A 115,343-nucleotide genomic window follows, 5' to 3' on the forward strand; every position below is an offset into this window, starting at 1 on the left:
CGCGATGTCAGTTTCGCGTGCCTCGGATCCTTGGCTGCAACCCACGAACAGCACATGACCACGCCGCTCCACCTCAAGCTCCAGCCGAACGAGAAGGCGGGCAATGAGCGGCTCCTCAAAGGTCGGCACGATCACACCGACGAGATTGCGACGGCCGCGCCGCAGCTCCGCACCGAGCGGATTGATGCGGTAGCCGAGCGCCTCAATGGCATTCTGCACCTTGGTGACATTCTCCGGGAGGACAGTGGGCGCGCCCTGCATCACCTTGGAGACGGTGGCTATCGAAACCCCGGCATATGCCGCGACATTACGCATCGAAACACGGGTTTCGACTCCCTTCCTGCGACCAGCCAAATCACCGCCCTCGAATGCTTCTGCCACTGGATACATCGATTAATCGTTTACAGCCATCGAAAAAACGATTAATCGATGCCACTGACAAGAGCAATACAAGGAGGAAGGCCGATGTCTGAGGCAAAGCGCAAGCTAAGGATTGCGCTCGTCGGAGTCGGATTCGGGGCAGAGTTCGCTCCGATCTACAATGCTCACCCCGATGTCGAGTGGGTGGCACTCAGCGACAGCAACGCAGAAAAATTGGCAGCGGCCGGCGCCCGGTTTGGTATCGAGCGGAGCTATCCGGGGCTCGACGCCGTCCTGGCGGATCCGGACGTCGACGCCGTCCATCTGGTGACGCCGATCCCCCTTCATGCTGAACAGGCCATCCGCGTCCTTGAAGCCGGAAAACACTGCGCCTGTACCGTCCCGATGGCCACGAGCTTCGCCGATATCCGGCGGATCATCTCGGCGCAGCGCAAATCCGGTAAAAACTACATGATGATGGAGACGGCCGCCTATACCCGCGAATTTCTGATGGTCGAAGACCACTATCTGCGCGGCGATTTTGGCACCATCTCCTTTGCGCGTGGCTCGCACATGCAGGACATGGAGGGGTGGCCGGACTATTGGATGGGTTTGCCGCCACATCACTACATGACGCATGCCATCGCGCCGGTTCTCAAGCTGCTTGGCGAACGAGTGACCAAGGTGCATTGCTTCGGATCCGGCCGCCTGCCCGAGGAGCGCCAGAAGCGCTACGGCAATCCTTTCCCCGTCGAAACGGCTATCTTCCGCCTCGCGAACAGTCCCGTCGCCGTCGAGGTCACGCGATCGCTGTTCCAGACCGTCCGCCCCTATAGCGAGGCTTTCTCGATCTATGGCGACAAGTTGGGCTTTGAGTGGCAGCAGATCGAGGAAGAAGATCCGCTGATCTTCTCGATGCCCCACGCTGCCTTCAGCCGCGGGCGCAAGATCCACCATGAAATCGTTACGCCGCCGGACCGGCAGGATCTGCTGCCGTCCGAGATCGCTCCGTTCACCAAGCGGTCGGTCTTTTCCGATGGCAAGCATCTGTCATTCGTTCAGGGCGGGGGCCACTCCGGATCCCATCCCCATCTTGTCCATGAGTTTGTGCGCTCGACGGTCGAAGGCCGTAGTCCGGCGATCGATGTCGTCACGGCCGCGAACTGGACCGCACCCGGCATCGCCGCGCACGAATCGGCCATGCAGGACGGCGCCGCAGTCGAGATTCCGGATTTCAGCATCTGAACGGAACCATTGGCGACGCCAACCGCCTGAAGAGTTAATCGTTTTTTTCGCCGACAAGAGACCATAAGGGAGGAGACCATGCCTATTTCACACATGAGCCGCAGAAGCTTTATGAAGTCGACGGCCCTGGCCGGAGCGGCCGTGACTCTCAGTGCGCCGTATGTGCGCGCCCAAGGCGCCAGTGAGATCAACATGATCGGGTGGAACGCTCCCGCTCTCATGGACATCTTTGCCAGGGCCGAGAAGGAGGTCGGCGTCAAGATCAACTATGACGTCCTGCCGGCTGCATGGTCGGATGTGATGGCCAAGATCACGCTGTGGGGCCAGACCGGCTATGACGGCATCGACGTGCTGTTCGCCGATGATCTGATCGGCGGTCTCTGGGGGATGAATGGTTGGGCCGAGGATCTGAGTGGCACCGACGCCTGGACGAAGAATTCCGGCGATATCGTCGAGAACATCACAGTCCTCAACAACGCTGTCGGCGGCGTCTACCGCATCTTCTTCACGATGGGGCTGGAGCCGTTCTTCTATAATAAATCGCTCGTTCCGAACGCCCCCAAGACTTGGGACGAGCTGGTTTCGGTCGGCCAGTCGGTGACCAAAGCCGATGATGGCATCTGGGGCTGGCGCCCGCTCGGCGGCCAGGGCCACGCCTTCAACACCGTCCTGCTGATGCTCAATCAGGCGGGCGCCGATCTGAAGACCCTTCAGGACCCGGCGACGCTGCAGGCGCTGCAGTTCATGTATGACTGGGTTCAGACGAGCAAGATCACCCCGCCCTCGGCGATCAGCGAGGACAATCCGGCAGTTGAGGCGCTCGCCGCCGCTGGCAAGGCCGCGATGTGGTGGACCTATGATGGTGGCCTCGCCAACATCCTCAGGGCCGACCAGACCAAGGTCACGCTGGAGAATATCGGCATGTCGCGCTGGCCGAAGGGTCCCGCTTCGGATATCGGCCTGGTGCATGGCTGGGGCTGGCTGCTCTCGAAGTTCAGCCAGAAAAAGGATGCTTCGAAGGAGGTCCTCGCCTGGCTGTCTTCGCCCGCCATCATCAAGCAGGTTTCGCTGGCCCAGAGCGCTGCGCCACCCTATCGCTCGATGTTCACTGACCCCGATATCGTCGCCAAGCTGCCGCAGCTGACGATCGGTTCCGGTTGGGAAGATCAGATCCGCGGTGCAAGGTTCCGCGAGCCGATCGTATCGAGCCCCCAGGTTACCCAGCTGTGGAACATGTTCGACAAGATCGGCAGCTATATCCTTTCGGGCGAGAAGGATCCCGCTGCAACGCAGGCCTGGGCGATCGAAGAATACCAGGCGATCCGCGGCTGAGGGATTGGCGGCCGACACGGCAACGCCTTCACGATCCCGGCGGCCGTCGCTGCCGGGATATCCATCTCTGAGAGATAGAAGCAGCCCGATGAGTTCCCAAATCGTGGATCGCGCGCGATCTCGCTCGGCAGCCGAACGCCTTGGCGACGCGCTCACCGGCGTCAACGCCGTTGCCTATTGCCTTGTCTTGCCGGCTATCCTTCTGCGCCTCGCCTTTACGCTGGTGCCAGCGCTTCAGACTTTCTGGCTGAGCTTCACCGACAAGTCGTTAATGGCGCCGGGACGTTTCATAGGGCTCGCCAACTACGCGGCGATGCTGTCGGACAAGACCCTTATCGGCTCGTTCGGCTTCACGCTGTTTTATACCGTGACGAGCGTCGCGCTCGAGACCGCTCTCGGACTGGCGATCGCCATGCTGTTGATGCGCCAGCTGCGCGCCAGGTGGATCAGCAATTTCATCATGCTGCTGCCCTGGGTGATGGCGCCGCTCTTGGCCGCTACCGTCTGGAAGATCATGTTCTATGAGGATGGCGGCATTCTCAACCAGATCCTCCGCGACCTCGGCGTGATCAGCAGCCCGATCCGCTGGCTTTCCAGCGCCAATACGGCGCGCGGCTCGGTCGTTCTCGTCACCGTCTGGAAGAACGTCTCATGGGTCGCCCTCATCTTCATGGCTGCGCTCGCCGCGCTCCCGAAGGATGTCTATGAGGCCGCTGAGGTGGACGGCGCCAATGCATGGCAGCGGTTCAGAGCCATCACGGTGCCGATGCTGCGGCCGACGATCTTCCTCGTGCTGATGTTCCGCGGCATGGGCGAGGTCCAGACCTTCGAGCAGATCGGCGGCTTGACGCGCGGCGGGCCAGGCACCGCGACGCAGAACCTCGCCTATTACGCCTATCAGCGTTTCTTCCAGGAGCTGCGCTACGGCTACGGCTCGGCAATCAATGTGCTGCTGCTGCTGTTGACGGCCCTCATCGGGGGCTTCTTCGCCTGGCGCATGTATAAGGCATCATCCCGGTAACAATCATGGCCGCACGCACCCTTCCACTACTGCACCCGCAGCGCATCCTCCTCATGGCGCTCCTGGTCCTGGTCCTCCTTTTCCTGGCGTTTCCAGTTTATTTCATGCTGGTGACCTCGCTCAAATCATCTGGCGAGGCCTATCGGCTTCCGGCCACGCTCTGGCCGCATAATCCGACGCTGCAGGCCTATCCGTTCGTGATCAAGGCCTGGAGCTACTGGCGGACGCTCGGCAATACGGTCCTCGTGGCTGGTCTCGCGGCGTTCGGCGCCACCATGCTGGGCGGCATCGCCGCCTACGGCTTTTCGCGCATGGCTTTCACGGGCAAGTCGCTGCTGTATGCGACGGTCGTCGGCTCGATGGCGATCCCGGCGATGGTCACGCTCGGCCCCATCTTCCTCGCCTACAAGGATCTGCGGCTGCTTGACACGCATCTCGGCCTGATCCTCGTCTTCATGGCCGAAGGTATCCCGGTCGCTTTCCTGACCTTGTTTTCCTATTTCAAGGCAATCCCCAAGGAACTCGACGAGGCGGCGGCGATCGACGGCGGCTCGCTGCTCGACATCTTCTTCCGCATCATCGTGCCGATCGCGCTGCCGGGCGTCGCCGTGACGTTCCTGCTGTTGTTCATCGCCGGCTGGAACGAGTTCCTGTTCGCCTTCACGCTGACGATCACGCCGAGTACCCGCCTCCTCACGGTTCGGCTGTTCGAAATTCCGATCCGTGCCGATGCGAACACCATTCCCTATGACCTCATCGCCGCAGGGGGCATGCTGATCTTGCTGCCGCTGGTGCCGATTCTGCTGCGGGTCCAGAAGCAGTTGGTCGAGGGGATCCTGGCCGGTGCCGTGAAGGAATAGTTTCACCGCTTAAGCGGTGAAGCTCGTGTCGCCGCCTTCAACCTGGTAATTCGCAAAGCTATTTTCGCCTAGAAGACGAAGACCGCCTTCTCTGTCTTGCGCTCGTCGAACAGGCGGAAAGCCGTCTCTGCCTCGTCGATCGCGAAGCGGTGGGTCGCCAGGCGCTCGAGGTCGATCTTGTGGGTCTCGATCGTCCGGATGATCTCCTCATATTCGCTGATGCCGAAATACCAGGAGCCGATCAGCGAGATTTGCTTGCGGATCAGTTGCTCGCTTGGGCGAATTGTTGTTTCCCGACTCTCGCCCACAAAAGCGGCCCGGCCGAGCGGGGCGAGGCTGTCGAGGGCCATATTCTGCGCCGCACCGTTGCCCGAGCAATCGATCGCCGCCGACAGCCCTTCCCCGCCGGAGAAGGCGGCGATCGCCGCGGCCGCACCAGTATCCGTCGGATCCAGCGTCAGGTCTGCGCCGAGCTCGTCCGCGAAATGCCGCCGTTCGGCGATCGGGTCCAGCGCCACCACCCGCGCGCCGAGAGCCTTGGCGGCGAGGATGCCCGCCGACCCCATCGGACCGAGGCCCCAGATGCCGACGCTGGTCGCGCCGGAAAGGCCGAGCTTGCGGCAGGCGCTGTAGAGCGTGCCGAAGGCGTCGGTCGAGATCGCCGCCGCCACGTAGGACATCGAGGCCGGGATTCGCAGAAGGTTGCGCTCGGGCACGGCGAGATATTCGGCGTTGCCGCCGTCCTTGGTGAAGCCGAGGCACTTCCAGGTCGGGCAGAGATGAAAATTGCCTTGCCGGCAGCGTGCGCAGACGCCGCAGCCAACCGCGAGATAGACCGCGACCCGATCGCCCGGCTTGAAGTTCTTCACCGCCACGCCCGTCTCGACGACGACGCCGGCGGGTTCGTGGCCGGTGATGCAGCCGCCTGCCGCGTCGCCGCCGACGACGGCATTGCCATAATAGAGGCTGAGATCGCTTCGGCAGATGCAGGATGCCTTGACCTCGAGCAGCACCTCGTCGGGACCGGGCACTGGGATCGCGACCGAGCGGATCTCGACCTTGCGGTTACCCGGAAGATAGACGGCTTTCATGAGCTGGACCTTTCTTGTGAGACGCTCACTTCACCGCACCGGCCGTCAGGCCACGAACGAAGGAGCGCTGCATGACGAGGAAAAGGACGACGAGCGGGCCGAAGGCGATCGTGCCGGCGGCGGCAATGCCGCCATAGTCGACGCCGTAGCGGCCCTGCAGCGTGGCGGCGCCGACCGTCAGCGGCTTGAGATCGTCGGTCTGGATGACGACGAGCGGCAGCAGGTATTCCTGCCAGGAGAAGAGGAAGGCGATGAGAGCCAGCGACATCAGCCCGGGCCTAACCACGGGCAGCACGACGCGGAAATAGGTGGCGAGCGGCGAAGCCCCGTCGACCACGGCCGCCTCGATCAGCTCCTTCGGCACGTCCTGCATGACAGTCCGCATCATGAACACGGAGAAGGGCAGCAGCAGCGCCGCCTGGGGCAGGATCACGCCGAGCCGCGTATCGAGCAGACCGAGCTTCTGCAGATTGCCATAGAGCGCGACGATGACGGACGGGGCCGGAACGACGAGACCGGCGAGAAACAGGCCGAACAGCAATTCCTTGCGCGGCAGATCGAGCTTGGCGAAGGCATAGCCGGCGAGCGGCGCGGTCAGAAGCACAAGAATTGTCGAGCCGGTGCTGATGATCAGGCTGTTCAGGAAGTAATGGGCGAAACCGCTCTCGTTCCAGGTCCGTGCATAGTTCGAGAAGTCGATCGGCCACGGAAGGCTGAGCGGACCGGAGAACAGATCCGCCTCGCTGCGCACCGAGGCGAGCAGCACCAGATAGACAGGCGCGAGCGCGTAGAGCGCGAACAGTACTAGGATGAGATGGCGCGCGAGGCGCCCGGCGGGATAGGCGCCGATAACACTGCGCCGGCCGGCGGTTTGCGAAGCGGACGGGGCCGCAAGCAGGGTGGCGTTCATGCGGACCTCAGGAGGCGATAGGAGACGCCGCTGACCGTGAGCACGATCGCGAGCAGGACGACGGAGAGCGTTGCGGCATAGCCGAAGTCGCCGACCAGGAAGAATGTCTTGTAGATATGTGTGGTCAGCACCTCGGTGTCGTAGCCGGGCCCGCCTTGGGTGGTAACCCAGACCAGATCGAAAAAGCGCATCGCCTCAATCGCGGCATAGAGACCAAGGAAGAGCGTCGTCGGCTTCAACAGGGGCACCGTCACGAAGCGGAAGCGCTTGATCCACGAGGCGCCATCGAGCTGGGCGGCCTCGTAAAGCGAAGGATCGATCGCCTGGATCGCGGCGAGATAGATCAGCACGCAGAAGCCGAAGAAGGTCCATGCGCCGACCACGTTGAGCGCATAGAGCGCCGTGGACGGCTCGGCGAGCCAGGCGCCGCCGAGGACGCCGAGACCGACGAGGTCGAGCGCCCAGTTGGCGAGCCCGAACATCGGATTGTAGATCCAGCCCCAGATGATGCCGGCCACCACCAGCGGAATTGTCCGCGGCAGGAAATAGATCGCGCCGAGCACGCGGATGGTGCGCGGCGAGCATTCGGCGAGGATCGAGGCGAGGAGCAGGCCGATCATGAGCGGGAAGGCCAGCGTCAGCACGACCCAGATGCCGTTATGGCCGAGTGCCGTCCAGAACACCTGGTCATCGATCAGCCTCGCAAAGTTGGCAAGGCCGGCAAAGCCGGTGACGGTGCCGTTGTCCCAGGTGAACAGGCTGTAGGCCGCGACCTGCAGGATCGGAAGGCCGACAAAGGCCAGATAAAGCACGAGTGCCGGCAACACGAACAGGATCGCCGTCCGTTGGCTTGTCATCGATCAATCCCTTTGGATGGTGGAGGCGCGACGCCGGCAGCTAAACCGCCTCTCCGGCGTCGCGTCGTTCGGCGCGCCCTAGGGCTGCCAACGCTCGCCGTTGGCGACGGCCTTGCTCCACGACTGCTGCATCGCGGTCAGGAATTCGTCGGGCGTCGCATTGCCGCCGATGAGCCGTTGCAGTTCGGGATAGAGCACCTGTGTGACGCTTTCCGGCAGCGTGGTGTGCAGGTCGTAGAAGTTCGTGTCGGGCGTCTTGAGACCTTCGGCGTAGAACTCCTTCACGGCTGGCAGCGTGTTCCAGCCAGAGAGATCCTCGGCCTTGGTCCCGATCGGCACCAGGAAGCCCTTCTCGACCCAGACCTGCCGATGCTCCGGCGAAATCAGGCAGTCGACATAGGCGGCTGCGGCGTCCTTCGTCGCATCCGGCGCGCTTGCAGCGATCTGCCACTGCGAGCCCTCGCCCCACATCGTGCCGGCAGGAATCCCATCAGCGATCGGCGGCAGCATGAACACGCCAAGATCGAACTTGGCGCCGCGGGCCATATCCTGCAGCACCCAGGATCCGGTTACGGTCATGGCCGCCCGGCCGCCGAGGAACAGTGCATTGGCTTCATCATAGCCGATGCCGTTGAAACCACGGGGGAAATAGCCATCCTTCGCCCAACTGGCCAGCGTTTCGGCCGCCTGTTTGAAGGCGGGTTGGTTCCAGCTCGCATCGCCGAACAGCACCTTCTCCTCGCCGTCACGGCCGGCGGTGAGACCGAGGATGAGGCTCAGCGTGTTGGTCGCCGGCCAGCGGTCGCGATTGCCGAAGGCGATCGGCACATAGCCGGCTTCCTTGACCTTGGAGGCCACGGCCTGGAACTCGGCATAGGTCTTGGGAACTTCAAGCCCGAGCTTCTTGAAGAGATCGCGGTTATAGTAGACGCCCATCAGGTCCTGCTCCATGGGAACGCCATAGAGCTTGCCCTTGTAGGAGTTGCGGCCGCGATAGAAGTCGTTGATGCCGTCCCACTTGTACTTCGCGTAGTAGGCGTCGAGCGGCGCCACCTTGCCGGTCCGGGCATAGCCAGCGAGCACCGAAGCCGCCGGCCAGGTATAGGCAAGGTCCGGTGTCTTGTCGGCGGAGACCGCGAGGCGGTAGCTCTCGCGGATTCCGATCGACGGCACGACGGTGCGCAGGATCTTGGTGCCCGGCAGCGTCTTCTCGCAGGCGGCGATGAGTTCATCCATGGCGGGCCCGGCGGCCGTTATGCCAGAGGTAGCGAACTGGTCCCATTGCGTGACGACGGTTTCGGCGCCGGCCGGAACGATGCTCGCGACCAGCATGGTCGAGGCGACGAGACGCGTTTTGAGAAGTTTGTTCATGGCGGGTTCCTCCCCTTGGTGTAGTTTTCTGACGCGCCGCGCTCTTCCGGCCGCGGCGGATCAAGGCTCAGAGCATCGGCTTGATGTAGTCGTAGGCACGCCGGGCGAATTGGTCGGGGTCGACCCCGCGGCGGTTGAAGCCGATTTCCATGGTGAGATAGCCGGCAAAGTCGTTCGCCTTCAGCGCGGCGACGAGGCCGGCATAGTCGACCGGTCCGTGCTGCGGCGGATCGCGATTCACGTCGGCGAGGTGCAGGTGCACCAGATCCTTGCCGAGGCGATGCACGTAATCCGTCGGCACCTCGTTACGGTAAAGCGTGTGATAGGTGTCGAACATCGCGCCGATATTCGGCTTGTCGACTGCCCGCATCAGCGCGATGACATCGTCGCAGCTATCGATCAGGTTGCTGTCCGCCGAGGTCGGCTCGATCGCCATAGTGACACTGAGTGTCGCGGCGTGGTCGGCAATCTCGGCGAGGGCATCGCGACTGAAGGCAAAGGCATCCTCTCGAGTAGTGCCGAAGATCTGCCAGCCGGCGACATAGAGCACGGTCTTGCCGCCCCATTCGGCGCAGAGCTCCGTCACCTTCTTGTATTGACGAATGGCGTCGGCACGCTCCTCGGCAATGGGCGAGGCCACATTGAAGCCAGGACCGCCGCCAGGCGCCGGGAGCATGGAGGCGAGCGCTATGCCGGAACTCTCAAGGACCGAGCGAATTTCCCGGCGCCGCTCCGCCGACAGATGGTCCGGATAGGCATGAGGCGCTGCGGCTCCGATCTCGATGCCGTCATACCCGATCGCCGCGATCCGGCGGATCGTCTCGTCGAGCGGATAGGCCGGTACCCAGACCGGAAAGCTTGAATAGACCCACGTATTGAAGGCGAGCTTCACGTCGTTCTCCTTGCTCGTCCCTGAATGGCCATGCCGAACCAGCCTGGAAGAGGCTTGTCGCACCGCCATCGTCGGTTCGATGTCGCTTTCGTCGCTCGCGGAATATCCCACAGCGCACGCCATGCCGGTCTGGCAAAGATGTCCAGATTGGACCGTCTTCAGAATGCCGCTGGCGTGACTATGGATTCAGCCCGGCGCTGCGCGTCCGTGAGAGCTGTGGCGGGCGATTTGAGCCCGAGCAGCATGTCATGGATCTCCTCGCCGGCGATCTGGATCACCTGCGAGATGCCGCGGATAGGCGGCCGTGGCCACATGCGAAGCACGCGCTGTCGCGCCATCTGGTCGACGACACCGATGACTGGCGAGATCGCCGCAACGTCTGGATCGCGATTGACAGAGAATCGCGGACTGGCAAGGCTGCCATTGAGGATGTAGAGCTTCGCGGCGCCGGCCGAAGTCAACAAAGAAAGCGCTTGCCACGCTGCAGGGATACGCTCGGGCGCGATATTCGCCGGTATCGCAAGGGCATAGCCGCCGAGCGGCGCAATGTGCCGCCCGTTCGGCCCGCGCGGATGCGGCAGATGTCCCGTCCGGCCGAAGGCGGGCGATTCCTGGTCGCGCTCGTAGAGATGGGCGAGCAGCGTGTGCGAGTAGGCCATCGCGGACCGACCGGACGCGAACGCCCGCGCGCGGTCATACCAGGCCATCGATAGGATCTCGGGCGGCGACAGCGGCATCAGCGCCCGCAAGAACTCCGCCGTATCGCGCGCTTCTGCCGACAGAAATGCGGGACGGAGCGGCATCATTGCCCCCGCCTCGCCGTCGTAACCGTCGGCCGTTTTCGGAAGTTCGACTATTGGACAACCATGGGCGGCCATGATTGTCATGAAGGTATGGCCAAGCGCCGTGCCACGCCCCCCGTTCCAGGCGATGCCATAGACGCCGCGGTCGGGCCTGTGCAGGATGCGCGCCGCGACCAGCAATTCGGCAAGGGTCCGCGGCGGAGCCACGCCCGCCTCAGTGAGCAGATCGGTGCGATAGACCAGCATCTCGGCAGTCGACATCACCGGAAGTCCATACTGGACGGCATTCCAGCGGGCACTCGCAACGGCATCTGGCACGAAGTCGCCGATATCTATGCCGCCCTCGGCAACGAGTTCGTCGAGTGGCAACAGGAGACCGCTGCCGGCCATCTCGCCGAACCACGGCAGGTCGCAGGCGAGGACGTCGTAGTCGGAAACCCGCTGCGATCCGTTTGCTACAATCGCCTTGCGGAGCCTGTCGATCGAGAGCGCACGGGATTGGATCTCGACGCCGAGGATCAGCTCGAATTGCCGCTTGAGGGCATTCATGGCCATGAAGGTCGGGTCAGCATGCACGAGCACGCGCAGGCCCCGCGGTAGATTAAGCTTGGCGTCGAGCACGGCGAGCGGCGGGATCAGCGCTTCGGTACTCTCCATCCCCGCGCTGGCGCGTGAGGGCCTTCCAGCCGCAAGATTGCCGGCGATGGCTCGCATCTCCTTCGCCAGGCCGTACCATCTCGCAAGGAGTTCAGTAGAGGGGTGCAGTGAGAAGGATCGTCCCGTCTCCGTACGAGGACGTCGCACAATGAGGCCGTGCAGCAGCAGTTCGCCGATTGTGCGGATCGCTGTACCGTGTGTGAGGCCTGACGCACGGGCAAGCGAGGTCGGGGTCGTCAATCGCCCGGCAAAATGATTGCGAAGGAGTTCGAGGACGAGGCCGATTGCCCGAACGTCTTCGTCAACGAGCAAGCGAAGGCGGCTCTGAGTGTGAACGCGATCGACGAAGTCAGCGACCTGCTGAGCCTCGAGGTTGGACCTCGCGTCGATGTGGATCGCCTCGGGGGCCTCGTAAGGGCCTTCCGGGATACCGACCGAGGTTCGGCGTGTTGAGCGAGCGGAGACCATCTAGGGGATCGCATTCATCACAGTGAGCGTGCTGTAACGGTTTTGCTACGCCCCAGTATGATGAAAGGCCCGTCGGCAAGCCATCTCAACGATGCAATGAATGGCGCATGAAGCCCGTCGCCGAGCAATCGCGCTTCGAGCACTCAACGAAGTACAACGGCCGCCGGGCGACGCGAGATGTCTATCGTCACTCGACGCACCAGCGATGCCTGCCATTGAAAAGGCGGGCCCTGAGGCCCGCCCACTTCTCAAATAATCAGCTACTCGACATAGAGGAAGCGGTTGAATGTGTGGAAGGACTCAAGCCCGCCCTTGCGTACGACCACCTAGTCTTCAGGGCGCACGCCCCTCAGGCCAGATCGCTGATCATCGTCAGTCTGCGGACATCGACCGGGCCGGCCAGCAGGTTGTCGACCTGCGTCAAGAGGGGCTGCAGATGCGGCATCTTCATATGCGCCTCAAGATCGAGGTCGCTGCGCCAGTTCTCATAGAAGATGAAAACGCACGGGTCCGCGGCATCGACATGGAAGTCATAGTTGATGCAGCCAGGCTCTGCCCGCGTCGGCGCCACGATCGCGGCGAGGACGTTATACAGGTCCTCGCGCCGCTCGGGGCGGGCCTTGAGCGTACCGATGACAGTGACGGGCATCTCAAGTCCTCTTCTGGCTGAGGGCAACGGCGAGGATGATGATGGCGCCCCGGGCGATCAGCTGCTGGCTGAATTCGAGGCCCATGAGGATCAGGCCGTTGTTGATGAGGCCGATCATCAGTGCGCCGACGATGGTCCCGATCACCGTGCCGCGGCCGCCGAAGAGGCTGGTGCCGCCGAGCACCGCCGCCGCGATCACCGAGAGTTCGTCGCCCTCGCCGAGCTGGAAGCGGCCGGATTGCAGGCGGCCGGCATAGAGCATTCCGGCGAGCGCCGCGGCAGAGGATGAGATGACCAGCACCTTGAACTTGATCGCCTTGGTATCGATGCCCGAATAACGGGCGGCCGTCTCGCCGCCGCCGGTCGCGAGGACCCTCCGGCCAAAGCCGGTGCGGCGCAGCACGATGTGGCCGATCGCGCCGAGGATAACCATCCACAGCAGCAGGACGGGCACCGGCCCGACATTGCCGCCGCCGAACAGCCAGGAATAGCCGGGGGAGAGGATCGGCACGGCCGCCGTCGCGGAAATCCACATTGCGACGCCTTTTGCAATCCCCATCATCGCAAGCGTGGTGAGGAAGGAGGGAATGCCTACGCGGGTGGTGAGCCAGCCGTTGAACATGCCGACCGCAAGGCCCGTGGCGAGGCCGGCGATCACGCCGACGACCGGACCGCCGACGGCGATCGCCATGGCGACGGTGACGGTGCTGAGGCCGGCGACGGCGCCGACCGACAGGTCGATCTCGCCGGCAGAGAGCACGAACGTCATGGCGATCGCCATCACGGCGATCATCGCCGTCTGGCGTACGATGTTGAGCAGATTGTTGGGGTTGAGGAACCCCTTGTCGGCCAGCGTCGCCGCGAAGACGACGAAGATCACCAGGAAGCCGATATAGATGATGTTCTGCCGCCAGTTGGCGAAGAAGGCGCTAGCCATTTAAATCTCCTGAACCGCGAGGGCCTTCTGGATTTCGATCTGCAGCCGCTGCTCGGCCGCCTGGAGGCGGTGGGCGAGGTCATCGGCGGAGACCTCCGGATCGTCCAGCGCCTCGCGTGGCAGATCCTGATGGATGCGCCCATCCGCCATCACGAGGATGCGGTCGCAGGCGGTCAACAGTTCCGACAGCTCGGAGGAGATCATGATGATCGCCTTCCCGGATGCTGCGAGCTCACGCACGAGGCGGATGATCTCGGATTTGGAGCCGATATCGATGCCGGCCGTCGGCTCGTCGAGAATGAGAATTTCAGGGTCGGTGGCGAGCCACTTGCCGATCACGACTTTCTGCTGATTGCCGCCAGAGAGCGTAGCGACTGCATGATCGCGGCTGGCCGTCTTCACCTTGAGTCGATCGATCTGCGTGTCGGTGAGGCTGTTGGCCGCCTTGGTGTCGACGAAGCCAGCCTTCGACAGGCGGCCGATGACGGCGAGGATCATGTTGGAGGCGACCGAGTGGGCGGGAATGATGCCCTGCGTCGCCCGCGCTTCCGGTACCAGCGCGACGCCGGCCGCGATCGCGTCGCTCGGCTTGCGGATGGCGACGGCACGACCCTTGATGCGGATCTCGCCGCTGGCAATGGGATCGATGCCGGCCACTGCGCGCGCCAGCGATGAACGGCCCGAACCGAGCAGACCGGCAAGACCAAGCACTTCGCCGCGATGCAAGGTCAGCGAGATGTGCTCGGGCTTATGGGCGCCGCTGACATCCTTCAGTTCGAGCAGCACCTCGCCCTTGGTCGCCTGGATCCGCGCGACATCGGAAAGCCCCATCGAGCGCTTGCCGACGATATGCTCGATCATCGTATCGATCGGCAGTTCGGCGAGCGGCGCCGTGATGACATGGCGGCCATCCCGCAAGATCGTCGCGCGATCGGCGATGCGGGCGATCTCGTCCATGCGATGGCTGACATAGATGACCGCGATGCCCTTCGCCTTCAACTTGCGCAGAAAGACGAACAGCCGCTCCACGTCGGAAACGGCGAGCGCCGTCGAAGGCTCGTCGAGCACCAGCACCTTTGCATCCTGCGAGATCGCCTTGGCGATTTCGGTCAGCTGCTTCTGCCCGGCGCCGAGATCAGCGACGATCGCCTTCGGGTCGACGAAGACCTCGAGCATCGCGAAGATCTCCGCGGCGCGACGCTCGGCCTCGTTATCGTCAATGAAGCCGATGCCGTCGCGCCATTCGCGCGTCAGGAAGATGTTCTGGGCCACGGTCAAGGTCGGGACCAGGCTCATTTCCTGATAGTTCATGGCAATGCCGGCGGCTCGGGAGGCCTCCGGCGTATGCGTCGTGAGCGGCACGCCGCCGACCTCGATCGTGCCCTGATCGGGGCGATGAACCCCGTTCAGGATCTTGAGGATTGTCGACTTGCCTGCGCCGTTGCCGCCCAGCAGCGCATGAACCTCGCCGGGGAGGATTTCGAGGCTGACGTCGTCAAGGGCGCGAACGCCCCCGAAGGCCTTTGAAATGCCGGTCATGCGGACAGCAGCGGCATTAGGGATCATCCAACCTTCTCCCAAACGCCGCTTTGGCCCGAGCGGATGAAGGCGTCGGCGACGAGTTCCGTCAGCAGGCCGTCATTGAAGTTCGGGCTCGGCTGCTGCTTCTTCGCGATTGCTGAGAAGAAGTCATAGCACTCGACGATCTTGGTTTCGGAGTAGCCGATGCCGAGACCGGGGATCGGCCACAATCCGGAACCATAGGGATGCGCCGGGCCGGTATAGATCGTGCGGAATCCGCGCGCATCGGCCGGATCATCGGCGAACATCACCTGAAGTTCGTCGCGGCGCTCATAGTTGAAGTGGATCGAGCCCCTGGTGCCGTGGATTTCCAGCGTGATGAAGTTGTTGCGGCCATAAGCGTTGCGCGTTGCCTCGAGGCTGCCGATCGCGCCGTCCTTGAAGCGCAGCATCGAGACGAGCTCGTCGTCCACATCGACCTCGCCCCGCTCGGCATCTGCCGACTTCTCGGCGGCACCCAGCTTGTCGACGCCGCCTAGCTGCAGCGGACGGGTCTTGTTGTAGATCGGGGTCATGGCGATCACCTCAGCGATCGGCCCGACGAGATAATGCGCGAGATCGACAACATGCGTCCCGATGTCGCCGACGGAGCCGGACCCGGCAATCTTCTTCTGGAAGCGCCAGGAGAGCGGCGAGTCGGGATCGGCCGACCAGTCCTGCAGATAGGTGCCGCGGAAGTTCAGGATGCGGCCAATCCGGCCTTCCTCGATAAACTTCTTGGCAAGCGCCACGGCAGGCGTGCGCCGGTAGTTGAAAGCGACCATGTGGATGACGCCGGCGGCCTTGACCGCCTCGACCATCGCCCGGGCCTCCTCGACAGTGCGCGCAAGCGGCTTCTCGCAGATGATGTGCTTGCCGGCCTTGGCCGCGGCGATGGCAATTTCCGCATGGACATTGTTGGGCGTGCAGATGTCGACGACATCGATATCAGGCCGGGCGACGACGGCGCGCCAGTCCGATGATGCTTCCTCGAAGCCATAGCGGCGGCGCGCTTCCTCGGCCGCACCGTCGGTCACCTCGACCACGACCTTGCGGTGGGGAATGGCCGGAGCCGGCCAGAAGAACATCGGCATCGAGGCATAGGCCATGGCATGCGCCTTGCCCATGAACCCGCCGCCGATCATGGCGACGTTCATCACTTTGGTCATCGGTTTTCTCCTGAAAGAGAGCGGCTTTGGCAAGCGGCAGCCGTCCGCCGCTCTGGCTGGAGGCAGGCGCAGGTCGCACCGTTCGATGCTGCACGGGGCGCATTGCGGCGCCCCGTGCGCTTGGGCCTTACTGGCCGAGGCTCTTCTTGACGTTGTCGGTCGCGTCGGTCGAATAGACCGCCTTCCAGCCTTCGAGCAGCGTGTCTCGCGTGACCGGCAGAGCCGGCAGCGCCACAAAGGCCGGAGCGTCCTTGCCGAGCAGAGCGTAGCCGGCGAGCTTTGCCTCCACGACGCCGGCGTCATAGGGACGCTGCGCGCCGAGGCCCTTCACGAAGCCGTTCTGCGCCATCGAGATTGCGACATTCTCGCCAAGGTCGATCGTGGTGATGACGAGATCGTCACGGCCAGCGTTGCGCGCCGCCGAGATCACGCCCTCGGCGGGCACGTCCCAGACCGCCCAGATGCCTTTTACGTTCGGGTTGGAGGTCAGGATGGCCGAAGCGGCCTTCTCGGCGTCGCCCGAGAAATCGGGGCCGCCGATGCCCTGCTCGGCGACGATCTTGATGTCCGGATAGTCAGCGGCGATTGTCGCCTTGAAGGCGTCGTAGCGCTGCTTCGTGACGAAGAAGTCGGCAGCATGGAAGACCACGCCGATGTCGCCCTTTCCGCCAAGCGCCTTGGCCATCAGATGCGCGGAGGCGACACCGTTGCCGTAGTTGTCGGCCGAGACCACGGACACATAGTCCTTGCCGGCCACGAAACCGGTCGGGACGTTGTCCATGAAGACGAGCTTGGTTCCGGCTGCCGCCGCTGCCTTGTAGGCTGCGGCCGTCGCCGTCGGATCGGTCGGGATCGACACGATGACGTTCGGCTTCTGGGCCATGATCGTCTCGAGGTCGGCGACCTGCTTCTCCGGCTTGAAGCCGGCATCGGTCACCGCGAGCACTTTGATACCCATGTCGGCGAACTGCTTTTGTAGGCCGTTGATCTGTGCGCGCGACCAGTCATTGCCGCCGTAATGCATGACGATCGCGGCGGTAGCGTTCATGCCCTTGATCTTGGCGAGTTCGTCGGGGGTTAGCATGACGCTCGACGCCGGCGAGGGAGCCTCGCCCGAAGGGCCCTTGGAAAGGACCGTCTTCTGCAGGTCGGCGAGCGCCTGGTCCGGATCGGCCAGCGCCGGCCCGGCATAGGCGAGAGCGAGCGTCAGCGCGGCGGCCGAGCCCAGCAGGGTTCGTCTGGAAATCATCACTAAGTCCTCCCGGAAGTGGGGCTTGGCCCCGTTCGCGGCCCTCAGGCCGATTCGAGATAGCTCCTGCTGGCCTTCGCGCCCTCCAGCGGGTCGGCCCAGGAATCGAGCTCCGTGCACACCCAGCCGTCGAACCCGATTTCGCGAAGCGCCGCGATGATCGCGTCTGTCGAGATATCGCCTCGGTCGAGGGGGGTGAACGCGAAAGGCTCCTTCTGGAAGCCCTTCAGATGCACATAGGAAATGCGCGCTGCATGCTCGCGGATCAGCGCGGCCGGATCGCCGCCGGCCGCGGCGAGATGCGCGGTATCAGGGCAGAAGTCGATGCCGGTCAGCCCGAAGATCCTGCTGACTTCCGCCGGCCCCTCGACGATGGTCGACAAATGCGGGTGATAGTGAGCGGTGAGCCCGCGGTCCTCGGCGATTTCCTTGACCCGGTCGAGCGCCGCTGCAAGCCGCGGATAGTCTGCCTCACGGATGCCGTCGAAGCGCTTGGCGCCGCCGCCGACAACGAGATGGGGGGCGCCGAGTTCGGCAGCCCGATCGGCCGCGCGGATAATGCGGGCCAGCTCTTCCGGCAGGATGTCGTCAAAGATGAAATTTGCGCCGGCATAGGTCGCTACGAGCGTCAGCCCGTTATCGGCGAGGAGAGCACTCATCTCGTCGGCGCTGAAGTCGAGAAGGTTGCCGTCGAAGAGCTCGACGCCCTCGTAGCCGGCCGCCGCGATATCGGCAAAGGCCCGACGCATGTCGCCGAAGGTGCGATAGGCGAGGTTGGTGATTGACGTGACGCCGACGGCGTCCCCACCGAGATTCCCCCAGCAATTCGCATGATAGGCGAGCTTTAAGCTCGACATCGGCATCTCCTCCCAGTGCTTGCCGCCTTCCATGACGCTGGCTTAAGGCGATAAAAAATCGATGTCAACAATTTAACGTCCTATCGTGCATATCTTTTGCAGATTTAATGCATAAGTGTGGCGTTGCCAGACCGAACGGTCGGTCTTATGAAGGGAGCGATCGCGACGCCGCAGAGAGGACGAGACATGTCGACGCCGGCCCTTGCGGAAGCCGCTTCCTCTCCGCGCCGGAAAGGCCGCCCGCGCGTCTCCGAGACAGCCTCACCAAGCCTCGTCCAAATCCTCAATCTGGTCCGCTCCGGGCAGGCGACTACCCGCCAGGAAATAGAGCGGTATAGCGAGCTTGGGCGCGCGGTCGTGGCGGATCGGCTCGGCACGCTCTGTGAACTCGGCCTACTCAATGAAAGCGAACTCGGCGCGGCGGCTGGCGGCCGGGCCCCGCGCCTCGTTAGGTTCAGTGCGGATCGCGGCAAGATCCTTGTCGCGACGCTGGACCAGACGGCGCTCGGCGTCGGGATTGCCGATCTCGGCGGCGCCCTGCTGATGGAGCATCACGAGGCAAGCGAGCTCACCCAGCCGGTGTCATCCCTAGCCGAGCGGCTCACCACGCTGTTTCGCTGGATTCTCGAACGCCAGGGCAACCCGCCGCTTTACGGCATCTCGATCTCGTTGCCCGGTGCCGTGCCGGATGGCGGCGAAGCGGTCTTCCTTGGCACCACACCCACGGTACTGCCCGGCTGGGAGAACTTTCCTCTCGTCGAAACACTGGTCGAGGCGTTCGAGGCACCGGTCTGGCTTCGCTCCAGCGTCGAGACGATGACGATGGGCGAGCTGCATGCCGGGGCGGGAAGCGGCCATCGGACCATCCTGTTCGTCAAGGTCGGCAAGCGCATCGGTGCAGGCCTCGGCAGCGACGGCGCGCTCTTTCGCGGGGCGCAGGGTGCAGTAGGGCTTATCGGCTCGGTGCCGGTGTCGGGACCTGGAGGCGGCGGCACGCTCGAAGCCATGGCCGGCTCGGACCGTATCGCCCAGGAGGGCAGAAGCGCGGCCGAGCGTGGAGCGAGCCCGATCCTCGCCGAGCATATCCGCCGCGGGGGCGAAATCACGGCGCTCGAAGTGGCGCAGGCGGCTCAGATCGGCGACGCCGCCGCGATCGAGATCCTCTCTCAGAGCGGCAGGCTGATCGGTCAGGTGGTCGCGACCCTCGCGAACATGCTCAATCCTGCCCTCATCGTGCTTTCCGGCTCTATCGCGCAGACGAACGACATCCTGCTCGCCTCCGCGCGTGAGGCGATCTACGGCGCCTGCCACCCATTGGTAAGCCGGGACCTGCAAGTCGTCCGCTCGCAGATGGGCAGTTCGGCCGGCCTCGTTGGGGCGGCGATCGTCGCCATCGAGGGCGTGTTCTCACCGGCCATCCTGAGAGACTGGATCATGGCCGGCAGGCCGCAGGCACATCCGCTCTTCCAGCGGATCAAGGACGACATCGCGCGGAAGAGACTTGCGGAGGAGAGCACGGTCCGGCCGCCGGACGCGTGAGGAGGAAGGACATGGCGATTTCTGGTCTCGGTCCGCACGGAGAGCGGGCGTCGGCTCCCGAACGGGTCCTACTTCTGCCGGAGGACATGGCGCGAGCGCGGGCGCGCGGCTTTCGCGTTGCCATCGTCCTCCACACGCTGGCGAGCGACTGGGCCAAGCAGCAGCTCTCCGGCGTGATTGGCATGCTCGGCGATTGCGGCGTCGCGGTGATCGATGTCGTCGACTGCGCCTTCACGCCAGAGGTGCAGATCGAGGCGCTCGACCGGCTGATCGCCGAGGCTCCGGACGCGATCCTCTCGCTCCCCGTCGCCAATGCCAAGGTCGCGGCCGCCCATGCGCGTGTCGCGGCGGCCGGCATCAAGCTGGTGCTGCTCGACAATGTGCCGACCGGCCTCCTACCCGGCAAGGACTACATCTCGCTCGTCTCGGCCGACAATTTCGGTCTCGGCAAGATCGCCGCCGAATGCCTGTCCCCCCATGTTCCCGAGGGCAGCGAGGTCGGGGTCCTCGGTTACGAAGCGGATTTCTTCGCGACCAACGAGCGCGAGATCGCCTTCGTGAAGTGGATGCGCATCAACCGCCCGGATGTGCGGCTGCAGGTCCGGCGATTCCCCTCGCTCGCCGATGCCGCCCGAGCCACGCGCAGCCTCTTCGAAGATCACCACGACATCGCCGGGCTCTTCGTCGTTTGGGATACGCCGTCGATCGCCTCCGCCGGTGTGCTGTCCACGCTCGGTCGGAGAATTCCGATGGTGACGGTCGATCTCGGCCAGGACGCCGCGATTGCCCTTGCCGCAAACAACTCGCTGGTCGCGATCGCCGCCCAGCAGCCGTTTCGCCAGGGCGAGACGGCAGCGTCTGTTACCGTCAGCGCCCTTCTCGGACGCCTGACGCCGGATTGGGTGGCGCTGCCCGGCCTTGCCGTCACCGCCGAGAACGTCGTGGAATCCTTCCAGACCGTCTGGCGCAAGCCCGCTCCGCGGGAGGTGCTACAGATGCTGAGCCTCGTCAGTCCAGCACCGCTGCGCAACACGCCCTCTTGGCAAGAACCGAGCGGGGGGCTTTAGCGGGCGGGAATACCCTCGCGCAATGAAGCGGCCGCCGGTGCCTCGACTGCTTGGCACAGCTTAGGAGGAGGCTCGAAGACCGGCTATGGGAAGCGAGCCAGCGTCAGCTTCAGATGCGTCGCGTTACATCGCGAATAGCTTTTTGGCGGCAGGAAGCTTTCCACATAATCAGCAAAGGCGCACCCCTTGATGCTCGCGATGCTGCCGGTCGGTCTTTCCGGGCTCTGAGGATACACGACGATCAGCCGCTGGTGCAGGCTCTACCGGACGATCCGGGGCCGCCATCACCTGATCCGCGATGCGGCGCGCCTCCTGTTCGGGCGGACCATCCTCCCGGTCGGTAATCTCGCGCTGCAACCTCGCGGCGCCATCCAGAAGGTTTTCACGATATCCGGCCCGACGCTGCGCCTTTGACGTAGCCTGCAGCGGGCCTCTTGAGGGCGGGGCGAAGGTGAAGATCATCTCGACGCCGCCTTTCCTCGATCAGGTCAATGAGTGGAACTCTGCCTGAACATCGAAGACGCTGATTGATGATACCAATTTTCTTGCCAACTCGATCCGAGTCAATCACCAACTTGGACTTACTCGACGTTTCTAGGCCGCACTAGCCAGATGCTGGCGTTGGCCGGCGAACTTGCCCCGAATGCATATCATTGGCGGATAGCGCAGGGAAGCAGCCCTTCCGGTCGCCGCAGAGCCCGTGCGAGGGCGCAACGCTAACCGTATCAATTGCAAGCCTTCTCAACCCGACGAACTGCTGGGAAAACGTGAGCCGCAATCAAGTCCGCCGTTATCAGGCACCTCCAGCCGCGCCGCCGGTAGATCGAAGTCTCGTTGCTTGATGACCTATTCAGCAACAGAAGTGGCCTGTTAAGCGCGGCCAACTCCCTATTCTTTCCGCGAGAATTCCCTGTTCTCGCGCGCCGACCTGATAACGCAAATCATTGATTTGGCGTCGCTATCGGCGTTGTCACGCTTGAAAGAGGCCGATATCGGCGAAATCTTCCCTGTATTTTCCCTGATAACAGAGAAATCGGCAGAGACAGATTTGCAGCCGACTGCACCCACCGCCACTAACTTCTTGTTTTTCCAGTATTTTCGCCACTTCAGAGACCACGGCAAATAGCGCCGTTGTTTCCGGGGCTTGCAGGTGGCTGATCTTTGGTCGGGTCCTATGACGCGCCATTTGGTTTGACCACGTGGCAGCAAGCGGGATTAGCCGGGATTACCCAGGATCAAGCGGAATAGTCGCGAGCGCGCGCGATCTCGATCTGCACCGTGTCGAAGTCCATCGTCGCAACCTTGACGATGAAAGGCTCAACGTTCGCGCAAAACGCCCCGCACTCGGGCTAGATATCTATCCTGAGGCGATAGCGATCGCCCCGATAGGTCATCTGGGCAAACTCGACAGGCGTGCGATCGGCGGTTTCCGACAGGCGCGAGACAACAAGGGCAGCGGTGCCTGAGTCCACGCCAAGGCTTGTAGCCGTTTGCGTGTCGAGCACGCGCGCCTCGATCACCTCGTGGCCGGACAAGATGCGGACGCCGCAGACCGATTCCAACCACTGATACAACGACCCCGCATCCAGTTCGCGCACGGTGGGTGGCTTGTGGCCGGCAAGGACGTGCGGTGCGATCCACGAGATGGACACGGCGATGGGCTTAGCGTCGGCCAGCAACAGCCGATGAATCCGAAAGCCCTGCTTGGCCATTGGCGCACGCAAGATATCGCGCACTTCAAGGGGTATCGCCGCGAGACCTGCGCTGATCGTCTGGTACGAGGGCGCATGGCCCCGGCGGCGCATGTCCTCCGAAAAGCTCGCCATGACATTGGCGGGCAGCTCGACCATCGGCTCGACGACGACGGAGCCGACGCCGGAGCGGCGGACAATCAGGCCTTCCCGTTCCAGCGTGTCGAGCGAACCGCGCGCGGTCGTGCGGCTGACGCCGAAGACGCGGTTCAACTCCGCCTCGGACGGCAGAAGATCGCCCGGCTTGAAGTGGCCGGCGATGATGGCGCTGCGCAGCCGCTCGGCGATCTGATGCCACAGCGGCGCGCCCCCCGAAGTCAGAGACGAATCATTCCAAGCCATGCGCACGCTGTACCAATGTCATGACAGATTTTCCATCATCTCCTGGGACCGAAGCGGGCATCTAGACGCCTGTTGCTGATGCAGGCTGCACTCATTTCGGGCACGAGACCCCATCGCAAAAAAATCGTGCAGAGCAGGAAACCGACCGGTTGACCAAATGTCATTACGTTCGTACGTTTGATCATTCTTCGGTCCAACTGGAAACCGCTCGTGGCCGCGTCAGCTCTCCTATTTGTCGGTGACGTGAGCCTCGATCTGACGATGGCCGTTTCACACGTGCCGCAGCCGGACGAGAAGGTCCATGCCGACCGCACTGTCGAAGGGCCCGGAGGCGTGGTCGCCAATGCGGCCGCGGCGGCCGCTGCCAGCGGCTCGGCCGTCAGGCTCTGCGTCAGGCTGGGCAACGACACCGCGTCCGAGGTGCTGCTTGCCGGCCTTCGAGCGGCCGGCCTGGCGGTCGAGGTGGAGCACGGCGACAGCTCGGTCTACCGCGTTGTCGTGCTGATCGAGCCGCATGGCGAAAAGCGGCTGATGCTCGATCCCAACCCGACCTTGTTCCCGACGCTCGAGGCGATCGAGCGGGTGTCGCTGGACGACGTTGCCCATGTGCACACCGCGCTTTACGGGCCGGCCGCGCCGCGGCTGGTCCAGCGTTGCCGCGAAGCCGGCGTGCCATGGTCGCTCGACCTCGAGCCCGCAACCTTTAAGGACGGTTTCGACACGATCGCCCATCTGGTCGCGGGCGCGAGCGTCGTCTTCGTCAATGCCCTTTCGGCGCGCGCAATCGGCGACGGCTTTGAGCAGATCCTGCTGCGGACCGGCGCGAAAAGCGTCGTCCACACGATGGGCGCTGAGGGCGCGCGCTACGCTTCGGCGGCCGCCATCTTCACCGTCGCGCCACCATCGGGCCTCGCCGTCATCGACACCACCGGCGCTGGTGATTGCCTTGCCGGCTGGTTCGTTGCCGGGCTGGCAGCCGGCCTGCCGCCGCAGGAGAACCTGCGCCGCGCCGTCGTCGCCGCCAGTCTCTCCTGCGGTCGGCTCGGCGGCCAGATGTCATTTCCCGACCGCACCGCGGTCCTGTCCCAGCTTCAGATCGTCGAAGGCGTTTCATGACCGCTCCACAGGTTCTTCCGCAAAAGCCCGATGCGCTGAAGGCGCTGTTTCCGGTCTCGAAGCCGGTCATCGGTGTCGTCCACCTCAAGCCTTTGCCGGGTGCGCCGCGCTATGACGGCCAGCCCGTGCGTGAGGTCTATGCAGCTGCCGCGGCGGACGCCAGGACGCTGGCGGCAGGGGGCGTCGACGGCATCATCATCGAGAACGCCAGCGACATGCCGTTCTCGCGCCCCGATCAGATCGGTCACGAAACCGTCGCCGGGCTGACTGCGGCCTGCCTTGCGGTGCGCGAGGTCGTCGACACGCCGATCGGCATCACCTGTGTGGCCAATGGCGCGCTCGCTGCCTTGGCAGTAGCCAAGGCGGTCGGCGCTGGATGGGTGCGCGTCAATCAGTGGGTCAACGCCTATGTCGCCAATGAGGGGTTCCTCAACGGCCCGGCCCCCGAGGCGATGCGCTATCGCTCCCATATTCACGCCAGGGACGTCGCCATCTTTGCCGATGTGCATGTGAAGTTCGGCGCGCATGCGATCACAGCCGACCGCTCGATCGCCGAACAGGCGACGGATGCCGAGTGGTTTGATGCCGATGTCCTGATAGCGACCGGCACGCGCACGGGATCGCCGACCGAGCCACGCGAAGTCGACGAGGTCCGGTCCGGAACCAACCTGCCGGTGATCGTCGGCTCTGGTCTGTCGCCCGAGCAGGTTCCGGCGCTGTTCCGATCGGCCGATGGCGCGATCATCGGGCAGTGGCTGAAGGTTGACGGGAAATGGTGGAATCCGGTCGATCCGCGCCGCGTCGAGCGGCTGATGGAAGCTGTGGCGAAGGTCCGTTGAGACCGGTCCTGTCGGCCGAGACCAGGGAAAGGGACGCGTCCGGATGAGCACTAAGGCCTTCTCGGTCGGCGCAGCACGGAAGCGTGCCGCAACCCGGCCCGCGGATTTCGAACCTCGGAATGCAACGCGGGTCGCCAGAGAACTTGATCTCGATGACCGCAATGCCCAGGACGGACGGGAGCGCTGATCGCCTTGACCGAACCTTTCCTCCTTGCCAAGGGCATCACCAAGCGCTTCGGCGCGCTGACTGCCCTGTCCAATGTCGATCTGGAGATAAGGCGCGGTGAGGTGCTCGCGCTGCTCGGTGACAACGGCGCCGGGAAATCGACTTTCATCAAGGTACTTGCCGGCGCGCATGCACCGAGCGATGGCCAGCTTCTCGTTGAAGGTCACCCGGTCTCGTTCAATTCACCGAAGGATGCGGCCGCCGCCGGAATCGCGACCATTTTCCAAGAACTGGCGCTGTCCGAGAACCTGTCGATCGCGGAGAACGTATTCCTTGGCCGCGAGATGAAGCGCTCGGTGTTCGGCGTTCCCTTTCTGAAACGCGCCGAGATGAAGAAGCGCGTCGGTGATCTGCTGGTCGAACTCGACGCTCATATCTCCGATCCGTCCGCCGCCGTCGGCAGCCTTTCGGGCGGCCAGCGCCAGGCGGTCGCCATCTGCCGGGCGCTCAACCTGAATGCCAAGATGGTGATCATGGACGAGCCGACGGCAGCGCTTGCGGTCGCTGAAACCCGCAAGGTGCTCGAACTCACCCGCCGACTCGCCACCCGAGGCTGCGCGGTCGTGCTGATCAGCCACAACATCTCCGATGTCTTCGAGGTCGCCGACCGCATGGTTGTGTTCCGGCGCGGTCGCAAGGTCGCCGAGCGATTGCGCGACCAGACCACGCCCGAGGAGATCGTCGCCTTCATCACGGGTGCCCATGCGGATGTCCGGGCGCTCGAGAAAACCAGATAACGACATCCAGAAAAGGGAAATCACATGAAGGACATGGTCAGGATATTCGCTACGGCCGCGGCGATCGCCACGATCGGCGTGGGCGCGGCCTTTGCGCAGGAAAAGCCGAAGGTGGCGTTCGTGCCGCAGATCGTCGGCATCCCCTATTTCAACGCCATGGAGGCCGGCGGCAAGAAGGCTGCGGCGGACCTCGGCGTCGACTTCATCTATTCCGGCCCTGTGGACGGCAACCCTGTCGACCAGTTGCAGATCGTTCAGAACCTGATCGACCAGGGCGTCAACGCGCTCGCCGTCAGTGTCCTCGATGCTTCGGCCATCGCGCCGGTCGCGGAGGCCGCAAAGGCCAAGGGCGTCAAGCTCTTTACCAGTGACAGCGACGCGCCCGACAGCGGCCGCCTCGTCTATGTCGCGCAGGCGACAGACGAAGGCCTCGGCGACGCAATCATCGACGAACTGGTCAAGCGGGTCGGCGAGGATGCCAAGATCGGTATCGTCTCCGGCGAGGCGACCGCCTCGAACCTCAATGCCTGGATCGGCTTCATGCAGAAGCGGGCGGCAGCAAGATATCCGAAGCTCAAGCTGCTCGAGCCGCAATATGCCGGCAGCACCGCGCAGCGCGCGGCGCAGGTCAGCTCTGACCTGATGGCTGCCAATCCGGACCTGAAGGGCCTCATCGCCGTCGCGTCGAGCACCTGCCCGGGCGTCGCGCAGGCGATCGAAACCGCCGGCAAGATCGGCCAGATCACCGCTACCGGCTATTGCAGCCCGAATACGGCGCGCGCCTATCTGAAGAGCGGTGCGTTCGGCTTCACCGTGCTGTGGGATCCTAGCCAGCTCGGTTATCTGACCGTGTGGGCCGGCAAGCAGCTGATCGACGGCAAGGCTTTCGAGGCAAGCAACACCATTCCCGGCATGACCAGCCCGGCGACCTACGACGCCGCGACCGGCATTCTGCTGCTTGGGCCGCCGGCGATCTTCACGGCCGAGAACGTCGACAAATACGACTTCTGAGCGGACACGGCGCCCGACCATGATCAACGTCCTGCCCCGCGGCGCCGTGGTTGAGAAACGCGAGCTGCTTCTGCTCGCGGCGTGTGTGCTGGCGATCGCGCTGTTCGCGATCGCCTCTCCCTTCTTCGCAACCGCGGACAACGCGGTCACGATCCTGCGCAACAGCGTCGAACTGCTGCTGATCAGTCTCGGCATGTCGTTGCTGCTCGCTATGGGCGGCGTCGACGTGTCGATCGGCACTGTGATGGGTCTCGCCGCCTTCGTCATCGGCAGGCTCCTTACCGCCGCCGTCGATCCGTCGCTGGCCGCCCTTGCCGGCATTCTGGCCGGTACCGCGCTCGGCATGGTGACCGGCGCCGTCGTCGTGTTCGGCCGAATCCCGGCCATTGTCGCCACGCTCGGCCTGCTCGGGGTCTACAAGGCGGCGATCTATCTGGCGCTTGGCGGTGCCTGGCTTTCTGGCCTGCCGCCGACATTGACCGAGATGCTGCAGGTTCGGATCGTCGGCGTGCCGATTGCGGTCATCGTCATCGCGCTCTCCTATGGCGTGATCTGGCTGGCGATGCGGCGAACCCCGTTCGGGCTTCATCTGCTCGCTGTCGGCAATTCCGAGGAGAAGGCGCGCCTCCAAGGCGTCAACACCAAGCTCATCCAGTTCTCGACCTTCGTCATCAGCGGCACGTTGGCCGGCGTGGCGGCGGTGTTCTACATCGGCACCTATCGCAATGTGGAGATGACCATCGGCAGCACGCTGGCGCTCGACGCCATCGCCGCCGTGGTCCTCGGTGGCACCAGCATCCTTGGTGGCAAGTGCAGCCTCCTCGGCACCGTACTCGGCGTGCTGCTGCTGCGCATCCTTCAGAACGGCCTGTTGCTCGTCGGCGTGCCGTCATTGTGGCAGGCGGTCGTCACGGGCGCTCTTCTGATCGGCGTTCTCAGCATCGAGGGCCTTTCGGGCCGGCTGCAGCTCAAATTCGCAGGCGCCACACAATGATCGCGCTTCGCAGAATGCGCGGCCAGAACCTCGTCCTGGCGATCCTTGCGGCATTGTGGGTGGCGACGATCATCGGACTGTCGGCGCTCAGCCCCGCGATGTTCAACGCCGGCACGCTGACCAATATCCTGCAGTTCTCCACCATCCTGTCGCTGGTGGCACTCGGCCAGACACTGGTGATCCTGTCGGGCGGCGCCGGCATCGACCTGTCGATCGGGGGAACCGTGTCGCTGTCGGCGATGCTCGCCATGCTGGCATTCAAGACGGGCATGCCGATCGCCCTGGTGCCGCCGGCCTGCATCCTGATCGGACTGCTGCTTGGCGCCATCAACGGGCTGCTCGTGACCAGGCTGCGCATCCTGCCGCTCATCGCCACGCTCGGCACGCTGTTCATCTATTCCGGCTCGGCACTGGCGCTGACAGGCGGCGCGGCGATGTCCGGCGTGCCGGCCTGGATGCTTGCCTGGGGTCGTGGCACGATCGCATCGCTGCCGTTGCCCTTTATTACCATCGCGCTGCCCGCCTTCATCGTGGCTGGCATCGTCCTCCTGTGGACGGCCTGGGGTCGCTGGATCTACGCGATGGGCTTCAACGAGCGCTCGGCGCGGCTGGTCGGCATTCCTGTCGATCGCGTCCGCTTTCTCATCTACACGATCAGCGGCGGGCTGGGTGGTCTTGCCGGCCTGATTTCCCTGGCCTGGCTGGGCAGCGGTCGCCCCAATATCGGTCAGAACCTCGAGCTGGAATCGCTGACCGCGGCGATGCTTGGCGGCGTCGCCATTGTCGGTGGACGCGGCGGCGTCGGAGGCGTGCTCGCCGCCGTGCTGCTTCTGGTGACGCTCAAGACCGGCTTGCTGCGCCTCAACGTCAACACCGTCTGGCAGGTCGGCATCGTCGGCATACTTCTGATCGCCGTGTTGATTGCCGACCGCCTGACGACACATCGGAGATGAGAATGGACAGCCTCGAGCAGAACATCGCCAAGCGGGTTGAGGAGCGCACCGACCGCATCGTCGAGACCTTGAGCGATCTGGTCCGTTTCCCGTCGATCGTCCTGTCAGACCCGACCAAGGCGGGTCCCGGCGAGCGCGACTGCCAGCTCTACCTCCAACAGCGCCTCGAGGCGCTCGGCTTCACCACCGATCTGTGGGAGCCGGACGGTCCTGCGCTCTATGAAAAGTACAAGGGACGCCCCGGCGCCAACAAGGGGCGCACCTTCGTCGGACGGCCCAATCTCGGTGGCGTGCTGCGTGGCAACGGCAGCGGCCGCTCCATCATGCTGAACGGCCATATCGACGTGGTCCCGCCGAGTGCAGCTGAACACTGGAAGACCGAGCCGTTCACCCCTGTGCTTCAGGACGGCAAGCTCTATGGGCGCGGTTCCGTCGACATGAAGGGCGGCGTCACCTGCATGCTGATGGCGATCGAGGTCCTGAAGGAGCTCGGCGTACCGCTGTCCGGAGACGTGGTGTTCACGACTGTGGTCGACGAAGAGATTGGCGGCATGGGCTCGCTTGCCATGGTCGACCGCGGCTTCAAGGCCGATGCCGGCATCATGACCGAGCCGACGGCGAACCGGATCGCTCCGCTCTGCCACGGCGTCGTCTGGGGCCGGATCGTCATCGACGGCATTGGCGGCCATGCGGAACTAACGCCACGTGCCTGGTATGAGGCGGGTCCCGTCGACGCCATCCAGCTCTGCCGCCAGATGCTCGACGGGATTGATATCCTCAACCGGCGCTGGATGACCGATCCCAGGAAGATGCACCCCCTGATGGACATGCCCAACCAGATCATGGTGACGCAGATGCAGGCCGGCGAGCATCCGGCCTCGACCGCCGGCCGGGCCGAGATCGTGATCGACGCGCAGTACCTGCCGAGCGAGAAGGACGAGTTCGGGCTTGGCGGCCACGTCAAGCGTGAGATCGAGGAGCACATAGCCTTCGTCTGCCAGGCCGATCCTTATCTCCGAGCACATCCGGCCCGCATCGAATGGATCCTCGACGCCGACTGCGCCGAGGTGCCAGCCGAGCACCCGTTCGTGCAGACGATGCAGGGCGCCTGCGCGGCGACCGGCCTGTCGCCTGTGCTGGCGGGCTTCGGCCCCCATTCGGACATTGGCCTGCCGAGCGGGCTTGGCGAGACGCCGACCATCAATTTTGGCCCCGGCGATCCGACGCAAGCCCATCAGGCGAACGAGCATCTCGCCGTCAGCGATCTGGTCGAGTGCACCAAGGCGATCGCCATCGCAGTGGCCCGCTGGTGCGCGTAGAGCGCGCGGGCGTCCAGGCGTCTGGACCCTGCGCGCCACCGAGCAAGCGCTTAACAAAGTTCATCTCTTATGCTGCGCGCATCAGATTTGGACAGACGCTGCTTTATTCTTCAGCATACATCGTTCGAACGGAATAATTCTCGCAGAATCTTTGATAAACCGCTTGTCTCGGTTCAAAACGCTGCTAGCGTGAAGCGTCTTGTAAACCGGTTACGTGGGATTGGTTTCCATGAGCGCGAAGGTATCCCGATTGTCCGATGTCGCCCGCACCGCAGAGGTGTCGGTTGCCACGGTTTCGCGCTTTCTCAACAACCGTCTGCAGCTTCCGGAGGAGACGGCGGCGCGGATCCGGCGCGCCGTCGCCGAACACGAATACACGCCCAATCCGCATGCGAGAAATCTGTCTCTCGGCCGCTCCGAGACGATCGCGCTGGTCGTTCCGGACATAGCAAACCCCTATTTCGCCAGGCTAGCAGCGGCGGTGGAGCGCGAGGCCGGCCAGCAGGGCTATGCATTGACGCTGTGCGCCTCGCTCAACACGCTGCAGCGCGAGCGCGAATACATTGCGCGACTCAGCGGCAGCGCGGTCGATGGCATCATCTTCGTCAGCAACCACGCCGACGACGGCACGTTGCGCGATCCCATCAATGCGAGCAGCCGCCGGGTCGTCATTCTCGACGAGGATGTGGGCGGCGTCGTTGGCCCGCGCGTCTTCAGCGACAATGAGTTGGGCGGCTATTTGGCTGGCCGCCATCTGATCGAGATGGGGCACCGGTCGATTGCTTTCTTCGGCGGCCCGCAGGCGATGCGCAGTACCGAGGCGCGTCTGGCCGGAATCCGCCGGGCCATCGCCGAATCCAACCAGCATGTCGTCATTCGCGATGAGTTTTTCGGGGCTTATTCGCCTGAGCACGGCCGCGCCTGCGCCTCGCGATTTCTGTCGTCCGGCAGCGAGGCGACGGCCCTTCTCGTATCCAGCGATGAGATCATGATCGGCGCGCTGGAGATCTTCCGCCGCGAAGGCATCCGCTTGCCGAGCCAGCTGTCGGTGATCGGCTTCGATGACATCGCGCCATTCGTCCTGTTCGACCCGCCGCTGACCTCGATCCGGCAGCCGGTGGAGATGATGGGGCGCCGCGCCGTCGACCTGCTGATCCGTAGCCTCAGGGGCGAGGATCTCGACAGAGTGATCGAATATCTGCCCGTCGAGCTGATCCTGCGCGGATCAGTTTCTCATCCGCGGGCAGGCAAAAGACTGCCACCAAGCGCAGATAACCAGAAAGAGGGGAATGAACATGATGAAATCGACGCTTAAGCTTCTCGCGACCTCGACAATGCTCGTCGCCTTGGCGGCGACCGGCGCCAGCGCGGCCGGCAAGACCTTCGCGCTCATCCAGTATAATCAGCAGGTCTCGTTCTTCACGGACATCACCCGCGGCGCACAGGAGGCTGCCAAGGCCTCGGGCGACGAGTTGCTGGTGTTCGACGCCAACAATTCCGCGCAGGCCCAGGACAGCGCCTTCGATACCTACATCCAGCAGAAGGTCGACGGCATCATTATCGTGTCGGTCGACCAGAACGGCGTCATGCCCGCTGTGCGCACCGCTTCCGAGGCCGGCATTCCGGTCGTGGCCGTGGACGGCGTGCTGCCGGAAGGCCCGCAGAAGGCGCAGATCTCGGTCGACAGCTACACGGCCGGCAAGCTGATCGGCGAGTTCTATGTCGACTACGTCAAGAAGAACATGGGCGGCAAAGTCACCCTCGGCAGCGTCGGTGCGCTGAACTCCGATCTTCAGAACCTGCGCCAGAAGGGCTTTGACGAGGTCGTCAATGCCGCCGGCGTTGCGACCAGCGTCGGTGTCGTCGACGGCCGCAATATCCAGGATCAGGCATTGGCTGCGGCCGAGAACCTCCTCACCGGCAATCCCGATCTGCAGACCCTCTATGCGACCGGTGAGCCCGCCCTGGTGGGCGCGGTCGCCGCTGCAGAAAGCCAGGGACGGACCGACAAGATCAAGCTGTTCGGCTGGGACCTGAGCGCCCAGGCGATCGCGGCGATCGATCAGGGCTTCCTCGTCGGCGTGGTGCAGCAGGATCCCTTCCTCGAAGGAAAGAAGGCCGTCGAGGCATTGGTGACCTTGGCCGGCGGCGGCAGCGTCGAGAAGGAAATCAAGGTGCCCGTGACGATCGTCACGAAGGAGAATGTCGACGCTTTCCGCGCGCAGTTCAAATGAGCGCGCTCAACGTCACGGAGGCGGCTTCGGCCGCCTCCGGTTCCCCGCCAGCGAGACCTCGGATGCGCGTCCGCGGCATTCGAAAGAGCTTCGGATCGATCGAGGCGTTGCGCGGCGTCGATCTCGATCTATGGCCCGGCGAATGCCTGGGCCTGGTCGGCGACAACGCCGCAGGCAAATCGACCTTCACCAAGATCCTCGCCGGAACATACCTGCCGGACGCGGGCACGATCGAGCTCGACGGCAAGGAAATCGCCTATTCCGGTCCGGCCGAGGCGCGTGGCTACGGCGTAGAGATGGTCTATCAGGACCTCAGCCTTTGCGACACGATCGACGTCGCGGGCAACCTCTATCTCGGCCGCGAGATCAGTAAGGGACCGTTTCTGGACAAGGCGGCGATGCAGCGCGGCGCGCATGAAATGCTGCGCAAGCTGGAGATCCGCATTCCCAACACGGCGCTAAAGGTCGCGCAGCTCTCGGGCGGCCAGCGACAGTCCATCGCCATCGCGCGTTCGGCAGCCTTCGATCCCAATGTTCTGATCCTCGACGAGCCGACATCGGCGCTCGCCGTGGCCGAGGTCGAGGCCGTGCTCGCCTTGATCAACAGGCTGAAGGCAAAGGGTGTCGCCGTCGTGCTGATCACGCACCGTCTGCAGGACCTCTTCCGCGTCTGTGATCGGATCGCCGTCATGTATGAGGGCACCAAAGTCGCCGAGCGGGCAATCGCCGAGACCAATCTCGAGGACATCGTCCGCCTGATCGTTGGAGAGGGGCACCGCTGATGACGCTCTATACCGAACGCCAGAGTGGCTCCCGTCTCAGGGACTTCTTCGAAAGCCACGCGCATGTGCTGTCGATCGCCGTCTTCCTGATCGCTTGCTGCGCGCTGTTCACGTCCATCAACGACGTGTTCCTGTCTCCCGGCAATCTGCTCAACCTGCTTCGGCAGGCGGCGCCGACGCTGATCGTCGCCGTGGCCATGACATTCGTGATCACCACCGGCGGTATCGATCTTTCCGTCGGCTCGATCATCGCCCTCGTCAATGCGTCGGCCGCCCTGCTGCTGCGGGCTGGCTGGGACTGGCCCGTTGTCTCGGTGCTGATGCTGATGCTGGGTGCTGTGATCGGCCTCTTTCAAGGTTATTTCGTCGCCTATCAGCGCATACCGGCCTTCATCGTCACGCTTGCCGGGCTTTCGGCGATCCGCGGCATCGCGCTGGTGCTGACGGGCGGCTTCTCGATCCTCATTCCGCCCGGTCTGTTCCTCAGCATCGGACGCGGCACGCTCTTCGGCATTCCGTCGCCTGCTCTGATGGGGCTGGCGGTGGCGCTGATCGGCTTCATCGTGCTGAACTTTACGGTCTATGGCCGGCATGTCTGTGCCGTCGGCGCCAATGCTGAGGCTGCGCGGCGCGTCGGCATCCCGGCGAGGCGCGTCGTCGCGTCCGTCTATGTGTGGAGCGGCGTTGCTGCGGCGCTGGCCGCTCTGGTGGTGGCTGCGCGACTGGGCTCCGGCTCGTCCAATGCGGCTGTTGGCACCGAGCTCGACGTGATTGCTGCGGTGGTGCTGGGCGGCACCTCGCTGATGGGCGGCCGCGGGACCATCGTCGGCACCGTCATGGGCGCGCTGACGATCTCGGTGATCAGCAACGGTCTCATTCTCTCGAAGATCGATGCGTTCTACACGCAGATCGTGACCGGCGCGATCATCCTGATCGCAATCTGGGTGAACACCCGCATCTTCGATCAGGTCGGCAGCGTCCGGCGCAAGAGCTGAGGGTCCTTCGCAATGAGCGAGCTTTCCGTTGCGCATGTGGGATCTGGGCAGGTCATGACGGTGACCGGACCCATTTCCGCGGACGCGCTTGGCGTCACGCTGATGCACGAGCACATCCTCAATGACTGCACATGCTGGTGGCATGCGCCAAAAACGCCCGAGCGCCAGCATCTGGCGTCTAGCTTCGTCTGTATCGAAATCCTCGGCGAGCTCCGCCAGGATCCGTTCGTCAACAAGCACAACATCCGGCTCGACGACGAACAACTGGCGGTCGCCGAGCTGAAGGATTTCGAGGGCCAGGGGGGCAGGACGGTCGTCGAGCCAACCTGTCAGGGGATCGGCCGCGATCCGCTGGCGCTGCGCCGCATCTCTGAGGCGTCCAATCTCAATGTGGTCATGGGCGCCGGCTTCTATCTCGCCGGCTCGCATCCGGCCAAGGTCGCGGCCATGTCTGTCGACGAGATCGCAGACGAGATCGTGCGAGAGGCAACGGTCGGCGCTGATGGAACCGACGTCAAGATCGGCATCATCGGCGAGATCGGCGTTTCAGCGGCCTTCACCGCCGACGAGGAGAAATCCTTGCGCGGTGCGGCCCGAGCGCAGATACGGACCGGATTGCCACTGATGGTGCACCTGCCGGGCTGGCTTCGGCTCGGCCACAGCGTGCTCGACATCGTTGCGGCCGAGGGTGCCGACCTAAAGCACACCGTGCTCTGTCACATGAACCCGTCGCATGACGACCTCGGCTACCAGAGCGAGATCGCAGCGCGCGGCGCCTTCGTCGAATATGACATGATCGGCATGGACTTCTTCTATGCCGATCAACAGGTCCAGTGCCCGAGCGACGAGGAAGCCGCCCGCGCCATCGTCAAGCTGATCGAGCGCGGGTATGGCGACCGCGTGCTGCTGTCGCACGACGTATTCATCAAGATGATGCTGACGCGCTACGGCGGCAATGGCTACGGATACATCCTGCGCCATTTCCTGCCGCGGCTCCGCCGCCATGGGGTGTCGGAAGACGCGATCCGCACGCTGCTGGTCAACAATCCCCGCAGCGTCTTCTCATCCCGATGATGGCCAGCCGCTAGCATGACCTCCGCTCGCCTCCTCGGAGTGCTCTCCCCTGTCGCCTTAGGCGGGCGCCTTCAGCTTCAGGATGGCCGCGATCTCGTTTCTCGCCGGGAAGGACGCGAGCGTGCCCGCGCGCTGCACTGTAATCGCCGCCGCAAGGCTGGCCGCACGGAGAGCGGCGATCCCGGTCATGCGGTGCGTGAACAGACCCGCCGCCAGGACCCCCATGAAAGTGTCGCCGGCGCCCGTCGTGTCGACGACCTCGACCGTGTCGGCGGAAACGTGGTGCAGGCCGCTTGCGTCGCAGAAAACGGCGCCCCGACCGCCAAGTGTCACGATGACCTCGCGGACCCCGGCATCGCGCAAGGCCTTTGCCGAGGCTACGGCGGAGAACTCCTGGCTGAGCGACCGCGCCTCGCCCTCATTGACGACCAGCACGTCGACCATCCCGAGCAGTTCCCCATGGCCGGCATGCAGCGGCGACGGGTTGAACAGGGTGTGGATGCCGGCCCGGCGCGCTGCGGCAAACCCGGCCCGGGTGGCGTCGAGCGAAAGATTGCCCTGCATCAGGATTTGGTCGCCGGCGGCAAGGTCTCCGACGAGCGCCTCAACGGTGTCGGGTTTGATCGAGAGGCTGGCGTTGACGGTGCTGACGATGGCGTTCTCGCCATTGGGGTCGATGAAGATCAGCGAGCGGTCGGTCGCCGTGGCGGCGATCATCAGCTCATCGACATTCAATCCTTCGGAGGCGAGCGCGTCCGCCACCCAGCGGCCGTCGGCATCATTGCCGATCGCGGCCACGAAGCGGACATCCGCGCCTGCACGCGCCGCAACGATTGCCTGATTGGCGCCCTTGCCTCCCAAATCCCGCTTCGGAGCCCCGGCGATGATCGTCTGGCCGGGCGACGGCCATGTCTCGACGCCCATGGCTTCGTCGACCGTCGCGTTACCCAACACCAGAAGCATGAGATGCCACCTTGAAGAGAAAGTAATGTCTCAGACATCTAGCAAAGAAAATAATATCATCAAGAAGATTTTTGGAAGAACGCAGGTCATTATCGGCGTCGTTCATTGTCCGCCTATGCCTGGATCTCCACGCTATAAGCGAGATGATTTCAAGATCAGCATAGATAAAGCGGTTGACGATGCGGATAACTACGTTGCCGGCGGTGTCGATGGTCTTATTATCGAGAATCATGGCGACATCCCCTTCGTCAAGCCGGGCGATATTGGGTATGAGGTGGCCGCCGGCCTCGCCGTGATCACCGACCGTATCCGGCAGCGCACCGACATCCCGCTCGGGATCAATGTCCTTGCCAATGCGGCGCGTCCGGCCCTGGCCATCGCCAAGACGGCTGGTGCCGCCTTCGTGCGCGTCAATCAATGGGCCAACGCCTATGTCGCCAATGAGGGCTTTATCGAAGGAGAGGCGGCATCGGCGCTTCGCTATCGCGCCGCGATCGCCGCCGAGGATGTCGCGATCTTCGCCGACGCTCATGTGAAGCATGGCTCGCACGCGATCGTTGCCGACCGTTCGGTGACAGAACTGGTGCGCGACGTCGCGTTCTTCGATGCTGACGCCGTGATCTGCACCGGCCAGCGGACAGGCGATGCGGCGGCGCTCGACGAGATCCAGACCATGCGCGATGCGACGAACCTGCCACTCCTGGTCGGCAGCGGCGTCACGCCCGACAATGTCGGCTCCATGCTGCCGCTTCTCGATGGGCTGATCATCGCCAGCGCGCTGAAATCCGGCGGCGTCTGGTGGAACCCCGTCGAGCGGGGCCGTGTCGAAGCCTTCATGAACAAGGTCCATGCCATCCGGCCGGCCGCTTGAGGAATTCTCCGTGACCCAATCGAAGACCCCGCTCTCCGAGCGCATCCGCGTCGCAAGCCAGCCGGCCTGGGACGGGATGCAGGAGCACCCATTCGTCACCGCGATCGAGGCCGACAGGCTCTCTGACGCCGAGTTCCGCGCCTATCTGATCTACGAATGCGACTTCGTCGAAACGGCGATGCTGATCTTCGGCCACATGTTGGTGAAAGCCCCCGGCCTTGAAGAAAGACGTTGGCTGGCCGGCGTGCTGCAGGCTCTCGCGGTCGAGCAGATCGGCTATTTCGAGACGACTTTCGCAAAGCTGGGAATCACAACTGAGGTGCGTGCCAAGGCGATGCCGCCCTCGGTTCTCGCCTTCCGCGATGGCATGCTGAAGATCGCGGCCGAGGGCAATTATCTCGACGGGGTCGCCATCATGCTCGCGGCCGAATGGATGTACGCGACGTGGTGCAGCCGGGCCGCGAAATGCACGATTTCGAACCCTGTGCTCAAACGCTGGGTAGACCTCCATGCAGAGCCCGAATTCCTGGCGCAGGCCGATTGGCTGCGCCGGCAGATCGACAGCGCCACGCCGGCGCTGGAACCGCAACTGGCGGCGAGCTTTCGCCATGCGCTGGAACTGGAAATCGACTTCCACACCGCCCCGCTGGAAAGGACCGCGTGATGCAGGACGACTATGATCTGGTGATCCGAGGCGGCACGGTCGTCAGCGCGACGCAGGTATTCCGCGCCGATGTGGCGATCCGCGGCGAAACCATTGCGGCTATTGGCGATGGTCTGCGCGCTCCGAAGGAAATCGACGCCGGCGGCCTGCTGGTCATGCCGGGAGGAGTCGACACCCATTGCCATCTCGATCAGGTCGAGCCCGGCATGGGTTATGGCGCCGAGAACTTTTTCAGCGGCAGCCAATCGGCCCTGCGCGGCGGCACGACCTCGGCGATCTCCTTCGTCACCCAGTTCAAGGGCGAGCCGATCCGGGAGGTACTGGCCGAAACGCTCAGGCGCGGGCGCCGCTCGATCATCGATTACAGCTTCCACCAGATCATCACCGATCCGAGCGACGAGGTGATTGCGGAGATTCCGGCCGTCGTGGCCTCGGGCATACGAAGCCTGAAGGTGTTCCTGACCTATGATGGCGCGCGGCTCGACGACCGGCAGTATCTGAAGGTGCTGGCTGCGGCGAGGCGCGAAGGCGCGATGACCGTCGTGCATTGCGAAAACTACGACGCCATCGGCTGGATGACGGAACAGCTTCTCGCGGCGGGGCTGACGGCGCCAAAATATCATGCCTGGTCGCGGCCGAAGGTGGTGGAACGCGAGGCCACCTACCGGGCCATCGCGCTGGCCGAACTGGTCGATACGCCGATCCAGGTCTTCCACGTTTCCTGCGCGGAAGTGGCCGAAGAAATCGCGCGGGCCAAGCTGCGCGGCCTCAAGGTCTGGGGCGAAACCTGCCCGCAATATTTCGCGATCAGCGCGGCCGACATGGCACGCGAGAATTTCGAGGGTGCGAAATACATGTGCAGCCCGGCCCCGCGCGACGTCCAGGACCGGGAGGGACTGTGGGAGATGATGCGGCGCGGCGTCCTTGACGTCGTCTCGTCGGACCACAGCGCCTTCAATTTCACTGGCGCCTTCGCCAAGGACATGAATGGCCGCGACGCGCCGTTCCGCGATATTCCGAACGGCGTTCCGGGTGTCGGAACGCGCATGCCGCTGCTGTTCTCCGAAGGCGTGGTCAAGGGGAAGATCGACCTTCCAACCTTCGTGGGCCTGACGGCGACCAATCCGGCCCGCATTTTCGGCCTCGAAGGCAGGAAGGGCGCGATCGTGCCCGGAGCCGACGCCGACATCGTCTTATGGGATGCTGCCAAGACGCGGACGGTCACGAATGCCGATCTGCACCACGCGGTTGACCACACGCCCTATGAGGGCCGCGAGGTGACCGGCTGGCCGGTCGTCACGCTCAGGCGCGGCGAAGTGGTGATGCGTGACGGCGAGGTGACCGGCGCGGAGGGAAGCGGCGCGTTCCTGGCCCGCGGCCCCTACGCCATCGCCACGCCGACCGGGCATCTCCCCAATGGCTTCGACGCTTCCACCGCGACGCTCGCAACGACCTGATTCACGCAAGGACCTCAAATGAACGACATCACCCGCGTCGCGATCGACGAGATGCCAACGAAATCCAAGAACGCCATCTACCATTTTCCAGGCGGCGGCGGTCTCTTGTGGTGCGTGGCGACCTCCGAGGACCTGTCGCTCGACCTGCCGCAGCAGGCGGAAAATGCGCTCGGCGTCATCGACCGCTATCTGAAATCCTACGGCCTCGACCGCACCCGCATCGTGCGCGCCGAAGTGATCGTGACCGACCATGGCCGCAAGCCGGAATTCGATGCCGTCTGGGCGAAATGGATGCCAGAGGGCAAGGGCCCCGTACGCTCCTTCGTTCAATCGGTCATGCCTGATGGCGACCAGGTCGAAATCATCATGACGGTCGCTCTGCCGGCCGACTTCAAGGGTTGAGCCGATGCATCCCTCTTCCATGAAAGTGAAACCCGGCCGTATCGCGCCCGGCGCCTTCGGGCACACGCGCGGCACGGTGAAGCGCAATTATGCCGTCATGCCGCCGGAAGGCATCATGGACAGCTATCTGCCGCGCTGGGAACGCACGGTGGTCCGCTTCCAGGCCGCGCCGCAGCTTGGCGCGCGCTTTGCCCAGGCTGTGCTCGAAATCGCGGAAGGCGGCGGCACGCGGGAGGCGTTCTCCGATGAGCTGGAACGGTTGCTTTATGTGCTCGAGGGCTCTGTGGAGCTGACGGTGGAGGGCATTGCCAGCCGCCTCGATCCGGAGGGCTATGTCTATCTGCCACCGAATGCCAAATTCTCGGTGCGCAATATCGGCCCCGGCGAGGCAAGGGTGCTGGGCATCAAGAAGCCCTATGTCTCGATCGGGCTGCCGCCGCCGGACTTGATCATTTCAAAGCGCAACGATCTCGAGAAGATCAACCATAACGGCACAGAGGGGCGCACTTGGGAGCATCTACTGCCCTATGGCGACATGCGCTTCGACATGGAGCTGAACATCCTGTCCTTCGCGCCGGGCACCCATTTCCCGGATGTCGAAACCCACATCATGGAGCATGGGCTCTACATGCTCGAGGGACAGGGCATGTATCTCCTCGACCAGGATTGGCACGAGGTCTGGAAGGACGACTTCATCTGGATGGGACCGTTCTGCCCGCAGCTGTTCTATCCGACCGGCTGGGAAACCTCGGCCTACCTCCTCTACAAGGATGTGAACCGGGATGTCAGTTTCGGATAGGCGAACCGAGGCCGAACGGGCCTGGCAGCGCCTCGAAATCCTGGCGGCCTGCACGGACGAGCCGGGACGGATTACCAGGCTCGCCTTCTCGCCGGCATTGAAAGAGGCGAACGATCTCGTTCTCGGCTGGATGCGGGAGATCGGCATGGCTGCGTCGATCGATGCGGCTGGCAACGTCGTCGGCCGATATGCGGGTGCTGCCGAGGACGCGCCGGCGATCATGCTCGGCTCGCATCTCGACACGGTTCGAGACGGCGGCCGCTATGACGGAGCGCTGGGCGTGGTCGCAGGACTGGCCGTCGTCGAACGGCTGGCCTCCGCGTCATGTCGGCTGCCTGTCGCTATCGAGGTCGTGGGTTTTGCAGACGAAGAGGGGACCAGATTTGGCGGCTCTGTCTTGGGCAGCATGGCCATGGCGGGCCTCGAACCGTCCGGCTGGGCAGCCCGCGTTGACATCGAAGGCGTTTCAGCGGGACAGGCCGCGATCGCGTTCGGCCTCGACCCGGCGCGTGTGTTCGAGGCCTCGCGCCGTGACACGCCCCCTTCGGCCTATATCGAGCTTCACATCGAACAGGGCCCCGTCCTCGAAGACCGCGGCGTTGCCCTTGGCTGCGTGTCCGGGATCGCCGGTGCATTGCGTGCAAAGGTAACGGTTTCAGGCGAAGCCGGCCATGCCGGCACCGTTCCCATGGACATGCGGGCGGATTCGCTCGTGGCGGCGAGCGAATGCATTCTCGCGGTCGAAAGGATCGCCAAGCAGTTTCAATGCATTGCGACGGTAGGGCAGATACGGTGCCATCCAAACGCAACCAATGTCATCGCCGGCAGCGTCACCTTTTCGCTGGACCTCCGATCTATTGAAGACGGCAGAAAGAGCGCGGCGGCAGAGGATATGTTTCGTGCGTTTGGAATAATCGCAGCGAGCCGAGGGGTTCTTGTCGAGACCGAGATTACGTCCGACACGAATTCGACGTTATGCGATCCTCGCCTCACCGGCATCATTCGCAAAGCACTGGACGAAACCGGATGCCCCGTCATCGAAATGCCAAGCGGCGCAGGTCATGACGGCCTGAACGTCGCGCACATCGCGCCGATCGCTATGATCTTTGTCCGCTGCGCACGCGGTTTGAGTCATCATCCTGATGAGTCGATCACGATTGATGATCTGGCGATGGGTATCGAGGCTGTCGTCAAGACATGCACGATGGCTGCAGGCGAATATGACTGACGACGGCTACTGCTACAGGGGCAGTGATGGACGATCGAGCCCGAAATTTCAGGATGGATCCAATCCATCAACTCCCAGGACTATCACCTAAGGCGCTGATCAATGTCTAGGCTGCCCCTTGCTTAGGCGGTCAATGCCCGCCACAGCCTGCGGGGTAATTGGATATTCGTAGTCCATGCCACCGAGCTCATAAAGCCGCCGCTTTTTGAACCGCACAACCGAAATTGTACTCGGATCCTCGCCCGCATCCAGTATCGCGCGCCCATCCTCTTTTATGTAGCATTGCCAGGCGCGTTGTTTCGAAGGCGGTTCATCAAAATGCTGCGGTTCTCCTTGGTTCTGGTTGGCGTAGGTCTTTTGGCCACCCCAGCGCTGGCGGCGTCGCCTGCCCCTGTCGAGGGGCAGCGAGGCATGGTGGCGAGCGACCAGGCGCTTGCGGCGGAAGTTGGCGCCGAGATCCTCAGAGCCGGCGGCAACGCCGTGGATGCCGCGGTGGCGGTCGGATATGCCCAGGCCGTCGTCAATCCATGCTGCGGCAACCTTGGCGGCGGTGGCTTCATGACTCTGCGCCTTGCCGATGGGCAGGCCGTGTTCATCGATTTTCGGGAGGCTGCGCCCAAGGCCGCCGGTCCTAATGTCTTTCTTGACGATCAGGGCAAAGTCATTCCGCGCGCCAGCCTCGATGGCTGGAGGGCCGCCGGCGTATCGGGCACGGTCGCCGGTCTCGAGCTCGCGCTTTCGAGATTCGGAACAATGAAGCGCGCTGACGTGATGGCACCGGCGATCCGGTTGGCGCGCGATGGCTTCATCCTCACTCGTCCAGATGCCGACATCATCGCGACGGGATCGGCCGCTTTCCGGGCTGATCCAGCGCTCGCGCACTACTGGCTCCACGATGGCGAGCCGCTCAAGGCCGGCGACAGTCTCGTCCAGTCACAACTGGCAACGACGCTGCAGGGCATTTCCGATCAAGGGCCCGACTATTTCTATAAGGGCCCGATCGCCGCGGCGATTGTCGCAGCAAGCGAAAAGAACAATGGGCTCTTCAGCCTTGACGACTTCGCGAACTATACGGCGCGGATCGGCAAGCCGCTTGAATGCTCCTATCGGGGATACGAGATCCTGACGGCCGCGCCACCAAGCGCCGGTGGGCTCGCCGTTTGCGAGATCCTCAACATTCTCGAATTCTATCCCGTCGGCTATCTCGGTTTCGGCTCGGCCGATACGGTCCATCTGATGACGGAGGCCATGCGCCATGCCTTTGTCGACCGCAACTCCGCGATCGGTGATCCAGCCTTCGTCAAGAACCCCGTCGAGCGGCTGATCTCCAAGGACTATGCAGCTGCGCTTCGGCTGACCATCGACCCGTACAAGGCGACGCCTTCCGAGACTTTGTCCGGCACCACGTCGCCCCATGAAGGCACCGAGACGACGAGCTTCTCGGTCGTCGACAAGGCAGGCAATGCGGTCGCTGTCACCTATTCGCTCAACGCCTATTTCGGAGCCCGCGTCATGGCGCCCGGTACAGGGTTCTTCCTGAACGATACGATGGACGACTTCACCATCAAGGTCGGCGCGGCCAACCTGTTCGGACTCGTGCAGGGCGAAGCCAACGCCATCGCGCCCTCTAAAAGGCCGGTGAGTTCGATGGCCCCGACGATTGTAGTCAAGGACGGCCGGCCTTTCATGGTGCTTGGGAGCCCCGGCGGGTCGCGCATCATCACCGCCGTCGTCGAGACGATCCTCAATGTCGTGGATTTCGGCATGACCATCCAGGAGGCGGTCAATGCGCCGAGGGTGCATGCGCAATGGCTGCCGGACATTCTCTTTGCCGAACCCTATGCGCTGTCGCCCGACACGGTTCGTGCGCTAGCGGAACGCGGTCATACGGTTCGTCTGCAAAAACCCTGGGGCGCTGTCGAGGCCATTCTGCTCGGCAGCGGCGCGGCCCCTAAGGGCGAATTGCCGTCATTTGGCGACGATACGGTGCGCGGAGAGCTTCCACGCCCAGGATATATCTATGGCGGCCATGACGCTCGCCGTCCGGCCGGAGCCGCGATTGCCGAATGAGGCTCGGATAGAACCAGCTCATCAACTCGCCGCCCCGCTTGCCGAGCGGATGATCCAGGCTCTGATCCGGGCCGGCCGCGAAGCCGTCAATTGACACGGCGAACCCTGCAACGCGAACCTTGCCCATCGCCGTCAGACCTCCAAATCCAGGATGACGACCAAGTCGTCCAGCTGCTCGAATTGCTCTCCCCACCCGCTTGTGCTTCCCGAGGCGAGGGCCTCGTCGAGCGCTTCTTTCGAAGGATAGAGTTCGTGCACGACGAGCTGTGTCGCGCCATCTTGTTCTTCGAAGGTTACCGTGGTGACGGCCCCATTTTCACCCCCCTCGTCATTGGTCCAGACAATGCGGGAGGGCGGCGTCACTTCGATGTATCGACCGATGAATGCCATGGGCTGCTCCGATGAAGGATGGCCCATCACCAAGCGGTACGCGCCGCCTGTACGAACATCGGCCTCATAGGAGATCAAGGTGACACCGAACGATTTCGGCGCCCACCATCGCTGAAACAATTCCGGCCTAGTCCATGCCTCGAAGACGACGCGCGCCGGGCCGTCGACGGTTCGCGTCACCACAAGCTCCCGATCCGACGTCCGCTCAACCTTTGTGCGGGCCCTGCCGGCGGCGGGATCACTCTGTCTCCCTGCGTTCATCGAAAGTCTCCCTCTGTTTCAGTTCCTCGACGATCTGGTCCAACACGTCGAAACGCGAAGCCCAAAGCCGACGATATTCTTCGATCCAGGCTGTCTCTTCAGCCAATCGGCTGATGCCGAGCGTGCAGGTCCGCACGCGTCCAACCTTCTGCGTCGTGACCAGTCCCGCCTGCTCCAAGACGCGAACATGCTTCTTCATGCCGGTGAGGGTCATGTCGAACTTGCCTGCAAGTTCAGTGATCGAAGCATCCCCTCTCCCGAGTTGCTCCAGAACGCCGCGTCGCGTCGCGTCCGAGAGCGCGGCGAAGGAAACGTTGAGACGGGAGGATAGAAACTGAACCATATAGTTCAGTATCTAGCGTATGGACCCGCGTCGCGCAAGGGAAGCGAGATCAGCCGCCAATTGAGCGTGAAGCAGACTGCCTCGATCGCAACAGGCTTAAAAGGTAGGTGCACCGATCGCCCTAGATTACGATTCGCTAGCAGCGGGGGTGCGATCGAACGTCTTGTCCCTGAGAGCGTCGGTACCCAGTCATCCGCCGCCGGAGTCGGGGATAGCAAGGAGGTGCCCGCAGGCCTTGCAGTGGACGGCGTCTGGCTCGTGACGCAGCAGCGCGCATTGCGGACAGCGGAAGGACACCTTGTAGGGCCGGAACAAGGCTTGAGCGAGCCGGACAAAAAGCGAAATCCCAACGATCATCGTCACGATCGAGGTTAGCTTACCGGCAGTACCCGGCAGCGTTATATCGCCAAATCCCGTCGTCGTAACCGTGGCAACGGTGAAATAAAGGGCGTCAATCCAGCCCCCGATACCCGAGCCCGGACCAGCGAATACGGTATAGACGAAGCCGGTTATAACGAAGAGGCAGGTTACGAGGTTGATCCCCGCTCGGCAGACATCTTCCCACTCCTGATAGCCGTGTCGGCGAAGCGAGCGCCAGAACAGGCTCTTTTGCGACAATGACCAAAGACGGAGGATGCGTAGGAAGCCGAGATTGGCAAGCCACAGCGGTGCCAGAAGTGTGGCGAGGACGACAAGATCGACCCACACGACCGGCTGCCGAAGCCAGCGCCGCAAACTGGTAGCGGCCGCAGCTCGTGCCGAGAAGTCGGCGGCGAGCAGCAGCGCGATGGCATAGTCGACCCACAGGAACGCCCGCCACTCCTGAAGCACGGGGCTGAGCACAAAGAAACCGATGATAACAAGGTCGACGCTGGCCAGGGCCCACTGGAATCGTGTCGCCCGCGGGTCAGTCCCGACATAGAGCTCGCGCAGCCGCCTGCGCCACGGCGCTCGATGGGCATACCCGGTGCCGTCGTCGGACTCGGGTCGCGACTCGATGACCGCCGAAACCGTCCTCTCTCCGTTGGCGGGGAGGTCAGTGGGCTGCGCTGCGCCTACCTTGCTGTCTTCGGTATCGATGATCTCCATGGGGCCATGGGGTTGGAGAAGTGGGCTTTTCAGCCTGGGAGTTTCGCACAGGCCCGTGCGATGAGGCAAACCATCCTACGCAGGTGTTGCCGGCGGTGAATGGATGCGTCAGGGCCGACGGTTGTCATAGGCCTCATCAGCGCAGCAGGCCGTCCAGGTCGAAATCGTCCCAGCCTTTCAGCGGCGTCTTCTCCTGGCGAGCGCTGCCCTCGGCCTTCGCGTTGTCCGCTAGCTTGCCGGCCTTCTTCAGCGCGGCCTTCTGCCTGCCACGCTGGCGATTCTCGGCCGCCGCCAGCGCGTCCTGCTCGCGCCAGATGTCCGGCAGGTTGCGGTCGAGGATGTCTTCGATGTGGCGCGGCTCGAAGACATGGAAGGTGATCTTTCGCGCGCGACCGCGCAGCTGGACCGTGCGGGTGCCGGCGCTCTGCAGCCGACCGTCCTTCAGCCAGCGGTGGCGCTCGGCCGTCTTGATTGAAAGGATATCTTCGATCTCGCGCGGGATGATCGGCAGATCCTCGATGCCGGTCAGTGTTCGAGCGACGACGGCGGCCGTGGCCGCATGAGGGTCTAGATCCTCTTCCGGGACGCGCAGCACGAGTGTCCCGGTTTCGACGTCGACCAGTTTCCGCTCGATAAACGACAGCTGCGCCCGCACCTCGAGCAGGATGCCCCGCGTCCGGACAGCAGATCCCAACGTGGCCGCTGTCGACAAAGGCCATCGCTGGACAAGTCGGGTGGGGGCTTTCGGCTTGGACGAGCGCGGCATGGCCTTGAAATGGCGATGCATATTCACCCCTTCAACCAGATAAGCGGCGCCCCGGGTACGGCGGGAGGGGTTTGCGGCAGGGACAACTCAGGGAGGAGGCTACGGCAACATCCCCATGAGCGCCGGTATTGCCCCGAAGTCCATAGCGGCATGATGGCCGCGCACCTGCTTTTCCTTCGGCAGGATGCTGTCGAGGTTTTCCTCCACCGGGCCGGGTTAAGGTCCTTGCGGTGCCCCTTTGCAATCGCGGCATCCAGCACCTTTTCGATGCGACCGCGAAGTCTCGAAGCGGTCTCGCGCTTGGCCGTCCAGATCGGCTTTAGCACGTCCTCGATGTCATCGACCGTGATCTGATCAACGCGAAGCGGCCGAAGCGGACCGGGCATAGTCCCGGAGGGTCCGCTTTGTGAGTTCGAGCCGGCGCTCAGCGGTTGGATCGCCGCCCTCGGCGATCGTCTGACGATGTAAATCCGCCAATTCACGAGCGCGCTTGAGCGAGATGTCGCCGAGACTTCCGAGTCCCATCTCGTGCCACTTGCCGTCGCGACGGAAGACGATCGTCCATTGCTTCGATCTGCATGGGGCGAACCGGAGATAGAGGCGGTTTCCCTCCGCGTATCGGCCCGGTTCCTTGATGGACTTTATGGAGAGAGCCGAGAGCCTGTTGGATCCTCCGCGAAAGACCAGGCCGACAGGACGAACGTCGCGACGCGAAACGTCGCAACGCTCATTTTTGGTCGCAGCGTGCGAAGCTCTATATTACATAAGGGCTTATGGGTAGATCGGCCCCATTCGTCGGCCGCCGCGGTGCGACGCTTGGAATCGCCTTTGCTTCGGTTCATCTCTCAAGCCGATTGGGACAGAAAGTGCGACGCTCGGTACTTCCGTTGCGTCCGGCGCATCCGAATGAAAGTGGCGCAACGCCAGCACCACACCGCCAGCACGCCAGCCGAGCTTATGGGGCCTCTTGGCGTGATGGTTGGGCCACAAACCGTGTTTAGCGCGTCGCGAACAAGATGGGTTGGTAGCGGCCGTCGCTTCATAGATTGACTGGGAAAGACGTCAGACCCGAAGAAACTCTGCGGTAGATCCCGCGGTTTTCAAAGAGCCGCGAGATACTCGATCAAGTTTGAAGCCGCTTTGCTCGAGCTTCGCCCAAACGCGCTCGCGACCATCAATTGAATGGCATTCGATGCCAATCTTGCGCGCGAGCCTGAGATCATTTCTATCCGAGTCAACTATGAACGGGACCTCACCGCCTTCGATATCTATTTTTAGATAGTCGACCTCTTTAGCCAGGAACTCACTTACGATACTCTCAAGGCCCACGCATTCGACAGATATAAAGTTCTGATCGCTGGGCTTTTCCTGCGTTTTCCTCGAGTGACTTTTAATTTCGGGAGCGGCGCTCATAAAGAGATGTCCAGGGGAGGCTCCGAGCGCCAAACACTTACAAGTGACGCTGTTCTGCATGTTGTTTCTAGTAATGTTCGAAACAAGCTTGTCGAACGTGGACGGAAAGGGTTCGATCGCGACGATCTGGCATTGTGGAGCCGATTTTTTCGCAAATAGGCTGAACGCTCCAATATTTGCGCCGGCGTCGATTACGGTTAGGGCATCGGAAGGAACCCGATATTCATCAGCGCACCACACAGCCCAAAGCGTAGTGAGGTCTTCAAAATCGTATATTATGAGCTTTTGACCTTGGTTATCATGAAGCTCAATCGGATAGCGGAGCTTTCTCAGCCCCAAAAAGGCTTGGATAACCGCTAGATATTCCCGAACGTTCCTAGTGCATCGACTGATTTCAGGAAGCCTGTCGATACTCTTGAGTCCCCGAATCATTCTGCGCATGAACTTCACCTCTTTCGGCGACCGGCACAGACAGAATGCTTGAGGATCACCGACGATGACCCATCCGGTGGTATCTAGCTAGGCAAGTCCGACCACTGTCAATCCTGCCAGATATCTTTGAGGAAATTGAAAGCTGATCTCATGCTGGTCGGCCCCGTCGTGCGATCGCGGCTACGTGAAGACCGACCTTCGATCCACGAAAAGGACTGGCGGATCCTGGGTTGTCTTCCTCACGATTTGGTCCGATAGATTGTCGGATACACTTCGGTGGGATCACGTGGTGACTTTTGATAACGAAGTTCATCTTCGACGTTTTATTTTGAATAATCGAATCGATGCTCTGGCTTCCGAACGTGTCTATGAAATGAGACCCCGCATCTGGACGGCAATGTCAGTCATGGCGCGAGAGGGCGATCGTATCGGCGGCCACAGGTTCGCGTTGCTATGGGAAGATACGTGGTCAGGCGTAAGGAAGCTACAATATTACAGTTTTCGGAGTAATTCCTTTTTAATTCTTTAACAATAGTCGCCTTTTTGGGCACGATTTCCCACTCAGATGGGAGACTTGTCTCTGCCCTCGACCGTTTCTTACGAGAATACGATCTGGACGGATTGTCATACTCGACTTTGCAAACGGCCAAATCGGCCTATGCGCTACTGCGAGAGGGTTTCCGGCTCGCGCTTGAGGGCTGGAATAACGGGTCGTCCGACGGTCTCTGGCGGTCTTCGAGGGGCTTGCCGCTCCTCTGCGAGTTTTGGGGGAGCGTTGGGCGACTATTCGTGCGCTCACGTATTAAGTCCGGCGATGCGCAAACACCGTCGGCGCTTGCTGCTGGATGGCGTTGGCGATTGGCGTGCCCCTCGCGTGGGGCTCCCCATAATTCAAAGCTTCACTTAGCCGGCCCTGTTTTACGACGGAGACGTCCCGTGTTCGGACGCATTCCGATTCGGCGTCCTTCTTGGAATAGACCGCCAAATGAAAGCCAGTATCAGGAGGAGTGACGATCCACAATTTCGGGCCCGCTTCGAGTGGAACCGCGTTGAACTAATGGCTGCCATTGATGAGGTTCGGATGCAGGCGCTTGCACGAAGACGAGCCCAGCGAAGATCACGCGCCGGGCGGAGGCGGCGTCAGCGGGCCTTAGGGGGCCGTCATGACGCCGTCACACCAAGGCTTGCGCCACCGGCGAAGTTGAGTCGGAATCAGAGGAACCGGGAAGAACTAGCGTCGGCCAGGGGCGGACGTCTGGCGCTCAGGCCACCGACTGCTGCCGTCGGTCGCGGGCGGGGGTCACCCCGAACAGCCGTCCATACTCGCGCGTGAACTGGGGGACACTCTCATAGCCAACGCTATAGGCGGCGTTGCCGATCGGTTCGCCCGCCGACAGCATCAGGCGCCTCGCTTCGATCAGGCGAAGCTTCTTCTGGAACTGCAAGGGCGTCAGTGACGTGATGGCGCGGAAGTGCTCGTGGAACGCAGAGAGGCCCATTCCCGCGGTGCTCGCCAACTGCTCGACGCGCAGCGGCGCCGCGAGCTCGGAGCGGATCAGGTTGACGGCGCGGGCGATGCGTTGCGCATGGCTGCCAGGGATCCCCAGCGCGCGGATGGCGCCGCCATGACGGCCGGACAGCAGCCAGAAATGCAGCTCGCGCAGCAGCTGCGCCTGGAGAATCGGGATCGTTGCCGGCCTGTCCACGAGCTTCAGCAAGCGCAGCGCCGCGTCGGCAACCTCGCTCTCCGTCGGGTCGACCCGGATCGGGGCGCCGGCCAGAAAGGGAGCCGCCCCCATCTCCGTGACGAGTTCAGCCACCACGGCTGGATCAATCTCGAAGACGATGGAGATGTACGGCCTGGCCAGATTGGCCTCGGTGATCTGGCTCACCGTGGGCACGTCTGCGGTGATCAGCAGCGACTCGCCGGGACGGAGATCGAAGGTGCTGGCGCCCATGGCCACGTGCTTGCGGCCCTGTAGCACCAGGGCGACGAGCGGCCGGTTGATCGCATACTGAATCGCCGTCGGCATCGTCTCCCGCACCACGGCAAGCCCTGGGATCGGGGTCGTGGCCACGCCGTGTGCGTCGGCATGGGGTTCAGCGAAGCGGGCGGCTGTGGCGAGCAGCGTCTCTGTCATGGCCTCACCCTATCCTGCGCAGCGAGTGCACTCAAGCGTCGCGGACTATCAGGCAAGAAATGGCGAGCATCCGGCAACTCTGCCGGCCGCGGCTGCGCGATTGTTTCTCCAGCGAAAACGCTGATCAAGGAGCAAGCGCATGACCACCATCTCGATCGTCACCGGGGGCAGCCGCGGCCTCGGCCGCAACACCGCCATCAGCATCGCGCGTCATGGCGGCGATGTGATCCTCACCTATCGGAGCGGCGCCGCCAACGCCGCGGCCACCGTGGCCGAGATCGAGGCGCTGGGCCGCAGGGCGGTGGCCCTGAAGCTCGATACCGGCATCGTCGCCAGCTTCCCGGGCTTCGTCGACGCCGTTCGCTCCACGCTCAGGGACATATGGGGTCGCGAGAGCTTCGACCACCTCGTCAACAATGCCGGCCACGGCGAAATGGCCAGCTTCGCCGAGACGACCGAGGCACAGTTCGACGCCCTGTTCGACGTTCATGTGAAGGGCGTCTATTTCCTCACCCAGGCGCTCCTGCCGCTGATGGTGGATGGCGGGCGGATCGTCAATTTCTCCAGCGGCCTCACCCGCGCCAGCTATCCCGGCTTTTCCGCCTATTCCGCGGCCAAGGGCGCCGTGGAGATCCTGACGCTCTACATGGCGAAGGAACTGGGCAGCCGCGGCATCACCGCCAACACCATTGCGCCGGGAGCGATCGAAACCGACTTCCTCGGCGGCGCCGTCCGCGATACGCCGGCCTATAACGAGGCCTTCGCGAGCATCATCGCGCTTGGCCGCGTCGGCCTGCCTGACGACATCGGCCCCGCTGTCGCGAGCCTGCTCGGTTCCGACAACCGCTGGGTAACCGCGCAGCGCATCGAGGTGTCGGGCGGCCAGAACATCTAGGCCGCGACGTCTGCTACCGGCGCGGGACGGCCCGACCTGCCCGCGCCGGTTTGTTGCGGCCACCTATGCATTGCGGCAGATCCCCGGGCTCGACCGGGATTGCCCTCAAGTCGGACATTGAGCGGACATCATTCCCCAACAGCAGACATGGCCGGCCGAATCTACCGCAATGTTGTCGGCGGGGCTCGTCATGGCGAATACGCACGCCGACGAGCGAAGGTCGGACCACGACGAAGTTACACGCTCTGTCGCGCGCCTCGGTCACGATTAATCACGGCAGCAGGCAGCTGACTTCGGCGAGGGTCGTCGGCCATGCAAGAGGTCGAGCCTGCGATAGATTCTTGAATCCGGCTCCTGGTCACTCTCGCCCAGATCGGGCCGAACATGCAGACCTGTGTACAACCGACGCCTCAGCCTTCTTCCAGGCGTCGAAGCCGCCTTCGATGTGGCGGGCGGTCTTGAGGCCGGCATCCTGCGCCGCTTGCACGGCCATGGCCGAACGTTCGCCGAATGCGCAGTAGAAGACGATCCGCTTGCCGCCGTCGGCCGCCAGCGCATGCAGCATGCCACCGGCGTCGAGATTCTCCTGCAGCGCGGGGTACGGGGCATGGAGCGAGCCGGGGATGACCCCGTGGCGCTCGCGTTCGGTCTTCTCGCGCAGGTCGACCAGCGTCACGTCGCTGCGGCCGCGCATGTCCATCGCCTCCTTCGCCGAGACAGACCAGCCCTTGCGAGCGATGTCGTCCTGGTGCAGGCCGATGCGGATGTTGGCTGGAACCGCGACGTCCATCATCTTTGGATTGGGCAGGTTCAGGCTGTTCATCAGGTCGACATACTCGTCGATCGATTTTACCCGCAGCCGCGGATTGAAGCGCTTTTCCTCGCCGATTGTGGAGACCGTGTCGCCCTTGTAGTCATGCGCCGGATAGAGCAGCGTCTCGTCCGGCAGGCGCAGCAGCTTGTTGAAAATCGAGTCGTATTGCGCGCGCGGATTGCCGTTCTGGAAATCGGTGCGGCCCGTGCCGCGTATGAGCAGCGTGTCGCCGGTGAAGACGCGGCCGCCCATTACATAGGAATAGGAATCGTCGGTGTGGCCGGGCGTGTAGAGCGCATCGAGGCTCAGGCCCTCGATGGTGATGCGGTCGCCGTCCGCGACGCGCATCGAGACGACGTCGGCCTTGGTCTGCTCGCCCATGACGGTGATACAATGCGTGTGGTCGCGCAGCGCGCCGAGGCCGGTGATGTGGTCGGCGTGCAGATGCGTGTCGACCGCCTTGACCAGCCGCAGATCGAGCTCGCGCACGAGCTGCAGGTAGCGATCGACCTTTTCGAGCACGGGGTCGATGATCAGCGCCTCGCCACCCGGCCGGCTGGCCAGAAGGTAGGTGTAGGTGCCGGATACGCTGTCGAACAGCTGTCGGAAGATCATGGTCCGCTCCATCATTCGCAAAAGGATTTCGGCCGAACGCAGACGACAGCCCGTCGTTGCGTATCCTTCGGGGACGGGCGAACCGTCCCCGAAGCGGTGCGCCTAGGTCAGGACCGGCTGCGGCACGATGCGGATATAGGGCTTCGGCTCCTTCCAGCCCTGCGGATAGAGCTGCTTCGCTTCGTCGTTGGAGACAGAGCCGGCGATGATCACGTCGTCGCCCGGCTTCCAGTTTACTGGCGTGGCGAGGCGGTGCTTGGCGGTCAGCTGCAGCGAGTCGACGACGCGCAGCACCTCGTCGAAGTTGCGGCCAGTGGTCATCGGATAGGAGATCACGAGCTTGATCTTCTTGTCCGGCCCGATGACGTAGACGTTGCGGACGGTCTGGTTGTCGGACGCCGTCCGGCCGTCGGACGTGTCGCCGGCAGCGGCGGGCAGCATGTCATAGGCCTTGGAGACGGCGAGCGTCGGATCGCCGATCATCGGGAAGTTGGGGGCCATGCCCTGCGTTTCGCCGATGTCCCTGGCCCAGCCGGCGTGCTTGTCGACCGGGTCGACGCTGAGGCCGATGATCTTGACTCCGCGCTTGTCGAATTCGGGCTTCATGCGGGCCATGTAGCCCAGCTCTGTGGTGCAGACCGGCGTGTAGTCCTTGGGGTGCGAGAACAGGATGCCCCAATCCTTGCCTAGCCACTCGTAAAACGAGATCGGACCCTGGGTCGTCTCGGCGGTGAAATCCGGTGCCAAATCGTTGATGCGAAGCGACATGATGCTTCCCTTCCTGGTTGAATGTGTCGAGGTGGGCAGGTTACGAGTGCTCCGTTCCGCGAGCGTTCCCCGAAGTAGCAATCGTTGCGGCGAAGACGTCCGGGCCGCGCCGGATCCGTCTCGGGCAGGGAAACATGGTGCAGCTGGTCATTCATTTACTGGGGCGCTTCGCCGTCCGCGTCGGCGGCGAGGAGGTTCCCCCGATCGCCTGGAAGCGCGATCGCGCCGCCGCTATCGTCAAACTGTTGGCAATCTCGCCGCAGCACAGGATCCATCGCGAGCAGATCATGGAGGCGTTCTGGCCCGACCAGGATGCCGAGCTGGCTGGGGCCAACCTCCGCAAGGCGATCCATTTTGCCCGCCGCGCCATGGGTGCGCATGACCTGATCGCGGTCAACAAGGAGATCGTCGCCTTCGCCGACGAGGTCGATCTCGTGACCGACCTGGAACGGTTCGAGGCGGCGGCGAAGCGCGCCCTGCGCAGCGGCGACCCGGCCGAATGCGAGGCGGCGGCCGACCTCAATAGCGGCGTCCTGCTGCCCGACGACCGTTTCCTGGAATGGCTGGACGCTCCGCGCGAGCGGCTGCAGCAGCTCAATCGGTCGGTGCTCCGGACCGGCCGGCTCTGGCACCGTCTGATCGCCCTCGACCCGACCGACGAAGAGGCGCAGCGCGCGCTGATGCAGGCGGCGCTCGACGCCGGAAACCGCGGCGAGGCGATCCGCCAGTTCGATCAACTGCGCGAGCGACTGCATGCCGAGCTCGGCGTCGGTCCGAGCAAGGCTTCGATCGAGCTCTATGAGCGGGCGCTGGCGCTGTCCGGCGTCGAACCGGCGTTGCCGGCCGAGCGCATCCGTGCCTCGATCGCCTGGGCGCTGGTGCATCTGCAGAGCGGCGAGTTCGACAAGGCGGCCGAGCTCGCCCGCGAGACGCGCGCGCAGGCATTCGATAGCGGTCTGGCCCGAGAGGTCGGCGAGGCGGGCGCGGTTCTCGGCCTGACGGCGCATATGCAGGGGCGCTGGCCGCAACTGTTCCGCAGCGAGTTCACCGAATGGGTGCGTAGCCGGGACGATTTCGTCCCTTCTGTCTTCGACGGACATCTCTGCCTCGCCGAGTTCTGCTTGTGCGACGCCAAGGGGCACGCTGCCATCGCCGCGTCCGCACGGGAGCTCATGTGCGTCGCCGAGGAGGCCGATTCAATCGCCGGCCGCGCTTTGGCCGGCCTGATCCTCGGCGAGATTGCCCGCTGCGCCGGCGACCTCGACGCGGCGGAGAAGCATCTGACCGAGGCGGAGCGCCTGCATGTCGGCGCCAATGCGCTGTCGGGCCGCGTCCTTGTGTTGGAGCGGCTGGCCGAGATCGCGCTGGCGCGCGGCCAGAAATGGCAGGCCGGCCGGCTGATCCAGCGGGCGCTCGGCGACGCCGCGCAATCCTGGCTCTCCAATCATCTGTTGCTACGCCTGCAGGCGCTGGCGGTCAGGGCGGCGACGACGCCGGAAAAGGTCGAAGAAGCGATCCTGACCGGCGACCGGCTGCTGACGCCGGGCGCGTGCCAGCCCTGTTCGATGGCGCTGCGCATCGCCTCCACCGTCGCTCTGACGCAAGCGGGGAAGTTGGAACAGGTCGATCGCCGCCTGAACGAGGCCGAACGCATCGCCGGTATGTGGCAGGGCGGCCCCTGGGCGGCGGCGCTCTGGGAGGCGCGCGGCTTGCAGCGGCAGGCGCAGGCGAACCCCGTTCGGGCGCTCGCCGCTTTCGCGGAGGCGGCGGCGCGCTACGAGGAGCTGGGCCGCCCGCTGGACCAGGCCCGCTGCAACGGCCGCATGTCTGATGTGATGCCGGAGCACGCACCGCGATAGCGGGGCAGCACACGATGGCAGGAAGCCGGTAGTCTCAATGCTTTGCATCTGCACGTCTGCGCAACGCGAACTGTCCGGTGCCAGTCTGTCGCACTGTCGAGGCGCGCCACACTCGCTCGTTTGTCCCAAAGCTCGCTGGGGTATCCCATCTGGCTACAGCAAAAAGTCGTTGTGCATCCGTGTTTGAGTGTGCTTCGAAGCTTGAGGCGGCACTGGCTTCCGCGGGGCTAAGAATTGGCGGAACGTCAAGATCCGGACGACACGGATGAAACGCGTATCGGAACGGATGCCAAGCTTTATCGGCTGAAGCGTCTGTCGACGGCCGATTTCGAGTCCGGGGAGCGTTTCGACGCCTGGCGCGAGACTGCCTACAGCATTGCGAATCTGGAGCCTCCCAAAGCTGAAGACGGCGAACTGGTGGGCATCAAACGGGCTGTGCGCGGCGCGATAGGACTTTTCGCCAGCCATGAAGGTTCTGTGCATCGCACGCTCGTCACACCGGCTGCACGGCGGAGCGGCGGGCTGGATGCCATCATCATCTCGATGATGGCGACGGGAAGCGTCGGGCTTGAGAGCGCCGGCGGCCCGCAATCGACGACACCCTCCGGCCGGCTCGTTGCCTATGACGCGACCCGTCCCATGCGCTACCACTGGAGCATCGGGAAGGAAGTCTATCTCGTGTTGCCGCGGACCAAGGCATTGGAGGCATTCGGGGGTGAATTGCCCGGCCTTGTTCTGCCGCTCGATACGGTCCCGCTCGGCGTTATGGTCCGCGACCAGATGGCAGCACTGGACCTCCATGCCGATCACCTCGACCCCAAAGAAATGGCAATCGCGCTCGACGCGCTGCACACATTGGCGCTGCTTCTGCTCCAGCGTATTGGACGGGGACTGAATGGGAGGAACGAGCCGGATCCGAATGCGCTCTTCCTCGCGTCCAAGCGCTTCATCCAGGTCAACTACAATCTGATGGACCTTTCGCCGGACACCATTGCCCATGCCGTGGGGTGCTCGCGGGCGACGCTGTATCGGGCCTTCGCGCAAAATGACGCGACCATCATGGAGACGGTCCGCGACGTCCGGCTCGCCATGTCACGCAAATTCATTGAGGCCGGTATGGAGCGCAGCATATCCGTCATCGCCTATGATTGCGGCTTCAAGGACGTATCATCGTTCGGAAAGCAGTTTCGCAGCCGGTTTGGCGTCTCGCCGAGTGCGTGGCGCGACCAATTCCGCTGACTGAACACCCCTCCCGCGAGCCTAGAATCCATCCTCCGATCGGTGCGCAACTGCTTGACGCTTCACGGCGACCGCTGTGCGGCGCGCGCGCCGGCACGCGGGGTCATCCGTACCCGGAAAACCGTTCAGGCGTCTCAAGTTTCGTCGTCGTGTATCACGCAGCCCGGCGCGGCCAAAAAGCGGTTGCACGTGTCGCCGACGCCATGCTTTTCCGGCTTTCAAAGGTCATCGGGTGAGTGGCGCTCCAACGCCGACATCTGGGCCGGAAGCACTCCCTCGGAGGCGATGCGTCGTGGTTCACGCTCGCCCATCCCGATCAGAGGATCTCGACGATGACGGCCGTTGCGATGTTCATAGGTAAGCGTCCACGAGCAAGTGTGGGCTTCCTGGATACGACGGCTCTTTCAACGCTTTTAGTTTGTCGCGTGCCAGTCATCGTCCTGGCCATAGGGTTATCTCTCGCAACCAGCACAGTCTATGCCGCGAACTTCAACGTGGCGAGCGACTCCGACCTTCGGAACGCGATCAGCAGCTCGAGCGATGGCGACACCATCACGTTCACGGCCAACATCACTCTGGGCAGCAACCTGCCGAACGTGACCAACAATGTTACCTTTGTCGGCGGCAACCACACCCTTTCGGGCGCCAACCAGTATCGCGGCCTGTTCGTGCAATCCGGCACGGTGGCGGTGAATGATCTCACTATTGCCGACGCCGTGGCGCAGGGCGGCAGCGGTGGCACCGGCTGGGGCGGGGGCGGTGGCGGTGGCGGCGCAGGACTCGGCGGCGCGCTGTTCATCTCCAAGGACGCTCATGTCTCGGTCAGCAATGTCAGTTTGCAAAACAATGCAGCGCACGGTGGTGCGGGCGGAAGTAGCACTGGAGACGGCGGCGGCTCATATGCGTGGACCAGCGGCGGCGGCGGCGGCTACTTGCCCAGCGGGGCCAATGGCGGCAATGCCAGCGCCTTCTCCAGTGGCGGAGGCGGAGCAGGTGGTGGCGGCGATGGCTACGACGACGCCAATGGAGCCAATGGAGAATTCGGCGGCGGCGGGGGTGGCTCCGGCCAAGCCTTCGGCGGATCCGGCGGCTTTGGCGGCGGCGGTGGAGGTGGTTCGGGGGGAACCACGAAGCCCGGTGGCTTTCTCGGCGGCAGTGGCGCTGCCGGCGGAACCAATTTCGACACCAAATTGGGTGGCGGAGGTGGTGGTGGCGCCGGCATGGGCGGAGCGATTTTTGTAGAGCAAGGCGGCTCCCTTGCATTGACGGGTCCGCTCAACGTCTCGGGGAACACGGCGGCAGGTGGCGCCGGCGGGGCCGGCTATGCCACGGGCGTGAAGGGTGGCGCGGCGGGCTCCGGCATATTCCTCGCCGGCAACGGTACACTGACCATAGAGCCGGCGACGGGCCAGACCTACAACATCGCTGACGCCATCGCCGATCAGACCGGCTCGGGCGGAACGGGCGCCGCTGCTGGCAGCTGGGCGCTGGTGAAAGACGCACCGGGCACGCTGATCCTGACTGGCGCGAATACCTATAGCGGCGGAACTACCGTCAATAATGGCACCCTCCAGGGCAACAGCCTCGGCATCCAGGGCAACATCCTGAACAATGCCCAGGTCCTGTTCGACCAGAGCGCCAACGGCATCTATGCCGGAAACATGTCGGGCACGGGCACTCTCATCAAGACCGGCACCGGCAACCTCACACTCGACGGCGTCAACACGCAGGCGGGCGGCACGCGGGTCGAGAACGGCGTGCTCTATTTCCGCACCGACGCCAGCCTCGGTGCGGCCGGCAGGGCCATCGAACTCGCTGGCGGCGCGATCGGGATCGGCACAGCAAACGGGCAGGCGATGAATCGCGCCCTGGCGCTGACGGGAACCGGCGGCATCTATGTAGGGCCGAACAGCGGCGATCCGAATGCCAAGGTCACCTGGAACGGGGCGATCAGCGGCGCCGGCGCCCTGATCGTCGCTGGAGACGGCATTCTCCAACTCGCCGCGAACAACACCTATACCGGCGGCACACGGATCGTCGGTGGCGATGTCAGGTTCACGACCGACGCTAATCTGGGTGCGGCCGGCGCAGGGATCGCGCTGAACAGCGGCACCATCGGTACCACTGCGGATGCGGCTGCGGCGCTTGCCATCGACCGCAATCTCACAGTGACCGACTTCGGCTCCATTTATGTCCAGAATAATCCGTTGGTCTGGAGCGGCGATATCAGCGGCACCGGCCGACTCAGCAAGGACGGTGGCGGCGTCTTGCAACTCACCGGCACGAACACCTATAGCGGCGGGACCATCATCAATGAGGGTACGCTGCAGATCGCATCAGACGACAAGCTTGGCGCGGCCGGATCCAACATCCTGATGGTCAACAACGGTCACCTCTGGGCGACCAACAGCTTCACCACGGATCGTTCGATCACGTTGACGGATGCCGGCGGTGGCTTCCAGCTCGATGCCGGCACCACGTTGACACTGACGGGCGCCATAGGGTCGGGCGGGACAGGCCCCAAGACACTCAGCCTGGTCGGCAGCGGCACGCTCGTCCTCGCCGCTGCTTCCTACGCGTATGGCGGGATCAACAATTACGGTGGCACCATCGAGGGCAATACCAGCAACCTGCGCGGCGACATCGCCTTCGACAACAATGCCGGCAACACCAATGCCCGCTCGATCGTGTTCAATCAGACGACCGACGGCACCTTTGCCGGCGACATCTCGGGCATGGGCAATACGCTGGGTCTTGGCACCATCACCAAGACCGGAGCCGGAACGCTGATCCTTGGCGGCACGAGCAAGTTCAAGTCGCAAGTCCCCGGCCTGGCAGAGTTCACGGTTCTCGGGGGTACGCTGCAAGGAACGAGTTCCAGCCTGCTCGGCGATATCGTCAACAATGCCGCCCTGAACTTCGACCAGAGCTTCGACGGCACCTATGCCGGCAGTATGAGCGGCACCGGCACTCTAGCCAAGAACGGCACTGGCAGAGTCAATCTCACCGGCGTTAGCAGCGTCGGCGGCGGAACGACGATCCTCGGCGGCAATCTCGCCGTCAACGGTCACCTGACCAGCAATGTCACTGTCGACAAGGGCGGCACGCTAAGCGGCTCTGGCAATGTGACGGGCGACATCACGAATAATGGCGGCACGATCAAGCCGGGCAACTCGATCGGGCATCTGACGGCCGACGGCACCTTCACGCTCAACAGCGGCGCGCTGGAGATGGAGGTCGATGCCGCCGGCGACAGCGACCGGATCAGCGTTGTCGGACAGGGCCACAAAGTCATGATCAATGCCGGCACGCTGCAGATCGTCGCCAATCCCGGCATCTACACGCCCGGCACCACCTACACCATCATCACTACCGAAGCCGGCGGCACCGTTACCTTCGGCGACGTGGCCGGTGGCGTCGGTTTCCTCACACCTGAGGTCTCGCTCGATCCCTGGCACATCTATGTCACGCTGGCACTCGCCGACAACGCGTTCCAGTCGGCCGGCGCGACGCCCAACCAGCAGGCGGTCGGCGGCGCGCTCGACGCCATCGCTGCCAGCGGCGAGGTCGATGGCCTCATTACCACCATGGCCAATGTGCCGATGGAGCAGGGCTCCGCCGCCCTGCAGGTGCTGAGCGGCCAGCCCTATGCCGACGTCGGCACGGTGAACCTGCGCGCCAGCCAGCTATTCATGAACGCGGTCGGACGCCAGATGTCGGTCGCGCGTAGGGGCACCTCAGGCGGTGACCGGGTCTCCCTTGCCAGCCCCGGCTCCGACGACATGGTCGGCTTCACGACCTGGATGAGTGGCATCGGCAGCACCGGTAGCATCAGTGGCAACGCCAACGCCTCCGGTCTCGACTATTCGCTGGGCGGCACCGCCTTCGGCCTCGATTACCGGCTCAATCCCAGCCTGCTGCTCGGTGTTGCCGGCGGCTATGTCGCCGGCTCGCAATCGGTCGACGGCTTCGCGGGCGACAGCGACCTCGACACGCTGAGCGTCGCCGCCTACGCCTCCTTCGCGCAGGGCGCGTTCTACGCCGACGCGCTGGCGGGGTACGCCAACGCCAGCAACAGCCTGCAGCGTTTCATCGGAAGCCCGGGTCTTGCTCCGGGGATCGCCTATGGCGATACCGACGCCGGCCAGTTCCTCGGCCAGATCGAGACCGGCTACAGGTTCGACGTCGACACACCGTTCAAGTCCTCGATCACCCCCTTCGGCCGGCTTCAGGTGGTCTCGCTCGGCCAGGACGGCTTCACCGAGACCGGCTCCAGCCTCTACAACCTCTCCGTCGCGTCGCAATCCACCACCTCGGTGCGCACCACCTTTGGTGCCGATTTCAACGCCACCCTCGATCTCGGCACCGGCATGCCGCTCGACCTTGGGCTGCGGCTCGGCTGGGTGCACGAATTCGCCGACACGGTGCAGTCGATGAATGCGTCGTTCACCTCCGCTCCAGGTGCCGATTTCACCGTGTTCGGCACCACGCTGCCCCGCGACAGCGCGCTGGTCGGCTTCTCCGGCAACTTAGGGATCAGCGACAACGCCTCACTGTTCGCCAGTTACGATGCGGAACTCGGCAACGGTGACGACAACCAGCAGCTCTGGGGCGGGCTCAAGCTGACGTGGTGATGGCTGAGGACGCGCACGTCTCGATGTCTCGCCACCAGCCACCCGACCGACCAGTCAAATTGGAGAAAGCATTATGCTAGATCGACGTATCGTACTCTTCGCCGGCATGGCTGCGCCGGTCGCGACAATGGTCAGCGCCACCGCCACGGCGCAGGGGGCGCCCGGCCTCGTTTCGGCCCAGGTCGCCGATCCGAACGGCGAACTGGCAGCAAAACGCTTCGAGATGCTGCGTCGCTTCCGCAGCATGTATTCGGGCCGGCATTTCGAGCTGGATCTGTTCGATGCCGATACCGGATATCTTCAGACCACGCTCGCAGATGCCGACCGTATGTCGCTGCGCTTTTTCGTCGAGTATAACAACGTCTGGTGGTTTGCGATCATCGACGGCGTCGACGTGCCCTCCATCGCCTACGATCCGGAGACGGACACCGGCGCCATCGTGCTCGACATCCGCTATGGCGACCAGCACCTGCTCGCCATGCAGCACATTCAGTTTAAGGGGGACCGTATCTCGCGGCTCCAGACCTATGCATCGAATACTTTCTTCGGCAGGGACAAACCGCTGATCCGCCTTGACGCCTATGGCAACGCGATCTGGCTTGAGACCGGATACGATTTGAAAATCTCGGCGGAAGCCGCCGAGGTGTTCCTGCGAACCCCCGAGGGACTGCGCTTCGCGGAACATGAGCCCACCCGCGCCGCCATCATACGGATCAAGGGCAATCTGGCCGATCTGCGCAAGCGCTACGGCTGGCCGCCGATCTGAACGCGGCGATGATGCGTCCCGTGGCATTTCGCTATCCGGCTCCGCGACGCTCGCTGAACTGCAGCAAGGAAAGACGAGTTTCATGAAAACCGATGCAGACGTTCTTGTCGTGGGCGCCGGCCCCACCGGACTGCTGCTGGCGGCCGAGTTGCAGCGCCGGGCCGTCGATTGCCTGCTGATCGACGCCCATGACAAACCGATGTCGTGGGATCGGGCAACGGTCGTCCATCCCCGGTCGATCGAGATATTCGACGCCCTCGGCATATCCGCTCCCTTGCTGCAGGCCGGCGTCCGCCAGCGCCTGGCGCGCGTTCATTCGGACGGAAGGGCGCTGGGCGATATCGACCTCTCCCTCTCGGGCAGCCGCTATGCCTATAATCTCGGCGTCTCCGAGGAGGTCACCGAAGCGATCCTGACGGATTACCTCGGCCGGCTCGGCGGCTCGGTGACGCGTTCGACCCGTCTGGCAGACCTCCGGCAGCAGGAGGATGGCGTCACGGCGATCCTGGAATGCGAAGGCGAGCCGAGAGAGGTCCGCGCCCGGTGGGTGGTGGGTTGCGACGGGCATCACTCGACGGTCCGCTCGCTTGCCGGCATCGAGCAGGATGGCCACGAGATCGAGGAACCCTGGGCGGTGTTCGACACCGCCATCAGCGGCTGGCCGTATTCCCACGAGGCCAACTACGCCTATCTCGATGCAACGCCGATTATCCTGACTGCGCTGCCGGATCAGCGCTGGCGCGTCTATCTCAGGCCGAGCTCCGAGGAATCCGACCTGGTGGCGGATGCTGCCGGCACGCTGATCGGCTATCTCCCCGATGCAACCTTCACCGAAGTCGCCAATCCGACGCGTTTCCATTGCTATACCAGGGTCGCGAAACAATACCGCGCCGGGCGCCTGCTGCTCGCGGGGGACGCGGCACATACCTGCAGCCCGATACAGGGCCACGGCATGAATAGCGGCCTGCAGGATGCCTTCAACCTTGCCTGGAAGCTGGCGCTGGTGTGCAAGGGTCGCTCCTCGCAATCCCTACTCGACAGCTATGAGGCGGAACGACGCCCGGTGGCGCTGAAGTTCACGGCGGCCGGCGACGAGGCCGACCAAGCCCAGATGCTGAGGGATGGGGCCGACCGTCGCGCCCGCGACGCGGCCATCCGCGGGGTGTTCGCCGATCCTGTCACGCGCCGGCAGGAAGCGGTGGCCGAGGCCGAACACGACATCGACTATGGTGCGTCGCCCATCGTGATGGGCGAGCGCAATGACGGGCTCGCACCCGGTCAGTTGTGGCCGAGCGATCTCGCGATATCGCCAGCCCGCGAGGCACCCTCAACGTCCGTCACGGCCACTGGCCATACCGCGATCGTCGTCAGCGGCATTCTGGCGGAAGCGGACGAGGCGGCGGAACTCCATCGGTTGGTCAAGGCGCATTTCGGCACGCCGGTTTTCGACTTCGACGCCGAGCCTTCAGCCGGAGAAGAGTCTGCCAGCAGCGACCCCGCCATCGCCGAGCGGCTCGGGGTGCGCGGCGTGACGCTCTTTTTAGTGCGGCCAGACGGCTATCTCGGACTGCGCGCCGACGGGCATCACGCCGACGCGCTGGCCGCCTATGCGGCCCGGCTCGGCTCACCGCCATGAGCGCATTCTCGGTCATCGATCCGCGCTTCGACAGGCTGGCTCTCCATCTGGCGAAGCTCGAATGCCTATGGACCGGCGGATCACCTGCACCGAGCATATCGGACCCGTCGAGGTCCCCGGAAACGTGTCGAACCTCTGCTTCAGCGGGCGCAGGCACAACCGGCTGTTCATCACCGCGCCGACCGCGCCTGCCGCCATCTACCTCAACGCACAGGGCGCGCAGCACCCACACCCGTGAGGCAGTTCGGAGCGAGTGGCCGGCACATTGATTGTCGCATTTGGAGATCGATTATGACTTCGCTGAAGCTTGCGCTGCTGGCGCTGCTGCTCGGCTCCACGCTGAGCCTTCCCGCACAGGGCCAGACAATTCCCCTCACCCTCGGCGCGATTCCCCCCGAGGACGTGATCCCGCTGGCCGAGGGGGGCATTGAGAAGGCGTTGGCCGCGCTCCCGGCCGCCATCGAGGACACGCTCAAGCGCAGCGGCGTGCCCGGCGCTGCGGTGGCCGTCGTCCACGGCGGAAGTACCGTCTTCGCGCGCGGTTTCGGAGTACGAGAACTGGGAAAAAGCGCGGCGATCGACACGGCGACAGTCTTCCAGTTGGCCTCCCTGTCGAAGCCGATCGCTGCCACGATTGCCGCCATCCAGGTCACCAAGGGCGTAGTGAAATGGGATGATCCGGTCGCGAAATATCTCCCCGACTTCAAGCTCGCGGAAGCCTATGTGACGGCCAATGCCACGGTGGGCGACTTCTATTCGCACCGCTCGGGCCTGCCCCATGCTGCCGGCGATACTCTGGAGGATTTGGGGTTCGACCGCGCGACGATCTTCGAGCGGCTGCGCCTGCTGAGGCTCGACCCGTTCCGTATCACCTACGCCTATACCAATTTCGGCCTCACAGCCGGAGCCGAGGCGGTGGCAGCCGCCGCCGGGAAGCCGTGGGCGGACCTTGCCGAGCAGGCACTCTATTCGCCCCTCGGCATGACATCGACGAGCTCGCGCTACGCCGACTTCGTGGCGCGCAAGAACCGCGCGGCGCTGCACACTCTCCAGGCTGGCCGCTTCGTGCCGCTCTATCAACGCGACGCCGACCAGCAGGCGCCCGCCGGCGGCGTCTCCTCCAATGTGACCGACCTCGCGGAATGGCTGAAGCTGTTGCTGGCCAATGGCCGGCATGGCGGCAAGGAAATGATCGCGCCCAACGACCTTCTGCCAGCGCTGCGCGCCGAGTCCTTCAGCTCGCCCGCCCAAACCATCGGATCGCGCTCGGGCTTCTACGGCTACGGCTTCAACGTCTCGGTCAATGCCAACGGCCGGCCGGCGATGAGCCATTCCGGGGCCTTCGTGCTCGGTGCCGGCACCAATGTGCAGATCTTGCCGTCTGCCGACATCGCCATCGTCGTCCTGACCAATGGCGGACCGGTAGGTGCGGCCGAAACCATATCGAGCCAGTTCATGGATATCGTGCAATACGGCGCGACGACCCGCGACTGGTATCCACTGCTGCATCCGTTGCTGATGCAGAATTACGACCCGTTCGGCGATCTCGTCGGCAAGATCGCCCCCGCGACAGTGACCGCGGCGCGACCGCTGGGCGACTATGTCGGCAGCTTCGAGAGTGCCTATTTCGGCCCCGCCCGCATTTCGCAAGGCAAGGACGGTCTCGTCCTCACGCTCGGTCCCGGCAATGTGACGATGCCGATGACCCATTGGGACGGCGACACCTTCTCCATCGCGCCGCGCAGCGAGAATGCGCCTTACGGCTCGTTGTCCTCGGTCCGGTTCGCGGTGAAAGGTGGCAGGGTCGAGGCCGTCAGCATCGACTATCTCAATGCTGACGGCCTTGCGACATGGACGCGATGATCGCGGCCTTACCCGTTCGACATGCCTCGGACGAACTGGACGAGGTCTCACATCTAGTGGGCGCGACCTCCCTCGCGCCCATTCCTGTCGGGTGATCTGGGCATCATTCACCCGTGCGGTGCGCCGGCATCAACCGGAGATGCGCTGAACGACCAGTCCGTACAGGTCCCAACGGCACATTCTTCGCCCCGAAATGCGCTATGCAGCCCACGCCGCCGCCGTCGCTTTCCGTAGCAGAATCGACTGATTCTCCTCGCCAAAACCCCCGTAAGGAGTGGCTTCGGTATCGCCGGATGTCTCCTCCGTGGGAAATGCCTGTCAACGACGGGCCGACCTCACGCGCGGGCAACGATCCCAGCCATCGGCTTCTTATTGCTTGCGGGCCCGGCCTTCGCGGCAGACTTCAATGTCGCCAACGACGCCGAACCGCGTCGCGCGATCGGCAGAGCCGGAGATGGCGATACCATCACCTGCACCGCCAATATTACGCTCGCAAGTAACCTGCCGACGGTGCAGCGCAACGTGACGTTCAAAGGCGGTAACTTCTCCCTGTCCGGCAACAGCCGGTATCGCGGCCTGTTCGTGGAGTCCGGCACCGTCGCGGTCAATGATCTGACCATCACGCAGGCGCGGGCGCGGGGGTGGAAATGGCTGGAACGGTTTCGGCGGCGGCGGGGGCGGCGCGAGGCTCGTCCGCTCATGGAGCAAAGCACATTCATTGCCCCTGGCGTCAGATGTCGGGAGTATCGCCGTCTCCGAGAAGCCGCCCGGTTAACTCGGGCGAGCCAAGATAACCAGCAAAACAACTCTCCCCATACTATACGGACGATGGGCGTTGAGGCACGAAGCTATCTTCGCGAAGGTTCTGAACCTGAAGGCGCGGCATCGACGATTTTCCGCATGAGCTTGAAGAAATCACGCATCTCAATGCCGCGGCTGTTCTGGCTGGGATCCACGGTCTGCACGATGACGAGGCGCATTTCCGGCAGGAAGGCTATGACCTCGCCTCCATATCCAGCGTTGAACGCGCCGCCCTCGCCCCACTGATCGGTGTTGAGTGTCCACCACATATAGCCATAGCCGCTGTTATGACCGGGCGGCTGCGACAGCGCCGACGTCGATAACCGCGCCCAGGCGGCGGGGACGACCTCTCTTCCGTCCCATGTTCCGCCGTTCAGGAAAAGTTGGCCGAAGCGGGCGAGGTCGCGCGCGCTCATCATGAAGGGATAGGCCGGGTGGACGGAGGCACCTTCGAGCACATAGCGACCGTCACGCACGGAAAAATCCTCCATGCCGATCGGCGCCGCGATGCGCCTGGCGAAGCTTGCGAAGATGTCCTCGCCGGTCTGCCGGCGGTAGATCGTGCCGAGCGCGTTGAAATCCCAGTTGTTATAGTACCAGAAGGTGCCAGGCGCGTGGCTGCCTCGTCCCGGCCGCTTGCCACGGGCATCAGCCGTCTCGTAGGCCGCGGCATGATAGACGCCGGAGCGCGTCATCAGCAGGTCGCGCACGGTCGCCTGCTTCTCCGCTGCGGTGAGCGCCGGCGCCTTGTCGTCGATGCCAAGCTCGCCAAGCGTGCTGGCCGGATCGATACGGCCTTCGGCGATCGCGATGCCATAGAGCGCGGAGAGGAGGCTCTTGCGGACGGAGGCGATGTTGACCCGGCGCGTAACATCGCCCCAGCGAGCAACTACCTTGCCATCCTGCACCACCATGACGGCGGTAGGGTTCAGGTCGGCGGCGAAGGCCTCCGCCGCCTTCAGCCTGTCGACCGACCATCCGCTTGCTGCAGGATCGACGCTCTGCCACGGCTTGGCACACGCGCCGCTAGCAAGGGCGAGCAGCAGCAGAGGCGCGAACAGGATGCGCAGGGATATCATCCGGCCACCGCCTCAATTCGATAAGCGCGGCGGGGGATCGGGCAGCGCCTGCAACGCCGCGATGATCGCCTCAGTGCTTTTGCCGGCAGCGCACATCCCGTCCGCCAACTCACCGAAGTCGACGAGATCGTGATGGCGGTCATCCCTCGCCCGTTCGAGCGGGATGAGCCAGGCGGCGTGGCCACGCGCCGTCAGACCCTCGAAATAGAGCTTCTGCGCGGAGAAAGGCACATTGGTCTCGCGCGGATCGCCGATGACGAAGATACGGCGCTTCGGATCGGACGGGATCTTGTCGAGCACGGCATAGGGATCGAAGCGCGTCAGCTTTTCGCCTGGCTTCAGGAGGCCGCGCGTCTCCAGATAGGCGCGATAGGCGGAAGCCCCTGACGAGATCACGGCACAACGGAGATCATCGCGCCTGGCGAGCATCTCCGCCACCAGCGTACCGCCGCCGCTATGGCCGCCGAGCGCAAAGGCGCCGATGCCATAGCGCTTCTTAAGGCCATCGAGCGCGGCATTGACCAGGGCCGCCTCGACCGGACGGCCGCGCATCGTGAAATGCTTGCCGGCGCTGCCATAGGTGCCCGGCCTTCCAAGAAAGATCGTTGGAACACCAAAACGCGTGAAAAGCTTCTGTTCCATCGCGACCATCTCGCCCGGTCCGAAGCCGCTCTGTCGCTTGTCGGCATTGTTGCCCTTCGGCCCGAGCACGTCGCCGTTCAGCCAGACCATGGCGACAGGATTGAGCCCGGGCGCAAGGCCGGCTGCGTAGTAGCGCATGCAGGCCGAAGCGCCGCCGATCTCAACCCAGATCGCGGTTTCCTTTTGCTCCAATGCCGTGCATTCCTCGCGCGTAATCGCGATGCCAGCGACCACCTTGGCGGGATCGAAATTTGCCTTTTCCGGCACGGACTGAGCCAGGGCCGGCCCCGCGGCTGCGGCAAGCGCCAAGCTTATCGCCGCCGCCGCATGGCAGATTGTCTTCGATAGAACCTGCATGGTTCCTCCGTCTTCAGGACGGACGAGAGAAGAGCGGCTGAATCCGTCTCATCTTTGACGCCGGGTTGCGTGATCCACAGGCAATTCCAGATCTTCTTGCCGGGTGTGCGCCGTGTCCAGCGCTCATCCCGGGAGGCCGCGGCGGCGGGTCTCGATCGACTCGCCGCCGCGGGCCAGAACCGCGACGCCGTTCCTCGATCTCTGACCAGGCCAAACCGCGCCATAGCCGGCCTAGCGTAGCAGCTGGGAACTTCTCATTCGGTGCCTTCAACTCCTGCAAGCTGACGGCATCCGGCGCAGCTTCTTCCATCCAGCGCAGAAGCACCGGAAGTTGATGCCGTTGACGTTGAAGGTCGCTATCTTCACCAGGCCGAAACGCCCGAGACAGGCGCCCAATCCCGGCGCCCATCCTGTTCTGTGGCGAACCATGCGAGAGGGCGGTGCTTGGCGAGCGAAAGCGTCATACACTAACATCGACGCCGAACGACATCGCAGGGCAGGCCATGACATGCGCGTGATCGACAGGGCGTCTGCCGAACCATATTACCAGCAGCTCGCCCGAATTCTCGCCGAGGAGATCAAGTCGGGGACGTATCCCAAGGGATCGCGCCTGCCCGGCGAGACGGATCTTTGCCGGAGCTATGATCTCTCGCGCTCGACCGTTCGCGAGACGCTGCGCACGCTCGAGCAGCAACGGCTGATCCGAATGGTGCCGCGCCGGGGCGCGTTCGTCAGCGGAAGCCCGGTCAAGGGCTGGACGTTGCAGGTGACCGAAGGCTTCCTGGAAACGAGCTCGCACGCCGCGGACCGGGTCGTGGAAACAGAGGTCTTGCGGGCGGCTTTCGTCGCCTTGCCGGAGGAAGCGGCGGCGGCGCTCGAACTTCCCGAGGGCCAGCGCGGCTTTGTGCTGGAGCGGCTGCGTCGTGTCGACGGCAAGCCTGCTGTTCATTCGCTGAACTACCTGACAGAGGATGCCGGCGCCGCGCTTCTCGGCAAGCCGGTGCTCGCCGGCCAGGCTTCGCTCAACGAGACGCTACGCGAGGCAGGCTTCGCGATCTACTCAGCGCGCCGCGACGTGGCAGCAGTACCGGCGCCACCGGAATCGGCTCGTCTGCTCGAAGTCAGCCGTGGCTCGCCGCTGCTGCTGATCCAGTCGGCCTCTCGCGGCGAGGGCGACCGTCCCTTTGATTTCTATCGCTCCTATGTGCGGAGCGACGTGATCATCATTTCCGTCAATGCCGAAGCGCACGAAGCGACGTCAAATCAGCCTGCACAAAGCTGAAGCGCTCCGTATGGAAGGCAGCCGCGGAAGGATCGGGGTCGAAGCGATCGACCCTCGCGTGAGGCATCGCTTTATCGCCACCCGAGCCCACAGAATCGCGCGCCAAAAGCGCCGCACCGACGCCGGCCTGCTCGCTCTCGTCGATGCGGAAGAGAGGTCTCCCCAGCAAGGTGGCGCGCCAGCGCATCAAAGGATCGGACCTGCTCCAGCCGCCGCTGCTATAAACGGGGGATTCCTTGACGCCCGCATGCAGCATCTCGTCGATCACCGAACGCGTGACGAACGCGCAACCCTCCAGCAGGGCAGGCAGATGGCTTAGCATCGCCCCATTGCCCGCACCGCCATCGGTGTGGGCCAGGGCTGCCAGCGCGGAGCGAGATGGCAGCCAGGGTGGGTCCGAGGCGAAATCCGCCGTCGATATGCGACCGAGGGCGGCCTGCCAATCCGGCGCCGGCCCCAGCACGCGCATGGCTTCGCCGAACTCGAAGACGTAGCTGATCGACTGGCCGGCAGCTGCAGTGATGGGCACGGAATGAACAAGGCTGGTGCCCGGCCGCGGCGCGTAGTGGCTGGCCTCGGCATAGATGAGTTCCGCAGTCCCCAGCGAATCAACGATTGCGTCGCGGTCGAGCCGCCGAATGAAGGATGCAGCCACGGGGTGATCATGCCCGCCGGCCACAAGCATCGTCTCGGTGCTGCACGCGCCGGACTGCGTCAGTGGCCCCGCCTGCATGGCCCCAATGACGGCGCCGGCCGCGAGGACCGGAGGCAGATCGGGGGCCCGTGCCGCCGCAAGCAACTCTGGAATCCAGGCTCTCGCCGTGACGTCGTAGCAGGCCGTGCGCGCGGCCAGCGTCTCACTCATGAAAGGACGGCCGCTCCAGACGGCGAGCGGATAATCGGTCAGAGCGAGCCAGAGGCCCGCGTCGTTTTCCGAATGCCTCGCCAGCCAGAGCCATTTGGCGGCTGTCCGGGTCGGCTCGAAAACGATACCGGTAAGCGTGCTCGACGGCAGGCGCTGCTGCAGGTCCTCGGCCTCGGCGGCCGCGCGGCGATCGAACCAGGGGATCGACACCGATGTGGGCGCCAGCGTCCCCGGCGCTACTGTGAGACCATCCTCGCCCACCCCGGCACTGGAGATCGCCACGATCGGTCGGATCGCGCCGCTCGCTCGCCAGGTCGCGAAGATCAGCGCCTCAACTGCGGCAACCAGCGCTGAGGCGTTCGTGACCGGCCCTGTCTCATCACGGGTCCGCGGCGTAGGGCGCGTCTTCGTGGCATGCGTGCGGCCGTCGGCATCGACAAGGACGGCCTTGATGTTGGTCGTCCCGATATCGATGCCACAAAACAGGGCCTGCATACCTTAGCCGCCTCACCAATGCCGGGTAAACTTTTCCCGGCCGATCCGCGCCAGCGCGCCGATGACTTCCTTCGCCTCTTTCGCGGGCCGCTGCCAGACCTTGCGGCCCACCACGACGCCTTGGGCACCGGCAACGATCGCATCCTCGACATCCTTGATGGTGGATGCGGCATCGCCTGAAAGAGCGCCGCCAGCCACCAGGATCGGAACATTCAGCTCGTTGACCAGCATCTCGGTCGCTGCGCGGCCGGGGAAGGTGATCTTGATGATATCGGCCCCGAGATCATAGGCAACGCGGGCAACTTCGAGCTCCTGCGCGATCACTTCCGGCGAGCGCGGCACGTTGAGCAGCACGGGCTCGACCATCACCGGCATTTCCCAGCGCGCTGCGTCGGAGATGACCTTGGCGATCCGCTCGCAATAAAGAACCTTTTCCTTGTCGGAGACGTTCCACGGCAGCAGCAGCTTCACGCAGTCGACGCCGAGCCGCACCGCATCCTCAAGGCTTGCGATGATGGTACCGGTTCCGGTCTCCGGCGCGCCGGTGGGCCAGAAGGCATCGATCGCCAGCACGCGGGAGAGCGCCGGACGGCGCGCCAGCATGGCCTCGGTGGAGCGCACGATGCCCGTCGTCACCATGAAGCCGGTGATGTCCTCGTCGAGGAACGACTTCATCACGGCGACTGGCGATTCGAGCGCCGGAACACGGCCCCAGACGACGCCGTGATCGACGGGAACGATGAGGGTCGCCCGATCCTCGTGGAACAGACGGTTCATGCGATAGCTGGTCGAAAGACGGCTGGACATGTGGGCTCCGTATCAGTTTTTGTACGTACAAGAGGTACATACATAACAAAATGCCGTCAAGCCTTGACACCGTTTCCAGATGGCACGTAACGTCCGCCTTGTCCGGACAAAGCTGCTGGGAGGTGGTTGGCGGGCCATTGGAAGGAGGAGCCAATGAAGAAGCTCATCAATTCCGCGCGGGATGTCGTTGACGACATGCTCTCTGGCCTTGCCGCGACCAATCCGAGTCTCGCGATCATTCGCGATCAGCGCGTCGTCATTCGTGCAGACATCGACGAATACAAGCGCCGCGGCCGTGTTTGCCTGATTTCGGGCGGCGGCTCAGGCCATGAGCCGGCGCATGCCGGCTATATCGGCGAGGGCATGCTGGCCGCCGCCGTCTGCGGCGAAGTCTTCACGTCGCCCTCCACCGAGGCGGTCCTGGCAGCCATTCGTGCCGCAGCCTCGCCTGCCGGGGTACTGCTGATCGTCAAGAACTACACCGGCGATCGACTGAATTTCCGCCTCGCCGCCGAACTGGCGCGAACCGAGGGAATCGCCGTCGAAACGGTGATGGTCGCCGATGACGTGGCCTTGTCGGACAACGGCGAGACGGCCGGACGGCGCGGCCTTGCCGGCACAGTCCTCGTGCACAAGGTAGCCGGCGCGGCTGCCGCGCGCGGCATGGCGCTGGCGGATGTGAAGGCGGTGGCCGAGCAGGTCGCCGAGCGCGTTGGAACCTTCGGCGTTGGCCTTTCGGCATGTACCGTTCCGGCCGCCGGCAAGCCGAATTTCAGCCTTGGCGAAAGCGAAGTCGAACTCGGCCTTGGCATTCACGGCGAGCCAGGAGTGCGGCGCGAGGAAATTCGGCCGGTCCGCGATATGGTTTCAGACATCGTCACGAAGATCGCCAGCGACCGCTCGATAGGCGCGGGAATGCCCGTGGCGCTGCTCGTCAACAATCTCGGCGCGACGCCGCCGATGGAGATCGCAATCGCCACCGGCGAGGCGATCGACGCTGCCAAGATGCTCGGGCTTGATGTGCGCCGCGTCTGGAACGGCCCGCTGCTGACCGCGCTCGACATGGCCGGCATTTCGATCTCACTGCTTGCTCTCGATGACGACCTGCTGGCGCTTCTTGACGACCCGACCGACGCCCCTGCATGGCCGGGCCGTGGCGGGATCGCGCGGACGCATCCCGCCACGATCGACCTCCCCGAGCCGTCGCTCTCCTCGGAGCTTGGCGGCCTGTCGTCCGCCGACTTCTCGCGGGTAGTCGACGCGGTCATGCTCTGCCTCGAACGCGCCGAAGACGAACTGACTGAGCTTGATCGGCTGGCCGGCGATGGCGACCTTGGCGCCAATCTGGCGCGTGGTGCGCGGGAAGTTCGGGCCCATTTCGGCGAACTCGCCACGCTTTCGCCCGGAGCGGCGCTGCTCGCTTTGTCGCGGATCGTCGGCCGTAGCGTTGGCGGAACCTCCGGGGCGCTTTATGCCGCCGGTCTTGCGCGGGCCGGCGCAACCATCAGCCGGCATGGCGATCAAGTCGCGAAAAGCTGGGCAACGGCGCTGCGCTCAGGCGCTGACGCCATAGCCGATCTCGGCGACGCGCGCGAAGGCGACCGCACCATGCTGGATGCGCTGCTGCCCGCCTGCGCAGCGCTCGAGACCGCGCTCGCGGGAGGACGGCCGATTACCGAGGCTTTGCAGCGGATGACCGAGGCCGCAGAAACAGGCGCGCAGTCGACTGCGGCAATTGCATCGCGGCGCGGCCGGGCCAGCTACATCGGCCAGCGGGCGGTCGGTCATCCCGATGCCGGCGCGATTGCCGTGTCGTTGTGGCTGGCGGCGATCGCCGCCGCGGCCATTCCATCGAAACCACACTGATTTCATCGTGACCAACCCTGGTCTACTGGAGGAGTAGAGATGAAAAAGAAACTGGCACTTTTGGCGGCCGTCACATTTGCGGTCCTGCCCGGCATGGCGAGCGCTGAGGAGAAGCTCGACCGGGCCGGCATCACTGTCGGGACGCTCGGCAATCCGTTCTTCCAGCCGCTGATCAAGGGCGCGGAAGACGGTCTCAAGACCGGCAATGCGGATGTCCAGGTCACGGTCGTGGGCGCCGACTATGATCTCAACAAGCAGGCGTCGCAGCTCGATAGCTTCATCGCCGGCGGCTCGAAGATCATCATGCTGAACGCCGTCGACGTCGTCGCGGTGAAGCCCTTCGTCGAGAAGGCCAAGGCTGCCGGCATAATCGTCGCAGCGATGGACGTCTCGGCCGCGGGCGCCGATCTCACCGTCATGACCAACAATGTGCAGGCCGGCGAGATCGCCTGCGAGGACCTCGCCAAGCGCCTCGACGGCAAGGGCGATGTCGTCATCATCAATGGCCCGCCCGTCTCCTCGATTATCGATCGCGTCAAGGGCTGCAAGCAGGCCTTCGCCAAGCATCCTGACATCAAGATCCTTTCCGATGATCAGGACGGCAAGGCTTCGCGTGAAGGCGGCCTCGCCGTCATGCAGGCACTGCTGACCCGCTTCCCCAAGATCGACGGAGTCTTCGGCGCCAACGACCCGACCGCCATCGGCGCCGATCTCGCCGCACGCCAGCTGAACCGGCAGGAAATGATCATTGCCGGCGTCGACGGCTCGCCCGACATCGTGGCAGCGCTGAAGAGCGGCAACAGCCGTATCGTCGCGTCCGCCTCGCAGGACCCCTATGGCATGGCGCGTCAGGCTGCCGAGCTGGCTGTCGCCATGCTGAACGGCAAGAAGCCTGAACAGCAGACCACGCTTCTCGACACCAAGCTGGTGACGAAGGAAAACGTCGCCGACTATCCAGGCTGGGATGGAAAGCGCTAATTTCCGCCCGTTAAGCTGACGAAGAGACCATCAGGCCGCGCCCGCCTTCGAGCAGGCGCGGCCTTCGGTGACAGGGATCCGCCGAATTGTCTTCCATCGACGCGCATCAAACTGCCGCCACGCCCGTCCTTGAGATGCGCGGGATTTCAAAGACGTTCGGGACCATCCGGGCGCTCTCGAACGTCTCGCTCAAGGTCTATCCCGGCGAAGTCCATGCCCTGATGGGCGAGAACGGTGCCGGCAAATCGACGCTGATGAAGATTCTGTCGGGCGCCTATATCGCGGATGCCGGCGGCGAGATCCTCATCGACGGCCGCCCCGTCACGACCAGCGATCCTTCCGCCGCCAAGGCCAACGGCATCGCCGTGATCTATCAGGAACTGGCGCTCGCGCCGAACCTGACAGTGGCGCAGAACATGTTCCTCGGTGCCGAGCCGTCGCGGTTCGGCCTTCTCGATGCATCCGCATCGAAGGCGCGCGCAGAACCGATCCTCAAACGCCTTGGCATCGGCTTTTCACCGTCGACTCCGGTCGCGGCCCTGTCGCTCGGCGACCGGCAGATGGTCGAGATCGCACGCGCCCTGACGACCCAGGCGCGCATCATCGTCATGGACGAGCCGACGACATCGCTGACGTCGCGCGAGACAGACAAGCTTTTCGAGGTGATCGCAAGCCTCAAGGCGCAAGGCATCGCCATCATCTATATCAGCCATCGCATGGAAGAGATTTACCGGCTGGCCGATCGCGTCAGCGTGCTGCGGGATTCCGCCTATATCGGAACGCTGGAGCGCCGCGACCTCTCGGCGGCCAAACTGGTCTCCATGATGGTCGGCCGCGATCTTTCATCCTTCTACAAGAAGGACCATCGGGAACCGGTGGAAGGGCGCCGCAAGATGCTCAGCGTCCGCGACATCGGCGACGGACGCCATGTGCACCACAATTCGTTCGACGCCTATGCCGGCGAAGTGCTCGGCATCGCAGGGCTTGTAGGCTCGGGGCGGACAGAACTTGCCCGGCTCATCTTCGGCGCCGATGTCAAGACGAGCGGCACGGTGCTTCTCGACGGCAAGGAGCTTCATATTCGCAGCCCGCGCGAGGCCATGGACGCGGGGATCGCCTACCTGACCGAAGACAGGAAGGGCCTCGGGCTGTTCCTCGACATGTCGATCAACGAGAACATCAATATCGGCGTCATTGGCCGCGACGCCCTGGGCGCTGGGTTGCTCAATTTCGCGGCCGCCAATGCGCGGGCCGATACGGCCGTCTCGAACCTCTCGATCCGCGCAGCAAACACGCGCATCAATGTCGGAGCGCTCTCGGGCGGCAATCAGCAGAAAACCCTGCTGGCCCGCCTGCTCGAGACGGCACCCAAGGTGCTCATTCTCGATGAACCGACGCGCGGCGTCGATGTGGGTGCCAAGTCGGAAATCTACCGCATCATCGACGAACTCGCGAAGAGCGGCATCGCCATCGTCGTGATCTCCTCAGACCTTCCGGAGATCGTCGGCATCGCGGACCGCGTGCTCGTCATGCGCGAGGGTCACATCGTCGGCGAGGTTAAGGCGGCGATGGGCGCGCCGATCGACCAGGAAGCCATCATGACGCTCTCAACCGGAACGCAGGCCCCCGACGGGCGTGAAGCAGGCAAACAGGACGGAATGACGTCATGACCGCAGGTCAGAAAGAGAAGAGCGGCGCGGACAAGGCGAGGCTGAGGTCGACGCTGACCGCGCTCGGCATGTTGCCGGTGCTGGTGATCGTGGCGGTCGGATTCCATCTGCTCAGCGGACGCTTCCTGACGGTCAACAATCTCTCGATCGTCACGCAGCAGGCCTCGATCAATGTCGTCCTGGCGGCCGGCATGACCTTCGTCATCCTCACCGGCGGCATCGACCTCTCGGTTGGCTCGATTCTCGCGGTTGCCGCCATGGTCGCCGTGATCGTCTCGCTGTGGCCAGATGTCGGCATGCTCGGCATTCCCGCCGCCATCGCGGCCGGCTTCATCTTCGGCCTCGGCAATGGCGCGATCATCTCGTTCTTCCGATTGCCGCCCTTCATCGTGACGCTCGGCTCGCTGACGGCGGTACGTGGCGTTGCGCGCTTGCTTGGCGCGGATACGACGGTCTTCAACCCCGACCTCCCCTTCGCCTTCATCGGCAACGGGACCGTGGCCGGTATACCCTGGCTCGCGATCATCGCCGTCGCCGTCATCGCCGTCTCATGGTTCATCCTGAAGCGTACCGTACTCGGGACCTGGATCTATGCTGTCGGCGGCAACAGCGAGGCGGCCCGACTGACGGGCATCAAGGTGCCGCTGGTGCTGCTGTTCGTCTATTCGATGTCGGGCCTGCTCGCCGGCCTCGGCGGGGTGATGTCGGCGGCCCGGCTCTATGCAGCCAATGGCCTGCAGCTTGGCCAGGCCTACGAGCTCGACGCGATCGCGGCTGTCATCCTCGGCGGCACCAGCTTTGTCGGCGGCGTCGGGTCCATCTGGGGCACGCTGATCGGCGCCCTGATCATCGCAACGCTTTCCAACGGCCTTATCCTCGTCGGCGTTTCCGACATCTGGCAGTACATCATCAAGGGTCTCGTCATCATCGTCGCCGTTGGGCTCGACCGCTATCGACTGAAGGAAGGCACCCGTACATGACGGGTGCTACCGCAACCTGACCGACCGGAGGACGCGCCCCCAGACCTGCATGAGGTTTTGAACCATGCAGGCCGCCGATCGTTGCCTCGACAGCCTTAACGGATGTCGGAGGGTTCATGCTGGAGCGGCCGGTTTCCACCAACAGCTTTGCGCATGGCGCGGCCGAGCTGCCGTCCGTGGTCGTCAACGGCTACGGACTGGAGTTCAAGGAGAAGGGCAAATATGCCGGAGAGCGCGCCAATCGCCGTGCATTCTTCGATGCCCTCACCGACCTTTCGCGCCTCGCGCCCGCTCCTGACAGTGCCTTCACGCAGAAGCGGGCCCCGGCATTTTCGAAGCGGGAGCTGGAACGCATCCTCGCCAAGGGCGTGCCAGCTGATGCCGCTGTGGTCCTCGGCGCGATCGAAGTCTTTTCGGAGTCGCTCGCCTCGGTCATCGCCCGGTTCCTCAAGCACAAGAGCTGGGCCGGTGCGGAGCGGATTATCGTCGGGGGCGGGCTCAGCCATGGACGCCTCGGCGCCCTGGTGACCCATCGCACGAAGCTGCTGCTGCATGCGCAGAAGATAGCGGTCGACCTCGTCCCCATCCGCTATCACCCCGACGAAGCGGCGCTGATCGGCGCGGGCCATCTCATGCCGAGCTGGGTGCTCGACGGGCACGATGCGATGATCGCCATCGATATCGGCGGCACCAATATCCGGGTCGGCGTGGTCCGTCTCCGGCTCGATCAGGCGCCTGACCTCTCGCGGGCTGCCGTGTGGAAATCGACCGTCTGGCGCCATGCGGACGAAAGTCCGGCTCGCCAGAAGACCGTCGACCGCATGGTCCGCATGGTGAAGCGGCTGGCCGGCCTTGCCGCACGAGAGGGCTTCAAGGTTGCGCCGCTGATCGGCGTCGGCTGCCCCGGCGTGATCACCCATGACGGCTCGATCGACCGCGGCGGACAAAACCTCCCGGGCGGGAATTGGGAGAGCGAGCGCTTCAATCTGGCGGCGGCGCTTGCCAAGGGTTTTCCACACATCGGCGAGCACCAGACATCCGTCATCATCCACAACGACGCCGTGGTGCAGGGCCTCAGTGAAGTGCCCTTCTGCCGCGACACCAAACGCTGGGCCGTGGTGACCATCGGCACCGGTCTCGGCAATGCGAGCTTCGACAACAGGGCGAAACCCTGACAATCAGACAGGAACATTCCATGCGCTTCACGGCCCTTGCCACCGATTATGATGGAACAATCGCGCATGACGGCGCCCTAGAGGATCATACTGCTGCGGCACTAGGGAGGCTGAAAGGCTCCGGGCGGAAGCTTATCATGGTCACCGGCCGGGAGCTGGACGAGTTGATCGCGGTGTGTCCGCAGCTTGGCCTCTTCGATCTGGTCGTCGCCGAGAATGGCGCGCTGCTCTACGACCCGTCGACGGCCGCCGTCACGGCAATCGCGCCGCCGCCGTCCGAGGCCTTCGTGGAACGGCTGATCGAGCGTGGCGTCGGGCCGATCTCGGTGGGCCGGTCGATCGTCGCGACATGGGAGCCACATGAGACGGTCGTGCTCGAAGTGATCCGCGAGATGGGCCTGGAGCTGCAGATCATCTTCAACAAGGGCGCGGTGATGATCCTGCCTGCCAATGTCAACAAGGCAACGGGACTCGTCTTCGCGCTCGACAAGCTTGAAATGGCCGCCGACGCAGTGGTCGGCGTCGGCGACGCCGAGAATGACCACGCCTTCCTCGCGATGTGCGGTTGCTCGGCTGCTGTAGACAATGCGATCCCCGCGCTGAAGGAGACCGCCAATGTGGTCCTCGCGCGCGCTCGGGGGGCCGGCGTCGCCGATCTTTGCGACGCAATGATCGCGGATGATCTCGCCGGCCTGCTGAGCCTTGAACAGAAGAAAAGAGGTACAACAAACGCCGTATGACGGCGTGGCTTATTGATATCCGTTGAGTATTGACCCGGGATCTCCAGTGGAAGCTGACTTGGCCTGATGATGGTGTCTGGATCAGACGGCGGTCAAATTCGGCATTTTCTCCTTGGTTGTTTTGCCTGGTCTTGGCCCGCCTCGACGATCGGCTTGCCCTGACCCGTGAGCACATCAACCTGGCGCGGCGTCGCGGCGATCTCTTCTGGCTTGTGGCGCTTTCTTGCCATCGTTCCATCCATCCCAAATGGTCCTCGGATCAACATAGGGGATGGATGGCTTCAAGGGTGCAAACCACCTTCATGACGTCGGCTATTCTGCGAACAAGATCCCTGTTAGGTGCAGTCCCTTGCGCCACATGGTTTGAGCGCAGCAATACGAGCAGCGCGGACCCGGCTCGGCGTTCGTCAAGTCACTCGATGGCCGGTTGATAGGCCGACCTGCACGCGGGATCCTCGCGTTTGAGAAGTCGCAACTCTGGATCAAGCCGCCGCATACGAGGATGCAGCTTCAGCCAGCCGTCCGGACGACTCGAAGTCCAGAACGCGGCGCTTGTCGGCATAGTCGATTGGCAGGCGAGGGCGGCGACCGATCGATGGTCCGCGCCACTTCGCCGGGCGGACATGGCGCTCCTACTGGAGGGCGGCGTCGACGGCGGTCCTGATCCAGCTGTCTGGACTGACGCCGGACGCCTTCGAGCGTTCGCTGAGCGCATCGACAACGGAGGGCGGGAAGGCAACGTCCAATATGATCTCGTCGGCGTCCTGAAGGGCATAGACAGTCCGTGCCACTCGGCCAGCAAATCGCATGACTGCAGTGATTTTCGCGGCATCGGAGAGACATGATTCAGTGGCGACCTCGCCGCAAAAGGCCGAGATGAGCTTGTCGATGAGAATAGCGGACAGCACCCCTTCGGTCTTCAGATCGTCAACCGCGGCGTTCAGCCTGCTCACGTCGGCGAAGGCATCGCCGTTAGGGAGCAACAGCTTGATTCGCGCCGCATCGGCAGCTTCCAGCGGTTTCGTCGGACACTCGAACGCCGCAGCCGATGTCACCGGCACAGCGCCGATGGCGAGAAGGAAAACCGCGGCTGCGAGTGATAGGCCCTACTTCATGACGCACTCCGTTGGAGGATGATAGGTTGACGCCCGCTTTCCCACGTCCGGCAACAGACGAGCGCTGCGGAGGTGCACGGCTGATACGGAGCATGCAACTGCACCAGAGGCGACGCAAGCGGTTGTAGAGGACCGATTGCTGCCGTCATTGTCTTGATGATCGAATGAAGAGTTTGATGGGGCTCAGCCGCGCAGACACAGCGCTCCTGCGCGTCGCCGAGCTGGGGTAGACGTCCGTGAGACCCGGCCATAGACTGATTGGAGTGCGTTCGAAGGGAGAGTTGCGCGTGTCCGAGGGCGTTAGGAAGCTGGCAAACGATAGCGAAGCTTATGTGGAGCGCGAGATCGTCGCGATCTTTAGCGATGAAGCCTCGCTCAACAACGCCGTCGATGACCTCATGGAGATCGGCGTTACACGCGCGGATCTCAGCGTACTGGCACGCAGGGATGAACTGGCTGGGGTTCCAACCGAGAAGCTCGAGGACAATGCCAGCACGCCGCGCTCGGCCTATGCATCTCCCGATGCGCGTACCGAGGGTCTAGCCGCGGTCACCGGCGGTCCGGCGCTTGTCGCAGGACTTGGCGGCGCCTGGGCGGTCGGTGCGGTTGGCGCGGCGCTCGTGCCGGCCATCGCCATCACAGCGGGCAGCGCCGCGGCGCTCGGCGCCGTGGGCCTGCTGTTTGTCCGCTTCTTCGGCCGCAAGCATGCTGCCCATATCCAGGATCAGATCGATGCTGGCGGCCTGCTGCTCTGGATTCATGCTCCGGAGCCGAGCGGAGACACGGCGATCCTGGATATTCTCGCGAAGCGAGGCGCTCGCCACGTTCACGTCCATGTCCTGACGAAGCACTGGGGCACGGACGACGTGCCGCTGCACGGATTCAATCCCGACCCGTTGCTCGGCCGCTGACACCCATCGATCGCGAGCGGCCTGCGGGCGGCTTCGCCACGAGCCTGCAGACGGGCGGGATTCAGAACCCGCTCAGGACCTTCAGGTGCCTGTGTTCGTGATCGACGCCACCCCGATGGGCATGCGATGAGCGGTGTTCGGCCACTGGAATGAGGCTAAGGGCGCCATGCATGACGCCGCGCTCCATGAAGAGCGTTTCAGCATAGGCCGACACCGCGCCGACCCGGCCGCGCATGAGCGTCACATCAAGTGAGGTTGTGTGGTCGAGCGGCACCGAGAGCGAGGCGATCGCCTCATCGTGTCGATCCAGTCGGCCCTGCGGCACGCGCGCCGCCAGGTTGCGCACCGACTGGTCGACCGTGCAACTGACGACGCCGAAACAGTTTGCTTCGGCTGGCGCCTGCGGGCGTGCCGAAAGGCCGCGGCGTACCAGATCGCGAATGGCCTCTGAGAGGCTGACTGCGCCTGTGCTCGACATATAGGCGTCGAGCGCCGACGCCAGATCGTCATCGATGGCGATGGTGGTTCGCTGCATGGACGTTCTCCCGTTGCGATCGCGAAAATAGGTCGAACGCCGCATCCGCACAACGAAGCCGGCAGGGCTTGTCGCTGGGCAGAGTTTGGTATGATATTATTCCAATAATTTCATACTGGGGTTGGCATGCACAGGTTGGTTTCCTCACTTTGCGGCGGTCTGGCAGCTGTCATCTTCGCTTCCGCTCCGGCGATGGCGCATTTCCAGGAGATCATTCCTTCCGCCGACGTCTTGCCAGATGGCGGCCCAGTCACGCTTGGCCTTGTATTCACGCATCCCTTCGAAGGCGGTCCAGTCATGGACATGGAGCGACCTGTCAAAGTGGGCGTGCTTGCTGGCGGCAAGAAGACCGATCTGAGCGCCGCGATCACCGAGAAGCGGGTCGATGGGAAGGAGGCCTGGACGCTCTCCTACGATGTGAAGGAGCCGGGCGCGGCGATCTTCTATGTCGAGCCAAGGCCTTATTGGGAGCCGCCCGAGAACAAGATGATCGTCCACTATGCCAAGGTGGTCGTCGATGGCTTCGCCTCGGGCGCGGGTTGGGACGAACTGGTTGGCCTGCCGGTCGAAATCCGCCCCCTCACGCGCCCGACGGGGCTGTGGACCGGCAATCTCTTTTCGGGCGTCGTCCTGAAGTCGGGCGAGCCGGTTCCCTTCGCCGAGGTGGAGGTCGAATTCGTCAATGACGGCGGGGTCGCTGCACCGAACGATGCCTTCATCACCCAGGTGATCCGCACCGACGCCAACGGCACCTTCAGCTATGCGATGCCGCACCAAGGCTGGTGGGGCTTTGCCGCGCTCGTCGAGGGCGACAAGCGAGGCAGTGCGCCGGACGGCCGGGAAGTCCCCGTCGAAGAAGGTGGACTCATCTGGGTCAAGGCGACCGACATGGGCGTGAAGCCGCCGACAGGCGCTGAGCCGTAGCGGAGCGAGCGACAATGGCGCATATCCCCGACGGCATCCTCTCGGCGCCCGTCCTGATCGCCGGCGGCGCCATAGCCGCTGGCGGAGTGGGGCTGGGGCTGCGCCGGCTCGACGATCGGCTGATCCCCAGGGCAGGCATCCTCGCTGCGACAGTCTTCGTGGCGTCGCTGTTTTCGGTGCCGGTCGGTCCGTCGAGCGTCCACGTGCTGCTGACGGGCTTGATGGGAATCATGCTCGGCAGCGCGACGTTCCCGGCCGTGCTGGTCATGCTGGTGCTGCAGGCGCTGCTGTTCGGCTTCGGCGGGCTGACGACGCTGGGCGTCAACACGGTCAATATCGCGCTGCCGGGCGTCGTGTTTGCGATGCTGCTCGGCCCGGCGATCCGCAATGCCAGCAGTGTCGCCGTGCGCGCGGGGCTTGCCGGCCTTGTCGGCGCCTTGTCGGTGGCCGGTACGGGCGGGCTCGTCTCGCTATCGCTCGCCCTGTCTGCCTCCGAATACACGCCGGTGGCTCGGGTGCTGATCGTGACCTACCTGCCGCTGATGATCGCCGAGGCTTTCGTCACCGCGGCGATCATCACCTTCCTGGCGCGGGTTCAGCCTGACGCCTTGAGGCCGGCCGCATGACCCGCCTGTTCGGGCTGGTCTTCATCGCGATGGTGCTTGGCTCGCCGGCGCAAGCTCACAAGCTGAAGGTGTTCGCAGCCGTTGAGGGCGACGCGGTCAGCGGCTATGCGTTCTTTATTGGCGGCGGCCGGCCGGAAGGCAGCGCCTGGATCGCCAAGGATGCATCGGGAAATCGCATTGCCGAAGGTTCGACCGATGGCGAGGGACGATTCGCTTTCGACCTCCCGAAGGCCATCGCCTCGGCTGTGACGATTACCGTCGATACGCACGAAGCGCACATCGCTTCGACAACCCTCGCCGCTTCCCGCCTCGGCCCGATCGCCTCCGATTTGCCCCCCACCGCCGCGCTCGAAGTGTCCGCCGCCCCGGCCGCGACGCCCGATCCGCAACTGGCCGCGCTGGTGAGCACTGCCGTGCAGAAGCAGGTCGAGCCGCTGCTGGAGCGCATCGAGCAGATGGATGCCCGGCTGCGCTTCGTAGACGTGCTGTCCGGGATATTCCTGATCATCGGCCTTGTCGGTATCGGGCTCTGGGCGAGCGGGAGGCGCCGATGATGCTACCCGGCGACCCCAGACTGCGTCTCGTCGCCGCCCTGCTGATTGTCGCCAGCATTTCCCAGTTAAAGTCGTTGCCGGTCGCTGGGATTGCGCTGGTGCTTGTCCTGGCTACGGTGCTTATAAGCCGTCCCAAGCGGGGAGTCTGGCTCCGGCTGCTGCATGTCGAGGGGTTCATGCTGCTCCTGTTCGCGACGCTGCCGTTCACCGTCGAAGGCCCGCCTCTGTTGACGATCGGTCCGTTCACAGCGAGCGCCGCGGGGCTCTGGCGCGCCATCCTCATCGCGATGAAAGTGTCCGCTTCGGTGCTGACGCTGACGGTGCTGCTTGGCGACATCGAGCCGACGCGCCTGGGAGCGACGCTGCGGGACCTACATGTGCCCGAGCGGCTCAACCGCCTGATCGTCATGACGGTGCGCTATATCGATCTCATTCGCGATGAGGCTCGGCGTCTGCACGAATCGATGCGTGCCCGGGGCTTTGCACCGCGCTCGAACCGCCACACCTGGCGCAGTTATGGCAATCTAGTTGGCATGCTGCTGGTCCGCTCGCTGGATCGCGCGGCGCGCGTCGAGGAGGCCATGCTCTGCCGTGGCTATAGCGGGCGATTTCCGTATCGTGGCCTGCCTATACCGACGCGGCTGGACTGGATCCGTTTCACGCTGATTTCGAGCCTGGGCATCCTCGCCGTGATGGCGGACCGACTTTGAGCGCGCTCCTTTCCCTCGATGGCGTCACCGTCACCCGTGCCGGCAAGACGGTTCTGGCCGGCGTCGATCTCGCTCTCTACCAAGGCGAAAGGCTGGCGGTGATCGGACCGAACGGGAGCGGCAAGACGACCCTGCTGCGCACCATTGTCGGGCTTGAGCAACCTGCCGGCGGCCGCATCCGCCTTTTCGGGGAGGACTGCTCGAACGAGCGGCAGTTTCGCCGCTTTCGTCCTCGCATCGGCTTCCTGTTTCAGGACAGTGACGACCAGTTGTTTTGTCCGAGCGTGATCGAGGATGTCTCCTTCGGACCGCTCAATATCGGCTGCAGCCATGCGCAGTCGATGGAGCGCGCGCAGGCAGCGCTTGACGACCTCGGCATAGGCCACCTTGCCGACCGGATCAGCCATCGGCTTTCCGGCGGAGAAAAGCGGCTCGTCTGCCTAGCCGGGTTGCTCGCCATGAATCCCGAGGTGCTGATGTTGGACGAGCCGACCAACGGAGTCGATGCGGATAATGGACAATTGCTGCTCGCCGCGCTCAACGCCTACCGGGGGGCGATGCTGCTCGTATCCCATGACGTCGAGTTTGTAAGCCAGCTAGCGACCCGCGCGGTGGTTGCGCAGCATGGGCGGCTGTTATCCGCCGAAATCCATGAGCACGTGCATTTCCATCATCACCGGCACGTCCACACGAAGCCGGAATAGGGGCGCCCACGGCACTTGTGACATCGGCCCTCAGCTCGACCAGAGCCGACCTGCAGCCAGCCACACCACATTGACCATAATAGTTGCATGCATCGACCAGAAGCTTCGCCCCCGGATGACAGGCGGAGACCAACCATTCCCGCCGCCACCCGCGAGGTCAACTAGCGCGAGAATGTGCAGTCGGTCGATCTTCCATATGGGAGATGGATCACGCCCTCGGCGTGCGGCAATACGAAAACTGGGGCTCAGAGGAGCCTGCGGTGGTGACGATCGCCCCATGGTTGCCGTCCCGGAGCCATGAATTTTCCATAATCCTTGCTCGCAGCACGGTGATAATTGTCTCCATTCGTGTTTGTCTGCGACAGGGATTCGGGCTGATGCCTGTGGGGGAAGGGCTCTACACGGCAGGGCACGCATTGTTCACAAGGGGGGCCGCGTGAAGTCCAGGGGAATTGTCGGGCTGGTTGCTGCAGCCGTTCCAGCGGCCGCCTGGCCAGGGATCGCTTGCGCAGGGAGCTTTCTGGAGCCTGCGGGACCGATCGCCGCGGGTCAGATCTCGCATTTTGGTGTCATCAGCACGCTGATGCTCATCGTCATCGTGCCGATGTTCGTGGCGCTGCCGATCGTGCTGCTGCGCTACCGTCGCGGCGGCAAGGGTACCTATCGGCCGGACTGGGAGTTCAACTGGGGTCTCGAGGCGCTCATCTGGGGCGTCCCGGTCGCGCTTGCATTCGCTCTTGGCACCGCACTCTGGAAGCACACGCTGCAACACGACCCCTATCGTCCGCTCGGTCCGGAGCCGCTGCTGGTCGAGGTGGTGGCGCTGGACTGGAAATTCCTGTTCCTCTATCCCGAGCAAGGCGTGGCGACACTCGATCTGCTGGCCCTGCCCGAAAACCGCCCGGTCACCTTGAAACTGACCAGCGGGACGGTAATGCAGTCCTTCATCATTCCCAGTCTCGCCGGGCAGATCTACGCGATGGCGGGCATGCAGACGCAGCTCAATGTGCTTGCCGACAAGACCGGCGACCTAATCGGCCGCAACACCCAGTATAACGGCCTCGGCTTTGCCACCCAGTCCTTCAAGACCAGTGTGATGAGCCAGGAAGCGTTCGCGGCCTGGGTCCAGACGACGAAGGCACAGACGGCCGCGCTCGATGCCGCCGGATACCAGACCCTGCTCAAGCCCTCGGTGGTCAGCGAACCTGTGCTCTATGGCAATTTCGCGCCCGGCCTGTTCGACAAGGTGATCGCAAGCTTCTCGCCTGGCATGGCACAAGGACACGCCCATGCGGGAATGTCCGCCTCCACATCGCCCCACCACGAACATGATCACATGCAGGAGGCTGGACGATGAACTGGGAGCTGATATTCGGCCAGATCACGTGGAACTCCTTTGTTTTCGCCGGTGCGATCGAGAACCCCTCGCTCAGCGAGTTCATCGCCTCGGGCGCAGGAACGGTCGCGGTGCTGGGCGCGCTCGCCAGCGTCATCCTGCTGACGGTCAAGCGATGGTGGGTGCCGCTGTGGCGTGACTGGTTGACCAGCGTCGACCACAAGAAGGTCGGCATCATGTACATCGTCACCGCGCTGGTGATGTTCGCCCGGGCAGTCATCGAGGGAGCGCTGATGCGCGCTCAGCAATTGTCCGCCGTAGACAACAGCGGCTTCCTGTCGGCGGACCATTTCGGGCAGCTCTTCAGCACCCACGGCACGATCATGATCTTCTTCGTGGCGATGCCTTTCATCACCGGGCTGATGAACTATGTGATGCCGCTGCAGATCGGCGCGCGTGACGTGTCCTTCCCGCTGCTCAACGCCATCTCGTTGATGCTGACGATCGCCGGCGCGATCCTGATCATGGTCTCGCTCGTGATCGGCCAGTTTTCCACCGGTGGCTGGACGGCCTATCCGCCCTTCACCGGAATCCACTTCAGTCCCGGCCAAGGCGTCGACTACTGGATCTGGGCGGTATCGCTCGGCTCGATCGGCTCGACGCTGACAGGCCTCAACTTTGCCGTAACGATCTACAAGAAGCGCTGCCCCGGCATGACGCTGTTCCGCATGCCGCTGTTCTGCTGGACGACGCTCTGCACCTCGATCCTGATGATCTTTGCGATGGCGCCGCTTACCGCCGCGACGATCATGCTGGCCCTCGACCGCTATGCCGGCTTTCACTTCTTCACGAATGGCGCCGGCGGCAACATGATGAACTATGCGAACCTCTTCTGGCTGTTCGGCCATCCCGAGGTCTACATTCTCATCCTGCCGGCCTTCGGCGTCTGGTCAGAGGTGGTCGCAACCTTCTCCAGCAAGCGCATCTACGGCTATACCTCGCTGGTTTACGCCACGATGTGCATTGCCGTGCTCTCGTTTGCAGTGTGGCTGCATCACTTCTTCACCATGGGCCAGAGTGCCAATGTGAATGCCGTCTTCGGTATCGCGACGATGGTGATCGGCGTACCGACGGGTGTGAAGGTCTACGACTGGCTGCTGACCATGGTGGGCGGGCGCATCCGCTTCACCACCCCGATGCTGTTCCACATCAACTTCCTGCTCACCTTCATTCTCGGCGGCATGACCGGCGTGTTGCTGGCCAATCCGGGCATTGACTTCCAGGTTCACAACACGCTGTTCCTGGTGGCCCACTTCCACAACATGATCATTCCCGGTGTGTTGTTCGGCATGTTCGCGGCCGTGCAGTTCTGGTTCCCGAAAGCCTTCGGGTTCCGGCTGCACGAAGGCCTGGGCAGGGCCTCGTTCTGGTGCTTCGCGCCGGGCTTCCTGCTGGCCTTCTTCCCGCTCTACTGGCTGGGCATGATGGGAGCCACGCGCCGCACCTATATGTGGACGGACCCCGCCTACCTGCCCTGGCTCGCCCTCGCCATGGCCGGTGCTGTCCTGATTCTCACCGGCTTCGCCCTGATGGTGACGCAGATCGTTGTGTCAGTGCGCCGGCGCGCCGAGCTCGCCGCTCCGCTGGGCGACCCATGGGACGGGCGGGCGCTCGAATGGTCGATACCTTCCCCGCCGCCTGACTGGAACTTTGCCGTGCTGCCGGAGGTGTCCTCAAGGCATCCCTTCTATGAAGCCAAGAAGGCCGGCACCGCCTACCGCTCGCCGACGGCCTATGAGGATATCGAGGTGCCACGCAACACCGCGACGGCGCCGCTGATCGGCCTGTTCGCTTGCGCCTGGGCGTTCGGCCTCGTCTGGCACATCTGGTGGCTGGTGGTGGTGTCCTTCGTGCTGATGTGGGCTGTGGTCATCGCGCGTTCCTTCGCGAGCGATACCGAGGAGATCATTCCGGCCGCCACGGTGAAGGCGGCGAACGAAGCGTTCCTCGCCGCTGTGCGCGCCACCCCTGGCGTGACTCGCGATCAGGAGATGACAGCTGCAAACCGGGGCCGGGCCGTCCCGGAAAGTCTGGAGGGGGGCGCCGGCGTCCTGTCTTCCGGCGCTACCGTGGGAGTGTCGCGATGAGCCTTTCCGAACGCCTCCATCCCGGCATCAACCTCGCCGGCACAGATCCCGAAGGCCATGAAGCCGCCGAAGAGGTCCTGTTCGGCTTCTGGATCTTCCTGATGAGCGATCTGGTGCTGTTCGCAGTGCTGTTCGCGACCTACGCCGCGATGAGCGTCCAGGGCATCGCCGAAGGTCCCGGGCCCGCAGAGGTCTTTGATCTGACCGCCGCATTCCTCGAAACGCTGCTGCTGCTGCTCTCCAGCTTCGCCTTCGGTTTCGCCCTGCTGGCGATGAAATATCGCGAGAACCGGCGCAGCGTGCTGGCCTGGCTGCTCGTCACTGGGATCCTCGGCGTCGCTTTCGTCGGCATGGAACTGCACGACTACTACGTCATGGCCACTGCGCATGAGGCAACCCCGCAGGTGAGCGGCTTCCTCTCGGCCTACTACCTGCTGACCGGCACGCATGCGCTGCACGTGTCGTCCGGGCTGGTATGGATGGCGATCATGGCGATTCAGATCGCGGTGTTCGGCTTCGACAAGCGGGTGAAGCTGCGGCTGATGCGCCTCGCCCTGTTCTGGCACATGCTCGACGTGGTCTGGATCGGCATCTTCACCTTTGTCTACCTGTTCGGGGTCGCGTCATGAGCAACCGGGTTCCCGCCGACATCATGCCGGGTGCGTATGAGGAGGAGAGACGCGAGCGGCTCAGTTATGTGATCGGCCTTATCCTGGCGCTGACGCTGACCGCTGGCGCCTTCGCGGTGGTCTGGCTGGACCTGCTGAGCGGAGGCGCCGCACTCGCCGTACTCGGGCTGCTCGCCTTTATTCAGGCGGTCGTGCACCTGCGTTTCTTCCTGCACATCGACCTTGAACGCTCGCATCGCGACGACTTGATGCTGATCCTGTTCACCGTGTTGATCCTGCTGATCATGGTGTCGGGCACGGTCTGGATCCTCTACGATCAGCACGTCCGAATGATGCCCTGACGGCCAGACCGGCTCATGGCGCAGTGGCCGGCTGAAGACATCTGCTATGGCTGTCCCGCTTCGCGGATCGGCATTGATCCACCACCGAGGCGTGGGCATGCACGTCGCGAAGTCGACGATCCGGGACCGATCTTTGGACTGATGCAACGATGACGGCGGGAATGGCGCTTTGACTGTATCGAACCTGTCGTCTGCCGATGGAAACGCGGCGCCGCTGGATATCGACGGCGCGATCTACAGCCTCTACGAGGCGTCCTTGAGCGCGGACCTCTGGACATCGGCCCTGGAAAGAGTTGCAGCACTTTCCGCCTCGGTTGGCGCAGTCATATTCGCGAAGTCTCCGCAGGGCTGGACTGTTCCATCCTGTTCGGCCGGCATCGCCGATGCGGTGGGTTCATATCTGGACGAGGGATGGTCTGGGCGAAACCCCTGGCTCGAAGGAAGGATTCCGGCCGGCTTTCATGCCGGCGATGTCTATACGGAGCAGGACATTCTCGATCTTTCGGAAGCATCGCGGAATGCTTTCTATGCCGACTTCCTTTCCCGCTTCGGGATCTCCCATGTGATGGCGTCCATCATTCATTCGGAACTCGGGAGTCCCACCAGCATTGTTGTCTGCCGGGCCCGTTCCGAGGGGTCGTTCGAGGACGCTGACCGGAAGGCCCTGCTGCTGCTCGCCCGTCACCTCGAGCAGTCGCTGAGGATAACGGCGGCCTACCTGAAGTCGAAGGTCGCCGGCAGCACGGTCGCAGAGGCCTTTGACGCGATGGACCAGCCGGCACTCATCCTTGACGAGAAGATGCGCCCCCTCCGGCTCAACCGGTCTGCGGGGAAGCTTGTCGGCCGCTATTTCGTCGAAAGCGAAGACGGTCTCCGGCCGACCATCTCGGCCGATGTCGAGGACTTCGTCTCGACCGTTGAACGAGCGCAGGCGGACACGCGCCTCCGCGAACAGATCCCGCATCCAGCCACCATTTCCGACCCCGAGGGTGAGAAGCGCCTCGTGGTATGGACGGCGCCGCTCGTCGGAACCTCGGCCGATGCCCTTGGCTTCGTGAAGCCCGAGAAACACGTCCTGATGCTGGCGAAAGACCTGGAGACCGATCAGCTGATCGAGCCGACGATCATCCGCAAGGTGTTCGGATTGACGACGGGAGAGGCGCGCCTGGCGTCCCTGCTCGCCGGCAGCCGGGACGTAAAGGAGGCGGCAAGGGCGCTCGGCATCTCGGAGGGCACCGCCCGGGTCGTCCTCAAGCGCATATTTTCAAAGGTCGGCGTCAGTCGGCAGGTCGAACTCGTGTCTCTGCTGAGACGATTGATCCTGCAGTAAGTGGCGTCCGCCGACCTCGACGACTGTATGTGTCTAGGCGGAAACCAGCGGCGATGGAAAAAGCGCCAGGCTGAGCCCGATCCTGGCCGGCCTGCCGTTGCCAGACCCGAACGCGAAACAGAACGCCCTCATTTGAGGAAGGTCACCATGAGGATCCCGCCGATCGTCAGGAGCGTATTGGAGACAGCATAGGGGATCGTATAGCCGAGGGTGGGAACCTGGCTTTCCGCTTGGTCTGTCAGGAGGCCCAGCGTTGCCGTCGACGTGCTGGCGCCTGCGCAGCAGCCGAGAACGAGCGCATCGTCGAACCGGAAGATATACTTCCCGATCAGCAGTCCGAGTGTCACCGGCAGGCTGGTTGCCAGCATGCCCCACAGGAACAGCGGCAGCCCGACATGCTGGACCCCCTCGACGAAACTCGAACCCGAGGTAATTCCGATGACCGCGATGAAGAGGTTGAGGCCGACGACGTTCATGAACCAGATGACGGGCGGAGGAATATTCCCGAAGGTCGGGAAGGTCGAACGCTGCCATCCCGCCGCGATCCCGGCGAAGAGGACGCCACCGGCCGTGGAGAGCGTCAGCGGGACGCCGCCCAGCATTAGAACCGGCACTCCGACGAGAGCGCCGATCGCGATCATGAGGAACATCGTTGTGACGTCGGTTTCCTTGTCGGAAAAGTCCGCCCGGCCGATGGTGGCTATCGAGGCCCGGATTCGCTCGGGCTGACCGACGACCGTCAGCACGTCGCCCCGATGGATCGCTGTGTTGGGCAGAATGGGGATCTCGTCCCCCATGGCGCCGCGACGGATGCGCGTGAGGAAGATGCCGTGTGTCGCCTCCATATGTGCGAGTTCGGCGAGGGTCTTGCCATCGACTGCCCGCCGGGTGACGACGACATCGACACCAGTTGTCGGTATCGTCAGCAGTTCGAGATCTTCGACCTCCTCCGCGCCGACGTCGAAGAGCCGTTGCAGGCCGCCGCGCGGTCCGGCAATGCTGACGACGTCCCCGGACCTCAGCACCGTCGCCGGATGAGGTTCGAGAAGGGCTCTGTCGCGGCGAAGCTGGCCGAAGAAGCACCGGGATCGGGTCTCGCGGACCTCGATCTCTTCGATCGTTCTTCCGATCTGCGGCGAGCCCTCGAACAGACGGTAGGTTCGCAGTACGTAATGATGCCATGAAGTTCCGGCGCCGTGGGCCGATCCGCCCAGCCGCTTCTCGTAGGCGCGACAGGCTTTGGCCAGATCGATGCGGAGCACCCGCGGCCCCAGTTGCGAAATGATGAGGATCGGACCGATCGTGCCGAAGATGTAGGTCATGGCGAAAGCGGTCGAGAGCGCCCCGACCATGGCACGGGTCTCATCTGCAGAAAGGCCGAGGCCCTGGATCGCACTGGTGGAAAGGCCGAGCGCAGCCGACGCCGTGGCCGCGCCGGCGAAGAGCCCCGACCCGTAGGAGAGATCATAGCCGGCCATTCGCGCCGCGCCATAAGCAGTGTCGAACGACACGGCGCACATCACGACGGCGAACAGCGCTTGAGGCGCGCCGTCCCGGGCCACGCCGCGAACGAATTGCGGGCCGACCCGATAGCCGATGGCGAAAAGAAAGAGCAGGAAGAAGACGATCGCGACATTGTGCGAGATGTCGATCCGCAATTGTCCGATCAGGATCCCGACGATGAGCGTGGCTGCCACCGTTCCCAGGCTGATCCCCCGATAGCGGAACGTCCCGATCGGATAGGCGACGGCCACGGTCAGAAAGAGTGCGATGGCGGGATTGTCCCGCAAGGCAGCTGCAAACCAGTCCCACATGCGTACGCAATTCTCGCCTTTTGTGCCTGCCCAACAGCGTGTCGGAAAGGCGCGGGGAACTTTACCAGGTCTCGCAAAGGCGGCGGTCGCCTGGCGGATCCAGGCGCCTCAGGCCGAGCCCATCTGGCGATGGAGCAGGCCGGTTGCATCGTGGACGACATAGTGGAATGGGGACTCGGCGCCGCCGAGAAGGCCGAGCGGCTGCAGCATCACCGGTTGGACGGTAAACGCCGTCTTCACTTCGGCGACCGTCTCGAACTGGCCAACCGCCCAGGCGCCGAGGTCGGAGGCCGAAAGCACGGACCGGGTGACGTCCGCCGACTTCTGGGTACCCCCGGCCGCCGGATAGGACAGGAGGCTGAAGGTAAGCCCCTTGTCGTTGGGCCCCTCCAGTATCTTGAGGTCGGAAAAGCCGAGCGGCGCCTGCGGGGTCGGCGGCCGGTAAGGCATCGTCACCGCAATCGCGTGCCGACTTGTGAGTGTCAGCGCCGGTTGCCCCTCCACTTCGGAGACCGTTTCGTATCCGGTCGGGAAGAAGGTCACCTCAAGGGGAAGATCCATGGTCAATTCCAGCGTGCGGCCGAAATAGGCCTTGCCGGCAGAATCCTGGTAGCCGAGCGAGGTGCACATGGGCGCTGATCTCCTCTTTCTTGCGGTTCGGTTAGCGCGACCATCGCCGCGAGCCGATCATAGGGGATGCCGGCGAGCATTTGCACGACGCGGATTCCGGACCCGTCACTCCTCGGTAGTTACGTGTGAAAGGTAAAATGAACCTGGCCGGGCGGAGGTCGAGACATTGTCGAGCTCCGCCGCCACTCCTATCGGGCAGGTTGATGCGCGCCGGCAAGCCTGTGGCAAGCAAGCGTCGCTTGTTTGGCGCCAAGCAGTTCCGGTGCACCGGCCACTGCCAGACGATGCGCGGGAAGGTCGCGCGCGGCGAGGCAGGAAGGATGAGGGTGGTGCCTCAGTGAATTGTCGGCCGGCGTCCGAGCGGAAGGGGAAGCTTTGAAACACTGGCCTGGTCTACGAATCCGCAGCCGATCATCACGGTTCCGCCCGGCGTCGTATCGACTGAGTGGATGGCCACGACCCGGCCTCCGAACACCAAGCGAACTAGGTCGCCGACCTTTAGCGCGTCTGCCATTGCCATTGATCTCCAGAGCACGAACGAACGAGCTTCCAGTCGGCGATGGCTCGATCGCGCCGGCTACTGCTGTGGTGTGATGGTCGGTGGACTCTCCGAGAATTGTGCGACGAGCATAGCATAGATGAGCGAGGCAGAACGAATGAATAAGGTCTAGCAATAGCTGGTGGTGCTCGATGAGTTCTGGCACTTGGTGCGGTTCGTGCGGCCAACGCCGTCTCGGCGGACGAACAAACGTTGGGACGAATGCCGACGGAGAAGAGCGGGCACCGGTTTAAGCTCAATGGACCGATACGTGCCGTGGCAATGGATAACTGGCCGCACTCAAACGATTGAAGCGCGTGCTCAAACTGAGTGGCACGTTGTTCGCAGAGAACGGGCCGGACTTCACCCGGCCATTCGCTTGTATTGGCCCGGTGTGACGCCCAGTTGGCTTCGGAACACCGTCGTCAGATGGGCCTGACTCGAGAAGCCGCACATAGCCGCGACCTCCGCGAGACCGATGACCTGACGGTCGAGCAAGGACCTTGCTCTCAGGACACGGCGCCTCCGCACATAGGCGTGCGGACTGATGCCGACCGTTTCCTTAAAGCGCCGGGCGAAATGATAGACACTCATCGACGCGACGCTGGAGAGCTCGGCGAGATCGAGGTCTTTGTCGATATTGGCCTCGATATAGTCGACGACCAGTGCGACGCCGCGTGCGGGAATCCTGCCCTTCGAGATCCTTACGGGGCGTCCTGAATGCGTTGAAAAGCGGCGGACGAGGAGATCGGACAGGATCAGCGCCCAGCTGTCGAGGAGCAGGCTGGTCGGCTCACCGGCAAGCAGACCGGATTGGACGGCGCTGACAGCGGCAAAGAGTTGGCGATCGCGCGTCGCCCAGGGCACCGCCAGATGTTCGGCGCCGAAGTCGCGGCTGAACAGGCTCTCGCTGACATCGCCCATCAGCGCCACGGGCACGAAGATATGCACGAAGCTCACCATGCCGTCGAGGCGCCATCGCGTGGTCTCGAAAGGCTGCATCGACATCGAGCCGATCGCGCCGGGAATGCGTTCGGCATTGCGCCGAACGAGCGCGCCGCCGAGATGCACCATGACTGCTGCATAATCGGGATCGCCCGCGACCTCGGTGTCCTCAAGATCGGTCCGCCAGAACGACGCCTTGAGCGAAGACTTGGTGCCGATGCCGATGCTGCGGATCGGCGTCATCCGGAACCGCTCGACATTCTCCCGATGATTGATCGGCGTAGCCTCGCTCAAGGCCGCGTCGCAGATCGGGAGGCCGCGCGCGTCGAGGCCGGCGGAAGTGCGAGATTGGGACATGCAGCGACCTGTCAAGACGTCCTGACGGACGAGAACATCTACAACTGCAATGAAGGTCAACAGCTTAGCAAAAGAGCGTGACGACACCAGAGCAGAAAAGCAAGATTTTGAAATAACCGGAACGGCGGCGCTGCTACATTTGCTTGTACGACCGCTAAGTGCTCTGGCCATCAGCAGATCAGGGCGAGTCCTGGCGTGCAACATCAGACTAACTGACCGCCACCGTCCGAGAGCTTTCGCTTTGCCAAATAGGCCGCAAGCGCCGCTCGTGCAGCGGCACGCCATCACGGGAGACGAGACTTGCGAGGGACATTCAGGCGCATCGTTACAGGCCATGACGAGGTCGGACGGGCCGTCATTCTGTCCGACGCGCCGCCGACACGTTCGGTTCTGGTCGGTGGCCCGGGCGGTGCAACCTTCTTCGAGATCTGGAACACGGGGGCAGCCCCGCCCCCGATCCTGCGACATGAGGCCGAACCGGACGAGAACGGCCTGGTTCTCGCCCCGCCCACAAATGGGACGCGCATCCGCATCATCGATTTCCCACCGGAAGGCGACGCGATCCGGCTGCTGGGTGCCGCCGGCGCTCAGGCGGCGTTCGGGGCTATGGGGGGAGGCGATGCTTCGCGCTTCAAGACGGGCGCCCATCCGCTGATGCATCGGACGGAAACGATCGACTACGGCATCGTCCTCGACGGCGAGATGACGCTGGTTCTCGATGCGAGCGAGACGCTGCTGCACGCCGGCGATGTCGTGATCCAGCGTGGCACCAGCCATGCTTGGTCCAATCGATCCGACACAGTCTGTCGCATGGCCTTCGTCCTGATCGACGGCCGGTATGCCGAAGGCCTCTAGGAGATCGCCATGCGCCTTCGCCCGCTGCCACCCGACAGCCTGTCGCCTGCACTTCGGAGCGTCCACGACACCATCGTCGGGCTGATGGTTCGAAAGCAGCCGCAGATCGTGGCCGAGGATACGGACGGCGCGCTTATCGGCCCCTTCCCGGCCATGCTGCATTTCCCCGCTTTCGGCATTCCGGCCTTGCAGTTCCTCGCCGCGATCGGAACCGAAGCCAAGCTGCCGCCACCCGTGCGCGAGACGGCGATCCTGACAGTCGGAGCCCGGCTCAATGCCCGCTACGAACTCTATGCGCATGAGATCATGGGTGCCGTGGCCGGGCTCACGGAGGCGCAGATCGCGACATTGGCTGCGGGTCGAAGGCCGGCGGATCTCTCAAACGAGGCGGGCATCGCTCATGACGTCGCCAACGCCCTGCTGGACGGACGCATCCTTCCCGCCTCGACCTTCGAGCGTGCAACCGCGCTTCTCGGCCGGGAGGGCACCGGCGAACTCGTCTTTCTCATCGGCGGCTATGCTCTGATCGCCATGGTTCTCAACGCCTTCGACATGCCCGTTCCCGAGCCTCTGCCCTGAAAGCAGGCCGGCGTCATCAAGACCCTGACTCATTCGTGGAGAGCAACATGCAGATCGTGATGACCACCCTCCTTCTCGCCGCTGCCACCCTCGGCGCGACAGCGGCCGTCGCTCAGGAGAAGGCCAAAAATGTCGTCCTCGTCCACGGCGCCTTCGCCGACGAGACGAGCTGGGACAAGGTCGCCGCCATCCTCAAGGCGAAAGGCTTTTCGGTGACGCAGGTCAAGAACCCGCTCACCTCGCTCGCCGATGACGTCACGGCGACCAAGGCGGCGCTCGATGCCCAGTCCGGGCCGACCGTGCTGGTCGCCCATTCCTGGGGCGGCGTCGTCATCGGGGAGGCCGGCAGCGACCAGAAGGTCAAGGCGCTGGTCTATGTCTCGGCCTTCGCTCCCGACAAGGGCGAATCGCTGAACAAGCTTCTCGAAGGCGCACCGCCCAGCGAGGGCACGAAGGCGATCCGCCCGAATGCCGAGGGCGGGCTGATCTTCGATCCTGCCGCCTTCCCTACCCTTTTCGCCGGCGACCTCCCCAAGGCGGAAGCCGAGGCGATGGCAGCGACGCAGATCCCCTCCAACCCGGCCAATTTCGGCGCGGTGGCAGAGGTCGCCGCTTGGCACGACAAGCCGACCTTCTATGTCGTGACCACCAAGGACATGGTGATCCCGCCCGATGCCCAGCGCTTCTTCGCCGGGCGCATGAAGGCTTCCGTCACCGAGATTCCCGCAAGCCATGCCGGTCTGGTCTCAGAGGCCGATGCAGTGGCGGCGGTGATCGACGGCGCCGCGCAATGACACGCGCACCCCTCGCCGCGAGGCGATCATTATGAAGAACGCTGCGCCGGCAGAGAGGAAGCTCGGGCGAGATGCTCATAGTGGACAGCGGCCCGATGCGCTTATGACATAGGGTCGATGTTCAGCCAGCGCGTCCGCTGGCAGTCAGGCCCGCGGACAGCCGTGTCAGCTTCTCGCCTTGGCGCTTCGCCCGTAGATCAGCAGCATCGCGATGATGACGCAGCCATAGATGACCTGGCGGCCAGCTTCCGGCATCTGCATGACGGACAGGATGGACTGCAGAAGCGTGATCAAGATAACGCCGGCGATGGTTCCGAGATAATTGCCGCGCCCGCCAAGGATGTTGGTGCCGCCCAAGACGACGGCCGCGATCGCCGGCAGTAGGTAGGCGTCGCCCATGTTCTGATAGGCCTTGTTGGAATAGCCGGCGAGCAGCACGCCGGCAAAGGCCGCCATGGCCCCGGAGAAGGCAAAGCAACCGATCAGCACGCGGTTGGTGTTGACGCCCGAGAGATAGGCGGCGGCTTCCTGATTGCCGACGGCATAGACGGCACGGCCGAACGCCGTTCGCTTCAGCACGTAGATGACGAAGCAGCCGACCAGCGCCCAGACGAACAGGGCGTTTGGAATACCGAACAGGCTGCGCTGCACGGCGATGAAATGCATGGCGGGTGTCGCTTGGTCGAGCGGCGCGAAGCCTCCCGTGTGCAGCACCATCAGCCCCTGCACAACCGCGTTCATGCCGAGCGTGAAGATCATCGATGGCAGGCGCAGATAGGCGACGCCGACACCGTTCAGGACGCCGATCACCGCGCCGCAAAAGACGCCAAACGGGATACAGAGCCAGATTCCGGCTGCGCCGCCCCAGCCGACCATCGCGGTCGCCATCATCGCTCCGAGCGTTACTACCCAAGGAATCGACAAGTCGATATGGCCGAGCAGGATCACCATCATCGCGCCCGAGGCGATGATGCCGAGAAAGGCGCCGACCTGCAGCTGCTGCAAGAGATACTCCGGCGACAGAAATTCGCGGGAATACATCGCCCCGCCTGCCAGAATGAGCAGGATGCAGGCGAAAGCGATCGCGACCGAACGGTCGATTCCGAGACGCTCGGCAAGCCTCGGGCCACGCGTGGATCCGATATCGACGCCGGTCACGAGAAGAGCTCCAATCGATTGCGAACGCGCAGAATGCGCAAGGCGCCGAGGCTGACGGCAATCAGCAGCACGACGCCCTGGAACAGGGGCTGCCAGAGCGGCGGGAGATCGAAGACGAACAGCAGATCTTCGATCGTGCGCAGAACGAAGGCGCCGAAGATTGAGCCGATCGCCGAGCCCCAGCCACCGAACAGCGAGGTGCCGCCGATGACGACCGCCGCAATCGAGTTCAGCGTATAGCTGCCGGCGATCGGCGCGGATGCCTCGCCCGAATAGGTGTTGAATGTAAGCATCAGCCCGGCGACGGAGGCGAGCAGCCCGGCCAAAGTGTAGGCCAGCAGCTTCGCCCTCTGCACGGGTACGCCGGACATGTAGGCGGCCTGCTCGTTCGAGCCGACGGCGTAGGCAGCGCGGCCGAGGACCGAGCGGCGATAGGGAATCCAAACCACCAGCACCACGAAGAGCAGCACGACCAGGGCTGCCGGAACGGTGTCGAACAATTGGCCAGTCAGGAAGTCGGCGATGTCGGACTGGACATCGCCGCCGGGACCCGGGCGAACGAACAGCGAAATTCCGTAGTAGACGGCGCCGGTCGCGAGCGTGGTGATGATCGGCTGCAGTCGACCCCAGACAACGATGGCGCCGTTGATGAAGCCGGCCAATGCGCCGATGGCGAGGACGGCGAGAATGCCAAGCAGACCCTCGCCCACCGTCCCGACCACGATGACCGAGGCGATGCAGTTGGCCATCACGAACACCATGCCGACCGATAGGTCGAGACCGCGCGTGAGAACGGGCAACGTCTGGGCCATGGCGACCAGCGCCAGCAGCACGGCCTTGTTGGCGGCGGTGGTGGCAACGGCCGGCGTCAGCCCGGCGCTGTGATTGGAGATATAGAGCGTGAACATCGCCACGAAGAGCGCCGCGGCGGTGAGGACCCCGGAATTATGCGCGAACCAGAAGCGCCAATTGCTCAACGCCGAGCGCCTTGTGCCAGTGGTCGTCATGCTGCCTGCTCCGTCGCGTCGACATTGAGGGCGCTCTGCAGCAGACTGCGCTCGTTGAGCGTCTCCCCCGCCAGTTCGCGGCGGATACGACCGCCATAGATGACGAGCACGCGGTCGCAGCAGCCGATCAGCTCCGCATAATCAGTCGAATAGAACAGGATGGCAGCCCCCTGGTTCGCGAGTTCCCGCATCAGGCGGTAGATCTCCTGCTTGGTGCCGACATCGATGCCGCGCGTGGGGTCATTGAGGAGGATGATGCCAGGCTCCGTCATCAGCCATTTCGCCAGCACGACCTTCTGCTGGTTGCCGCCCGACAAGGCGGAGACCGGCGCCAGCATGTCAGGTGTCTTGACCCGCAGCCGATCGACCATCGACTGGACGGCGGCATTTTCCTTGTCGCGATCGACACCGAAGCGGCCGGCGAGATGCGGCAGCGCGGCGAGTGTCATGTTGTCCCGCACGCTCATCGGCAGCATCAGGCCTTCGGTCTTCCGATCCTCCGGGATCAGAGCCATCGGCAGCGGGGCATGCATGGCCCTTCGCGGACCATCGAGCAGGAGCGGCTTGCCATCGACGGCCACGGTGCCCGAAACACCCCTGAGCACGCCGAACAGTGCCAGGAGCAGTTCGCGCTGGCCCTGCCCGTCGAGACCGCCAAGGCCCACGATCTCGCCCTTCCTCAGATTGAACGAGATATCCTGGATCTCGCGCCCCCAGGCGAGATTGGCCGCGGCCAAAGCGACGGGCTTGTCAGTCGAGGGGTCAGGTTTCTCCGGATATTGGTGGGTGACCTCGCGGCCGATCATCATTTCGATGATGGCATCGACTGAACGAGCCCCTTTCGTAAAGGTCTCGATCTTGCGGCCGTTGCGGAAGACCGTCGCCGTGTCGGCCAGCGCCTCGATCTCGCGCATGCGATGCGAGACATAGAGGATGCCGACGCCAGAGGCCTTCAGGTCACGGATGATGCCGTAGACGCGCTCGACATCGTCGGCCGTAAGGGCAGACGTCGCCTCGTCGAGAATGAGAATGCGCGGGTTGCGGCCAAGTGCCTTCGCGATCTCCACCATCTGGCGACGGGACAGCGGCAGGTCGCGCACGAGTTCGAGCGGATGGACGTCCTCGCAGCCGACACGCTTGAGGAGTGCGCGGGCGCGCTCACGCTGCCCCTTGGCATCGATCAGGCCGAGCCATTTCGGCGGGTCGATGATCGAGAGATTGTCGGCGACCGTCATCTCCGGCAGGAGCGACAATTCCTGGAACACGCAGACGACGCCAGCACGCATCGCCTCGGTCGGCGATCTGAACCGGACGGGTTTGCCCTCGACCAGCACCTCGCCTTCGGTCGGATCCGTGACGCCGGAAGCGATCTTGATCAGCGTGGACTTTCCGGCGCCGTTCTCGCCCAGAACGGCCTGGATTTCGCCGGGATAGACCGAGAAGTCGACCCCAGTGAGCGCGGCAACGCCGCCATAGCGCTTCGAGATCTGCTTGAGCTCGAGATAAGGCTTTCGGTCATGCAAGGGAAAAATCCGCAGCGCTGGAGGACGAACAGAACCGGCGGGCCGATATGACCCGCCGGCCGAGGCCTGAAGCCCTACTGGTTCTCTTTGCTCTGCCCCATGATTTCCTGGGCGGTGAAGTTGATGCCGCAATCCGGGAACGAGTTGCCGACGAAGAAGTTGTCGGATTCCTTCGAATAGAAGTTCACGCCGTCCTTGAAGTCCGGATCGTGGTCGATGGCGAGCGGCAGCGCGATCGATTGCGGCACCACGTCGCCCTCGAGCGCGGCGATGGCGGTCTTGATAGCGACGGCCACCTGAGCCGGGCCGCTTCCGGCCGACGTGCACTTAAGGCCATCGGCCGAATGTTCGGCACAGAGCTTGCGGAAACCGTTTTCCGTTTCGCCGCCGACGGGCACGAATGGATGACCGGCATCCATCAGCGCGCGGACCGTGCCGGTCGACCCACCCTGGACCGTGACTCCGTCGAACTTCTTGTGCACGGCCACCGCATCTGCCGTCACCTTCTGCGCCGTGCCGTCGTCCCAGCGGCCGATGACCTCGACTGTCTCGAACTTCTTGCCCGACTTGCCGAGCACTTCCTGGACACCCTCATGCCGATCGCGATCGACCGACGTGCCGGTGACGCCGCGTACCTCGAGCACCTTGCCGCCATCGGGCAGATGATCGACCAGCCACTGCCCCCAGAGCTCGCCAAGGCCCTTCTGGTTGACGTTGACATTGATCGCCTCGTCGGTGTCGAGCGTGTTGTCGAAGGCGACGAGCACGACACCAGCCGCCTTGGCGCGCTTGATCACCGGCTTGAAGGAAGTCGGGTTCTGCGCGTTCACGATGATCGCGTCGTAGCCGGAATTAATGAAGTTATCGACGGCGGCGATCTGCGCGGCGACGTCGTCACCGGTCGAGACGACCTTGAATTCCTTGAGCTTCGCCTTGACGTCCGGCTGCTCGGCATAGGCCTTGGCCGTCTGGATCATCTGGATGCGCCAGGTATTGCCGATGAAGCCGTTGGCAAGCGCAATCCGGTATGGACCTTCCTTCTTCGGGAACTTGAAGAACTTGGTCTCGGCCGCCCAGGGCTTGAAGCAGGCGGGGTCGGCGCTCGGCCCCGCGACGATTTCGGGGCCGGCCGCATGCGCGACCGTTGCCAGGGCACAGACGGCAACCGTCGTCGCCAGAAGCTGTCGAATGAACTTCACGATGTCTATCCTCCCACGGATGGTTTCTTGTTGGCCGGACGATTGACGGTCGCGCTGTTGGCGCGATTCCTCCCGACGATCGTCCGTCTGATTAGCAATCTTCGATCGAAGGCCGCACCAGCACACCTCAGAATCGCCATTTGCAAGCTTGCGACGCTTCGTGCACGAAAGATGCTTCGGCGCGGCATCGCCGTCCAGAACTTCTTCGTCATAGGGGATCCAGCGAAAGAATAGGCCCAACTATTTCGCGTGACCCACACGTCAGACGCATCATCTCCGCCTGGAACCCGCGCGTGCGTCGCGGCCCATGTGCTCGCGAGCTGGGCTTCGCGCCGCACCCGATCGTCTCGCGCCACGGCATTACTGGCCGACGCGGGATTGAAGCGGCGTTCTGATCCCGCGTCACCAGTGCTGTGTATCGCGCCCAAAGGGCGATTGCGTCTTCTTTGTGGCTCAGCAACAATCGGTTACAGAGCCGAGATTCGTCGATGATCGGCACCATCATCTGGCGAAATCGATGTCGTGCCTGCGGCTATGGATTTGCCCGTTTGTCAGGAAGGGTGAAGTCGTGTCGCAATTCCCCGCGTCACAGTCCGGCTGGCTGCCTGCACGCGGGTCTGCCTTGTTGGCATCGGCCAGTGTCCTGGCGCTGACGCTCGGCTTCGTCCCCGACAGGGTGCACGCCGCGGGGTGGAACCTCTATGACGGCTATACCCAGTCCTATTCGGTCACCTATGCCAATTCTCTCGAAACGGCTTTGGCAGACAAGGATACACTTCACGTCGGGCTCAGCGTTGGAGGCAGCCCGGTCACCGTGACGATGGACACTGGCTCGGTCGGCCTCGTCCTCTCGGCCAACCACGTCGCGAGCTATTCCACTTCGGGGACGCCCGGATGGGAGTATTACAACAGCTCGGGACTGCTCCTGACAGGCTATTTCAACGACTATACGGTCGAACTCGACAATGGGACGGATGCCAATGGCAACCCGACCACGGTGACAGCCACATTGCCGGTGCTTGTCGTCACGGAGGCCTATTGCCTCGGCGTCGGCAGCGATCCCTGCGATGCCGAAGCGTCCAAGAATAGCGTCAGCATGATGGGCGTCGGTTATGATCGCAACACGATGGGCACCGGCAGCGTCGACCTGTCTCTCTCCGGCAAGCAGTTGAACGAACAGCTGAATGCAGCGCCCACAACGTCGGAAGCCTATAATCTTTTTCTCAATATCGACGGCATGGCCGAGGGTGCGTTGAGACGCGGCTATATCATCACGCCAACCGGCGTCGAACTCGGCCTCACCGCGGCCAACACCTCGTCGCAAGCCTTCACTTACGCGCAGCTCGTTCTCAACAGCGCCGGGACAAACGGCGCCACCAGCAACTGGCAATCCGTCGCGGCCGATGTCACGCTTGCCGGCACGTCGAGCACGGCTACGCTGCTGATGGACACGGGCATCACCGGCTCGTTCTTCGAAATTCCGGGTGGCACGGAAGGGCCGGCCACGGCGGGCACGGTGATCACGATCAGCCTCGCGGGCGGCAGCGCCACATACAGTTTCGTCGTCGGCGACACCGCCAATCCGCAGACCCCCGGCACCGTCACAATCGGCCCGCCCGCCGCCGCATTCGTGAATTCAGGCCTGCACACCTATGCCGGCTTCAACGTTCTCTTCGATGCCGACGGCGGTTTTCTTGGCGTTGCCGCGAACGGCTTCAGCGGCGCCACCAATGCCAGCGTCACGCAGCTGATCGCCGCAACCGGTCCGCTGACATTGACGCAGGCTTTCGAGACCGACCTGCCGGTGATGCTGCTCGATGCCAGCACCATCAACACCTCGACCACTGCGACCTTCGACGCCGGCATCTTCGGCCCGGGCAGCCTCACGCTGAATGGTGGCACGGTCGTCTTGAACGGCGCCGTCACCAATGGCGGCGGCGTGACCGCGGCATCGGGCACCACGGCCCTGAACGGAACCATGACCGGCAACCTGACGGTCGCGAGCGGCGCGAGCTTCTACAACTACAACAATGGCTATGCGGTCGCCGCGGGGAACATTCTGGTCAATGACGGCCTCTTCGTCGGCGCCAATTCCGGCGCGGCCTTCGTCAATGCCGGAACGGTCGACAATTCGGGAAGCTTTGTCGGCGCCGTGAACAATAGCGGCTCCTGGACCAATAGCGGGACGCTGACGGGCGACGTCACAAATTCCGGAACATTCTCGAACAGCAATCTCGTCGACGGCAACATCACCAATACGGGTTCGCTGACCAATACCGGCGAGATCGAGGGCGACGTCACCAGCACGGGCCCTATCGCCAACCAGGGCACGGTGACCGGGACGCTCACGGTCTATAATCAGCACTCCGGCAACGGCACGGTGGGAACGCTCAGCGCCAAGCCCGGCGCGCTTGTCTCGCCGGGCAATTCGGTCGGAACGATCATCGTCAGCGGCGATGCCACCTTCGAGCCGGGCTCGGTGCTTTATGCCGAACTCGGTGCCAACGGGCTGTCCGACCTGCTGGTGGTCGGCGGCACGCTGGTGGCCGACGGCGCGACGCTCTATCTTGCGGCGGCGAACGGCTTCGAGCCGGTGCTCGGCAACAGCTATTCCGTGATCCAGGCGGGTTCGATCGCGTCCAATTTCACGGTCGCATCGCCCTTCTTCGGATCGACTGCCTCGCCCTTTCCCTTCCTTGGCGCCAGTCTCGACGGAACCGGCGTGTTGACGCTCGGACGCAGCGCGCTGCGCTTCGAAGACTTCGCCGTCACGCAGAACGAGCGCATGGCCGCGTCGGCCGCGGAAACGCTCGGGCTCCAGTCTCCGCTCAACCAGGCCTTGGCGCTGATGTCCATCGCCGAGGTCCCGTCCGTCTTCGACAGCCTCTCGGGCGAGATCGCCGCGTCGGCGGAAAGCACGCTGCAGCAGCAGTCGATCTATCTGCGCGATGCGGTGACCGGCCGTGTCCGCCAGGCCTTTTCGGATGCCGCTGGCCCGGAGGCCTCCGGCAGCCAGACGGCCCGGCTGGCCCCCGGCCTTGATGCGACGGCATGGACGCAGGCCTATGGCGCTTGGGGCAATAGCTGGTCCGATGGCAATGCCGCCGCGGTGTCGCGCTCGATCGGCGGCTTCCTGCTCGGAGCCGATGCTGCGCTCGGCGATGCCTGGAGGGTCGGCCTCGCCGGCGGCTACAGCCAGTCCGACTTCTCGCTCGATGGCGTGGGTGGTGGCGGCACGAGCGACAATTACGACGTCGCCATCTATGGCGGCACCCGGCAGGGCGATGCCAGCCTTAGGTTCGGTGCCGGCTATACGTGGCACGACATCGCGACGGGCCGCACGGCTCTCCTGCCAACGACAGCCGAATTCCTGTCGGCCGACTATCAGGGCGGAACCGCGCAGGTCTTCGGCGAGGCGGCCTATGACGTCCGGCTCGGCCGCGCCGTCTTGGAGCCCTACGTCAACCTGGCCTATGTCAATCTGACGATGGACGGCTTCTGGGAGACCGGCGGCGCTGCTGCGCTCACCTTCGCCGAAAGCACCATGTCGACGACGTTCAACGTCCTCGGCATGCGCCTCGGTCAGGCATTTGATATCGGCAATGGATTGCAGCTGCTCACCCGTGGCAGCCTCGGCTGGCAGCACGCTTTCGGAGACATCACGCCACAAGCGACCGCTGCGTTCCTCGGCTCCTCGGCCTTCACGGTCGCCGGTCTGCCGATCGCACAGGATGCGGCGCTCATCGACGCGTTCATCGGCTTCCGGCCGACGAGCCGGGTCGATTTCGGCCTTCGCTATTCCGGCCAGATCGCCGACGACGCGACCGACAATGCGGTGCAGGGCACGCTGGATATCCGCTTCTGACAGGTGTGGCGCGCCGGTCAGGCTGCTGACCGGCAGGACCAGATGCCCGTCGGTCCGGTAGCCGCCGGTTCGGCGAACGCTGGCCGCGAGCCTTTTCCAGTTCGCGCACCGTCCGTACGAAGGCGTTGAAGCGGACCATGGCCATGTCGAGGATCGCCCTAACGCGCTCCTACCGGCAGGCCATCGACGACATAGGCAGACCCCGGCATCGAGGGGCGCGCCGATCGCCCTAACGCGCGAGCTGGCGCTGATCGCCAGACATGGCGCGGCGCCTCAGCATGACGCGGAGCAGGATCGCCAACAATCCGGCGACGCAGACCACGGCCGCAAGCAGCTCGAATCCGGCCGTAAACCGGCCAGTGGCTTCCTTGATGAATCCGACGGCATAGGGGCCGACAAAGCCGCCGAGATTGCCGATGGAATTGATAAGCGCGATGCCGGCCGCAGCCGCGGTGCCGCGCAGGAAAAGCGGTGGCACGGCCCAGAATGGACCGAGCGCCGCATAGATGCCGACCGATGCGCAGGTCACCGCGGCAATGGCGAGGATATGCGAGGTGACATGCACGCTCGCCACCAGTCCGATGGCGCCCAGAAAGGCCGCCGCCGCCACATGTAGCACCCTCTCGCCGGTCCGGTCGCTATGCCGGCCCCAGGCCAGCATGGCGAGCGCGCTGACAGCATAGGGCAGGATCAGAATGGATCCGATCTGCCGCGTGTCATAGCCCAAGCTCTGGATAATCTGCGGCAGCCACAGGCCGATACCGTAGAGCCCGACGACCAGACCGAAATAGATGAGTCCGAGCATCAGCACGCGCGGATCGCGCAGCGCCGGCCACAGGCTGTGGCGAGTCGCGGCACCACTCACCGCATGGTCGGCGGCGATGCTTGCTGCGATGACCCGCCGCTCATCCTCGTTCAGCCAGCGCGCGTCAGCGGGGCCGTTCGGCAGGAGGACCAGCACCACAAGCCCGAGCAGCGTGGCGGGCAGCCCCTCGATGATGAAGAGCCACTGCCAACCGGCGAGCCCGAGGAAACCGTGCGTTTCCATCACCAAGGCCGACAAGGGCGAGCCAACCGCACTGGCGATGGGGACCGCTGCCATGAACAGCGCGATGTAGCGCGCCCGTATGGCGAGTGGAAACCAGTAGCCAAGATAAAGGATCATGCCGGGCAGGAAGCCGGCCTCGGCAGCCCCCAGCAGGAAGCGCAGGATGAAGAACGAGGTGGGGCCAGTCGCAAAGGCGGTCGCGGCGGAGATCAGCCCCCAGGTGATCATGATGCGGCAGATCCACAACCGCGCACCGACCTTTTCGAGCACGAGATTCGAGGGAACTTCGAAGAGGAAATAACCGAGGAAGAAGATGCCCGCGCCCCAGCCAAAGACCTCAGGGGACAAGCCGAGATCGGCGTTCATGGTGAGCGCCGCGAAACCGACATTCACGCGGTCGAGGAAACTGACCAGATAAAGCAGCATCATGAAGGGGATGAGCCGCCGCGCCACCTTCGCGAAGACTCGTTGCTCCTTCGCTGCCGTTCCTGCTCTCGCTTCCATGATTGGCCTCCCCGCCCCATGTCGCAGCGTTCATGGCCGTCGCATGCCGGGCCGTCAACGCCTTCAGCAGAAAGTTCCCGCAGCCAGGATCAGCGGTCAGCCTTCGGTCGGCTTCGCGGGCTTGCGGGAGCCGCGGCGGCGGGCGGGTGTCGCGACATCGGCAAGCTCGATCCAGGCCGGGGCATGATCACTGGCCTTGTCCCAGCCGCGCACCGCCTGATCGACGCCGGCAGCCGTCAGGCGCGATGCGATCGCGGGACTGAGCAGCAGATGATCAAGCCGCAGCCCGGCATTGCGGCCAAAGGCGTTCCGGAAATAGTCCCAGAAAGTGTAGATGCGCTCGTTCGGATGCAGGCTCCGGATCGCATCCCGCCAGCCTTGCGCGACCAGGGCATGGAACGCCGCGCGCACCTCCGGCCGGAACAGCGCGTCATCCACCCAGCGCTCGGGCTTGTAGACGTCGAGTTCGGTCGGCATGACATTGTAGTCCCCCGCGAGCACGACCGGGGCGCCGGTCGCCAGCAGATCGGCGGCATGCGCCGTGAGCCGCTCGAACCAGCGAAGCTTGTAGTCGAGCTTCGCTCCGGGAGCCGGATTGCCATTCGGCAGATAGAGGCACCCGATCAGCACGCCGTTCACCGCCGCCTCGATATAGCGGCTGTGGCTGTCCTCGTCCTCGCCGGGCAGGCCGCGGCGCGTCTCGATCGGCTCGCCGCCGCGGGCGAGGATGGCGACGCCGTTCCAAGCTTTCTGCCCCTGCCACACAGCGCCATAGCCGGCCTGGCTCAGCGCCGCTGCCGGAAACTTGTCGTCCGGTGCCTTCAGTTCCTGCAGGCAAACGACATCCGGCGCGGCCTCAGCCAGCCAGCGCAGCAGGACCGGCAGCCTCCCGTTGATACCGTTGACGTTGAAGGTCGCGATCTTCATCAGGCGGAAACGCCCGAGATGCAGCCCCGATCCGTCGCACGCACGAGACGTTGCTGATCAACCGCGCCGGCACGTGGAGATCGATACGGATACGTTCGTATCCGCGTTTGCGCCGAAGGTGAACTTGAAGCCATGCGCGCCCGAAAACTACCCTCGACCCATCACAAGACAGGATCCGGACATCCGGTTCCGGGCCGCACCGGGGTGCGGCGACGCCTGCGAAACAGAGGGTAACTGATGTCGAGACACCGCGCCCTGCCGATCCTGGCGGCATTCATGACGGCTGCCGTGACCCTTGCGGGAACGGCTGAGGCCGAGCCTGTATTCGCGCCCAAGCCGCTGGCTGCCGATGAGGTCGGCGCCGGACCGCGGCTGATCTACCTGCACCATGAATATCCGGCAACGCTCGATCCGCAGAACACCTCGGCCTTTGTCGGCCAGATGGCGATGGAGCTGTTCGATACCCTCGTCACCTACGAGATCGACCCCGCGACCGGCATCGCCGACCAGACGAAGATCGTGCCCCGGCTCGCAACCTCCTGGGACGTCTCGCCCGACAAGAAGACGCTGACCTTCCATCTGAACCCGAATGCCAAGTTCTGGGACGGCAGCCCGGTGACGGCTGACGATGTCTACTGGTCGATCCAGCGGGCGCTCGAGGGCCGTATGGGTTGGGGCACGACGCAGATCGAGACCGGCGGCATCTTCAAGACCGACCAGATGAAGGTGATCGATCCCCAGACCATCCAGTTCACCTACCCCGATGGAATGGGACGCTATTCGCTGCGCAACTTCGCCTCGATGTCGCTCACCGTGATGTCGAAGGCCGCCTGCGAGAAGGGACGCGCCGAGGGCGACACCTGGTGCGTCGACTGGATCAAGAAGAATGCCATGGGCTCCGGCCCGTACAAGCTCGGCGAACAGCAGAGCGGCGAGGCGATCACCATCACAGCCAACAAGGACTATTGGGGCGACGCCAAGCCCTATTACTCGGAAGTGATGTTCCGCGTCGTGCCCGATCCACAGACGCGGGCGCTGCTGATGGAGAGCGGCGAAGCAGACTTCGCCTTCGTCACGGCAAACGAATATGCGACGCTTGCCAAATCCGGCGCTGTCAAGGTCTTCAGCGTTCCCTCCCAGCAGGACGTGGCGGTGCTGCGCTGGAAGCCCGACGTCGCGCCCTTCGACGACATCAAGATCCGCGAAGCCGTGATCAAGGCGATCCCGTATGACCGCCTGGTCAAGGAAGTCTGCAAGGACTTCTGCACGCCGGTGCAGAACCTCGTTGGCGTGTCGACGCCGGGCTATGTCGCCGATCCCTATTTCACCACCGATGTCGAGGCGGCGAAAAAGCTCGTCGCCGAGAGCAAATATGCCGGCAACGTCCCCTCCTTCGAGGTGCCGGTCGTGCAGGGCTCGAGCAATATGGCGGCCGCCGTCATCATCCAGGACGCGCTGCGCGGCATCGGCATCGACATGCAGATCAAGCCGCTGACCCAGAACGCCTTCGACGATGCCGCCTGGGGCAAGCGTGACCTCAAGGTCTCCATTCACTCGATGGGACCGTGGTGGAACGACTTCATGTACTGGGCCTACTGGATGTATCGCACCGACAGCGCGACCAATCACATCCAGTTCTCCAATGCGACCGTCGACAAGGACGTACTCGCCGCGCTGCTGATCCCGCAGGACGACGAACCGGACTACATGAAGCTGCAGAACGAGGTGCTCGGCATCCTGAACGGCGAGCATCTGGCAGCGCCGCTGTTCCAGGTGAACTGGAATGCCGCGGTCTCAAGCCGGGTTTGCGACGTGAACAAGTTCCCTTGGGGCACGATCACCTTCTCCTGGCTGCGCCCCTGCAACTGAGCCCCTGCTCGCAGAGCCGCGCGCCGCCTTGGCCGGCGCGCGGCCTCATTCTCCGGAATTGATGAGACCGATGCGAATCCCACCCGTCCTCAGCTATGTGCTCCGGCGCGTCGCCATCAGCATCGTGGTGCTCATCGGGATCAGCGCCGTCGCCTTCTCGATGGCCTATCTGCTGCCGTCCGATCCGGTGACGAGCCGCTATCCCGACATCTCGAACGAACAGCGCGCCGAAATGCGCCGGCAGATGGGCCTCGATCAGCCGCTGATCGTCCAGTACGCGCGCTATATGGAATCGGTGTTCCGCGGCGAGTTCGGGCGTTCGCTCGGCACCGGCAACAGCGTCGGCGAGGATCTTGCCCGTCGCATTCCGGCGACGCTGGAGCTCGCCGTTTATGGCATCCTGCTGGGGACGGCACTCGCAATCCCGCTCGGCATGTTTGCAGCAATCAGGCGAGGACGACCCACCGACCACGTGCTCCGCCTCGTCAACATCGCCATCCAGTCCGTGCCTGCCTTCTGGCTCGGCGTCGTGCTGATCTTCGTCGTGTTCTATCAGCTGCGCTGGGCGCCCACCCCGGTGGGACGGTTGTCGCCGCTATATTCGCCTCCGCCTTTTTTCACGGGCTTCTACACGCTCGACGGCCTCCTCTCCGGCAAGTTCGATGTCGCGCTCGCCGCTGGACGGCAGCTGATCCTGCCGGTCCTCGTGCTCGGCCTCGGCGTCGTGTCGCCGCTTGCCCGCATCACGCGCGCCGCGATGGGGGAATCGCTCGGCGAGGATTATGTCACCTTCGGCCGCGCCCTCGGCCTCCGCGAACGACAGGTCGTGCTCGGCGACGCGTTCCGCGGCGCCCTGATACCGATCGTGACGACGTTCGGCTTCGTCGTCGGCAATGTGCTGGCCGGTGCCGCGATCGTCGAGACGGTATTCTCCTGGCCCGGCATCGGCCGCTATGCCGTCACCGCGATCACCACCTCGGACATGGCGCCCGTCTCGACCTGCATCCTGCTCGTCGCGTCCGGCGTCGCGCTCACTAATCTTCTGGTCGACCTCTCCTACGCCCTGATCGACCCCAGGATCCGTCATGGCTATGGCAAGTGAGATCGGCGTGGCAGGCGAGCCCATGACCGCCGCCGCAAAGCTCCCGGCGAGCCGTGATTCCAGTTGGCGAAGGATCTATGCCCGCGTCTTCGCCGGCGATCCGCTCGGCCTTGCCGGCGTCGTCATACTGGCCGTGCTGTTGCTCGTCGCGGCCTTCGGCCCGCTGCTGGCGACGCATGACCCGATCCTGACCACGCCGGACACGCTGCTGCCGCCGTCGGGCGCGCATTGGTTCGGCACCGACGATTTCGGCCGCGACGTGTTCTCGCGCACGCTGGTCTCGCTCAGGATCGACTTCATCGTTGCCAGCGTCGGCGTGACAGGCGCCATCCTGATCGGGTCGCTGATCGGCCTCGTCTGCGGCTATCGCGGCGGCTGGCTGGATGACACGCTGATGCGGTTCGTTGACATCATACAGTCGTTTCCGCTGATCCTCGTCGCGATGGTGCTGGTCCTCGCCATCGGCCCGAGCGTCGGCAGCATCGTCATCGTGACGGTGCTGATCAACATCCCGCTCTATGCCCGCGTCATCCGCGGCCAGACGTTGGCGGTGAAGCATCTCGACTATGTCGACGCCGCGCGCTGCTCAGGCGCCACGGAACTCGGCATCATGTTCCGCCATGTGCTGCCGAACACGCTGAACCCGATCGCCATTCACGCCAGCCTCAATCTCGCGGCGGCCGTCGGCAATGTCGCTGTGCTGTCCTTCCTCGGCATCGGCATCCGACCGCCGACCCCCGATCTCGGCGTCATGGTCGCCGAGGGAACGAAGTTCCTGGTGCAGGGCGCGTGGTGGATGAGCATCTGCCCGGGGCTCATCCTCTGCACGACTATCTTCAGCCTCAACCTGCTCGGCGATGCGCTCGAGAGCGGGCTGGACCCACGCAGGCAGGACCGCTGAGATGAGTGACCCGGCCCTGTTCGAGATGCGCGACCTCACGATCGAGACGGTTCGCGATGGTCACCGGCGCCGCATTGTCGAGGGAATGAGCCTTTCGGTGCGCCATGGCGAGATCTACGGCCTTGTCGGCGAAAGCGGGTCGGGCAAATCGATCTCGATGATGGCGAGCGTCGGGCTCGCCGCAGCGAGCCTGGACATCACCGCTGGCGACGTTTCCTTTGCCGGACGGCGGTTCGCCGCGAGCGACCGTCGCGGCCTCCGCTCCAATCTCTCGCATGGCGTGTCGCTCCTGTTCCAGAACGCCAAAGGCGCTCTCAGCCCGTTCCTCACCACCGGTGCTCAGGTCGAGCGCGTCCTTGCAGGGCGCCTACCGAAATCCACCTGTCGCCGCGAGGCGATCGAGCTGTTCCGGGTCTGCGGTCTCAACCATGCCGACCTCGCCGACAAATATCCGCATCAGATCAGCGGCGGTCAGGCGCAGCGTGTCGCCATGGCCTGCGCGCTGGCGACGGAACCGCGTCTGCTGATTGCCGACGAACCGACGACGGCGCTTGACGTGACGACCGAACGTGAATTGCTGCGCTTCCTGACGCGGCTCTGCCGAGAGCGCGACCTCGCCATTGTGCTGATCGCTCACAACCTGTCGCTCGTCGCCGAATACTGCTCCGGCCTGACGATCCTGCATGCCGGCCAGATCGTCGAGCGCGGACCGCTCGCCTCTGTCTTCGCCGAGCCGCTCCATCCCTACACGCGTGGGCTGATCGCCGCCGTGCCGGATGTCGATGCGCCGCATGAACTGGAACCGCTCGCCGGCAGCGTCTGGGGTGGACGCAGCGATATCGAGCGCTGCCGCTTCTCGCATCGCTGCCCGTTCGCGCAGCCGGATTGCGAGGCCGGCGTGCCGGCGCTGCTGCCGCGGGCCGGCCATGAGGTGCGCTGCATCCTCTATCGGGAGGACGCCACATGAATTCCCCTGCCCTCTCCGTGCGCAACCTTCTGCGTCTCTTCAGGAATGCTGCTGAGCCCGAGGCGATGCCGGTTGGCGTTCGCAATGTCTCTCTCGAAATCGCGACCGGCGAAGTCGTCGGCCTGATCGGCGAAAGCGGCTGCGGAAAGACGACCCTCGGCCGCTGCATCGTCGGCCTGGAGCGACCCGATAGCGGCGAAGTGGTTGTCGGCGGAACGGATTTCACCGCTCTGTCCGGGCGTGACAGGCGCGCCTTCCGCCGGAATGTCCAGGTCGTGTTCCAGAAGCCGGAGACGTCGTTGAACCCGCGCATGACCGTGGCGCGCTTCGTCGGCGAGGCGCTGGCGAATTTTGACGTCGTGCCGCGCGGCGCCCGGCGGGCGCGACTGGAAATGCTTGCCGGCCTGGTCGGCCTGAATGCTGACGCGCTCGAGCGCTACCCGCACCAGCTCTCTGGCGGCGAGCGCCAGCGCGTCGCGATCATGCGCGCGCTCGCCTCCGAGCCGCAGGTGATCGTGCTCGACGAGCCGACGTCGGCGCTTGACGTTTCGGTCCAGGCGCAGGTGTTGCGGACGCTGAAGGCTCTGCAGGCCGAAGTCGGCACCGCGATGCTGTTCATCAGCCACGACGTGGCGGTTGTCCGCTATGTCGCGAGCCGTGTGCTCGTGATGTATCTCGGCGTCATCGTCGAGGAAGGCCCGGCCGACGCCGTCTTCACGGCGCCGTCGCATCCCTATACGCGCGCACTGCTCGCGGCCGCACCGCGGCTCAAGCCCAGTGGCGACGAAGCGCCGCCCATGCACGGCGAACTCGACCTCCGCGCCGCCAGATCCGGCGAGTGCCCCGTGCGGCCCCGCTGCCCACTGGCGCATGACCGCTGCCGCGAAGCGCCCCCGATGGCCGATCTCGGCGACGGCCACAGGGCCGCCTGCTGGCTGGCCGACGACCTCAACAAGCAAAGTTCCGAACCGACATACCGGGAGAAGACGGCATCATGACCGTGAGCGAGAATTTCTACGACCGATCGATGGAGCTGCCGTCCGAGCTGCTTGTCGGCGCCATCGATAGCCATGTCCATGCCGGCCCGGTGCTGCGCTCCAATCCCGGCCACCAGGATCCGTTCGAGGTGGCGATCGAGGCGCGCGAGGCCGGCATGCGCGCCATCGTGTACTATGACGTATTCGGCTGGGCCTCCGGCACCGCGTGGATGGTCAACCGCCATGTGCCTGGTATCCGCACCTTCGGCGGCTATCTGATGAATTCCTGCCATGGCGGGCTCAATCCGCGCTCGGTGCGCACGGCGCTCTACATGGAGGAAGGCTGCCGCTTCATCTCCTTCGGCTCGCACTGCACCTATTTTTCGGCCTCACGGGAGTCCACCCTGATCGACGGCGAGCTAGTGCCGTTCAAGGACGCCTATCCCGAATTCGCACGCGACGAGCTTTCGCGCGCCGTTCGCATCCCGACGGAAGGCCGGATCTCCGACGATCTCGCCGAGATCCTGCAGATGGTCGCCG

The 115,343-nt window shown here is 63.9% G+C and carries 102 protein-coding genes and 3 pseudogenes (2 of these 105 only partly in view); 61 read left to right on the forward strand and 44 right to left on the reverse strand.

From position 1 onward, the window contains the following. Positions 1-381, reverse strand: the 5' portion of a protein-coding gene (locus tag BUB39_RS17045; protein ID WP_175561894.1) for a LacI family DNA-binding transcriptional regulator. 279 nt of this gene lie to the left of the window's left edge; only the first 381 of its 660 coding nucleotides appear in the window; its start codon is at positions 379-381; the stop codon falls past the left edge of the window. A gap of 84 nt (positions 382-465) precedes the next feature. Here BUB39_RS17045 and BUB39_RS17050 point away from each other — a divergent pair, with 84 nt between their 5' ends. From BUB39_RS17050 to BUB39_RS17065, 4 genes are all read left to right on the forward strand, one after another. Further along, entirely contained in the window at positions 466-1,605 is a 1,140-nt protein-coding gene (locus BUB39_RS17050) for a Gfo/Idh/MocA family protein (RefSeq protein WP_073055807.1), read from the forward strand. Between the two features lie 93 nt (positions 1,606-1,698). Beyond that, positions 1,699-2,937, forward strand: coding sequence for a substrate-binding domain-containing protein (locus tag BUB39_RS17055; protein WP_280174676.1), 1,239 nt, complete (start codon positions 1,699-1,701; stop codon positions 2,935-2,937). Between the two features lie 88 nt (positions 2,938-3,025). Then, complete coding sequence (locus BUB39_RS17060; RefSeq protein ID WP_073055811.1) at positions 3,026-3,958, forward strand: carbohydrate ABC transporter permease; 933 nt, start codon at positions 3,026-3,028, stop codon at positions 3,956-3,958. Between the two features lie 5 nt (positions 3,959-3,963). Continuing rightward, entirely contained in the window at positions 3,964-4,818 is an 855-nt protein-coding gene (locus tag BUB39_RS17065) for a carbohydrate ABC transporter permease (RefSeq protein WP_084527557.1), read from the forward strand. Positions 4,819-4,886: 68 nt separating this feature from the next. On the opposite strand, the gene BUB39_RS17070 is transcribed toward BUB39_RS17065, so the two are convergent. The 12 genes from BUB39_RS17070 to BUB39_RS17125 form a co-directional block, all read right to left on the reverse strand. Then, on the reverse strand, positions 4,887-5,909 hold the full coding sequence (locus BUB39_RS17070; RefSeq protein WP_073055815.1) for a zinc-binding dehydrogenase: 1,023 nt from the start codon (positions 5,907-5,909) through the stop codon (positions 4,887-4,889). A gap of 25 nt (positions 5,910-5,934) precedes the next feature. After that, positions 5,935-6,819, reverse strand: a complete 885-nt coding sequence (locus BUB39_RS17075; protein WP_073055817.1) for a carbohydrate ABC transporter permease — start codon at positions 6,817-6,819, stop codon at positions 5,935-5,937. Then, positions 6,816-7,676 (reverse strand): carbohydrate ABC transporter permease, encoded by an 861-nt coding sequence (locus tag BUB39_RS17080; RefSeq protein WP_073055820.1) that lies wholly within the window; start codon positions 7,674-7,676, stop codon positions 6,816-6,818. The genes BUB39_RS17075 and BUB39_RS17080 overlap by 4 nt, the downstream gene beginning before the upstream one ends. Before the next feature lie 78 nt (positions 7,677-7,754). After that, complete coding sequence (locus tag BUB39_RS17085) at positions 7,755-9,047, reverse strand: ABC transporter substrate-binding protein (protein WP_073055822.1); 1,293 nt, start codon at positions 9,045-9,047, stop codon at positions 7,755-7,757. A gap of 67 nt (positions 9,048-9,114) precedes the next feature. After that, on the reverse strand, positions 9,115-9,939 hold the full coding sequence (locus BUB39_RS17090; RefSeq protein ID WP_073056804.1) for a sugar phosphate isomerase/epimerase family protein: 825 nt from the start codon (positions 9,937-9,939) through the stop codon (positions 9,115-9,117). A gap of 158 nt (positions 9,940-10,097) precedes the next feature. After that, positions 10,098-11,399 (reverse strand): extracellular solute-binding protein, encoded by a 1,302-nt coding sequence (locus tag BUB39_RS17095; RefSeq protein WP_210187097.1) that lies wholly within the window; start codon positions 11,397-11,399, stop codon positions 10,098-10,100. Between the two features lie 817 nt (positions 11,400-12,216). Beyond that, a complete protein-coding gene (locus tag BUB39_RS17100) occupies positions 12,217-12,516 on the reverse strand; it encodes a putative quinol monooxygenase (protein ID WP_073055826.1) in 300 nt (99 codons plus the stop codon). Between the two features lies 1 nt (position 12,517). Then, positions 12,518-13,453: an ABC transporter permease gene (locus BUB39_RS17105; RefSeq protein WP_073055828.1), complete on the reverse strand. Its 936-nt coding sequence runs from the start codon at positions 13,451-13,453 to the stop codon at positions 12,518-12,520. Then, positions 13,454-15,019, reverse strand: coding sequence for a sugar ABC transporter ATP-binding protein (locus BUB39_RS17110; protein WP_073055830.1), 1,566 nt, complete (start codon positions 15,017-15,019; stop codon positions 13,454-13,456). Next, positions 15,016-16,182: a levoglucosan dehydrogenase gene (locus BUB39_RS17115; protein ID WP_073055833.1), complete on the reverse strand. Its 1,167-nt coding sequence runs from the start codon at positions 16,180-16,182 to the stop codon at positions 15,016-15,018. Before BUB39_RS17115 ends, BUB39_RS17110 begins: the two co-directional genes overlap by 4 nt. 127 nt (positions 16,183-16,309) lie before the next feature. After that, the gene (locus BUB39_RS17120; RefSeq protein ID WP_084527559.1) at positions 16,310-17,431 is read right to left on the reverse strand and encodes a substrate-binding domain-containing protein; all 1,122 of its coding nucleotides are present in this window, start codon (positions 17,429-17,431) and stop codon (positions 16,310-16,312) included. A 44-nt stretch (positions 17,432-17,475) separates the two neighbouring features. Next, a complete protein-coding gene (locus BUB39_RS17125; protein ID WP_073056807.1) occupies positions 17,476-18,288 on the reverse strand; it encodes a sugar phosphate isomerase/epimerase family protein in 813 nt (270 codons plus the stop codon). A 186-nt stretch (positions 18,289-18,474) separates the two neighbouring features. Here BUB39_RS17125 and BUB39_RS17130 point away from each other — a divergent pair, with 186 nt between their 5' ends. Then, positions 18,475-19,827, forward strand: coding sequence for an ROK family protein (locus BUB39_RS17130; protein ID WP_073055837.1), 1,353 nt, complete (start codon positions 18,475-18,477; stop codon positions 19,825-19,827). A gap of 11 nt (positions 19,828-19,838) precedes the next feature. Continuing rightward, complete coding sequence (locus BUB39_RS17135) at positions 19,839-20,894, forward strand: substrate-binding domain-containing protein (RefSeq protein WP_073055840.1); 1,056 nt, start codon at positions 19,839-19,841, stop codon at positions 20,892-20,894. A 168-nt stretch (positions 20,895-21,062) separates the two neighbouring features. Here the strand turns inward: BUB39_RS17135 and BUB39_RS25255 are convergent, their stop codons facing one another. Together BUB39_RS25255 and BUB39_RS17140 are read right to left on the reverse strand one after the other, a co-directional pair. Next, the gene (locus BUB39_RS25255; RefSeq protein WP_139251522.1) at positions 21,063-21,356 is read right to left on the reverse strand and encodes a hypothetical protein; all 294 of its coding nucleotides are present in this window, start codon (positions 21,354-21,356) and stop codon (positions 21,063-21,065) included. Positions 21,357-22,243: 887 nt separating this feature from the next. Then, positions 22,244-22,987, reverse strand: coding sequence for a GntR family transcriptional regulator (locus BUB39_RS17140; protein WP_073055842.1), 744 nt, complete (start codon positions 22,985-22,987; stop codon positions 22,244-22,246). Between the two features lie 210 nt (positions 22,988-23,197). Between BUB39_RS17140 and BUB39_RS17145 the strand changes: the two genes are divergently transcribed. The 12 genes from BUB39_RS17145 (at position 23,198) to BUB39_RS17200 (ending at position 35,267) form a co-directional block, all read left to right on the forward strand. Next, complete coding sequence (locus BUB39_RS17145) at positions 23,198-24,103, forward strand: carbohydrate kinase family protein (protein ID WP_073055845.1); 906 nt, start codon at positions 23,198-23,200, stop codon at positions 24,101-24,103. After that, positions 24,100-24,942, forward strand: coding sequence for a BtpA/SgcQ family protein (locus tag BUB39_RS17150; RefSeq protein ID WP_073055847.1), 843 nt, complete (start codon positions 24,100-24,102; stop codon positions 24,940-24,942). Before BUB39_RS17145 ends, BUB39_RS17150 begins: the two co-directional genes overlap by 4 nt. A gap of 192 nt (positions 24,943-25,134) precedes the next feature. Beyond that, the gene (locus BUB39_RS17155) at positions 25,135-25,905 is read left to right on the forward strand and encodes an ATP-binding cassette domain-containing protein (RefSeq protein WP_073055849.1); all 771 of its coding nucleotides are present in this window, start codon (positions 25,135-25,137) and stop codon (positions 25,903-25,905) included. 24 nt (positions 25,906-25,929) lie between these two features. Continuing rightward, on the forward strand, positions 25,930-26,916 hold the full coding sequence (locus tag BUB39_RS17160) for an autoinducer 2 ABC transporter substrate-binding protein (RefSeq protein WP_210187098.1): 987 nt from the start codon (positions 25,930-25,932) through the stop codon (positions 26,914-26,916). Between the two features lie 19 nt (positions 26,917-26,935). After that, positions 26,936-27,910: an ABC transporter permease gene (locus BUB39_RS17165; RefSeq protein ID WP_073055851.1), complete on the forward strand. Its 975-nt coding sequence runs from the start codon at positions 26,936-26,938 to the stop codon at positions 27,908-27,910. Further along, on the forward strand, positions 27,907-28,863 hold the full coding sequence (locus BUB39_RS17170) for an ABC transporter permease (RefSeq protein WP_073055853.1): 957 nt from the start codon (positions 27,907-27,909) through the stop codon (positions 28,861-28,863). Before BUB39_RS17165 ends, BUB39_RS17170 begins: the two co-directional genes overlap by 4 nt. A gap of 2 nt (positions 28,864-28,865) precedes the next feature. Then, complete coding sequence (locus tag BUB39_RS17175) at positions 28,866-30,182, forward strand: M20 family metallopeptidase (protein WP_073055855.1); 1,317 nt, start codon at positions 28,866-28,868, stop codon at positions 30,180-30,182. 229 nt (positions 30,183-30,411) lie between these two features. Continuing rightward, positions 30,412-31,497 carry a LacI family DNA-binding transcriptional regulator gene (locus BUB39_RS17180; protein WP_073055857.1) on the forward strand — a complete coding sequence of 362 codons (1,086 nt, stop codon included), beginning with the start codon at positions 30,412-30,414 and terminating at the stop codon, positions 31,495-31,497. Beyond that, entirely contained in the window at positions 31,472-32,416 is a 945-nt protein-coding gene (locus BUB39_RS17185) for a substrate-binding domain-containing protein (protein ID WP_073055859.1), read from the forward strand. The genes BUB39_RS17180 and BUB39_RS17185 overlap by 26 nt, the downstream gene beginning before the upstream one ends. Next, positions 32,413-33,198: an ATP-binding cassette domain-containing protein gene (locus BUB39_RS17190; RefSeq protein WP_073055861.1), complete on the forward strand. Its 786-nt coding sequence runs from the start codon at positions 32,413-32,415 to the stop codon at positions 33,196-33,198. Before BUB39_RS17185 ends, BUB39_RS17190 begins: the two co-directional genes overlap by 4 nt. Continuing rightward, positions 33,198-34,193, forward strand: a complete 996-nt coding sequence (locus BUB39_RS17195) for an ABC transporter permease (protein WP_073055863.1) — start codon at positions 33,198-33,200, stop codon at positions 34,191-34,193. The genes BUB39_RS17190 and BUB39_RS17195 overlap by 1 nt, the downstream gene beginning before the upstream one ends. A 12-nt stretch (positions 34,194-34,205) precedes the next feature. Continuing rightward, positions 34,206-35,267 carry a phosphotriesterase family protein gene (locus tag BUB39_RS17200; protein ID WP_073055865.1) on the forward strand — a complete coding sequence of 354 codons (1,062 nt, stop codon included), beginning with the start codon at positions 34,206-34,208 and terminating at the stop codon, positions 35,265-35,267. 57 nt (positions 35,268-35,324) lie between these two features. Here the strand turns inward: BUB39_RS17200 and BUB39_RS17205 are convergent, their stop codons facing one another. Beyond that, the gene (locus BUB39_RS17205; protein ID WP_073055867.1) at positions 35,325-36,230 is read right to left on the reverse strand and encodes a ribokinase; all 906 of its coding nucleotides are present in this window, start codon (positions 36,228-36,230) and stop codon (positions 35,325-35,327) included. Between the two features lie 25 nt (positions 36,231-36,255). Here BUB39_RS17205 and BUB39_RS17210 point away from each other — a divergent pair, with 25 nt between their 5' ends. The 7 genes from BUB39_RS17210 (at position 36,256) to ggt (ending at position 43,721) form a co-directional block, all read left to right on the forward strand. Further along, positions 36,256-37,101 carry a BtpA/SgcQ family protein gene (locus BUB39_RS17210; RefSeq protein ID WP_073055870.1) on the forward strand — a complete coding sequence of 282 codons (846 nt, stop codon included), beginning with the start codon at positions 36,256-36,258 and terminating at the stop codon, positions 37,099-37,101. Positions 37,102-37,111: 10 nt separating this feature from the next. Beyond that, complete coding sequence (locus BUB39_RS17215; protein ID WP_210187099.1) at positions 37,112-37,765, forward strand: TenA family protein; 654 nt, start codon at positions 37,112-37,114, stop codon at positions 37,763-37,765. Continuing rightward, positions 37,765-39,222 carry a dihydropyrimidinase gene (gene hydA / locus BUB39_RS17220; protein WP_073055873.1) on the forward strand — a complete coding sequence of 486 codons (1,458 nt, stop codon included), beginning with the start codon at positions 37,765-37,767 and terminating at the stop codon, positions 39,220-39,222. The genes BUB39_RS17215 and hydA overlap by 1 nt, the downstream gene beginning before the upstream one ends. 18 nt (positions 39,223-39,240) lie before the next feature. Further along, positions 39,241-39,624: a Rid family hydrolase gene (locus BUB39_RS17225; RefSeq protein WP_210187100.1), complete on the forward strand. Its 384-nt coding sequence runs from the start codon at positions 39,241-39,243 to the stop codon at positions 39,622-39,624. A 19-nt stretch (positions 39,625-39,643) separates the two neighbouring features. Then, the gene (gene allE / locus BUB39_RS17230) at positions 39,644-40,423 is read left to right on the forward strand and encodes a (S)-ureidoglycine aminohydrolase (protein ID WP_244540288.1); all 780 of its coding nucleotides are present in this window, start codon (positions 39,644-39,646) and stop codon (positions 40,421-40,423) included. Further along, on the forward strand, positions 40,407-41,651 hold the full coding sequence (locus tag BUB39_RS17235) for an allantoate amidohydrolase (RefSeq protein ID WP_073055877.1): 1,245 nt from the start codon (positions 40,407-40,409) through the stop codon (positions 41,649-41,651). Before allE ends, BUB39_RS17235 begins: the two co-directional genes overlap by 17 nt. A 318-nt stretch (positions 41,652-41,969) precedes the next feature. Then, positions 41,970-43,721 (forward strand): gamma-glutamyltransferase, encoded by a 1,752-nt coding sequence (gene ggt / locus BUB39_RS17240; RefSeq protein WP_073055879.1) that lies wholly within the window; start codon positions 41,970-41,972, stop codon positions 43,719-43,721. Between the two features lie 132 nt (positions 43,722-43,853). Here the strand turns inward: ggt and BUB39_RS17250 are convergent, their stop codons facing one another. The 8 genes from BUB39_RS17250 to BUB39_RS17285 all read right to left on the reverse strand — a co-directional run bounded on the left by BUB39_RS17250 (position 43,854) and on the right by BUB39_RS17285 (position 50,556). Further along, the gene (locus tag BUB39_RS17250; RefSeq protein WP_073055881.1) at positions 43,854-44,372 is read right to left on the reverse strand and encodes an SRPBCC family protein; all 519 of its coding nucleotides are present in this window, start codon (positions 44,370-44,372) and stop codon (positions 43,854-43,856) included. Next, positions 44,350-44,715, reverse strand: a complete 366-nt coding sequence (locus BUB39_RS17255) for an ArsR/SmtB family transcription factor (RefSeq protein ID WP_073055884.1) — start codon at positions 44,713-44,715, stop codon at positions 44,350-44,352. Before BUB39_RS17255 ends, BUB39_RS17250 begins: the two co-directional genes overlap by 23 nt. Before the next feature lie 189 nt (positions 44,716-44,904). Further along, entirely contained in the window at positions 44,905-45,804 is a 900-nt protein-coding gene (locus BUB39_RS17260; RefSeq protein ID WP_084527561.1) for a potassium channel family protein, read from the reverse strand. A gap of 136 nt (positions 45,805-45,940) precedes the next feature. Further along, complete coding sequence (locus BUB39_RS17265; RefSeq protein ID WP_073056817.1) at positions 45,941-46,570, reverse strand: hypothetical protein; 630 nt, start codon at positions 46,568-46,570, stop codon at positions 45,941-45,943. A 23-nt stretch (positions 46,571-46,593) separates the two neighbouring features. Next, positions 46,594-46,956 carry a phage integrase central domain-containing protein gene (locus tag BUB39_RS26005; RefSeq protein ID WP_425292921.1) on the reverse strand — a complete coding sequence of 121 codons (363 nt, stop codon included), beginning with the start codon at positions 46,954-46,956 and terminating at the stop codon, positions 46,594-46,596. Next, positions 46,925-47,257, reverse strand: a complete 333-nt coding sequence (locus BUB39_RS26010; protein WP_084527563.1) for an Arm DNA-binding domain-containing protein — start codon at positions 47,255-47,257, stop codon at positions 46,925-46,927. The genes BUB39_RS26005 and BUB39_RS26010 overlap by 32 nt, the downstream gene beginning before the upstream one ends. Before the next feature lie 375 nt (positions 47,258-47,632). Beyond that, positions 47,633-48,424 (reverse strand): FkbM family methyltransferase, encoded by a 792-nt coding sequence (locus tag BUB39_RS17280; protein ID WP_073055888.1) that lies wholly within the window; start codon positions 48,422-48,424, stop codon positions 47,633-47,635. Between the two features lie 1,253 nt (positions 48,425-49,677). After that, the gene (locus BUB39_RS17285) at positions 49,678-50,556 is read right to left on the reverse strand and encodes an AraC family transcriptional regulator (protein WP_073055890.1); all 879 of its coding nucleotides are present in this window, start codon (positions 50,554-50,556) and stop codon (positions 49,678-49,680) included. A 139-nt stretch (positions 50,557-50,695) separates the two neighbouring features. On the opposite strand from BUB39_RS17285, the gene BUB39_RS17290 reads away from it, so the two are divergent. Next, entirely contained in the window at positions 50,696-51,451 is a 756-nt protein-coding gene (locus BUB39_RS17290) for an SDR family NAD(P)-dependent oxidoreductase (RefSeq protein WP_073055893.1), read from the forward strand. Positions 51,452-51,809: 358 nt separating this feature from the next. Here the strand turns inward: BUB39_RS17290 and BUB39_RS17295 are convergent, their stop codons facing one another. Continuing rightward, the gene (locus BUB39_RS17295; protein WP_073056820.1) at positions 51,810-52,880 is read right to left on the reverse strand and encodes an MBL fold metallo-hydrolase; all 1,071 of its coding nucleotides are present in this window, start codon (positions 52,878-52,880) and stop codon (positions 51,810-51,812) included. Between the two features lie 102 nt (positions 52,881-52,982). Next, a complete protein-coding gene (locus tag BUB39_RS17300; RefSeq protein ID WP_073055895.1) occupies positions 52,983-53,648 on the reverse strand; it encodes a peroxiredoxin in 666 nt (221 codons plus the stop codon). A gap of 134 nt (positions 53,649-53,782) precedes the next feature. Between BUB39_RS17300 and BUB39_RS17305 the strand changes: the two genes are divergently transcribed. The 7 genes from BUB39_RS17305 (at position 53,783) to BUB39_RS17340 (ending at position 65,645) form a co-directional block, all read left to right on the forward strand. After that, positions 53,783-55,507: a BTAD domain-containing putative transcriptional regulator gene (locus tag BUB39_RS17305; protein WP_244540290.1), complete on the forward strand. Its 1,725-nt coding sequence runs from the start codon at positions 53,783-53,785 to the stop codon at positions 55,505-55,507. A gap of 234 nt (positions 55,508-55,741) precedes the next feature. Further along, the gene (locus BUB39_RS17310; protein WP_073055897.1) at positions 55,742-56,746 is read left to right on the forward strand and encodes an AraC family transcriptional regulator; all 1,005 of its coding nucleotides are present in this window, start codon (positions 55,742-55,744) and stop codon (positions 56,744-56,746) included. Positions 56,747-57,240: 494 nt separating this feature from the next. Further along, positions 57,241-61,380 carry an autotransporter domain-containing protein gene (locus BUB39_RS17325; protein ID WP_175561896.1) on the forward strand — a complete coding sequence of 1,380 codons (4,140 nt, stop codon included), beginning with the start codon at positions 57,241-57,243 and terminating at the stop codon, positions 61,378-61,380. 127 nt (positions 61,381-61,507) lie between these two features. Next, positions 61,508-62,146, forward strand: a complete 639-nt coding sequence (locus BUB39_RS17330) for a hypothetical protein (protein ID WP_210187101.1) — start codon at positions 61,508-61,510, stop codon at positions 62,144-62,146. 82 nt (positions 62,147-62,228) lie between these two features. Continuing rightward, positions 62,229-63,782: an FAD-dependent monooxygenase gene (locus BUB39_RS17335; protein ID WP_073055904.1), complete on the forward strand. Its 1,554-nt coding sequence runs from the start codon at positions 62,229-62,231 to the stop codon at positions 63,780-63,782. Between the two features lie 61 nt (positions 63,783-63,843). Continuing rightward, on the forward strand, positions 63,844-64,020 hold the full coding sequence (locus BUB39_RS25635) for a hypothetical protein (RefSeq protein ID WP_210187102.1): 177 nt from the start codon (positions 63,844-63,846) through the stop codon (positions 64,018-64,020). Between the two features lie 53 nt (positions 64,021-64,073). Next, positions 64,074-65,645 carry a serine hydrolase gene (locus BUB39_RS17340; protein WP_073055906.1) on the forward strand — a complete coding sequence of 524 codons (1,572 nt, stop codon included), beginning with the start codon at positions 64,074-64,076 and terminating at the stop codon, positions 65,643-65,645. An 848-nt stretch (positions 65,646-66,493) separates the two neighbouring features. Here BUB39_RS17340 and BUB39_RS17345 read toward each other — a convergent pair. The 3 genes and pseudogenes from BUB39_RS17345 to BUB39_RS25795 form a co-directional block, all read right to left on the reverse strand. Beyond that, positions 66,494-67,525 carry a serine hydrolase domain-containing protein gene (locus tag BUB39_RS17345; RefSeq protein ID WP_073055908.1) on the reverse strand — a complete coding sequence of 344 codons (1,032 nt, stop codon included), beginning with the start codon at positions 67,523-67,525 and terminating at the stop codon, positions 66,494-66,496. A 12-nt stretch (positions 67,526-67,537) separates the two neighbouring features. Next, positions 67,538-68,524, reverse strand: a complete 987-nt coding sequence (locus tag BUB39_RS17350) for an alpha/beta hydrolase family protein (protein WP_073055910.1) — start codon at positions 68,522-68,524, stop codon at positions 67,538-67,540. A gap of 126 nt (positions 68,525-68,650) precedes the next feature. Beyond that, a pseudogene (locus tag BUB39_RS25795) lies at positions 68,651-68,890 on the reverse strand (endonuclease/exonuclease/phosphatase family protein); the annotation flags it as partial. A gap of 142 nt (positions 68,891-69,032) precedes the next feature. Between BUB39_RS25795 and BUB39_RS17355 the strand changes: the two are divergent. After that, positions 69,033-69,806, forward strand: coding sequence for a GntR family transcriptional regulator (locus BUB39_RS17355; protein ID WP_073055912.1), 774 nt, complete (start codon positions 69,033-69,035; stop codon positions 69,804-69,806). Here BUB39_RS17355 and BUB39_RS17360 read toward each other — a convergent pair. Together BUB39_RS17360 and BUB39_RS17365 are read right to left on the reverse strand one after the other, a co-directional pair. Beyond that, positions 69,757-71,166, reverse strand: coding sequence for an FGGY-family carbohydrate kinase (locus BUB39_RS17360; protein ID WP_073055914.1), 1,410 nt, complete (start codon positions 71,164-71,166; stop codon positions 69,757-69,759). The two genes, BUB39_RS17355 and BUB39_RS17360, sit on opposite strands and share 50 nt — an antisense overlap. 12 nt (positions 71,167-71,178) lie before the next feature. Continuing rightward, entirely contained in the window at positions 71,179-71,973 is a 795-nt protein-coding gene (locus BUB39_RS17365) for a class I fructose-bisphosphate aldolase (protein ID WP_073055917.1), read from the reverse strand. A 153-nt stretch (positions 71,974-72,126) separates the two neighbouring features. On the opposite strand from BUB39_RS17365, the gene dhaL reads away from it, so the two are divergent. The 6 genes and pseudogenes from dhaL to BUB39_RS17395 all read left to right on the forward strand — a co-directional run. Then, positions 72,127-73,839: a dihydroxyacetone kinase subunit DhaL gene (gene dhaL / locus BUB39_RS17370; protein ID WP_073055919.1), complete on the forward strand. Its 1,713-nt coding sequence runs from the start codon at positions 72,127-72,129 to the stop codon at positions 73,837-73,839. A 39-nt stretch (positions 73,840-73,878) separates the two neighbouring features. Beyond that, positions 73,879-74,817 (forward strand): ABC transporter substrate-binding protein, encoded by a 939-nt coding sequence (locus tag BUB39_RS17375; protein ID WP_073055922.1) that lies wholly within the window; start codon positions 73,879-73,881, stop codon positions 74,815-74,817. Positions 74,818-74,951: 134 nt separating this feature from the next. Beyond that, entirely contained in the window at positions 74,952-76,487 is a 1,536-nt protein-coding gene (locus BUB39_RS17380) for a sugar ABC transporter ATP-binding protein (RefSeq protein WP_139251542.1), read from the forward strand. After that, positions 76,484-77,467, forward strand: a complete 984-nt coding sequence (locus tag BUB39_RS17385) for an ABC transporter permease subunit (RefSeq protein WP_073055927.1) — start codon at positions 76,484-76,486, stop codon at positions 77,465-77,467. The genes BUB39_RS17380 and BUB39_RS17385 overlap by 4 nt, the downstream gene beginning before the upstream one ends. A gap of 116 nt (positions 77,468-77,583) precedes the next feature. Beyond that, the gene (locus tag BUB39_RS17390; protein WP_073055929.1) at positions 77,584-78,642 is read left to right on the forward strand and encodes an ROK family protein; all 1,059 of its coding nucleotides are present in this window, start codon (positions 77,584-77,586) and stop codon (positions 78,640-78,642) included. A gap of 20 nt (positions 78,643-78,662) precedes the next feature. Beyond that, a pseudogene (locus tag BUB39_RS17395) lies at positions 78,663-79,331 on the forward strand (HAD family hydrolase); the annotation flags it as partial. 143 nt (positions 79,332-79,474) lie between these two features. On the opposite strand, the gene BUB39_RS25535 reads toward BUB39_RS17395, so the two are convergent. Together BUB39_RS25535 and BUB39_RS17400 are read right to left on the reverse strand one after the other, a co-directional pair. Beyond that, positions 79,475-79,612, reverse strand: coding sequence for a hypothetical protein (locus tag BUB39_RS25535; RefSeq protein WP_175561890.1), 138 nt, complete (start codon positions 79,610-79,612; stop codon positions 79,475-79,477). Between the two features lie 402 nt (positions 79,613-80,014). After that, complete coding sequence (locus tag BUB39_RS17400; RefSeq protein WP_244540291.1) at positions 80,015-80,437, reverse strand: hypothetical protein; 423 nt, start codon at positions 80,435-80,437, stop codon at positions 80,015-80,017. 347 nt (positions 80,438-80,784) lie between these two features. Between BUB39_RS17400 and BUB39_RS17405 the strand changes: the two genes are divergently transcribed. Next, on the forward strand, positions 80,785-81,408 hold the full coding sequence (locus BUB39_RS17405) for a hypothetical protein (RefSeq protein ID WP_073056829.1): 624 nt from the start codon (positions 80,785-80,787) through the stop codon (positions 81,406-81,408). 61 nt (positions 81,409-81,469) lie between these two features. Here BUB39_RS17405 and nikR read toward each other — a convergent pair whose 3' ends face one another. Next, entirely contained in the window at positions 81,470-81,943 is a 474-nt protein-coding gene (nikR, locus tag BUB39_RS17410; protein WP_073055933.1) for a nickel-responsive transcriptional regulator NikR, read from the reverse strand. A gap of 126 nt (positions 81,944-82,069) precedes the next feature. Here nikR and BUB39_RS17415 point away from each other — a divergent pair, with 126 nt between their 5' ends. From BUB39_RS17415 to BUB39_RS17465, 10 genes are all read left to right on the forward strand, one after another. Further along, a complete protein-coding gene (locus BUB39_RS17415; RefSeq protein WP_073055935.1) occupies positions 82,070-82,867 on the forward strand; it encodes a DUF4198 domain-containing protein in 798 nt (265 codons plus the stop codon). Positions 82,868-82,881: 14 nt separating this feature from the next. Continuing rightward, complete coding sequence (gene cbiM / locus BUB39_RS17420; RefSeq protein ID WP_073055938.1) at positions 82,882-83,493, forward strand: cobalt transporter CbiM; 612 nt, start codon at positions 82,882-82,884, stop codon at positions 83,491-83,493. Then, positions 83,490-84,047, forward strand: a complete 558-nt coding sequence (locus BUB39_RS17425; protein WP_073055940.1) for a cobalamin biosynthesis protein CbiL — start codon at positions 83,490-83,492, stop codon at positions 84,045-84,047. Before cbiM ends, BUB39_RS17425 begins: the two co-directional genes overlap by 4 nt. Beyond that, positions 84,044-84,757, forward strand: coding sequence for a cobalt ECF transporter T component CbiQ (gene cbiQ, locus BUB39_RS17430; RefSeq protein ID WP_073055942.1), 714 nt, complete (start codon positions 84,044-84,046; stop codon positions 84,755-84,757). Before BUB39_RS17425 ends, cbiQ begins: the two co-directional genes overlap by 4 nt. Further along, a complete protein-coding gene (locus tag BUB39_RS17435) occupies positions 84,754-85,461 on the forward strand; it encodes an energy-coupling factor ABC transporter ATP-binding protein (RefSeq protein ID WP_073055943.1) in 708 nt (235 codons plus the stop codon). The genes cbiQ and BUB39_RS17435 overlap by 4 nt, the downstream gene beginning before the upstream one ends. A 436-nt stretch (positions 85,462-85,897) precedes the next feature. After that, positions 85,898-86,818: a COX aromatic rich motif-containing protein gene (locus BUB39_RS17445; protein ID WP_244540292.1), complete on the forward strand. Its 921-nt coding sequence runs from the start codon at positions 85,898-85,900 to the stop codon at positions 86,816-86,818. Further along, a complete protein-coding gene (locus tag BUB39_RS17450) occupies positions 86,815-88,944 on the forward strand; it encodes a cbb3-type cytochrome c oxidase subunit I (RefSeq protein ID WP_073055946.1) in 2,130 nt (709 codons plus the stop codon). The genes BUB39_RS17445 and BUB39_RS17450 overlap by 4 nt, the downstream gene beginning before the upstream one ends. Continuing rightward, on the forward strand, positions 88,941-89,573 hold the full coding sequence (locus BUB39_RS17455; protein ID WP_073055947.1) for a cytochrome c oxidase subunit 3: 633 nt from the start codon (positions 88,941-88,943) through the stop codon (positions 89,571-89,573). The genes BUB39_RS17450 and BUB39_RS17455 overlap by 4 nt, the downstream gene beginning before the upstream one ends. After that, on the forward strand, positions 89,570-89,914 hold the full coding sequence (cyoD, locus tag BUB39_RS17460; RefSeq protein WP_073055948.1) for a cytochrome o ubiquinol oxidase subunit IV: 345 nt from the start codon (positions 89,570-89,572) through the stop codon (positions 89,912-89,914). The genes BUB39_RS17455 and cyoD overlap by 4 nt, the downstream gene beginning before the upstream one ends. Positions 89,915-90,083: 169 nt before the next feature. After that, the gene (locus BUB39_RS17465; protein WP_073055949.1) at positions 90,084-91,244 is read left to right on the forward strand and encodes a helix-turn-helix transcriptional regulator; all 1,161 of its coding nucleotides are present in this window, start codon (positions 90,084-90,086) and stop codon (positions 91,242-91,244) included. A 128-nt stretch (positions 91,245-91,372) separates the two neighbouring features. On the opposite strand, the gene aspT is transcribed toward BUB39_RS17465, so the two are convergent. The 3 genes from aspT to BUB39_RS25035 form a co-directional block, all read right to left on the reverse strand. Beyond that, a complete protein-coding gene (aspT, locus tag BUB39_RS17470) occupies positions 91,373-93,058 on the reverse strand; it encodes an aspartate-alanine antiporter (protein ID WP_073055951.1) in 1,686 nt (561 codons plus the stop codon). A 108-nt stretch (positions 93,059-93,166) separates the two neighbouring features. After that, the gene (locus BUB39_RS17475; RefSeq protein WP_084527572.1) at positions 93,167-93,688 is read right to left on the reverse strand and encodes a linear amide C-N hydrolase; all 522 of its coding nucleotides are present in this window, start codon (positions 93,686-93,688) and stop codon (positions 93,167-93,169) included. Positions 93,689-94,589: 901 nt separating this feature from the next. Continuing rightward, a complete protein-coding gene (locus BUB39_RS25035; protein WP_073055955.1) occupies positions 94,590-95,528 on the reverse strand; it encodes an AraC family transcriptional regulator in 939 nt (312 codons plus the stop codon). Positions 95,529-95,828: 300 nt separating this feature from the next. Between BUB39_RS25035 and BUB39_RS25260 the strand changes: the two genes are divergently transcribed. Genes BUB39_RS25260 through BUB39_RS17500 form a run of 3 tightly spaced genes read left to right on the forward strand, consistent with a single transcriptional unit; the run spans position 95,829 to position 97,756 of the window. Continuing rightward, positions 95,829-96,383, forward strand: a complete 555-nt coding sequence (locus BUB39_RS25260) for a cupin domain-containing protein (RefSeq protein WP_073055957.1) — start codon at positions 95,829-95,831, stop codon at positions 96,381-96,383. Between the two features lie 9 nt (positions 96,384-96,392). Next, on the forward strand, positions 96,393-96,962 hold the full coding sequence (locus tag BUB39_RS17495; protein ID WP_073055959.1) for a carboxymuconolactone decarboxylase family protein: 570 nt from the start codon (positions 96,393-96,395) through the stop codon (positions 96,960-96,962). Positions 96,963-97,009: 47 nt separating this feature from the next. Further along, a complete protein-coding gene (locus BUB39_RS17500; RefSeq protein ID WP_073055962.1) occupies positions 97,010-97,756 on the forward strand; it encodes an alpha/beta fold hydrolase in 747 nt (248 codons plus the stop codon). Positions 97,757-97,921: 165 nt separating this feature from the next. On the opposite strand, the gene BUB39_RS17505 is transcribed toward BUB39_RS17500, so the two are convergent. The 4 genes from BUB39_RS17505 to BUB39_RS17520 all read right to left on the reverse strand — a co-directional run bounded on the left by BUB39_RS17505 (position 97,922) and on the right by BUB39_RS17520 (position 102,634). Then, the gene (locus BUB39_RS17505; protein WP_425292922.1) at positions 97,922-98,899 is read right to left on the reverse strand and encodes an ABC transporter permease; all 978 of its coding nucleotides are present in this window, start codon (positions 98,897-98,899) and stop codon (positions 97,922-97,924) included. An 11-nt stretch (positions 98,900-98,910) separates the two neighbouring features. Continuing rightward, positions 98,911-99,891: an ABC transporter permease gene (locus tag BUB39_RS17510; RefSeq protein ID WP_073056831.1), complete on the reverse strand. Its 981-nt coding sequence runs from the start codon at positions 99,889-99,891 to the stop codon at positions 98,911-98,913. Between the two features lie 26 nt (positions 99,892-99,917). Beyond that, positions 99,918-101,444 (reverse strand): sugar ABC transporter ATP-binding protein, encoded by a 1,527-nt coding sequence (locus BUB39_RS17515; RefSeq protein WP_073055967.1) that lies wholly within the window; start codon positions 101,442-101,444, stop codon positions 99,918-99,920. Between the two features lie 74 nt (positions 101,445-101,518). Then, positions 101,519-102,634, reverse strand: coding sequence for a sugar ABC transporter substrate-binding protein (locus tag BUB39_RS17520; protein ID WP_073056834.1), 1,116 nt, complete (start codon positions 102,632-102,634; stop codon positions 101,519-101,521). Positions 102,635-103,211: 577 nt separating this feature from the next. Here BUB39_RS17520 and BUB39_RS17525 point away from each other — a divergent pair. After that, complete coding sequence (locus BUB39_RS17525; RefSeq protein ID WP_073055979.1) at positions 103,212-106,508, forward strand: autotransporter outer membrane beta-barrel domain-containing protein; 3,297 nt, start codon at positions 103,212-103,214, stop codon at positions 106,506-106,508. Between the two features lie 49 nt (positions 106,509-106,557). Here the strand turns inward: BUB39_RS17525 and BUB39_RS25800 are convergent. The 3 genes and pseudogenes from BUB39_RS25800 to xth form a co-directional block, all read right to left on the reverse strand. Then, positions 106,558-106,708 (reverse strand): annotated as a pseudogene (locus BUB39_RS25800) (two-component system response regulator); the annotation flags it as partial. A gap of 29 nt (positions 106,709-106,737) precedes the next feature. Then, complete coding sequence (locus BUB39_RS17530; protein WP_073055981.1) at positions 106,738-108,060, reverse strand: MFS transporter; 1,323 nt, start codon at positions 108,058-108,060, stop codon at positions 106,738-106,740. 96 nt (positions 108,061-108,156) lie between these two features. Next, a complete protein-coding gene (gene xth / locus BUB39_RS17535; protein ID WP_073055983.1) occupies positions 108,157-108,987 on the reverse strand; it encodes an exodeoxyribonuclease III in 831 nt (276 codons plus the stop codon). A 237-nt stretch (positions 108,988-109,224) separates the two neighbouring features. Between xth and BUB39_RS17540 the strand changes: the two genes are divergently transcribed. The 6 genes from BUB39_RS17540 to BUB39_RS17565 all read left to right on the forward strand — a co-directional run. Further along, entirely contained in the window at positions 109,225-110,856 is a 1,632-nt protein-coding gene (locus tag BUB39_RS17540) for an ABC transporter substrate-binding protein (protein WP_073055986.1), read from the forward strand. A 70-nt stretch (positions 110,857-110,926) separates the two neighbouring features. Then, the gene (locus BUB39_RS17545) at positions 110,927-111,958 is read left to right on the forward strand and encodes an ABC transporter permease (RefSeq protein ID WP_073055988.1); all 1,032 of its coding nucleotides are present in this window, start codon (positions 110,927-110,929) and stop codon (positions 111,956-111,958) included. Next, entirely contained in the window at positions 111,942-112,859 is a 918-nt protein-coding gene (locus tag BUB39_RS17550) for an ABC transporter permease (protein WP_244540293.1), read from the forward strand. Before BUB39_RS17545 ends, BUB39_RS17550 begins: the two co-directional genes overlap by 17 nt. A 1-nt stretch (position 112,860) precedes the next feature. After that, complete coding sequence (locus BUB39_RS17555) at positions 112,861-113,826, forward strand: ABC transporter ATP-binding protein (protein WP_073055990.1); 966 nt, start codon at positions 112,861-112,863, stop codon at positions 113,824-113,826. Then, positions 113,823-114,824, forward strand: a complete 1,002-nt coding sequence (locus tag BUB39_RS17560) for an oligopeptide/dipeptide ABC transporter ATP-binding protein (RefSeq protein WP_073055992.1) — start codon at positions 113,823-113,825, stop codon at positions 114,822-114,824. The genes BUB39_RS17555 and BUB39_RS17560 overlap by 4 nt, the downstream gene beginning before the upstream one ends. Continuing rightward, positions 114,821-115,343: the 5' portion of a DUF6282 family protein gene (locus BUB39_RS17565; RefSeq protein ID WP_073055995.1), read on the forward strand. Its footprint extends 485 nt past the window's final position; 523 of the gene's 1,008 nt are visible here — the first part of the coding sequence; it begins with the start codon at positions 114,821-114,823; its stop codon lies off the right edge, out of view. The genes BUB39_RS17560 and BUB39_RS17565 overlap by 4 nt, the downstream gene beginning before the upstream one ends.

The sequence above is a fragment of the Kaistia soli DSM 19436 genome, assembly GCF_900129325.1.
Lineage (GTDB): Bacteria > Pseudomonadota > Alphaproteobacteria > Rhizobiales > Kaistiaceae > Kaistia > Kaistia soli.

Coding starts and splice junctions, on each gene's coding strand:
- BUB39_RS17545 (WP_073055988.1), top strand. CDS start 110,927: ATGCGAATCCCACCCGTCCTCAGCTATGTGCTCCGGCGCGTCGCCATC.
- BUB39_RS17235 (WP_073055877.1), top strand. CDS start 40,407: ATGTCAGTTTCGGATAGGCGAACCGAGGCCGAACGGGCCTGGCAGCGC.
- BUB39_RS17140 (WP_073055842.1), bottom strand. CDS start 22,987: ATGGCTTGGAATGATTCGTCTCTGACTTCGGGGGGCGCGCCGCTGTGG.
- BUB39_RS17070 (WP_073055815.1), bottom strand. CDS start 5,909: ATGAAAGCCGTCTATCTTCCGGGTAACCGCAAGGTCGAGATCCGCTCG.
- BUB39_RS17375 (WP_073055922.1), top strand. CDS start 73,879: ATGAAAAAGAAACTGGCACTTTTGGCGGCCGTCACATTTGCGGTCCTG.
- BUB39_RS17115 (WP_073055833.1), bottom strand. CDS start 16,182: ATGACCAAAGTGATGAACGTCGCCATGATCGGCGGCGGGTTCATGGGC.
- BUB39_RS17390 (WP_073055929.1), top strand. CDS start 77,584: ATGCTGGAGCGGCCGGTTTCCACCAACAGCTTTGCGCATGGCGCGGCC.
- BUB39_RS17380 (WP_139251542.1), top strand. CDS start 74,952: ATGCGCGGGATTTCAAAGACGTTCGGGACCATCCGGGCGCTCTCGAAC.
- BUB39_RS17120 (WP_084527559.1), bottom strand. CDS start 17,431: ATGATTTCCAGACGAACCCTGCTGGGCTCGGCCGCCGCGCTGACGCTC.
- BUB39_RS17560 (WP_073055992.1), top strand. CDS start 113,823: ATGAATTCCCCTGCCCTCTCCGTGCGCAACCTTCTGCGTCTCTTCAGG.
- BUB39_RS17530 (WP_073055981.1), bottom strand. CDS start 108,060: ATGGAAGCGAGAGCAGGAACGGCAGCGAAGGAGCAACGAGTCTTCGCG.
- BUB39_RS25535 (WP_175561890.1), bottom strand. CDS start 79,612: ATGGCAAGAAAGCGCCACAAGCCAGAAGAGATCGCCGCGACGCCGCGC.
- BUB39_RS17360 (WP_073055914.1), bottom strand. CDS start 71,166: ATGCAGGCCCTGTTTTGTGGCATCGATATCGGGACGACCAACATCAAG.
- BUB39_RS25635 (WP_210187102.1), top strand. CDS start 63,844: ATGCCTATGGACCGGCGGATCACCTGCACCGAGCATATCGGACCCGTC.
- BUB39_RS17160 (WP_210187098.1), top strand. CDS start 25,930: ATGAAGGACATGGTCAGGATATTCGCTACGGCCGCGGCGATCGCCACG.
- BUB39_RS17130 (WP_073055837.1), top strand. CDS start 18,475: ATGTCGACGCCGGCCCTTGCGGAAGCCGCTTCCTCTCCGCGCCGGAAA.
- BUB39_RS17185 (WP_073055859.1), top strand. CDS start 31,472: ATGAACATGATGAAATCGACGCTTAAGCTTCTCGCGACCTCGACAATG.
- BUB39_RS17180 (WP_073055857.1), top strand. CDS start 30,412: ATGAGCGCGAAGGTATCCCGATTGTCCGATGTCGCCCGCACCGCAGAG.
- nikR (WP_073055933.1), bottom strand. CDS start 81,943: ATGCAGCGAACCACCATCGCCATCGATGACGATCTGGCGTCGGCGCTC.
- BUB39_RS17060 (WP_073055811.1), top strand. CDS start 3,026: ATGAGTTCCCAAATCGTGGATCGCGCGCGATCTCGCTCGGCAGCCGAA.
- BUB39_RS17250 (WP_073055881.1), bottom strand. CDS start 44,372: ATGAACGCAGGGAGACAGAGTGATCCCGCCGCCGGCAGGGCCCGCACA.
- BUB39_RS25255 (WP_139251522.1), bottom strand. CDS start 21,356: ATGATCTTCACCTTCGCCCCGCCCTCAAGAGGCCCGCTGCAGGCTACG.
- BUB39_RS17255 (WP_073055884.1), bottom strand. CDS start 44,715: ATGGTTCAGTTTCTATCCTCCCGTCTCAACGTTTCCTTCGCCGCGCTC.
- cbiQ (WP_073055942.1), top strand. CDS start 84,044: ATGATGCTACCCGGCGACCCCAGACTGCGTCTCGTCGCCGCCCTGCTG.
- BUB39_RS17075 (WP_073055817.1), bottom strand. CDS start 6,819: ATGAACGCCACCCTGCTTGCGGCCCCGTCCGCTTCGCAAACCGCCGGC.
- BUB39_RS17550 (WP_244540293.1), top strand. CDS start 111,942: ATGGCTATGGCAAGTGAGATCGGCGTGGCAGGCGAGCCCATGACCGCC.
- BUB39_RS17260 (WP_084527561.1), bottom strand. CDS start 45,804: ATGGAGATCATCGATACCGAAGACAGCAAGGTAGGCGCAGCGCAGCCC.
- BUB39_RS17425 (WP_073055940.1), top strand. CDS start 83,490: ATGACCCGCCTGTTCGGGCTGGTCTTCATCGCGATGGTGCTTGGCTCG.
- BUB39_RS17175 (WP_073055855.1), top strand. CDS start 28,866: ATGGACAGCCTCGAGCAGAACATCGCCAAGCGGGTTGAGGAGCGCACC.
- BUB39_RS17365 (WP_073055917.1), bottom strand. CDS start 71,973: ATGTCCAGCCGTCTTTCGACCAGCTATCGCATGAACCGTCTGTTCCAC.
- BUB39_RS17450 (WP_073055946.1), top strand. CDS start 86,815: ATGAACTGGGAGCTGATATTCGGCCAGATCACGTGGAACTCCTTTGTT.
- aspT (WP_073055951.1), bottom strand. CDS start 93,058: ATGTGGGACTGGTTTGCAGCTGCCTTGCGGGACAATCCCGCCATCGCA.
- BUB39_RS17335 (WP_073055904.1), top strand. CDS start 62,229: ATGAAAACCGATGCAGACGTTCTTGTCGTGGGCGCCGGCCCCACCGGA.
- BUB39_RS17210 (WP_073055870.1), top strand. CDS start 36,256: ATGTCTCAGACATCTAGCAAAGAAAATAATATCATCAAGAAGATTTTT.
- BUB39_RS17280 (WP_073055888.1), bottom strand. CDS start 48,424: ATGCGCAGAATGATTCGGGGACTCAAGAGTATCGACAGGCTTCCTGAA.
- xth (WP_073055983.1), bottom strand. CDS start 108,987: ATGAAGATCGCGACCTTCAACGTCAACGGTATCAACGGGAGGCTGCCG.
- BUB39_RS17500 (WP_073055962.1), top strand. CDS start 97,010: ATGCAGATCGTGATGACCACCCTCCTTCTCGCCGCTGCCACCCTCGGC.
- BUB39_RS17150 (WP_073055847.1), top strand. CDS start 24,100: ATGACCGCTCCACAGGTTCTTCCGCAAAAGCCCGATGCGCTGAAGGCG.
- BUB39_RS17165 (WP_073055851.1), top strand. CDS start 26,936: ATGATCAACGTCCTGCCCCGCGGCGCCGTGGTTGAGAAACGCGAGCTG.
- BUB39_RS17340 (WP_073055906.1), top strand. CDS start 64,074: ATGACTTCGCTGAAGCTTGCGCTGCTGGCGCTGCTGCTCGGCTCCACG.
- BUB39_RS17265 (WP_073056817.1), bottom strand. CDS start 46,570: ATGCCGCGCTCGTCCAAGCCGAAAGCCCCCACCCGACTTGTCCAGCGA.
- BUB39_RS17170 (WP_073055853.1), top strand. CDS start 27,907: ATGATCGCGCTTCGCAGAATGCGCGGCCAGAACCTCGTCCTGGCGATC.
- BUB39_RS17495 (WP_073055959.1), top strand. CDS start 96,393: ATGCGCCTTCGCCCGCTGCCACCCGACAGCCTGTCGCCTGCACTTCGG.
- hydA (WP_073055873.1), top strand. CDS start 37,765: ATGCAGGACGACTATGATCTGGTGATCCGAGGCGGCACGGTCGTCAGC.
- BUB39_RS17285 (WP_073055890.1), bottom strand. CDS start 50,556: ATGACAGAGACGCTGCTCGCCACAGCCGCCCGCTTCGCTGAACCCCAT.
- BUB39_RS17095 (WP_210187097.1), bottom strand. CDS start 11,399: ATGGAGAGTACCGAAGCGCTGATCCCGCCGCTCGCCGTGCTCGACGCC.
- BUB39_RS17385 (WP_073055927.1), top strand. CDS start 76,484: ATGACCGCAGGTCAGAAAGAGAAGAGCGGCGCGGACAAGGCGAGGCTG.
- BUB39_RS17345 (WP_073055908.1), bottom strand. CDS start 67,525: ATGATATCCCTGCGCATCCTGTTCGCGCCTCTGCTGCTGCTCGCCCTT.
- BUB39_RS17355 (WP_073055912.1), top strand. CDS start 69,033: ATGCGCGTGATCGACAGGGCGTCTGCCGAACCATATTACCAGCAGCTC.
- BUB39_RS17055 (WP_280174676.1), top strand. CDS start 1,699: ATGAGCCGCAGAAGCTTTATGAAGTCGACGGCCCTGGCCGGAGCGGCC.
- BUB39_RS17050 (WP_073055807.1), top strand. CDS start 466: ATGTCTGAGGCAAAGCGCAAGCTAAGGATTGCGCTCGTCGGAGTCGGA.
- BUB39_RS17300 (WP_073055895.1), bottom strand. CDS start 53,648: ATGTCGCTTCGCATCAACGATTTGGCACCGGATTTCACCGCCGAGACG.
- BUB39_RS26005 (WP_425292921.1), bottom strand. CDS start 46,956: ATGCCCGGTCCGCTTCGGCCGCTTCGCGTTGATCAGATCACGGTCGAT.
- BUB39_RS17205 (WP_073055867.1), bottom strand. CDS start 36,230: ATGCTTCTGGTGTTGGGTAACGCGACGGTCGACGAAGCCATGGGCGTC.
- BUB39_RS17330 (WP_210187101.1), top strand. CDS start 61,508: ATGGTCAGCGCCACCGCCACGGCGCAGGGGGCGCCCGGCCTCGTTTCG.
- dhaL (WP_073055919.1), top strand. CDS start 72,127: ATGAAGAAGCTCATCAATTCCGCGCGGGATGTCGTTGACGACATGCTC.
- BUB39_RS17110 (WP_073055830.1), bottom strand. CDS start 15,019: ATGATCCCTAATGCCGCTGCTGTCCGCATGACCGGCATTTCAAAGGCC.
- BUB39_RS17455 (WP_073055947.1), top strand. CDS start 88,941: ATGAGCCTTTCCGAACGCCTCCATCCCGGCATCAACCTCGCCGGCACA.
- BUB39_RS17475 (WP_084527572.1), bottom strand. CDS start 93,688: ATGTGCACCTCGCTCGGCTACCAGGATTCTGCCGGCAAGGCCTATTTC.
- BUB39_RS17295 (WP_073056820.1), bottom strand. CDS start 52,880: ATGATCTTCCGACAGCTGTTCGACAGCGTATCCGGCACCTACACCTAC.
- BUB39_RS17555 (WP_073055990.1), top strand. CDS start 112,861: ATGAGTGACCCGGCCCTGTTCGAGATGCGCGACCTCACGATCGAGACG.
- BUB39_RS17125 (WP_073056807.1), bottom strand. CDS start 18,288: ATGTCGAGCTTAAAGCTCGCCTATCATGCGAATTGCTGGGGGAATCTC.
- BUB39_RS17100 (WP_073055826.1), bottom strand. CDS start 12,516: ATGCCCGTCACTGTCATCGGTACGCTCAAGGCCCGCCCCGAGCGGCGC.
- BUB39_RS17065 (WP_084527557.1), top strand. CDS start 3,964: ATGGCCGCACGCACCCTTCCACTACTGCACCCGCAGCGCATCCTCCTC.
- BUB39_RS17305 (WP_244540290.1), top strand. CDS start 53,783: ATGGTGCAGCTGGTCATTCATTTACTGGGGCGCTTCGCCGTCCGCGTC.
- allE (WP_244540288.1), top strand. CDS start 39,644: ATGAAAGTGAAACCCGGCCGTATCGCGCCCGGCGCCTTCGGGCACACG.
- cyoD (WP_073055948.1), top strand. CDS start 89,570: ATGAGCAACCGGGTTCCCGCCGACATCATGCCGGGTGCGTATGAGGAG.
- BUB39_RS17190 (WP_073055861.1), top strand. CDS start 32,413: ATGAGCGCGCTCAACGTCACGGAGGCGGCTTCGGCCGCCTCCGGTTCC.
- BUB39_RS25035 (WP_073055955.1), bottom strand. CDS start 95,528: ATGTCCCAATCTCGCACTTCCGCCGGCCTCGACGCGCGCGGCCTCCCG.
- cbiM (WP_073055938.1), top strand. CDS start 82,882: ATGGCGCATATCCCCGACGGCATCCTCTCGGCGCCCGTCCTGATCGCC.
- BUB39_RS17200 (WP_073055865.1), top strand. CDS start 34,206: ATGAGCGAGCTTTCCGTTGCGCATGTGGGATCTGGGCAGGTCATGACG.
- ggt (WP_073055879.1), top strand. CDS start 41,970: ATGCTGCGGTTCTCCTTGGTTCTGGTTGGCGTAGGTCTTTTGGCCACC.
- BUB39_RS17225 (WP_210187100.1), top strand. CDS start 39,241: ATGAACGACATCACCCGCGTCGCGATCGACGAGATGCCAACGAAATCC.
- BUB39_RS17105 (WP_073055828.1), bottom strand. CDS start 13,453: ATGGCTAGCGCCTTCTTCGCCAACTGGCGGCAGAACATCATCTATATC.
- BUB39_RS17195 (WP_073055863.1), top strand. CDS start 33,198: ATGACGCTCTATACCGAACGCCAGAGTGGCTCCCGTCTCAGGGACTTC.
- BUB39_RS17135 (WP_073055840.1), top strand. CDS start 19,839: ATGGCGATTTCTGGTCTCGGTCCGCACGGAGAGCGGGCGTCGGCTCCC.
- BUB39_RS17080 (WP_073055820.1), bottom strand. CDS start 7,676: ATGACAAGCCAACGGACGGCGATCCTGTTCGTGTTGCCGGCACTCGTG.
- BUB39_RS17415 (WP_073055935.1), top strand. CDS start 82,070: ATGCACAGGTTGGTTTCCTCACTTTGCGGCGGTCTGGCAGCTGTCATC.
- BUB39_RS17350 (WP_073055910.1), bottom strand. CDS start 68,524: ATGCAGGTTCTATCGAAGACAATCTGCCATGCGGCGGCGGCGATAAGC.
- BUB39_RS17085 (WP_073055822.1), bottom strand. CDS start 9,047: ATGAACAAACTTCTCAAAACGCGTCTCGTCGCCTCGACCATGCTGGTC.
- BUB39_RS17540 (WP_073055986.1), top strand. CDS start 109,225: ATGTCGAGACACCGCGCCCTGCCGATCCTGGCGGCATTCATGACGGCT.
- BUB39_RS17290 (WP_073055893.1), top strand. CDS start 50,696: ATGACCACCATCTCGATCGTCACCGGGGGCAGCCGCGGCCTCGGCCGC.